The 112,753-nt window shown below is 66.7% G+C and carries 101 protein-coding genes and 1 pseudogene (2 of these 102 only partly in view); 71 read left to right on the forward strand and 31 right to left on the reverse strand.

Annotated features, from left to right (window positions below; all coding sequences use genetic code 11):
- Window positions 1–118, forward strand: the 3' portion of a protein-coding gene (locus AC1DZY_RS02215) for a DnaJ domain-containing protein (RefSeq protein WP_476818422.1). It extends 596 nt beyond the left edge of the window; the window shows 118 of its 714 coding nt (coding positions 597–714); its start codon lies beyond the left edge, outside the window; it ends in the stop codon at window positions 116–118.
- 100 nt (window positions 119–218) lie between these two features.
- Here the strand turns inward: AC1DZY_RS02215 and AC1DZY_RS02220 are convergent, their stop codons facing one another.
- Window positions 219–1,934 carry an SPOR domain-containing protein gene (locus AC1DZY_RS02220; RefSeq protein WP_476818423.1) on the reverse strand — a complete coding sequence of 572 codons (1,716 nt, stop codon included), beginning with the start codon at window positions 1,932–1,934 and terminating at the stop codon, window positions 219–221.
- Window positions 1,935–2,238: 304 nt separating this feature from the next.
- Here AC1DZY_RS02220 and AC1DZY_RS02225 point away from each other — a divergent pair, with 304 nt between their 5' ends.
- From AC1DZY_RS02225 to AC1DZY_RS02240, 4 genes are all read left to right on the forward strand, one after another.
- Entirely contained in the window at window positions 2,239–2,586 is a 348-nt protein-coding gene (locus AC1DZY_RS02225; RefSeq protein ID WP_476818424.1) for a phasin family protein, read from the forward strand.
- A gap of 238 nt (window positions 2,587–2,824) precedes the next feature.
- Complete coding sequence (locus AC1DZY_RS02230; protein ID WP_476818425.1) at window positions 2,825–3,712, forward strand: cell wall hydrolase; 888 nt, start codon at window positions 2,825–2,827, stop codon at window positions 3,710–3,712.
- A 139-nt stretch (window positions 3,713–3,851) separates the two neighbouring features.
- Window positions 3,852–5,396: a UxaA family hydrolase gene (locus AC1DZY_RS02235; protein WP_476818426.1), complete on the forward strand. Its 1,545-nt coding sequence runs from the start codon at window positions 3,852–3,854 to the stop codon at window positions 5,394–5,396.
- A gap of 96 nt (window positions 5,397–5,492) precedes the next feature.
- Complete coding sequence (locus tag AC1DZY_RS02240) at window positions 5,493–5,885, forward strand: hypothetical protein (protein WP_476818427.1); 393 nt, start codon at window positions 5,493–5,495, stop codon at window positions 5,883–5,885.
- Window positions 5,886–5,892: 7 nt separating this feature from the next.
- Here the strand turns inward: AC1DZY_RS02240 and AC1DZY_RS02245 are convergent, their stop codons facing one another.
- On the reverse strand, window positions 5,893–7,077 hold the full coding sequence (locus tag AC1DZY_RS02245; protein WP_476818428.1) for an aminotransferase: 1,185 nt from the start codon (window positions 7,075–7,077) through the stop codon (window positions 5,893–5,895).
- Window positions 7,078–7,178: 101 nt separating this feature from the next.
- On the opposite strand from AC1DZY_RS02245, the gene AC1DZY_RS02250 reads away from it, so the two are divergent.
- Both AC1DZY_RS02250 and AC1DZY_RS02255 read left to right on the forward strand, forming a co-directional pair.
- Window positions 7,179–7,946 (forward strand): SIR2 family NAD-dependent protein deacylase, encoded by a 768-nt coding sequence (locus AC1DZY_RS02250; protein WP_476818429.1) that lies wholly within the window; start codon window positions 7,179–7,181, stop codon window positions 7,944–7,946.
- Between the two features lie 82 nt (window positions 7,947–8,028).
- Entirely contained in the window at window positions 8,029–8,712 is a 684-nt protein-coding gene (locus AC1DZY_RS02255; RefSeq protein WP_476818430.1) for a Type 1 glutamine amidotransferase-like domain-containing protein, read from the forward strand.
- 38 nt (window positions 8,713–8,750) lie between these two features.
- On the opposite strand, the gene AC1DZY_RS02260 is transcribed toward AC1DZY_RS02255, so the two are convergent.
- Window positions 8,751–9,383, reverse strand: a complete 633-nt coding sequence (locus AC1DZY_RS02260; protein WP_476818431.1) for a LysE family translocator — start codon at window positions 9,381–9,383, stop codon at window positions 8,751–8,753.
- Window positions 9,384–9,542: 159 nt separating this feature from the next.
- Here AC1DZY_RS02260 and AC1DZY_RS02265 point away from each other — a divergent pair, with 159 nt between their 5' ends.
- Together AC1DZY_RS02265 and AC1DZY_RS02270 are read left to right on the forward strand one after the other, a co-directional pair.
- The gene (locus tag AC1DZY_RS02265; RefSeq protein WP_476818432.1) at window positions 9,543–10,157 is read left to right on the forward strand and encodes a cold-shock protein; all 615 of its coding nucleotides are present in this window, start codon (window positions 9,543–9,545) and stop codon (window positions 10,155–10,157) included.
- Window positions 10,158–10,602: 445 nt separating this feature from the next.
- Entirely contained in the window at window positions 10,603–11,400 is a 798-nt protein-coding gene (locus AC1DZY_RS02270; RefSeq protein WP_476818433.1) for an HD-GYP domain-containing protein, read from the forward strand.
- An 8-nt stretch (window positions 11,401–11,408) separates the two neighbouring features.
- Here AC1DZY_RS02270 and AC1DZY_RS02275 read toward each other — a convergent pair whose 3' ends face one another.
- On the reverse strand, window positions 11,409–11,759 hold the full coding sequence (locus AC1DZY_RS02275) for a HesB/IscA family protein (protein WP_476818434.1): 351 nt from the start codon (window positions 11,757–11,759) through the stop codon (window positions 11,409–11,411).
- Between the two features lie 143 nt (window positions 11,760–11,902).
- On the opposite strand from AC1DZY_RS02275, the gene AC1DZY_RS02280 reads away from it, so the two are divergent.
- The 16 genes from AC1DZY_RS02280 to AC1DZY_RS02355 all read left to right on the forward strand — a co-directional run bounded on the left by AC1DZY_RS02280 (window position 11,903) and on the right by AC1DZY_RS02355 (window position 29,359).
- Entirely contained in the window at window positions 11,903–13,132 is a 1,230-nt protein-coding gene (locus AC1DZY_RS02280; RefSeq protein WP_476818435.1) for a deoxyguanosinetriphosphate triphosphohydrolase, read from the forward strand.
- Between the two features lie 51 nt (window positions 13,133–13,183).
- Window positions 13,184–14,947 carry an arginine--tRNA ligase gene (gene argS, locus AC1DZY_RS02285; protein WP_476818782.1) on the forward strand — a complete coding sequence of 588 codons (1,764 nt, stop codon included), beginning with the start codon at window positions 13,184–13,186 and terminating at the stop codon, window positions 14,945–14,947.
- Between the two features lie 100 nt (window positions 14,948–15,047).
- The gene (locus AC1DZY_RS02290) at window positions 15,048–16,688 is read left to right on the forward strand and encodes an SPOR domain-containing protein (protein WP_476818436.1); all 1,641 of its coding nucleotides are present in this window, start codon (window positions 15,048–15,050) and stop codon (window positions 16,686–16,688) included.
- A 205-nt stretch (window positions 16,689–16,893) separates the two neighbouring features.
- Window positions 16,894–17,991 carry a TRAP transporter substrate-binding protein gene (locus AC1DZY_RS02295; protein ID WP_476818437.1) on the forward strand — a complete coding sequence of 366 codons (1,098 nt, stop codon included), beginning with the start codon at window positions 16,894–16,896 and terminating at the stop codon, window positions 17,989–17,991.
- 176 nt (window positions 17,992–18,167) lie between these two features.
- Window positions 18,168–19,178, forward strand: coding sequence for a beta-N-acetylhexosaminidase (gene nagZ, locus AC1DZY_RS02300; RefSeq protein WP_476818438.1), 1,011 nt, complete (start codon window positions 18,168–18,170; stop codon window positions 19,176–19,178).
- Between the two features lie 46 nt (window positions 19,179–19,224).
- Window positions 19,225–20,037 carry a segregation and condensation protein A gene (locus AC1DZY_RS02305; protein ID WP_476818439.1) on the forward strand — a complete coding sequence of 271 codons (813 nt, stop codon included), beginning with the start codon at window positions 19,225–19,227 and terminating at the stop codon, window positions 20,035–20,037.
- Window positions 20,034–20,723 (forward strand): SMC-Scp complex subunit ScpB, encoded by a 690-nt coding sequence (gene scpB / locus AC1DZY_RS02310; RefSeq protein WP_476818440.1) that lies wholly within the window; start codon window positions 20,034–20,036, stop codon window positions 20,721–20,723. Before AC1DZY_RS02305 ends, scpB begins: the two co-directional genes overlap by 4 nt.
- A gap of 260 nt (window positions 20,724–20,983) precedes the next feature.
- Window positions 20,984–22,021, forward strand: a complete 1,038-nt coding sequence (locus AC1DZY_RS02315) for an ABC transporter ATP-binding protein (protein ID WP_476818441.1) — start codon at window positions 20,984–20,986, stop codon at window positions 22,019–22,021.
- A gap of 68 nt (window positions 22,022–22,089) precedes the next feature.
- On the forward strand, window positions 22,090–22,335 hold the full coding sequence (locus tag AC1DZY_RS02320) for a twin-arginine translocase TatA/TatE family subunit (protein WP_476818442.1): 246 nt from the start codon (window positions 22,090–22,092) through the stop codon (window positions 22,333–22,335).
- Window positions 22,336–22,494: 159 nt separating this feature from the next.
- Window positions 22,495–22,962, forward strand: a complete 468-nt coding sequence (tatB, locus tag AC1DZY_RS02325) for a Sec-independent protein translocase protein TatB (RefSeq protein ID WP_476818443.1) — start codon at window positions 22,495–22,497, stop codon at window positions 22,960–22,962.
- Window positions 22,959–23,777, forward strand: a complete 819-nt coding sequence (tatC, locus tag AC1DZY_RS02330; RefSeq protein WP_476818444.1) for a twin-arginine translocase subunit TatC — start codon at window positions 22,959–22,961, stop codon at window positions 23,775–23,777. The genes tatB and tatC overlap by 4 nt, the downstream gene beginning before the upstream one ends.
- A 166-nt stretch (window positions 23,778–23,943) precedes the next feature.
- Entirely contained in the window at window positions 23,944–24,213 is a 270-nt protein-coding gene (locus AC1DZY_RS02335) for a GIY-YIG nuclease family protein (protein WP_476818783.1), read from the forward strand.
- 225 nt (window positions 24,214–24,438) lie between these two features.
- Window positions 24,439–25,911 carry a serine--tRNA ligase gene (gene serS / locus AC1DZY_RS02340; protein ID WP_476818445.1) on the forward strand — a complete coding sequence of 491 codons (1,473 nt, stop codon included), beginning with the start codon at window positions 24,439–24,441 and terminating at the stop codon, window positions 25,909–25,911.
- A gap of 235 nt (window positions 25,912–26,146) precedes the next feature.
- On the forward strand, window positions 26,147–26,908 hold the full coding sequence (gene surE, locus AC1DZY_RS02345) for a 5'/3'-nucleotidase SurE (protein ID WP_476818446.1): 762 nt from the start codon (window positions 26,147–26,149) through the stop codon (window positions 26,906–26,908).
- Window positions 26,909–27,111: 203 nt separating this feature from the next.
- Window positions 27,112–27,774: a protein-L-isoaspartate O-methyltransferase family protein gene (locus AC1DZY_RS02350; protein WP_476818447.1), complete on the forward strand. Its 663-nt coding sequence runs from the start codon at window positions 27,112–27,114 to the stop codon at window positions 27,772–27,774.
- A gap of 235 nt (window positions 27,775–28,009) precedes the next feature.
- Window positions 28,010–29,359, forward strand: coding sequence for a peptidoglycan DD-metalloendopeptidase family protein (locus tag AC1DZY_RS02355; RefSeq protein ID WP_476818448.1), 1,350 nt, complete (start codon window positions 28,010–28,012; stop codon window positions 29,357–29,359).
- A 117-nt stretch (window positions 29,360–29,476) separates the two neighbouring features.
- On the opposite strand, the gene AC1DZY_RS02360 is transcribed toward AC1DZY_RS02355, so the two are convergent.
- A complete protein-coding gene (locus AC1DZY_RS02360) occupies window positions 29,477–30,355 on the reverse strand; it encodes an ATP-binding protein (RefSeq protein WP_476818449.1) in 879 nt (292 codons plus the stop codon).
- A 323-nt stretch (window positions 30,356–30,678) separates the two neighbouring features.
- Here AC1DZY_RS02360 and yajC point away from each other — a divergent pair, with 323 nt between their 5' ends.
- The 5 genes from yajC to AC1DZY_RS02385 all read left to right on the forward strand — a co-directional run bounded on the left by yajC (window position 30,679) and on the right by AC1DZY_RS02385 (window position 35,015).
- A complete protein-coding gene (yajC, locus tag AC1DZY_RS02365; protein ID WP_476818784.1) occupies window positions 30,679–30,954 on the forward strand; it encodes a preprotein translocase subunit YajC in 276 nt (91 codons plus the stop codon).
- Between the two features lie 55 nt (window positions 30,955–31,009).
- A complete protein-coding gene (secD, locus tag AC1DZY_RS02370; RefSeq protein ID WP_476818450.1) occupies window positions 31,010–32,620 on the forward strand; it encodes a protein translocase subunit SecD in 1,611 nt (536 codons plus the stop codon).
- 28 nt (window positions 32,621–32,648) lie between these two features.
- On the forward strand, window positions 32,649–33,599 hold the full coding sequence (gene secF / locus AC1DZY_RS02375) for a protein translocase subunit SecF (protein WP_476818451.1): 951 nt from the start codon (window positions 32,649–32,651) through the stop codon (window positions 33,597–33,599).
- Window positions 33,562–33,990, forward strand: a complete 429-nt coding sequence (locus AC1DZY_RS02380) for an Mth938-like domain-containing protein (protein WP_476818452.1) — start codon at window positions 33,562–33,564, stop codon at window positions 33,988–33,990. Before secF ends, AC1DZY_RS02380 begins: the two co-directional genes overlap by 38 nt.
- Before the next feature lie 128 nt (window positions 33,991–34,118).
- Entirely contained in the window at window positions 34,119–35,015 is an 897-nt protein-coding gene (locus tag AC1DZY_RS02385) for a phytoene/squalene synthase family protein (protein ID WP_476818785.1), read from the forward strand.
- Between the two features lie 152 nt (window positions 35,016–35,167).
- Here the strand turns inward: AC1DZY_RS02385 and trmFO are convergent, their stop codons facing one another.
- The 3 genes from trmFO to AC1DZY_RS02400 form a co-directional block, all read right to left on the reverse strand.
- The gene (gene trmFO / locus AC1DZY_RS02390; RefSeq protein ID WP_476818453.1) at window positions 35,168–36,580 is read right to left on the reverse strand and encodes a methylenetetrahydrofolate--tRNA-(uracil(54)-C(5))-methyltransferase (FADH(2)-oxidizing) TrmFO; all 1,413 of its coding nucleotides are present in this window, start codon (window positions 36,578–36,580) and stop codon (window positions 35,168–35,170) included.
- Window positions 36,581–36,750: 170 nt separating this feature from the next.
- Window positions 36,751–36,906 (reverse strand): DUF1127 domain-containing protein, encoded by a 156-nt coding sequence (locus tag AC1DZY_RS02395; RefSeq protein ID WP_476818454.1) that lies wholly within the window; start codon window positions 36,904–36,906, stop codon window positions 36,751–36,753.
- A gap of 341 nt (window positions 36,907–37,247) precedes the next feature.
- Window positions 37,248–38,066, reverse strand: a complete 819-nt coding sequence (locus AC1DZY_RS02400; protein WP_476818455.1) for an IclR family transcriptional regulator — start codon at window positions 38,064–38,066, stop codon at window positions 37,248–37,250.
- A gap of 355 nt (window positions 38,067–38,421) precedes the next feature.
- On the opposite strand from AC1DZY_RS02400, the gene AC1DZY_RS02405 reads away from it, so the two are divergent.
- From AC1DZY_RS02405 to AC1DZY_RS02415, 3 genes and pseudogenes are all read left to right on the forward strand, one after another.
- Entirely contained in the window at window positions 38,422–39,720 is a 1,299-nt protein-coding gene (locus tag AC1DZY_RS02405) for an MFS transporter (protein ID WP_476818456.1), read from the forward strand.
- An 87-nt stretch (window positions 39,721–39,807) separates the two neighbouring features.
- Window positions 39,808–41,300: pseudogene (locus AC1DZY_RS02410) on the forward strand (amidase).
- Window positions 41,301–41,346: 46 nt separating this feature from the next.
- Window positions 41,347–42,930 carry an ABC transporter substrate-binding protein gene (locus AC1DZY_RS02415; protein WP_476818457.1) on the forward strand — a complete coding sequence of 528 codons (1,584 nt, stop codon included), beginning with the start codon at window positions 41,347–41,349 and terminating at the stop codon, window positions 42,928–42,930.
- 165 nt (window positions 42,931–43,095) lie between these two features.
- On the opposite strand, the gene AC1DZY_RS02420 is transcribed toward AC1DZY_RS02415, so the two are convergent.
- The gene (locus AC1DZY_RS02420; protein WP_476818458.1) at window positions 43,096–44,703 is read right to left on the reverse strand and encodes a gamma-glutamyltransferase; all 1,608 of its coding nucleotides are present in this window, start codon (window positions 44,701–44,703) and stop codon (window positions 43,096–43,098) included.
- A 36-nt stretch (window positions 44,704–44,739) separates the two neighbouring features.
- Between AC1DZY_RS02420 and AC1DZY_RS02425 the strand changes: the two genes are divergently transcribed.
- From AC1DZY_RS02425 to AC1DZY_RS02460, 8 genes are all read left to right on the forward strand, one after another.
- A complete protein-coding gene (locus AC1DZY_RS02425) occupies window positions 44,740–45,105 on the forward strand; it encodes a hypothetical protein (protein WP_476818459.1) in 366 nt (121 codons plus the stop codon).
- On the forward strand, window positions 45,102–46,238 hold the full coding sequence (locus AC1DZY_RS02430; RefSeq protein ID WP_476818786.1) for a TIGR03364 family FAD-dependent oxidoreductase: 1,137 nt from the start codon (window positions 45,102–45,104) through the stop codon (window positions 46,236–46,238). Before AC1DZY_RS02425 ends, AC1DZY_RS02430 begins: the two co-directional genes overlap by 4 nt.
- Entirely contained in the window at window positions 46,235–47,020 is a 786-nt protein-coding gene (gene phnX, locus AC1DZY_RS02435) for a phosphonoacetaldehyde hydrolase (RefSeq protein ID WP_476818460.1), read from the forward strand. The genes AC1DZY_RS02430 and phnX overlap by 4 nt, the downstream gene beginning before the upstream one ends.
- Window positions 47,021–47,035: 15 nt before the next feature.
- Window positions 47,036–48,556, forward strand: coding sequence for an alkaline phosphatase family protein (locus AC1DZY_RS02440; protein ID WP_476818461.1), 1,521 nt, complete (start codon window positions 47,036–47,038; stop codon window positions 48,554–48,556).
- A 200-nt stretch (window positions 48,557–48,756) separates the two neighbouring features.
- Window positions 48,757–49,896 carry an extracellular solute-binding protein gene (locus AC1DZY_RS02445; protein ID WP_476818462.1) on the forward strand — a complete coding sequence of 380 codons (1,140 nt, stop codon included), beginning with the start codon at window positions 48,757–48,759 and terminating at the stop codon, window positions 49,894–49,896.
- 164 nt (window positions 49,897–50,060) lie between these two features.
- Window positions 50,061–51,158 (forward strand): ABC transporter ATP-binding protein, encoded by a 1,098-nt coding sequence (locus AC1DZY_RS02450; RefSeq protein WP_476818463.1) that lies wholly within the window; start codon window positions 50,061–50,063, stop codon window positions 51,156–51,158.
- 3 nt (window positions 51,159–51,161) lie between these two features.
- Window positions 51,162–52,085 carry an ABC transporter permease gene (locus tag AC1DZY_RS02455; RefSeq protein WP_476818464.1) on the forward strand — a complete coding sequence of 308 codons (924 nt, stop codon included), beginning with the start codon at window positions 51,162–51,164 and terminating at the stop codon, window positions 52,083–52,085.
- A complete protein-coding gene (locus AC1DZY_RS02460) occupies window positions 52,082–53,308 on the forward strand; it encodes an ABC transporter permease (protein WP_476818465.1) in 1,227 nt (408 codons plus the stop codon). Before AC1DZY_RS02455 ends, AC1DZY_RS02460 begins: the two co-directional genes overlap by 4 nt.
- A gap of 210 nt (window positions 53,309–53,518) precedes the next feature.
- Here the strand turns inward: AC1DZY_RS02460 and AC1DZY_RS02465 are convergent, their stop codons facing one another.
- Together AC1DZY_RS02465 and AC1DZY_RS02470 are read right to left on the reverse strand one after the other, a co-directional pair.
- The gene (locus AC1DZY_RS02465) at window positions 53,519–54,754 is read right to left on the reverse strand and encodes an amidohydrolase family protein (protein WP_476818466.1); all 1,236 of its coding nucleotides are present in this window, start codon (window positions 54,752–54,754) and stop codon (window positions 53,519–53,521) included.
- A 100-nt stretch (window positions 54,755–54,854) separates the two neighbouring features.
- Window positions 54,855–55,619 carry a GntR family transcriptional regulator gene (locus AC1DZY_RS02470; RefSeq protein WP_476818467.1) on the reverse strand — a complete coding sequence of 255 codons (765 nt, stop codon included), beginning with the start codon at window positions 55,617–55,619 and terminating at the stop codon, window positions 54,855–54,857.
- A gap of 140 nt (window positions 55,620–55,759) precedes the next feature.
- Between AC1DZY_RS02470 and AC1DZY_RS02475 the strand changes: the two genes are divergently transcribed.
- The 15 genes from AC1DZY_RS02475 (at window position 55,760) to AC1DZY_RS02545 (ending at window position 74,729) form a co-directional block, all read left to right on the forward strand.
- Window positions 55,760–56,638, forward strand: coding sequence for an ABC transporter ATP-binding protein (locus tag AC1DZY_RS02475; protein WP_476818468.1), 879 nt, complete (start codon window positions 55,760–55,762; stop codon window positions 56,636–56,638).
- Window positions 56,638–57,414: an ABC transporter permease gene (locus tag AC1DZY_RS02480; RefSeq protein WP_476818469.1), complete on the forward strand. Its 777-nt coding sequence runs from the start codon at window positions 56,638–56,640 to the stop codon at window positions 57,412–57,414. The genes AC1DZY_RS02475 and AC1DZY_RS02480 overlap by 1 nt, the downstream gene beginning before the upstream one ends.
- A 34-nt stretch (window positions 57,415–57,448) precedes the next feature.
- On the forward strand, window positions 57,449–58,474 hold the full coding sequence (locus AC1DZY_RS02485; RefSeq protein WP_476818470.1) for an ABC transporter substrate-binding protein: 1,026 nt from the start codon (window positions 57,449–57,451) through the stop codon (window positions 58,472–58,474).
- Between the two features lie 131 nt (window positions 58,475–58,605).
- Window positions 58,606–59,457 (forward strand): ImuA family protein, encoded by an 852-nt coding sequence (locus AC1DZY_RS02490; protein WP_476818471.1) that lies wholly within the window; start codon window positions 58,606–58,608, stop codon window positions 59,455–59,457.
- Window positions 59,363–60,907 carry a Y-family DNA polymerase gene (locus AC1DZY_RS02495; RefSeq protein ID WP_476818472.1) on the forward strand — a complete coding sequence of 515 codons (1,545 nt, stop codon included), beginning with the start codon at window positions 59,363–59,365 and terminating at the stop codon, window positions 60,905–60,907. Before AC1DZY_RS02490 ends, AC1DZY_RS02495 begins: the two co-directional genes overlap by 95 nt.
- The gene (locus AC1DZY_RS02500) at window positions 60,904–64,515 is read left to right on the forward strand and encodes an error-prone DNA polymerase (RefSeq protein WP_476818473.1); all 3,612 of its coding nucleotides are present in this window, start codon (window positions 60,904–60,906) and stop codon (window positions 64,513–64,515) included. The genes AC1DZY_RS02495 and AC1DZY_RS02500 overlap by 4 nt, the downstream gene beginning before the upstream one ends.
- A 209-nt stretch (window positions 64,516–64,724) precedes the next feature.
- Complete coding sequence (locus AC1DZY_RS02505) at window positions 64,725–66,323, forward strand: ABC transporter substrate-binding protein (protein WP_476818474.1); 1,599 nt, start codon at window positions 64,725–64,727, stop codon at window positions 66,321–66,323.
- Window positions 66,324–66,453: 130 nt separating this feature from the next.
- Window positions 66,454–67,407, forward strand: a complete 954-nt coding sequence (locus AC1DZY_RS02510) for an ABC transporter permease (RefSeq protein WP_476818475.1) — start codon at window positions 66,454–66,456, stop codon at window positions 67,405–67,407.
- Between the two features lies 1 nt (window position 67,408).
- Complete coding sequence (locus AC1DZY_RS02515) at window positions 67,409–68,302, forward strand: ABC transporter permease (protein WP_476818476.1); 894 nt, start codon at window positions 67,409–67,411, stop codon at window positions 68,300–68,302.
- A 4-nt stretch (window positions 68,303–68,306) separates the two neighbouring features.
- On the forward strand, window positions 68,307–69,332 hold the full coding sequence (locus tag AC1DZY_RS02520) for an ABC transporter ATP-binding protein (RefSeq protein ID WP_476818477.1): 1,026 nt from the start codon (window positions 68,307–68,309) through the stop codon (window positions 69,330–69,332).
- A complete protein-coding gene (locus tag AC1DZY_RS02525) occupies window positions 69,329–70,309 on the forward strand; it encodes an ABC transporter ATP-binding protein (RefSeq protein ID WP_476818478.1) in 981 nt (326 codons plus the stop codon). The genes AC1DZY_RS02520 and AC1DZY_RS02525 overlap by 4 nt, the downstream gene beginning before the upstream one ends.
- Before the next feature lie 181 nt (window positions 70,310–70,490).
- Window positions 70,491–71,276: an SDR family oxidoreductase gene (locus AC1DZY_RS02530; RefSeq protein WP_476818479.1), complete on the forward strand. Its 786-nt coding sequence runs from the start codon at window positions 70,491–70,493 to the stop codon at window positions 71,274–71,276.
- 137 nt (window positions 71,277–71,413) lie between these two features.
- Complete coding sequence (locus AC1DZY_RS02535; protein ID WP_476818480.1) at window positions 71,414–72,217, forward strand: phosphoadenylyl-sulfate reductase; 804 nt, start codon at window positions 71,414–71,416, stop codon at window positions 72,215–72,217.
- Window positions 72,214–73,116 (forward strand): sulfate adenylyltransferase subunit CysD, encoded by a 903-nt coding sequence (gene cysD, locus AC1DZY_RS02540; protein ID WP_476818481.1) that lies wholly within the window; start codon window positions 72,214–72,216, stop codon window positions 73,114–73,116. Before AC1DZY_RS02535 ends, cysD begins: the two co-directional genes overlap by 4 nt.
- Complete coding sequence (locus tag AC1DZY_RS02545) at window positions 73,116–74,729, forward strand: sulfate adenylyltransferase subunit 1 (RefSeq protein ID WP_476818482.1); 1,614 nt, start codon at window positions 73,116–73,118, stop codon at window positions 74,727–74,729. Before cysD ends, AC1DZY_RS02545 begins: the two co-directional genes overlap by 1 nt.
- 47 nt (window positions 74,730–74,776) lie before the next feature.
- Here the strand turns inward: AC1DZY_RS02545 and AC1DZY_RS02550 are convergent, their stop codons facing one another.
- The 7 genes from AC1DZY_RS02550 to AC1DZY_RS02580 form a co-directional block, all read right to left on the reverse strand.
- On the reverse strand, window positions 74,777–75,421 hold the full coding sequence (locus AC1DZY_RS02550; RefSeq protein ID WP_476818483.1) for an EF-hand domain-containing protein: 645 nt from the start codon (window positions 75,419–75,421) through the stop codon (window positions 74,777–74,779).
- Between the two features lie 169 nt (window positions 75,422–75,590).
- A complete protein-coding gene (locus tag AC1DZY_RS02555; RefSeq protein ID WP_476818484.1) occupies window positions 75,591–75,998 on the reverse strand; it encodes a RidA family protein in 408 nt (135 codons plus the stop codon).
- A 50-nt stretch (window positions 75,999–76,048) separates the two neighbouring features.
- Window positions 76,049–77,689 (reverse strand): benzoate-CoA ligase family protein, encoded by a 1,641-nt coding sequence (locus AC1DZY_RS02560; RefSeq protein ID WP_476818485.1) that lies wholly within the window; start codon window positions 77,687–77,689, stop codon window positions 76,049–76,051.
- Between the two features lie 2 nt (window positions 77,690–77,691).
- Window positions 77,692–78,897 (reverse strand): acyl-CoA dehydrogenase family protein, encoded by a 1,206-nt coding sequence (locus AC1DZY_RS02565; RefSeq protein ID WP_476818486.1) that lies wholly within the window; start codon window positions 78,895–78,897, stop codon window positions 77,692–77,694.
- A 1-nt stretch (window position 78,898) separates the two neighbouring features.
- Complete coding sequence (locus AC1DZY_RS02570) at window positions 78,899–79,732, reverse strand: enoyl-CoA hydratase family protein (protein WP_476818487.1); 834 nt, start codon at window positions 79,730–79,732, stop codon at window positions 78,899–78,901.
- Window positions 79,729–80,286 carry a MarR family winged helix-turn-helix transcriptional regulator gene (locus AC1DZY_RS02575; protein WP_476818488.1) on the reverse strand — a complete coding sequence of 186 codons (558 nt, stop codon included), beginning with the start codon at window positions 80,284–80,286 and terminating at the stop codon, window positions 79,729–79,731. Before AC1DZY_RS02575 ends, AC1DZY_RS02570 begins: the two co-directional genes overlap by 4 nt.
- A gap of 4 nt (window positions 80,287–80,290) precedes the next feature.
- Window positions 80,291–81,046, reverse strand: coding sequence for an SDR family NAD(P)-dependent oxidoreductase (locus AC1DZY_RS02580; protein ID WP_476818489.1), 756 nt, complete (start codon window positions 81,044–81,046; stop codon window positions 80,291–80,293).
- A 228-nt stretch (window positions 81,047–81,274) separates the two neighbouring features.
- Here AC1DZY_RS02580 and AC1DZY_RS02585 point away from each other — a divergent pair, with 228 nt between their 5' ends.
- From AC1DZY_RS02585 to AC1DZY_RS02600, 4 genes are all read left to right on the forward strand, one after another.
- Window positions 81,275–83,605, forward strand: a complete 2,331-nt coding sequence (locus AC1DZY_RS02585) for a bifunctional salicylyl-CoA 5-hydroxylase/oxidoreductase (RefSeq protein ID WP_476818787.1) — start codon at window positions 81,275–81,277, stop codon at window positions 83,603–83,605.
- A 195-nt stretch (window positions 83,606–83,800) separates the two neighbouring features.
- Complete coding sequence (locus tag AC1DZY_RS02590) at window positions 83,801–84,748, forward strand: ring-cleaving dioxygenase (protein WP_476818490.1); 948 nt, start codon at window positions 83,801–83,803, stop codon at window positions 84,746–84,748.
- Window positions 84,749–84,972: 224 nt separating this feature from the next.
- Window positions 84,973–85,782: a hypothetical protein gene (locus AC1DZY_RS02595; RefSeq protein ID WP_476818491.1), complete on the forward strand. Its 810-nt coding sequence runs from the start codon at window positions 84,973–84,975 to the stop codon at window positions 85,780–85,782.
- 105 nt (window positions 85,783–85,887) lie between these two features.
- Window positions 85,888–87,474: a methyl-accepting chemotaxis protein gene (locus AC1DZY_RS02600; protein ID WP_476818492.1), complete on the forward strand. Its 1,587-nt coding sequence runs from the start codon at window positions 85,888–85,890 to the stop codon at window positions 87,472–87,474.
- Window positions 87,475–87,573: 99 nt separating this feature from the next.
- Here the strand turns inward: AC1DZY_RS02600 and AC1DZY_RS02605 are convergent, their stop codons facing one another.
- Window positions 87,574–87,783 (reverse strand): hypothetical protein, encoded by a 210-nt coding sequence (locus AC1DZY_RS02605; RefSeq protein ID WP_476818493.1) that lies wholly within the window; start codon window positions 87,781–87,783, stop codon window positions 87,574–87,576.
- A gap of 344 nt (window positions 87,784–88,127) precedes the next feature.
- Here AC1DZY_RS02605 and ykgO point away from each other — a divergent pair, with 344 nt between their 5' ends.
- From ykgO to AC1DZY_RS02620, 3 genes are all read left to right on the forward strand, one after another.
- Complete coding sequence (gene ykgO, locus AC1DZY_RS02610) at window positions 88,128–88,253, forward strand: type B 50S ribosomal protein L36 (RefSeq protein WP_038363015.1); 126 nt, start codon at window positions 88,128–88,130, stop codon at window positions 88,251–88,253.
- A gap of 149 nt (window positions 88,254–88,402) precedes the next feature.
- Entirely contained in the window at window positions 88,403–89,059 is a 657-nt protein-coding gene (locus AC1DZY_RS02615) for a tetratricopeptide repeat protein (RefSeq protein ID WP_476818494.1), read from the forward strand.
- A 46-nt stretch (window positions 89,060–89,105) separates the two neighbouring features.
- A complete protein-coding gene (locus tag AC1DZY_RS02620) occupies window positions 89,106–90,080 on the forward strand; it encodes an alpha/beta fold hydrolase (RefSeq protein ID WP_476818495.1) in 975 nt (324 codons plus the stop codon).
- Window positions 90,081–90,099: 19 nt separating this feature from the next.
- Here the strand turns inward: AC1DZY_RS02620 and pyk are convergent, their stop codons facing one another.
- From pyk to AC1DZY_RS02635, 3 genes are read right to left on the reverse strand one after another with little or no spacing between them, the layout of a single operon-like run.
- Complete coding sequence (pyk, locus tag AC1DZY_RS02625) at window positions 90,100–91,539, reverse strand: pyruvate kinase (protein ID WP_476818496.1); 1,440 nt, start codon at window positions 91,537–91,539, stop codon at window positions 90,100–90,102.
- 14 nt (window positions 91,540–91,553) lie between these two features.
- Window positions 91,554–91,997, reverse strand: coding sequence for a DUF1036 domain-containing protein (locus AC1DZY_RS02630; RefSeq protein WP_476818788.1), 444 nt, complete (start codon window positions 91,995–91,997; stop codon window positions 91,554–91,556).
- Window positions 91,998–91,999: 2 nt separating this feature from the next.
- Window positions 92,000–93,256 (reverse strand): glycerate kinase type-2 family protein, encoded by a 1,257-nt coding sequence (locus AC1DZY_RS02635; RefSeq protein WP_476818497.1) that lies wholly within the window; start codon window positions 93,254–93,256, stop codon window positions 92,000–92,002.
- 175 nt (window positions 93,257–93,431) lie between these two features.
- On the opposite strand from AC1DZY_RS02635, the gene AC1DZY_RS02640 reads away from it, so the two are divergent.
- Both AC1DZY_RS02640 and AC1DZY_RS02645 read left to right on the forward strand, forming a co-directional pair.
- Window positions 93,432–94,217, forward strand: a complete 786-nt coding sequence (locus AC1DZY_RS02640; protein ID WP_476818498.1) for an N-formylglutamate amidohydrolase — start codon at window positions 93,432–93,434, stop codon at window positions 94,215–94,217.
- Window positions 94,218–94,333: 116 nt separating this feature from the next.
- Window positions 94,334–94,576, forward strand: a complete 243-nt coding sequence (locus AC1DZY_RS02645; protein WP_476818499.1) for a DUF2312 domain-containing protein — start codon at window positions 94,334–94,336, stop codon at window positions 94,574–94,576.
- A 158-nt stretch (window positions 94,577–94,734) separates the two neighbouring features.
- Here AC1DZY_RS02645 and corA read toward each other — a convergent pair whose 3' ends face one another.
- Complete coding sequence (corA, locus tag AC1DZY_RS02650) at window positions 94,735–95,793, reverse strand: magnesium/cobalt transporter CorA (protein ID WP_476818500.1); 1,059 nt, start codon at window positions 95,791–95,793, stop codon at window positions 94,735–94,737.
- A gap of 175 nt (window positions 95,794–95,968) precedes the next feature.
- Here corA and AC1DZY_RS02655 point away from each other — a divergent pair, with 175 nt between their 5' ends.
- Window positions 95,969–96,583: a glutathione S-transferase family protein gene (locus AC1DZY_RS02655; RefSeq protein ID WP_476818501.1), complete on the forward strand. Its 615-nt coding sequence runs from the start codon at window positions 95,969–95,971 to the stop codon at window positions 96,581–96,583.
- Window positions 96,584–96,764: 181 nt separating this feature from the next.
- On the opposite strand, the gene AC1DZY_RS02660 is transcribed toward AC1DZY_RS02655, so the two are convergent.
- The 3 genes from AC1DZY_RS02660 to AC1DZY_RS02670 form a co-directional block, all read right to left on the reverse strand.
- On the reverse strand, window positions 96,765–98,558 hold the full coding sequence (locus AC1DZY_RS02660; RefSeq protein ID WP_476818502.1) for a peptidoglycan L,D-endopeptidase MepK: 1,794 nt from the start codon (window positions 98,556–98,558) through the stop codon (window positions 96,765–96,767).
- Between the two features lie 266 nt (window positions 98,559–98,824).
- The gene (locus tag AC1DZY_RS02665) at window positions 98,825–100,834 is read right to left on the reverse strand and encodes a L,D-transpeptidase family protein (RefSeq protein WP_476818503.1); all 2,010 of its coding nucleotides are present in this window, start codon (window positions 100,832–100,834) and stop codon (window positions 98,825–98,827) included.
- 110 nt (window positions 100,835–100,944) lie between these two features.
- Window positions 100,945–102,438 (reverse strand): sigma-54-dependent transcriptional regulator, encoded by a 1,494-nt coding sequence (locus AC1DZY_RS02670; protein ID WP_476818504.1) that lies wholly within the window; start codon window positions 102,436–102,438, stop codon window positions 100,945–100,947.
- A 211-nt stretch (window positions 102,439–102,649) separates the two neighbouring features.
- Here AC1DZY_RS02670 and AC1DZY_RS02675 point away from each other — a divergent pair, with 211 nt between their 5' ends.
- Window positions 102,650–104,497, forward strand: coding sequence for a M3 family oligoendopeptidase (locus tag AC1DZY_RS02675; RefSeq protein WP_476818505.1), 1,848 nt, complete (start codon window positions 102,650–102,652; stop codon window positions 104,495–104,497).
- Between the two features lie 48 nt (window positions 104,498–104,545).
- On the opposite strand, the gene AC1DZY_RS02680 is transcribed toward AC1DZY_RS02675, so the two are convergent.
- Window positions 104,546–106,069, reverse strand: coding sequence for an outer membrane beta-barrel protein (locus tag AC1DZY_RS02680; protein ID WP_476818506.1), 1,524 nt, complete (start codon window positions 106,067–106,069; stop codon window positions 104,546–104,548).
- Between the two features lie 184 nt (window positions 106,070–106,253).
- On the opposite strand from AC1DZY_RS02680, the gene AC1DZY_RS02685 reads away from it, so the two are divergent.
- Both AC1DZY_RS02685 and AC1DZY_RS02690 read left to right on the forward strand, forming a co-directional pair.
- Window positions 106,254–106,487, forward strand: coding sequence for a hypothetical protein (locus AC1DZY_RS02685; RefSeq protein WP_476818507.1), 234 nt, complete (start codon window positions 106,254–106,256; stop codon window positions 106,485–106,487).
- Between the two features lie 72 nt (window positions 106,488–106,559).
- Window positions 106,560–107,534: a KpsF/GutQ family sugar-phosphate isomerase gene (locus tag AC1DZY_RS02690; protein ID WP_476818508.1), complete on the forward strand. Its 975-nt coding sequence runs from the start codon at window positions 106,560–106,562 to the stop codon at window positions 107,532–107,534.
- Window positions 107,535–107,543: 9 nt separating this feature from the next.
- Here the strand turns inward: AC1DZY_RS02690 and AC1DZY_RS02695 are convergent, their stop codons facing one another.
- The 4 genes from AC1DZY_RS02695 to AC1DZY_RS02710 form a co-directional block, all read right to left on the reverse strand.
- Entirely contained in the window at window positions 107,544–107,879 is a 336-nt protein-coding gene (locus AC1DZY_RS02695) for a hypothetical protein (RefSeq protein WP_476818509.1), read from the reverse strand.
- A gap of 4 nt (window positions 107,880–107,883) precedes the next feature.
- Window positions 107,884–109,140 carry a phosphoglycerate dehydrogenase gene (gene serA, locus AC1DZY_RS02700; RefSeq protein ID WP_476818510.1) on the reverse strand — a complete coding sequence of 419 codons (1,257 nt, stop codon included), beginning with the start codon at window positions 109,138–109,140 and terminating at the stop codon, window positions 107,884–107,886.
- A 158-nt stretch (window positions 109,141–109,298) separates the two neighbouring features.
- Window positions 109,299–109,745: an NfeD family protein gene (locus tag AC1DZY_RS02705; RefSeq protein ID WP_476818511.1), complete on the reverse strand. Its 447-nt coding sequence runs from the start codon at window positions 109,743–109,745 to the stop codon at window positions 109,299–109,301.
- A 10-nt stretch (window positions 109,746–109,755) separates the two neighbouring features.
- Window positions 109,756–110,724: an SPFH domain-containing protein gene (locus tag AC1DZY_RS02710; protein WP_476818512.1), complete on the reverse strand. Its 969-nt coding sequence runs from the start codon at window positions 110,722–110,724 to the stop codon at window positions 109,756–109,758.
- Between the two features lie 347 nt (window positions 110,725–111,071).
- On the opposite strand from AC1DZY_RS02710, the gene AC1DZY_RS02715 reads away from it, so the two are divergent.
- On the forward strand, window positions 111,072–112,025 hold the full coding sequence (locus AC1DZY_RS02715; protein WP_476818513.1) for a TAXI family TRAP transporter solute-binding subunit: 954 nt from the start codon (window positions 111,072–111,074) through the stop codon (window positions 112,023–112,025).
- An 89-nt stretch (window positions 112,026–112,114) separates the two neighbouring features.
- On the forward strand, window positions 112,115–112,753 hold the beginning of the coding sequence (locus tag AC1DZY_RS02720) for a TRAP transporter permease (protein ID WP_476818514.1). 1,254 nt of this gene lie beyond the right edge of the window; the window shows 639 of its 1,893 coding nt (coding positions 1–639); its start codon is at window positions 112,115–112,117; the stop codon falls past the right edge of the window.

The raw sequence follows: 112,753 nt of genomic DNA on the forward strand, positions 1-112,753 counted from the left end.
CGAGCAGGCGATCCGCGAGGCCCATCGGAGCCTGATGAAACGCATTCATCCGGACGCCGGGGGCAGCAGCGGCCTTGCCGCTCGCGTCAACCAGGCCAAGGATGTCCTTTTGAAGTGAGGCAGGACCTTGCTGAAGTGAGGCGGGGCCTTGAGCCTGGGGAGCCTGCGGCATCGTGTGGGTCTGGAACGACATGGTCATGATCCTTCCCTGACGCCGCTCAGCCGCGGGTCGCAAAGCAGGCGAAGCCGTCACGCTTGAGCTTGGTGCAGGCGTTCTGGGCGTCCTTGGGGTCCTCGAAGCCGGCGAAGCGGGCGCGGAACAGGGTTGCGCCACCCTTCTCGACCTTCTCGGTGAAGCCCGAGGCGTCGGCGAGTTGGCCTGCCGCCTTGGAGCGGGCGCGGGCCAGGATGTCCTTGGCCTTGCCCTCATTGTCGGTCGCGCCGAGCTGGATGATCCATTTGCCGGAGGCGGCTGCGGCGGCCGGGCGCGCATCGCTCGCCCTGCTGTCCTGCGCCTTGGCGAGAACGGTCGTGGCCGGCTCGTGCTTCTTCTCGGGCGCGGCGAGCGCGGTCGCGGGCGGCTGGCGCAGTTCGACCTTGGCCTCCGGGGTCTTGATGTCCTGAGCCTTGTGCTCGGCTACCTTCTGCGGCGCGGGCTTCTCCTCGGGCTCGGCCACCCTGGCGATCGAGGAGGTCACATCGACATTCGCCGGCGGGCGCATGATCTTGCCGTCCGCGGCGGGCGCGCCGATGGCCCAGCGCATCGCCGATGGCGTCGTCGTCGCCGTCACCGGGCGCAGACCCGAAAGCTGGATCGGCTGCGCGCCGACATTGATCGGGCGCGGCGGCGCGATCGGCGTCGTGGTGGTCGTTGCGGTATAGGCGCGGGCGGCGGCAGGGATCTGCGCCTCCTGCTGGATGCGCGGACGCGGGATCGGCAGCGGGGCGGCTTCGGCCACGACCTGCGGCGGAGCGGCCCGGCGCGCGGGTTCCTCCTTGCGCGGTGCGATCTCTTCGTCGTCGGCTTCGGCGACCATGGTCGAGGCACGGCCCGAGGTCGACGCCTTCGGCAGCGAGGCGAGCACGAGATCGGCCATGATCCGGTCGCGCGAGGAGCCCGAGCGGCCGCCGAGCACGACAGAGACGATGTGGCGGCCCTCGGACTTGGCCGAGGTCATCAGGTTGAAGCCCGACAGATTGGTGTAGCCGGTTTTGATACCGTCCACGCCCTCGACGCGGCCGAGCAGCTTGTTGTGGTTGCGATAGGCGCCGCCGGCGTAATTGAACACCCGCGTCGAGAACATCGGATAGTACTTCGGAAAGCGCTCCTGGATGGCGCGGGCGAGGATCGTAAGGTCGCGCGCGGTCGTGATGTTCGGCGGGCTGTGGGGCAGGCCGTGAGGATTGTAGAAGGCCGAATTGCGCATGCCGATCGAGCGGGCCTTGGCCGTCATCATCCGGGCGAATTCGTCCTCGGACCCAGCGACGTTCTCGGCGATCGCCATGGCGACGTCGTTGGCCGACTTGGTCACGATGGCGAGGATGGCGTCGCGGACCTCGATGGTCTCGCCCGGCGCAAAGCCGATCTTGGACGGCGCCTGCCTTGCGGCATGAGCCGAGACCGTCAGCTCGGAGTTCATGGTGAAGCGGCCGCGCTCGAGCTGCTCGAACAGCAGATAGAGCGTCATCACCTTGGTGATGGAGGCCGGGATGCGCGGCGCGTCCTCGTTGACGGCATGGAGGGTGCGCCCGGTCTTGGCGTCGACCACCATCGCGGCATAGGGAGGGGCGTAGCCGCCGCCGACATGGCGCCGCTTCTTGCGGGCAGCCTCGGCAGGGGATGCAGCCACGCTGAGCGCGACCACGGCGACACCGATCAGGCCGATCAGCGCGCGAAGACGCACGCGTCGGAAACCAACGCTACAAAAAGCCATGCAACCCGCCTCAACCCGAAACGCAACGTCCCCGGTCCCGAACCCCGTCAACAAACGTGGCAATCAGGACACAGTGAGAGAGGTTAGGCGGATGCGGTTACGGAGCCGTTAAAAGGCGATCGATCTTCCGTGAGGCCGTTCTGCGTTTGATGCAATGCAGCGCATCCTTGACATTCATGTTGCGGTGCACAATATGAGGCCTGTCCCGGTGATGAACCTTTCATCTGACCTTGGGGCGAGAAACCTGGGCCCGCACGGGCTCGTCAGCAGAAGGCGACGCGCAAGTCGTGTCGAGGGAAGAAACATGAACCAGCAGTTCGAAACCATCCAGAAGGCTTCCAAAGAGAACGTCGATGCGGCTCTGAAGGCTTTCGGCGTCACCTCCAAGGGCGTGCAGTCGATCGCCGTCGAGGCCACCGACTATGCCAAGAAGTCCTTCGAGGCCGGCACCGCGACCATCGAGAAGCTCGCCGCCGTGAAGACCCTGGACAAGGCCATCGAGATCCAGACGGCTTACGCCAAGAGCGCTTTCGAGGGCGCAGTCGCCCAGATGACCAAGATGGGCGAGCTCTACACCGCTCTCGCCAAGGACGCCTACAAGCCGTTCGAGCCGATGATGGCCAAGATCGTTCCGGCCACCGCCGCCAAGTGAGCTGACGCGCCGCCCGTGCGGCGCTCGCACACAGAGTTGAGTTGCGTATACGAAGCCCGGTCAAAAGACCGGGCTTTTTCATTGTGGCGAGAGCCCGGCCGCCTTGCCGCATCGAGACGCTGCGCGATCCAGCCCCCTTCCGTCTCGAACTGACTTTCTGCTAAGACGTCATGGATTCCTTGCCGGTGCTACGGATCGCTGCTCGCGGCAATCCCGCATTCAGTCATGAGGTCGCCGCATGAAGTGGGCTTTGATCGCCGCAAACGCCGGCTCCACCGGCATGAGCCGATACGGCCGCAAGGCGATCCCACTCCTGATTTCACTCGCCGCGCCTGCTTTGGGCGCCTGCAGCACGTCGCCGGTCCCGACCGCTTCGACTGTCGCGCCGGTGGCGAAGGAGCCCGGCGAGGCGCGCAAGCGTGCGGTTGCGCTGGCGAAGGCCGATCCGCGCGAAAGGGACTGCCTCGTCCGTGCCATGTATTTCGAATCGAACCGCTCGAGCGAGACCGGCCTGCTCGGTGTCGGCACGGTGGTGATGAATCGGGTCGGAGCATCGCGGTATCCCGAGACGATCTGCGGCGTCGTCGGCGCCCCGCGCCAATTCGCGAGCGGCGTCCTGACCCGTCAGATGGCGGCGCGCGACCTGCCGATGGCGCAGGCCATCGCCGAGGACATCCTCAACGGCCGGCGCAACGAGGCGGTCGGCGAGGCCAAGCATTTTCATACGGCCGGCCTGCGCTTTTCCTACAACAACATGCACTACCTGACCGTGGCGGGCGGCAACGCCTTCTATCTGAAGGGCGAGCGGCCCGAGCGGCGGCGCATCGAGGAGCCGCGCTATCAGATTGCGGCGGTCTCCGAGCCTGAGCCCCCGGCCGCCACATCCTCCGCTGTACCGCCATCCTTCGCCGCCGTGCCGCTGGCCTTTGCGCCGTCGCCCGTCGCCGCAGCACCCGCAAGCCTCGTGTCGAGCCTTGTCGAGAACGCGCCGCTGCCGCCAAGCCGGCCGTTCGATCTCGATCTGCGCAAGAAGACGGCGCGCGTCGATGTCGGGCCGTCGAAGGGCTACGCCCGTCTCGCGGCCGTGATGCCGAGCGGCACGCGCGGTAGCATCAAGCCGTATTGATTCGACGGGCGCGTCTTGCCGAGCTGGTCGTCGACCGTCCTCTGCTGAGTTCTTTCAACCGATTGAAAAAAGCGTTTGGGAGGCGCATGTCTGTGCCCCTGATGCGCATCAGCGCAGCCCCGCATTCAGTGGTCCCGCCATGCTCGACAAGGTCATCCCGCCCCGCACGCTCACGCTGAACGCAGCCGACAATGTCGCGGTTGCGGTCGATCCGGTCGATGCCGGCGTCAGGGCGGCCGGCGTCACCGCCCTGAAGCGCATTCCGCGCGGCCACAAGATGGCCCTGAGCCCGATCGCCAAGGACCAGCCGATCCGCAAGTTCGGCCAGATCATCGGCTTCGCGACGGTCGATATCCCGCCCGGCGAGTGGGTCCATGAGCACAATACGGGCTTCCACGCCTTCGAACGCGACTATGCCTTCTGTGCCGAGGCAAAGCCCGAATTCGTCCTGCCGGTCGAGCAGCAGGCGACCTTCGAGGGCTTCCGGCGGCAAGGTTCTGCTGGCCAACCCGGCAAGGCCGGCACGCGCAACTATGTCGGCATCCTCACATCCGTGAACTGCTCGGCCTCCGCTGCGCGCTTCATGGCCGAGGAGGTCAAGCGCTCGGGCCTGCTCGCCGATTATCCCAATGTCGACGGCGTCATCGCCCTGACCCACGGCACCGGCTGCGGCATCGACTATAATGGCGAGAGCTTCGAGGTCTTGAAGCGCACCACCTGGGGCTATGCCTGCAACCCCAACATGGCCGCCGTCCTCGTCGTCGGCCTCGGCTGCGAGGGCTTCCAGATCAAGCGCATGAAGGACGCCTATGGCGTCGAGGAAAGCGACGTCTTTCGGACGCTGACGATCCAGGAGACGGGCGGCACGAAAAAGGCGGTTGCCGCCGGCATCGACGCGCTGAAGGTCATGCTGCCGATCGCCAATCGCGCGACACGCGAGACGGTGCCGGCCTCCGAGCTGATGCTGGCGCTGCAATGCGGCGGCTCGGACGGCTATTCCGGCATCACCGCCAACCCGGCGCTCGGCAAGGCCGTCGACCTGCTGGTCGAGCATGGCGGCACCGCGATTCTCTCGGAAACGCCGGAAATCTACGGCGCCGAGCATCTGCTCACCCGCCGCGCCGCGACGCGCGAGGTCGGCGAAAAGCTCGTCGGCATCATCAAATGGTGGGAGGATTATACCGCCCGCGCCCGGATGGACATGAACAACAACCCGTCGCCGGGCAACAAGGCCGGCGGCCTGACCACGATCCTGGAGAAGTCGCTCGGCGCGGCCGCCAAGGGCGGCACCAAGACGCTCGCCGCCGTCTATCACTATGCCGAGCAGGTGAAGTCGAAGGGCTTCGTCTACATGGACACGCCCGGCTACGATCCTGTCTCGGCGACGGGGCAGGTCGCCGGCGGCGCCAACATCCTGGCCTTCACCACCGGCCGCGGCTCGGCCTATGGCTGCAAGCCGACGCCTTCGGTCAAGCTCGCCACCAACACGCCGATGTATCTGAAGCAGACCGACGACATGGACATCAACTGCGGCGATGTCCTCGACGGCGTCACGCTGGAGGAAAAGGGCCAGGAGATCTTCGACTACCTGCTGCGCATCGCCTCCGGCGAGCACTCGAAATCCGAAGAAATGGGCTATGGCGACGCCGAGTTCGTGCCCTGGCAGATCGGGGCTACGATGTGATGCCCGCCCGTCATCCGGGGTAGGGCGGAGGTCATTGACAGGCTTGTTCTGTCGCCCGATACGCGCTTCGAATTCTCAGCGCTGTCGGGGGCGAAGATGCGCAATATTCTGCTTGTGGCCATGCCGCGCATTCTGCTCGGCCTGATCTTCCTCGTCAGCGCCATCGACGGTTTCTGGTGGCTGGCGACGGGCAGCAACATCATCCATCCGCCGACCAGCGAGCGCGGCCTGGTCTTCGAGGCGGCGCTGCAGAATTCCGGGTTTTTCTGGCCGTTCCTGAAGATCGTCAATCTCACGGGCGCGCTCAGCCTGATCCTGAACATCGCGCCGGCCTTCGGCCTGGCGCTGATCGCGCCGGTGATGGCGGTGATCGTGCTGTTCCATCTCGCGATCAACCCGCAGGGCCTCCCGGTCGCGATCATTCTGGTCGTGCTGGGGAGCCTGCTGGTCTGGGCCTATCGCGAGCGCTACGCGGCCCTGTTCCGCTGAGAAGCGCTCAGATCGAAAACCCGCGCAGCCTGTCGCCGAGCCCGCCGATCCGGTCTGCGGCGACGTTGGCGATGGCGACCCGCAGATGCTGCTCCTGCCCCGGCCCGAAATAGGGGCCCGGCAGCGCCAGCACGCCGCGCTCCTGCACCAGCGCCCGCACGACCTCGGCCGCCGCGACGCCCTCGAAGGGATGCGCGACATAGGCGAAATATGCGCCTGCCGCGAGCACCTTCCAATCGTTCAGCGGCGCCATCGCCTCGCGAAACAGCGCGGCGCGGGCATTGATCTCGACGCGGTTGCCCTCGCGCCAGTCGCGAATGCCCTCGATGCCCCAGGTCACGGCGGCCTGACCGGCCCGTACCGGGCTGATCTGGACGCAGTCGAGCACCTTGCCGATCTGCGCGATCACTGCCTCGCCTGCGGTGATCGCACCCAGCCGCCAGCCCGGCACGGCATAGGCTTTCGAGAAGCTGTAGAGCCCGATCACGCTGCTTTGCCAGTCGGTTGCGGAGAAAACATCATGCGGTGGCGCAACGCCTGCCGGCAGGAAATCGCGATAGGTTTCGTCGAGCACCAGCCAGAGGCCGCGCCTTGCGCAGAGATCGGCGAAGGCGGCGATGGTCTCGGGTGGATAGACCGCGCCGGTGGGGTTGTTGGGCGTGACCAGCACGATCGCTCGCGTGCGACAGTCGATCACTGCCTCGGCCGTCGCGACATCCGGCACAAAACCCGCCGAGGGATCGCAGGGCAGCGACCGCGCTTCGATTCCGAGCATGGTCAAGGTCATCTCATGGTTGAAATACCACGGCGTCGGCAGCAGCACATTGTCACCGGCCCGGGCGAGCGCCATCATGGTCATGACATAAGCCTGGTTGCAGCCCGAGGTGATCGCGACCTCGCCCGGCGTGAATCCTGCGCCATAGACCCGCGAAATCTCGGCCGCATAGGCCTCGCGAAGCGCCATGTCGCCGGTGATCGCACCATAGCGGGTGCTGTCGCCCAGCGCCGCAGCCTCGCCGAGACGCGCCAGCAGGGCGGGCGGCGGCGGCGCGCCCGGCACGGCCTGCGACAGGTCGATCAGCGGACCGTTGCGCCCGTCATAGGCCCGCGCCCAGCCTTGCGCTTCTGGGATCGGCGGCGTGCCGGTGTCGAGGAGGTTGGGGTTCAGGGCGGCTTGCGGTGTCGTGAGCATGGCCGGAAGCTTTGGGATGGCCGGCCTCGCCCGTCAATCGCTTGGACAGGCGGGCGATGCCGCCCCATATCTGCATGGAACGCAGGAGCGGACGCGGACGGATGCAGGAAAAGTCCAGACACGAGACCAACGACGCGATCGACGAACTCCACGCGATGCTCGACCGGGCGTCCGCCATCGTCGGCTTCACCGGGGCCGGCATCTCGACCGAATCCGGCGTGCCCGACTTCCGCACGCCGGGCTCGCCCTGGATGGTCAACAAGCCGATCCCGTTTCAGGCCTTCGCCGCCAGCCGCGAGGCGCGCATCGAGGCCTGGCGGCGGAAATTCGCGATGGACGATCATTCTCGCGGGGCGGCCCCCAATCGCGGGCATGTCGCCTTGGCGCGGTTGGTGGAGAAGGGGCGCTCGCCCGGCATCATCACCCAGAACATCGACGGGCTGCATCAGGCTTCCGGCATTTCCGAGGACAAAATCGTCGAACTGCACGGCAACGGCACCTACGCCACCTGCCTGACCTGCGGCTGGCGTCATGAACTCGACGCAATCCGCCCCGCCTTCGAGGCGACTGGCGAGCCGCCCGCCTGCGCCATGTGCGCCGGCCCGGTGAAATCCGCGACGATCTCGTTTGGGCAGGCGATGCCCCAAGTTCAGATGCGCAAGGCGCACGACCTGACGCTGCAGGCCGATCTCTTCCTCGTCGTCGGTTCGTCGCTTGTGGTCTTCCCAGCGGCGACCTTTCCGGTCATCGCCAGGCGCAACGGCGCAAAACTCGTCATCGTCAACCGCGAAGCGACGGAACTTGATCCGATTGCCGATCTCGTGGTGCGGGCGGAGATCGGCGTCGCGCTGGGGCGGCTGGCGGGGTAGGGGGCGCGCAGTCGGTTATCGCCTCGCGACCGTTGCGCGCAGCGCCATTTACGGATGGGACGAGCCCGGCCACAATCGAAGCATGGTCGATGCCGTTTTCTACAGTGATCAAATCATTCCTGCGAACGAGAAGGTCGACATTCGACTACTGGAGCTCATGCGGGGTCGCGGTCGTCGCATCGGCTATATTCCGTCCGGCCCGGAACCCAGCAGGCGCTTCTATTCCGAGAGGCAAGCCTATTATGGCCGGATGGGGCTTGGCCTCGATCTCTTCCACGACATGGAGGGACATCATGGCGCGGTAGAACTGGAGGCCTTGCTCGGCTGCGATGCGATCCATCTTTCAGGTGGCAAAACATCTGCCTTTCTCGCTCGGCTGAAGCGATTCGGGATGCTGGAGAGGCTGCGCGCCTGGGCGAACAACGGTGGCCTCCTGATTGGCACAAGTGCGGGCGCTATCATCATGACCCCGACGATTGCGGTCGATGCCCTGTTCGATGATGCGATTCCCGGCGACGCCGAGGACAACGCGGCCATGGATCTCGTGCCGTTCGAATTCTTTCCCCATCTGCAGGCGAAGCCGAGCTATCTGCCCCGTTTGCTGGCCTATAGCGCTCGCACGTCGAGACCGGTCGTCGCCTGTGCGGATGGGGACGGAGTCGTCGTCGCAGGCGGAGTTGTCGAACTGATCGGCGAGCCGCTCTTAATCGTCGATGGGTCGATCGCACCAGTCAAGGAGGTGGCGATCGCAGCGCTGCGGGGATGAAGGGAAGGCCGGCGTGGGCGCGGCCTCAGCCGCAACCCTCACTCCCGCGTCGAAACCGCGAGCCTGACCGCCAGCGCCCCGAACACCGCGCCCATCAGCTTCTGCGGCAGGCGCGCGAGATGGGGCCGCCGCGCCAGCGCGCCGCCGAGCCGGCTCGCGGTCAGGATGACCAGCCCATTGGTGAGCAGGCCCATTCCGTTCAGGATCGTCGCCAGCACGATGACCTGCAGAGCGACGGAACCGGCCTCCGGGTGCAGGAACTGCGGCAGCAGCGCCAGCATGAACAGAGCCATCTTGGGGTTCAACAGGTTGGTGAGCAGGCCCTGCGTGAAGATCCGGCGCAGCGACAGTCGCGTCGCGTCAGCCGAGGGCGAAAACAGCGGAGTGCGAGCGCGCAATGTCGTCCAGCACAGCCAGGCGAGATAGGCAGCGCCGGCCCAGCACAGGATGTCGTAGGCCGCCGGTACGAGCAGGAACAGGCGCGACAACCCGAACGCCGCCGCGAAGGCCTGCAGATAGCTGCCCGCCGCGATGCCGGCATAGGTCACGAAACCCGCCATGCGGCCCTGGCCCAGGCTGCGCGAGGCGATCAGCAGCATGTCGGGGCCGGGCGTCGCCGTCAGCACGAAGCAGGCGGCGGCGAAGAGTGCGAGTGTCGCAAAGTCCGGCATGGTCGTCTCCCGGTTGCCGCAAAGCCACCCTGTTAGCTGATTCCGATGCGAATTCTGCCGCGATGATGTGGATGAAGCTTAGCGGGCTGTATCGCGACTCCCCAGCGATGATATCGTGATCACGACGAATCAAGCCATTCGCGTGGGGGTGAGCGGCACATGTCCGACGAGTACGGTGAGAGCGGGCGGCCACCGATGGGACCCATCCAGTCGCTCAATCGCGTCATGCGCCTCGACGGCCCTGAAGGCCTGTCGCATGACGTCGGCGTCGAGGTCACCGGCTATGTGAAATGGTTCGACGTCGGCAAGGGCTACGGCTTCGTCGTGCCCGAGGATGGCGGCGCCGATGTGCTCGTCCATGTCACCATCCTGAAGCGCGACGGCTTCAACGCGATCGCGGAGGGCGCCCGGATCGTACTCGAAGCCATCGAGAAGGCGCGCGGCCGTCAGGCGGTGCGCGTGCTCTCGATCGACACGAGCGCGGCCCGCCATCCAGCCGAACTGCCGCTGGCGCGCACCAACGTCTCGGTGACGCCGACGAGCGGGCTCGAGCGCATGGTGGTGAAGTGGTTCAACCGCCTGCGCGGCTTCGGCTTCGTCTCGGCGGGCGAGGGCTCGCCCGACATTTTCGTCCATATGGAGACCCTGCGGCGCTACGGCATCGTCGAATTGATTCCGGGACAGACCGTCCTGGTGCGCTATGGCCCCGGGCCGAAAGGTCTGATGGCTGCCGAAATCAGGCTGGAGCAGGGCGGCCCGCCGAGTTCGCACTGAGTTGCGGATACGGTCCGAACAATAGATAATCATTGCAATTCTCGCAAAGATTGTATTTCGGCGCTACCGACGACGTCGAAAGATTTGGGCAGCGGCGGCCGCATTCATAACTCTTCAAGATCGTTCCGTATGATGTCGCTTTCCCCGGGGAAGCTGCTGCATCATGCTTCTGATTACCGATCGAGCCAAAGATAGCGGACCGCTCGAGCGCGTGCTTGCGCTCTGGGGGCCCTGCGCCGTCATCGATCTGAACGATCTGGCGCATGACGGATACCGCTCGAAACGTCTGGTCGTGTCCGACGTCGATATCTCCAGCTCCGCCTCGGTTGAAGCGCTGCGGACGGCGCTGGCGCGGCGCCGCGATCGCGGCACGCCCTATCTGTGCCTGCTGCGGTCCGAGACGGCGCGGGCGACGCTTCAGGCCAATGCGCTCGGAGCCTCCGGCGTGCTGGCTGCCGGCGCCTCAGCCAGGGTTCTGCTGGATAAGATCAGCCAGATGCTTCTGGCCGCTACGGGCGATGACAAGCCGGCGGCGTCGATACAACACCATTTCGTCGCTGCCTCGGCGGCGTTGGCTGATTTGCTCGCGGCTGCAGGGCGTGGCGAGGCGTTGCCGGTAGCGGCCATCAACGAGAGCGTCGCTTCAATCAACCGCGCCGCCGATGAGACCGATATCGGTGGCTGGCTCGAAATGGTCTGGAATCACGACGATCTGACCTATCAACATTGCCTGCTGGTCGCGGGGCTGGCTGCGGCCTTCGCCCGGCAGCTCGGTTTCCCAGACGAAGCCCGCAAGCTCATGACCGGAGCGGCTCTCCTACACGACATCGGCAAGGCCAAGATTCCGCTCGATATCCTGCACAAGGCCGGCAAGCTGACGCCGGCCGAGACATCGATCATGCGCACGCATCCGCAACTCGGCTACGAGATGCTGCAAAGCCAGGGCGGCTTTGCCAGCGCCATGGTCGAGGCGGTGCATCGACACCACGAATATCTCGACGGTTCCGGTTATCCGCAGGGACTGCGAGGGGAAGATATCTCCGATGTGGTCCGGATGATCACGATCTGCGACATCTACGCCGCGCTGATCGAGTGGCGGTCATACAAAGCGCCGATGCGACCGGAAGCGGCGTATGCGACATTGCGCGGCATGGGTGGCAAGCTCGACGCCGATCTTCTGCGTGCCTTCAAGGCTGTCGTGTTCGCTGAAACGGTCTGCCACCCGCGTGCGATCAGCGCCTGATCTCGCCCTCACACCGCAAACGAGGTTCCGCAGCCGCACGAACTCGTCGCGTTCGGGTTGGTGATCCTGAACGACTGGCCGACGAGATCGTCGACGAAATCGATCGTGCAGCCTTCCAGCAGGTCGAGCGAGGTCTCGTCGATCAGTACGGTTGCGCCGTCGCGCTCGATCACGAGGTCGCCAGGCGCCTTCTCCCGGTCGACGTCGAAGATGTACTGGAAGCCCGAGCAGCCGCCGCCGGCGACGCTGACGCGCAGCATGGAGCCCGGCGGTTCCTTCGCCATCACCGAGAGAATGCGGCTGGCGGCATTGCCGGTGACGGCGACGCCGCGTGGACTGGCCTGAAGATCGATCGACATGGCAGGCTCCTTGTCACATCGGCAGAGGCCGAAAATCCGGGCCGGCCGACGAGGCTTGGGCAGATGTTCCTTGCGCCCTACTTATCCGCAAAGGTAAGTGCGCCGCGACGCCTCGGCAAGCAGGCGACGATCACAGGTCGGGCATGCCGCATCCAAAGAGCCCCATATTCGAGCCCGGCGACCGCTGGCGAGCGACCTATTCATGCCGGTCGAGCCTGAGTCGTGGTCGGCTTGTGCCTGAGCCAGTGTCGCCAACTCGTAACGAATTTCAGCGCGACCGCGACCGCATCATCCACTCCACCGCCTTCCGCCGCCTGAAGCACAAGACGCAAGTCTTTGTTTCGCATGAAGGAGATCACTTCCGCACGCGGCTGACGCACACCATCGAGGTGGCGCAGATTGCGCGGGCTCTGGCCCGCGCGCTCGGCCTCGATGAGGACCTTGCCGAAGCGCTGGCGCTGGCGCACGACCTCGGGCACACGCCCTTCGGTCATACTGGCGAGGATGCGCTCGATGCCTGCATGGCCGGTTTTGGCGGCTTCGACCACAACGCCCAGACGCTGCGAATCGTCACGCGACTGGAGCGGCGCTATGCCGGTTTTGACGGACTCAACCTGAGCTGGGAGACGCTTGAGGGGCTGGTCAAGCACAACGGCCCGCTGGTTGGCGGCGACGGCAAGCCGACCGAGCGCTACGCTGCGACCGGCATCCCTGCGGCAATCGTCGAATATCAGAGCCGGCAGGATCTCTGGCTCGACAGCTATGCCTCCGCCGAGGCACAGGCGGCGGCCTTGGCCGACGACATCGCCTACAACGCCCACGACCTCGACGACGGCCTGCGCGCCGGGCTGTTTGGCCTGTCCGATCTGCGTGCGCTACCGTTTTTGGCCGGACTGCTCGACGAGATCGAGCGGCTGCATCCCGGGCTCGAGGTCCATCGCGCCACCAACGAACTTGTCCGCCGTGTCATCACGCGCTTCGTCGAGGACGTCATCGCCGAGTCGGAAGCGCGGCTCGCCGCGCTCGGCCCAACTGACGCCGACGCGATCAGGCGTGCGGGCGCGCCGGTCGTGGCGTTCTCCGGGGCGATCGCCGCAGCCGATCGCGAGATCAAGGCCTTCCTCTATCCCAACATGTACCGGCACGCCCGCATCGCGCCGATCCGCAGCGACGCTGCAGGGGTGGTGCGCGACCTGTTCGCCCGCTTCACGCAGAATCCGGCCGCCATGCCTCCCGACTGGGCTGCCGGTTGCGATGGGCTCGATCCGCCCCGGCGCGCACGCCGCATCGCCGACTACATCGCCGGCATGACCGACTGGTACGCGCTCGACGAGCATCGCCGCTTGTTTGACGCCACCCCCACGCTGCGATAGGGCCGGGCGCTCACTGTCGCCACGGCTCAAACGCCGCCAAGAATGACCCAGATGAACCTGTTCGAGACCTATTCCGCCCGGATCGATGCAGCGCTGGCGCGCCTGACGGAGCGCGGCTCCCTGCCGGCCGGGCTCAATCTCGGGCGCGTCGTGGTCGAGCCGACGCGCGATCCAGCCCATGGCGATCTGGCGACCAATGCGGCGATGGTGCTCGCCAAGGATGCCGGCGCCAACCCGCGCGCGCTGGCGCAACTGCTCTGCGAGGAATTGGCGGGCGACGGCGATATCGTGAGGGCCGAGATCGCGGGGCCGGGTTTCATCAACTTGCGGCTGAAGCCAGCGGTCTTCACCGCGATCCTGAAGGAGGCCGTCGCCGCCGGGCTCGACCATGGCCGTGGCGTCTTCAGGCCGCAGCCCATGGTCAATGTCGAATATGTCTCGGCCAACCCAACCGGGCCGATGCATGTCGGGCACGGACGAGGCGCGGTCTTCGGCGATTCGCTCGCCAACCTGCTCGCCTTCGCCGGTCAGGCCGTGACGCGGGAATACTACATCAACGATGCCGGCGCGCAGGTCGATGTGCTCGCGCGCTCCGCCTTCCTGCGCTATCGCGAGGCGCTGGGCGAGACGATCACCATTCCCGAAGGGCTCTATCCGGGCGATTACCTTGTCTCGGTGGGCGAAAGCCTGGCGCAGGCGCATGGCGACGCGCTGCTGGCGAAGCCCGAAGCCGAGTGGCTCGCGCCCGTCCGGGCCGCGGCGATCGAGGGCATGATGGCGATGATCCGCGACGATCTCGCGGCACTCGGCGTCGTCCATGACGTCTTCTTCTCGGAGCGCTCGCTGCAGCAGGCCGAGGGCGGCAAGGACGCGGTCCGCGCGACGATCGAGGATCTGCGCGGCCGCGATCTCGTCTATGAGGGCCGGCTGCCGCCGCCCAAGGGCCAGAAGGACGAAGATTGGGAGGATCGCGAGCAGACGCTGTTTCGCGCCACGCAGTTCGGCGACGATGTCGACCGGCCGCTGCTGAAATCGGACGGCAGCTACACCTATTTCGCCAACGACATCGCCTATCACCGCTCGAAATTCGCGCGCGGCTTCACGCAGATGATCGATGTCTGGGGCGCCGATCATGGCGGCTACGTCAAGCGCATGCAGGCGGCCGTCAAGGCTGTCACGGCAGGCGAGGGCGCGCTCGACGTCAAGCTCTGCCAGCTCGTCCGGCTGCTGCGCAACGGCGAGCCGGTGAAGATGTCGAAGCGCTCGGGCGATTTCGTCACGCTGCGCGAGGTCATCGACGAGGTCGGCCGCGACGCCGTGCGCTTCATGATGATCTTCCGAAAGAACGACGCGACGCTCGATTTCGATCTCGCCAGGGTGGTCGAGCAGTCGAAGGACAATCCGGTCTTCTACGTCCAGTACGCCCATGCCCGTTGCGCCTCGATCTTCCGGCAGGCCCGCGAGGCCTTTCCCGATCTCGATCTGTCGCCGGCCGCGCTGGCCGGATCGGAGCTCGAACGGCTGACCGACGAGGCCGAGATCGGCATCGTCAAGCTGATCGCGGCCTATCCCCGGATGATCGAGGGCGCGGCTCTCGCGCATGAGCCCCATCGCGTGGCCTTTTTCGTGCATGAACTGGCCAGCGCGTTCCATTCGCTGTGGAACAAGGGCAAAGACTCGCCGCAATTACGGTTCGTTAATCAAACTGATCGAAAGTTGACTCAGGCGAGATTGGCGTTTGTGCATGCAGTGCGCAGCGTTCTCGCTTCCGGTCTGGCGGTCGCCGGAGTTGCGGCGCCAGAAGAGATGCGTTGACGGGCGTTTTTCCGGCAGCGCGCACAACGGTCAGATTGACCGCGCAAGACGTTGGGCGTTCCCTATCGCCACGACGCCGGGCGCTGGAATGGGTCCTGTCATGAGTGAGCCAGCTAGAAACCGTTTCGCCCTCGATCTCGAAGATCTCGAGCGGCAGCTGCGCGGCGCGGCGCAGGCCCCAAAGCCGGGCCATGCCGCCGACCCGCTTGCGGAATTGACCCGCATCGTCGGTCAGGACGATCCGTTGAAGGATCTCTTCGCTCCACGCGGCGCGATGCCGGCGCCCGTTCAGGTCGTGACGCAGGCTGAGCCCGCCTGGCAGCAGCCCATGCGGCAGGAGGCGAACTTTTCTCCCGTCATGCCCGCAGCCGAGCCGACGGCTGTCGCGCCGCCCGCCGAAATGCGCGGTGCACTCGACGAGTTCGAGGCCCTGCTGCGCCGCAATGACCCGGAACGCGCGGTTGCCGACCTCGTCGCTCCCGCCAAGGTCTATGACGATCACGCCGGCCAAGATGCCGGCCAAGGCTATGACATGCCGGAGGCGCAGCCCTATTCGCGCACCACTTCGGTTCAGGCTCCCGGCGATCAGCCGCGCGATCTCGATCAGGAGGCGGGGGCCTATCCTTACGCCTATGAGCAGTCCGACCCGCGTGACGGCGATCCGTCCATGATGGGCGATGAGGATATGCCGGACATGGAGCCGCGCCGCTCGCGCAAGGGGCTCTGGACCGCTGCCGCGCTGATGGTCGTCGGCGTCGTCGGTGTCGGCGCCGCCATGACCTTCCGGTCGCCCACGGTGACCAAGGACGGGCTGCCGCCAGTGATCAGCGCCGACCGGGCCCCGACCAAGGTCGAGCCAGCCAATCCCGGCGGGGCCGAGATTCCCAACCAGAACAAGCAGATCTACGAGAAGGTCGGCCAGGCGCAGCCTGCGCAGACCAAGGTCGTCACCCGCGAGGAGCAGCCGATCGACGTCCAGCAGGCGGCCCGCACGCTGCCGCCGCGTGTCGTGCTGCCGGGGCCGGGCTCCAATGGCTCAAGCAGCACGACAGAGACCAGCAACGCGCTGGCCCAGGCGCCGGCCGCCCCGGAGCGGACGGCGACGCCAGCCGAGCCGTTGCTGACGCCGGTTCCCGCCGTCCCCGGTCTTGGCGAGCCGCGCCGTGTCCGCACCGTGTCGATCCGGCCTGATGGCACGCCCGCGCCGCCGGCTTCGGCCATTGGCGGCTCGACGCCCGCGCCGCTGGTCACGGGCTCCGCCCCCGCCAGGCTCGCGACGCCGCCCGGCGGCAATGCAGCGCCTGCAGCCGCCGCGCCTGCGACAGCCAATACCCAGCGGCTGCGCCCGGCCACGGCGCCCGAGCTCCCGAAGGTGCAGGAGCGGGTCGTCACGCCGGCTCCCGCCACGACGCCCCAGGCTCCGACCCGGATCGCCGCTGCCGCGCCTGCTCCGTCGACGCCTGCTCCCGCCACCTCCGCGATCCGCGGCGGAACCGGGGACTTCACCGTGCAGCTCGGCGCACCCGGCAGCGAGGCGGAAGCGCGCGCTACCTTCTCGGCGCTGCAGCGCAAATACCCCGACCTGCTCAACGGTCAGGCTCCGATCGTGCGCAAGACCGATCTCGCCGGCGGCAAGACGGTCTATCGCCTGCGCGTCGGACCTTATTCCCGCGAGGACGCCGCGACGATGTGCACGCAGCTTCAGTCCGCCGGCGGGCAGTGCTTCATCGCCAAGAACTGAGGCTTTTCACAGCCTGATCCAACCGCCGGCAGCGCCACGCGCTGCCGGCGATTTTCGTTTGGCGTTGCCTTCAGCGCATGCCCGCCAGACCGGCGCGCGGTTCAAGACTTGTACTCGTCCCGCTAGCGTCGCGGCCCGCTTGCGTCAGAGCTCCGGCTCCAAGGTCCGGGGCGCGGCGCGGCCCAGAAGACAACCGAGGAAACCCATGGATCGCCGTACATTCGTCAAGGCCGCCGGCACGGGCGCTGCCATCGGCAGCACCGTCGTGGCCGCGCCCGCCATCGCCCAGTCCCAGCCGAAGCTCAGCTGGCGCTTGACCTCCAGCTATCCCAAGAGCCTCGACACGCTCTTCGGCCTCTCGACGCAGGTTGCCAGGCGCGTCGCTGAACTGACCGACAACCAGTTCCAGATCCAGGTGTTCGCGCCCGGTGAAATCGTGCCGGCCTTGCAGGCGCTCGACGCCGTCCAGAACGGCACGGTCGAATGCAGCCACACCCTTTCGAGCTTCTACATCGGCAAGGACCCGGCCTTCGCCTTCGAGACCTCCTTGCCCTTCGGTTTCAATACGCGCCAGCAAAACGCCTGGCTCTATGCCGGCGGCGGGCTCGAACTCTGCCGGGCGTTCATGAAGACCTACAACTGCCACACCATTCCGTCTGGCAACACCGGCGCGCAGATGGGCGGCTGGTTCCGCAAGGAGATCAAGTCGCTGGAGGATCTGAAGGGGCTGAAGTTCCGCATAGCCGGCTTGGGCGGGCGGATCATGGCCAGGCTCGGCGTCGTGCCGCAGCAGATCGCCGGTGGCGACATCTATCCGGCGCTGGAGCGCGGCACGCTCGATGCGGTCGAGTTCTCCGGTCCCTATGACGACGAGAAGCTCGGCTTCCAGCGCGTCGCGAAATACTACTATTATCCGGGCTTCTGGGAGGGCAACGCCAATGTCAGCTTCCTGGTCAATCTCGACAAATGGAACGCGCTCCCGCCGGCCTACAAGGCGGCGCTGGAGGCGGCCTGCTCGGAAGCCAACGCGCTTTGCGTCGCCAAATACGACAATGGCAATCCCGACGCCCTGCTGCGGCTGGCCGCGGCCGGCGCCGAACTCCGGCCGTTCCCGCAGGATGTGATGCTGGCGGCGTTCAAGGAGGCCTTCGCGCTTTATGGCGAGCTTGCCGCCAGCAATCCCGCTTTCAAGACGCTGTATGATTCGTTCCTGCCTTACTGGAAGAAGGAACAGCTCTGGTTCCGCATCGCCGAGCTGCCTTTCGACGCCTTCAATGCGCAGATGTCGGCGCAGATGCGCTGAGGTTCGAACTGGACGAGAACGCGTCGTCATTTCGGGCGCAGCGAAGCGGAGACCCGGAATCCATCATAAAGCGCCGTCGAGCCCTATGATGGATTCCGGATCGGCGCGGCTTCGCCGCTTGTCCGGAATGACGTCGTAGGGTTGACCGCCGATCTTCACCTTCCTACGCCTGAACCATGACCTCGCGCGCCTTCATCGCCGGCTGCCTCGGCACGAGCCTCACCCCCGACGAGCGCAGCTTCTTTCGGGATGCCAGGCCCTGGGGCTTCATCCTGTTCAAACGCAACACGCAGTCGCCGGAGCAGGTCGCGGCCCTGACGGCCCAAATGCGCGAGACCGTGGGCTGGCATGCGCCGATCCTGATCGATCAGGAGGGCGGCCGGGTCCAGCGCATGGGGCCGCCGCTCTGGCCTGCCTATCCGCCGGCACGCGCCTTCCTCGCGATCAACGACCCGGTCCAGCGACGCGAGATCGTCCGGCTCTCGGCGCGACTGATGGCGCATGACCTGAAAAGCGTCGGTATCGACGTCGACTGCCTGCCGGTGCTCGATGTCCCCGTCGCGGGAAGTCACGACGTCATCGGCAACCGCGCCTATGCCCATGATCCCGATATGGTGGCCAAGCTCGGCCGTGCCGCGGCCGAGGGGCTGATCGCGGGCGGGGTGCTCCCGGTCGTCAAACACATGCCGGGTCATGGCCGTGCGAAAGCCGACAGCCACCATGACCTGCCGGTGGTCGAGGCTTCGCTGGAGGAACTGCGCGCCAGCGATTTCCGCCCCTTTCGGCATCTCGCCGACATGCCGATGGCGATGACGGCCCATGTCGTCTTCACCGCGCTCGACGCGAAGCACCCCGCAACGGTCTCGCGAACGATCGTCGGCGACATCATGCGCGAAGAACTCGGCTATGACGGGCTGATCATGACCGACGATATCTCGATGAAGGCGCTGTCTGGCGGTTTCGCCCAGAAGGCCCGCGCCGCGATCCGCGCCGGCGTCGATGTCGTGCTGCATTGCCACGGCATCATGGACGAGATGGTCGCGGTGGCAGGCGCCGTGCCGCGGATGTCTGGCGCGCGCGCGCGCCGCGCCGCCATGGCGCTGGCTCGCATTCGCCATGAGCCGGAGCCGCTCGATCTCGACGAAGCCCGTGCGCAACTCTCAGGCGCCCTTGCCTTGAGCGCCTGAACGGCCGATTTTACCGGCGGGGATGACCGTGGGGGGCGGGCCAGACATGGCCGCTGAGCTGCCATTCGAGGATGAGAAGCCCGAACGCGAGGGCGAGTTTGCGCTCGTCGTCGATGTCGACGGCTATGAGGGACCGCTCGACCTGCTGCTCGATCTTGCGCGCCGCCAGAAGGTCGACCTGCACCGGATCTCGATCCTGGCGCTGGCCGAGCAATATCTCGTCTTCGTCGAGCAGGCTCGCGCCCTGCGCCTCGAACTCGCGGCCGATTATCTGGTGATGGCGGCCTGGCTCGCCTATTTGAAATCGCGGCTGCTGCTGCCCGAGCCGCCGAGAGGCGAGGAGCCGAGCGCAGCCGATCTCGCCACCGCGCTCGCCTTGCGCCTGCGCCGCCTGGAGGCGATCCGCGACGCCTCCCGCAAGCTCGCCTCGCGAGAACGGCTGGGCGTGGACGTCTTCGCCCGTGGCGCCCCCGAAGCGATGGTGGCGGGCGCGCGGCCGGTCTGGGAGGCGGAGCTCTACGATCTGCTTGCAGCCTATGCACAGCAGCGCCAGAAGCGCGTGCAGGGTCATATCTCGGTGGGCCAGCGCCTCGTCTGGTCGCTGGTCGAGGCCCGCGATGCGCTGAAACGCCTCGTCGGCGAGGCCGGGGACTGGACCGCGATCGACCCCTATCTGACCCGCTACATGAGTTCGCACGGCCTCCCGGCCCACGAGATGAGCGCGACCGTCAGGGCCTCGGCGCTGTCGGCCATGCTGGAGATGGTCAAGGAGGGCGTGCTCGACCTGCGCCAGGACGACGCCTTCGCGCCGCTCTATCTGCGCCGCCGCTCGGCCCGGCCGCCGACATTGCCGCTATGAGCGAACCCATGGCGATGGTCGAGACGGTCGGGGACGAGGAGGACGGCGCGCAGGAGACGTTCGCTCTGGCGCTGCGCATCGTCGAGGCGCTGCTTTTCGCCTCGGCCGTCCCGCTGTCGGAAGACGAGCTCGCCCGGTCCGTGCCGGCAGGCGTCGGCATCGAGTTCCTGCTCGCCCGGCTGACCGAGCTCTACGAGCCGCGTGGCGTCAACCTGCGGCAGGTCGCCGGCGGCTGGGCCTTCCGGACGGCGCCGGACCTCGGCTATCTGCTCGCCGCCGAGGCCGAGCCGCCGCGCAAATTGTCGCGCGCCGCGCTCGAGGTGCTCTCGATCATCGCCTATCACCAGCCGGTGACGCGCGCCGAGATCGAGGAAATCCGCGGCGTCGCCACTGCCAAGGGCACGCTCGATATCTTGCTGGAGGCCGGCTGGGTGCGGCTGCGTGGCCGCCGGCGCTCGCCGGGGCGGCCGGTGACCTATGGCACGACGCCTGGCTTCCTCGACCATTTCGGGCTCGACCGCATCGACGATCTGCCTGGCCTCGATGAACTCAAGGGCTCGGGCTTCATCGAGGGCCGGCTGACCAGGGACCTGACCGTGCCGGTCCCCGACGACGATCCCGACCTGCGCGCCGACGAAGATCCGCTCGGCGATCTCTTCACCCCGCTTGACGATGGCGAGGCTTAGCCGCACAGGGCGGGGAAGCAGGCGGCGGGCTTCTTTCCCGTCCGCGCCGTCATTCCGGACAAGCGGCGAAGCCGCGCCGATCCGGAATCCATCGTAAGGCGATGACGGTGCCCTACGATGGATTCCGGGTCTCCGCTTCGCTGCGCCCGGAATGACGTCGCGGTTTGCAGGCAGGATGGAGCATCGTTTTGGCGTCGAGTGGCACCACATCGCGCTGGCTGAGCTGGGGCCGGCGCGGCACGGCCGGGGCGGCGATCCCGATGGCGCTCGGATTCGAAGGCGTCACGCAGCGCTTCGGCGAGGTCGTGGCGCTGGAGGACGTGACGCTGTCGGTCGCGCCCGGCGAGATCGTGGCACTGCTCGGCCAGTCCGGCTGCGGCAAGACGACGCTTCTGCGGCTGGCCGCCGGCGTCGAGCGCCCGAGCGCCGGCCGCGTGCTGCTGGAGGGCAGGGACGTCTCGTCGCCGGAGAACTTCGTCGAGCCCGAGCAGCGCGGCGTCGGTCTCGTCTTCCAGGACTACGCGCTGTTCCCGCATCTGACCGTGCGCGAAAACGTCCGCTTCGGCCTGCGAGGATATGACGAGACCTCGGCTGAGGCGACTGCCCTGCGCGCTATCGCCCGTGTCGGCCTCAGCCGCCTTGCGGATGGTTATCCGCATATGCTTTCGGGCGGCGAGCAGCAGCGCGTCGCGCTGGCGCGGGCCGTCGCGCCCCGTCCCGGCGTGCTGCTGATGGACGAGCCCTTCTCCAATCTCGACCGCCGCCTGCGCGATGTCGTGCGCGACGAGACAGCCGCGCTGCTGCAGGAAACCGGCGCGACCTCGATCATCGTGACGCATGATCCCGAGGACGCGATGCGCATCGCCGACCGCATCGTGCTGATGCGGCAGGGGCGAATCGTGCAGGTCGGCACCGGCGAGGAACTCTACCGCCGCCCGGCCAGCCTCTTCGCCGCCCGGTTCTTCTGCGACTTTACCGAGATCGAGGCTCGCGTGCAGCGCGGCGCGGTCGATACGCCGGTCGGGCGCTTCGCCTCGGCGTTGCCGGAGGGAACAGACGCTGTCGTCTGCATCAGGCCCCATGCGATCAGGCTGGTGCCGAAGGGGTTTTGCCTGCCAGGCCGGGTGGTCACGCGCCGCTTCCTCGGCGAGGTCGATCACGTCCTGCTTGCGGTCAATGGCTTCGACCGGCCGCTTTCCGCGCGCATATCCCTGCCGGAAACCATCCGGGAAGGTGACGATGTCGGCATCGATGTTCCCTCCGACGAAGTTCTTGTGTTCCCTGCGGGGGACACATAGGTTCCGCCACGAGAAGTCGGCCGGGCCCTGAAAGCCACGGCCGCACCACAATTTCGGAGGTTACCGCCATGGGTGGCGTCAGTATCTGGCACTGGATCGTCGTCGGCGTCATCGTGATGCTGCTGTTTGGGCGCGGCAAGGTTTCCGAGCTGATGGGCGACGTCGCCAAGGGCATCAAGTCCTTCAAGAAGGGCATGGCCGAGGACGAGCCCACGACTCCGCCGCCGAGCGCCACGCCTGTCGATCCCAAGGTGATCGAGCAGACGCGAGCCGACAACGCAGCCGCTGTGGCCAAGGCCGAGCACAAGGCCTAGAGCCTGTTCCGAAAGAGTGGGACCACTTTTTCGATAAGAACACGCTCAAGATTGACGTTGGCGCGAATTCTTTATCGTTCGGCCAATATCGGCCGAACGGAAAGCGCGCCGGGCGCGCCCCCGGCCGGATCGGCGAGGGGTTGAGAGGACCAGCCATCGATGTTGGACATCGCCTGGAGCGAGTTGATGCTGATCGGGGCGGTCGCRCTCGTCGTGATCGGCCCCAAGGATCTGCCCAAAGCCATGCGCACCGTCGGTCAGGCGGTGGGCAAGGTGCGTCGCATGGCGACCGAGTTCCAGGGCCAGTTCAATGACGCGATGCGCGAGGCCGAGCTGCACGACCTGAAAAAGCAGGTCGAGGATGTCGGCGGCTCGGTGTCTTCAGCCATTAACTCAGATTACAAGCCTATCGAGATGCCGACCGATCCCCCGGCCTCGACCGGACTCGACGACGCCGCGATGAAAGAAGCCGAGGCGACGCTCGCCGTGCTCCCGCTGCCTGATCCGCTGCCCGAAATCGTGATCGAGCCTGCGCCCGTCGCAGCCGCCGAGCCCGAGCCGAAGCCGAAGGCCCCGCGCAAGCGCAAGGCCAAGGCCGCTGAACCGGGTGAGGGCGATGCGGCATGAGCGCGCTTGATAGCAAGAAAGACGGCGAGGACGAGATCGAGGCCTCGCGCGCGCCGCTGATCGACCATCTCATCGAGTTGCGGTCGCGCCTGATCAAGGCGCTGATCGCCTTCCTGGTGATGTTCTTCGTCTGCTTCGCCTTCTCGACGCAGATCTACAACGCGCTGGTGCTGCCCTATGTCTGGGCGGCCGGAAGCGCGGCGAATGCGCAGCTGATCTACACCGGCCCGCTCGAACTGCTGTTCACCCACATCAAGGTCGCGGCCTTCGGCGCGGGCTTTTTCGCCTTTCCGGTGATCGCGACGCAGATCTACAAATTCGTCGCGCCGGGGCTCTACAAGAACGAGAAGGCGGCCTTTGCGCCCTACCTCGCGGCGACGCCGATCTTCTTCACGCTCGGCGCTGCGCTGGTCTTCTTCTTTGCCATGCCCGTGCTGATGAAGTTCTCGCTTGGCATGCAGCAGGCGGCGACTGAAACGCAGGCCGGCATCGCGCTGCTGCCCAAGGTCAGCGAATATCTCTCGCTGATCATGACGCTGATCTTCGCCTTCGGCATCTCGTTCCAGCTGCCGGTGATCCTGACTCTGCTCGGGCAGGCTGGCATCATCGATGTCACCTTCCTGAAGGACAAGCGCCGCTACGCCATCGTCTTCGTCTTCGTCATCGCGGCCGTCCTGACCCCGCCCGACGTGATCTCGCAACTCATGCTCGCCGTGCCGATGCTGGCGCTCTACGAACTCTCGATCTTCTCGGTCGGCTATGTCGAGAAGAAGCGCGCGGCGAACAAGGCGGCGGAAGAAGCGGCCGAGGTTTGACGGCCGGACGCTGTCAAGGCACGCGCCGTCATTCCGGGCGCAGCGCAGCGGAGACCCGGAATCCATCGTAAGGCACGGTGGCGCCCTATGATGGATTCCGGATCGGCGCGGCTTCGCCGCTTGTCCGGAATGACGGGGGCGGGTGTTCGCGGTGTGGCTGTACATCATGGCGAGCGGCTGGAACGGAACGCTTTACGTCGGCGTGACGAACAGCCTGAGTCGGCGGATAACCGAACATCGGGAAGGGCGAGGCTCGACCTTCGCCAAGCGCTATCGCGTGGCGCATCTGGTCTATGCCGAACGTTTCGAGCGCGCCGACGAAGCCATCGAACAGGAAACACGGGTCAAGGGCTGGAAACGCGAATGGAAGATCGCGCTCATCGAAAAGGGCAATCCGACCTGGGCTGACCTCTACGACACCACTCACCTCGATTGACCCACACCGTCATTCCGGGCGCAGCGAAGCGGACACCCGGAATCCATCGTAAGGCGCTGTCGTGCTCGACGATGGATTCCGGATCGGCGCCGCTGCGCGGCTTGTCCGGAATGACGGGGAGGTTGTTGTTAAGGGCAACGCATAACGATGGTGGTTCCATCGCCCGCGATCCCGGTCTAGAGCATCACGCGACCACCCTCGCAGCGATGGCATGGCCTGACGACGATGTACGACATCAAATGGATTCGCGAGAACGCCGAGGCGTTCGACAAGGGGCTTGAGCGCAGGGGCTTCAAGGATACCTCGTCGCGCAAGTTGTTCGAACTCGACGACACCCGCCGCTCGGCCATCGCGAAAGCTCAAGCCGCGCAGGAGCGCCGCAACGCCCTGTCGAAGGAAATCGGCAAGGCGATGGGCGCGAAGGATGTGGCCCTCGCCGAACAGCTCAAGGCCGAGGTCGCCAGCCTGAAGGAAGGGCAGGGCGCTCTCGAGGACGAGGAGCGCAAGGCCAAAGCCGCGCTCGACGGACAGCTCGCCGCGATCCCGAACCTGCCCCATGACGACGTGCCCGATGGCGCCGACGAGCACGGCAATGTCGAGAAGTCGGCGCATGGCGACAAGCCGGAAGCCGCAGGCGGCAGGCTGTTCGGCAATAACTTCGCGCCCAAGGAGCATTTCGAGCTCGGCGAAGCGCTCGGCCAGATGGATTTCGAGACGGCGGCGAAACTCTCCGGCTCGCGCTTTGTCGTGCTGAACGCGGGCGTCGCCCGCCTCAGCCGGGCGATCGGGCAGTTCATGCTCGATACGCATACGGAGGAGCATGGCTACACCGAGGTCAACCCGCCGCTGATGGTGCGGGATGACGCGATGTTCGGCACGGCGCAGCTGCCGAAGTTTCGCGATGATCAGTTCCCAGTTGAACGACAGCTCTCTGTCGAGGAAATTGTAGAAATAGCCTATAAGCGCGCGTATCTCGTTGAAGCTCTGAACAATTTTGTACCAGGCGAGCCGCTTGTGTTCAAACTCGGGAGCATTCAAAAAATAGCGAGGGAAATTGCCGCTGTTCTTCCTAGAAGTGAGAAGCACTGGCTCATCCCCACCGCCGAAGTCCCGCTCACCAACCTCGTCCGCGAATCGATCCTCTCCGAGGAAGAACTCCCGCGCCGTTACACCGCACTCACCCCCTGCTTCCGGGCCGAGGCCGGCTCGGCCGGGCGCGATACGCGCGGCATGCTGCGCCAGCACCAGTTCGAGAAGGTCGAGCTGGTCTCGATCACCGCGCCGGACAAATCGCGCGAGGAGCATGAGCGCATGCTGTCCTGCGCCGAGAACGTGCTGAAGAAGCTCGATCTGCATTATCGCGTGATGACGCTGTGCACCGGCGACATGGGGTTCGCCTCGCAGAAGACCTACGACATCGAGGTCTGGCTGCCCGGCCAGAAGACCTATCGCGAAATCTCGTCCTGCTCGGTCTGCGGCGATTTCCAGGCGCGCCGGATGAGCGCGCAGTATCGGCCCAAGGGCCATCCCGGCAAGGGCGCGCTGCCTTACGTCCACACGCTGAACGGCTCTGGCACGGCGGTCGGCCGGGCGCTGATCGCGGTGATGGAGAACTACCAGAACGCCGACGGCTCGATCACGGTGCCGGAGGTTCTGGTGCCCTATATGCGCGGCGTGACGAAGATCGAGAGGGCGTGATGTTCGCTGCCTTCGCCGGATCAAGCGCGGGTCCCCCTCTCCCGGAGGGAGAGGGGACAGGGGTGAGGGGTCGGACGTTATCCGCTCATGGCTCTCGCCAACCGCCGCTTCCGTCTGCATCGATGTCTCACTGGTTCAGCGGCCGTCACCTCACCCCTGCCCCTCTCCTTACAGGAGAGGGGTTCCCTGTGCCCGACGCCTGCGGGCGGCGCTTTGCTTTGGAAGCCTGCTGATCATGCGCATTCTCGTCACCAACGATGACGGCATCCATGCCGAGGGGCTCAGCGTGCTGGAGGCGATCGCCGCTGAACTCTCCGACGATGTCTGGGTTGTCGCGCCCGAGACCGACCAGTCGGGCGTCGCCCATTCGCTTTCGCTGTCGAACCCGTTGCGGCTGCGCCAGATCGGCGAGAAGCGCTATGCGGTGGCTGGCACGCCGACCGATTGCGTCATCATGGCCGCACGCTCGATCATGATCGACCAGCGGCCCGATCTCGTGCTGTCGGGCGTCAATCGCGGCCAGAACGTCGCCGAGGACGTGACCTATTCCGGCACCATCGCGGCTGCGATGGAGGGCACGCTGCTCGGCATCCCCTCGATCGCCGTCAGCCAGGCCTATGGGCCTGCCGGCCGCGACCAGATCCATTGGGACTGCACCCGCCACCATGCGCCCGGCATCATCCGCCGGCTGCTGGCCGAGGGCATCCCCAAGGACATCCTGTTCAACCTGAACTTCCCCAATGTGCCGCCGGGCGAGGTCGCGGGCATCGCGGTCACCGCACAAGGGCGGCGCGACCAGGAACTGATGAGGCTGGAGCCGCGCCAGGACGGACGCGGCAACCCCTATTTCTGGATCGCCTTCCAGCGCAGCCGGTCGGAGCCCGCCAACGGCACCGATCTGCGCGCGCTCTCTGAGAAGAAGATCTCGATCACGCCGATCGAGCTCGACCTGACCCACGAGCCGACCCTGACCCGCTTCGCGCAGGTGTTTGCTTGAGCACTATGTGTCGCTCCTCCGCTGCTTCCAACAGCGCCGTCATTCCGGACAAGCCGCGTAGCGGCGCCGATCCGGTATCCATCATAGGGTGCTGTCGCTCCTCTATGATGGATACCGGGTCTGCGCTGCGCTGCGCCCGGAATGACGATGCGTGTTTGGTCGGTATCGTTGAGCCCTGAAATATGGCGCAAGGCGACGAGGGCATGACCGACGACGCCGCATCCAGCGAGGGCGAGCGTACCGTCGCCTTCCTGCTCTCACTGCGGGCGCAGGGCGTGCGGGATCTCACCGTGCTGCGCGCGATGGAGAAGGTCGCGCGTGAACGCTTCGCGCCGTCGCGCTTTGCCGATCTGGCGCGGCAGGACGTCTCGGTGCCCTTGCCCTGCGGGCAGACCATGACGGCCCCCCATACGGTCGCAAGCCTCCTGACCGCGCTGGAGATGCAGCCCTCGGCGCGCGTGCTCGAGATCGGCACCGGCTCGGGCTATGTCGCGGCGCTGCTGGCGGCGATGGGCGGGGAGGTGGTCTCGCTCGAGCGCTACCGCACGCTGGCGCTGGCGGCCCATGAACGCGTCGCCGGCAGCGGCTATGACAAGGCGATCGACCTGCGCCATGCCGACGGGCTCCAGCCCGACCGGACGCTGGGACGCTTCGACCGCATCCTCGTCAACGGCGTCGCCCATGCCATTCCCGAAGCGTTGCTGATGCGCCTTTCGCCCGGCGGACGCCTCGTGGGCGCGCTGCGCGTCGAGGGCGCTGCACGACGCGTCGTGGTGACACGGCTTGGCGATGGCGGCTTCGACCATGCTCTGGGTCCGGCGGTGCGTCTGCCGCCGCTGGCGCAGGGGCTGGCCCGGGCGCTTTGAGCGTTGCAGGCGACGCTCCCGAAAAATGAACGGGGTCTGGCGAGGCGAAACGCTTTCGTAACCTGAACGCGGCTTTAATGCTGGCTATCGAGTTGCGTTGTTCGTGAGTGCCAGTCCCATGCGTACCCAGGTTGCCAGGCGTAGCCGTTTCGGATCGGTCCAGCCCAGCGTCGTCCTTCGTGTGTCGACGGTTTGTCTGCTGGCTTTGGGCGTCAGCGCCTGCTCATCGGACACGATGCGCTTCTCCGAGGCGCCGTTCTCGAATCCCTTCAAAACCGCGCAGTCTTCGGCGCCGACGCGCGACCCCGCGACGACCGGCTCGATCGGCCGCGCCGCCGGCAGCGCGCCGACCGGCACGGTGACCTCGACCGCCGCCGTCCGCTCGCAGCCGTTGCCGCCGCCGCAGTCCGCCATCGCTTTGCGCAACACCGCGCCGATCCCCACCGGCGGCTCGGCCTCTGGCTGGTCCGCGCAGGGCGGCACGCCGATCGTCGTCGCCCAGGGCGAAACGCTCGACATGATCTCGTCGCGCTACGGCGTGCCGAAGGCGGCGCTGATCTCGGCGAACGGGCTTTCCAGCCCGACGGTGTCGCCGGGCTCGCGCCTGACCATCCCGGTCTATAACGCAGCCGGTGCGTCGTCGTCCTCGCCGCGCCATCAGGTCGCCCAGGATTCGCAGGTCAAGAGCGACGCCGGCTCCGAGCCGTTGCCGCGCGCTGTTGCCGCACCGGTCGCTGCCCCGCGCGTCGCGGCCGCCCCCACGCCGCCAGCCCGCGTCACCGTGCCTGCGGTCGACACAAAGTCCAAAGCCCAGGCCGCAGCGACCGCGCAGGCTCACGCCAAGACGCAGGCAGCAGCCGAAGCAAAAGCCAACGCCGCCGCGGAAGCCAAGGCGAAAGCCACTGCCGACGCGCAGGCGATGCGCGACTCGCGCGCCAAATTCGCAGCCGAAGCCAAGGCCAAGGCCGAGGCAAAGAAGGTCGCCGTGGCTCCAGCCGCTCCGGTCGTGGTCAAGCCCGTCGTCGCCGAGGTGAAGAAGCCTGTGCCCGAGAAGGCGAAGCCGACGATCGTCGCCAGCGCGCCGCCCGCGGCGAAGGTTACGGCCGTGCCGAAGGTCGAGGCGGTTCCGGCGCCCGTGCCGGTCCAGGATCCCAAGACGACCGGCAGCCTGCCCAAGGCCGCGCCAGCGCCGGCTGCTGCTGAAGAGGCGTCCGACAAGGCCGATTTCCGCTGGCCGGCCCGTGGCCGCGTCATCACCGGCTATAGCGGCAAGGGGGGCAACGAAGGCATCAACATCGCGGTGCCGGAAGGCACCCCGGTGAAGGCTGCCGAAGGTGGCACTGTCGCCTATGCCGGCAACGAACTGAAGGGCTATGGCAACCTCGTCCTGATCCGCCATCCCAACGGCTATGTCTCGGCCTACGCCCACAATGGCGATCTCAAGGTCAAGCGCGGCGACGCCGTCAAGCGCGGCCAGGTCGTGGCCAGCTCCGGCCAGTCGGGCAACGTCGCTTCGCCGCAGCTCCATTTCGAGCTGCGCAAGGGCTCCTCGCCGGTCGACCCGACGCCTTACCTGAACAACTGATCCTGCGGAATTCGACCGGCACCCGCGAGACCCCGCCGGTCGGAACAAGGCGGGGCGGTCCCAGGAAAGGCCGCCCCGTTCTTTCCTTTTTTCCTTCCCCCCAAGGGGAGAAGGGACTTACCCCTCCAGTCGCTGCCCCAGTCGCCCCGCGAGATCCTGGATGTACTGCCAGGCGGTGCGGCCCGAGCGGCTGCCGCGCGTCGTCGCCCATTCCAGAGCTTCCTGACGCAGCGTCTCGGGCGCTACGGCCAACCCGAAATGGCCGACATAGCCGTCGATCATCGCGAGATATTCGTCCTGGCTGCATTTGTGGAAGCCGAGCCAGAGGCCGAAGCGGTCCGAAAGCGAGACCTTCTCCTCGATCGCCTCGCCCGGATTGATCGCCGTCGAGCGCTCATTGTCCATCATGTCGCGTGGCAGCAGATGGCGGCGGTTCGAGGTCGCGTAGAACACGACGTTGTCGGGCCGGCCCTCGACGCCGCCGTCGAGCGCGGCCTTGAGCGATTTGTACGAGGTGTCCTGGCCGTCGAAGGAGAGATCGTCGCAGAACACGATCATGCGGTGCGCGTCGGCTCTGAGCTGCCCCATCAGTGCGGGCAGGCTTTCGATGTCCTCGCGGTGAATCTCGATCAGCTTGAGCGGTAGCGCTTCTTCCTTGAGCCTTTGATTGGTGTCGGCATGGACCGACTTCACCAGCGAGGACTTGCCCATGCCGCGCGCGCCCCAGAGCAGCACGTTGTTGGCGGGCAGGCCACGCGCGAAACGCTCGGTGTTCTCGGCCAGCGTGTCGCGGACGCGGTCGACGCCGCGCAGCAGCGACAGCGCGACGCGGTTGACCTTCGCCACGGGCGCGAGCTCTGCCCCGGCCGGGTGCCAGACGAAGGCGTCGGCGGTGGTCAGGTCGGCCGCCTTGCGCGCAGGGGGCGCGATGCGCTCCAGCGCGGATGCGATGCGCAGCAGGGTGGCGAGGGTCTGGTCGGTGGCGATATCGGTCATCAGGTCTGCGCCTTGAAAGGGAGCCGCATCAACCGTACCCGACGGTACGGTTCGACGGCACCGGTAAACTGCACCTTGTGGCAAAGCGCAAGGCCATTGCGCGAATGGGGCGAAGCCCATAGGTGAGGGGCGCGGCAGGGTGACCCGCCGCCTCCGATTGATTTACCGCCGTCCGTGGCTATAGTCCGCGCGATTTTGGCAAGTTGACCATAGTTTCCGCCGCGCCCCGCGGCCGGTGGCTTTCTGCGCCGCCGCGATGAAGGAGCCTTTTCGTGATCACCCCTGCTTTCGCCCAAGGCTTCGGCGCCGGCGGTTCCGGCGACATGCTGATGTCGCTGGTGCCGTTCGTGCTGATCTTCGTCATCATGTGGTTCCTGATCATCCGCCCGCAGCAGAAGCGGGTGAAGTCGCATCAGGAGATGATCAAGAACGTCCGGCGCGGCGACACCGTGATCACGGCCGGCGGCATCGTCGCCAAGGTGACGAAGGTCTCCGACGATGCCGAGATCGAGGCGGAAATCGCCGAGGGCGTCAAGGTGAAGCTCGTCAAGGGCATGATCACCGACGTCCGCGCCAAGGGCGAGCCGGTCAAGAGCTGAACGACGCGACGGCTCCCCGAGGGGCTGTCGCGCGACAACAAGGCTGTTCACGCAGATGCTTCGTTTCCAGGCCCGCAAGGTCATCGCGGTTCTCCTCGTCCTGTTCCTCGGCTGCGGGCTCGCTTTGCCGAACCTGCTGTCGCCCGAGACGCGCAAGGCGATCGAACAGGGCGCGCCCTCATGGGTGCCCCGCTTCCTGCTGCCGATCCACGCGGTTGTGCTGGGGCTCGACCTGCAGGGCGGCTCGCATGTGCTGCTGGAAATCGACCGCGCCGATCTGGTGCGCAGCCAGGTGACGCAGCTGCGCGACGACATGCGCCGCATCCTGCGCGAGGAGCGCATCTCCTTCCAGGGCGGCATCGGCGTGACGGCGCGCGGCGTGCAGGTGCGCGTGCCGGAAGCCGCCGACCGCGCCAAGCTGCTGCCCAAGCTGCGCGAACTCGCCCAGCCGGTCGGTACGCTCGGCGCCTTCGGCCCCTCCGGCAACAACACCATGGAGGTGGCCGAACAGCCTGACGGTCTGGTCCAGCTCTCGGTGACGGAAGCCGGCGCCAATGAGCGCGTCCGCCGCGCCGTCGAACAGGCCATGGAAGTGCTGCGCCGCCGCGTCGATGCGCTTGGCACGACAGAACCCAATATCCAGCGCCAGGGGCTGGACCGCATTCTCGTGCAGGTGCCGGGTCTTCAGGACCCGCAGCGGCTGAAGGATATCCTCGGCCAGACCGCCAAGCTCCAGTTCCGCATGGTCGCCGACAATCAGGGCGGCGATGTCGACATGCTGCCCTCGCAGGACGCCAACGGCCAGCTCGTCCCCGTCGAACGTCGCGTCATCGTCGAGGGCGAGGACCTGATCGACGCCCAACCGGCCTTCGATCAGCGCTCCAGCCAGCCGATCGTCAATTTCCGCTTCAATATCCGGGGCGCGCAGCGCTTTGGTCAGGCGACGACGGAAAATCTCGGCCGTCCGCTCGCGATCGTGCTCGACAACAAGGTCATCTCCTCGCCGGTCATCCAGTCGCCGATCACCGGCGGCTCAGGTCAGATTTCGGGTAATTTCACCGTCGAATCGGTCAACAACCTCGCCATCCTGCTGCGCGCGGGCGCACTGCCGGCCAAGATGACCATCGTCGAGGAACGCACCGTCGGTCCCGGCCTCGGCGCCGACTCGATCCAGGCCGGCAAGATCGCGACGCTGATCGCGACCGCGCTGGTGATCCTTTACATGCTGGCGACCTATGGCGTGTTCGGGCTGATCGCGAGCGTCGCGCTGCTGGTCCATGTCTGCCTGATCTTCGGGCTGATGTCGGTGCTGGGCGCGACGATGACGCTGCCGGGCATCGCCGGCATCGTGCTGACCATCGGCACGGCGGTCGATTCCAACGTGCTGATCTATGAGCGCATGCGCGAGGAGGAGCACCAGGGTCGCTCGCTCGTCTCCGCGCTCGAGGCCGGCTTCCAGCGCGCCTTCGCGACCATCATCGATTCCAACGTCACCATGCTGATCGCAGCGGTCGCGCTGTTTTCGCTGGGCTCGGGCCCGGTGCGCGGCTTCGCGGTCGTCTTCATCCTCGGCATCCTCACCACCGTGATCACGGCGGTGACGTTGACCCGGATGCTGATCGCGCTGTGGTATCGCTGGGCCCGCCCCAAGCACCTTCCGTTCTAGACGCAACCTCTTTTCAGGAGAAAAGCGCATGCGTCTGCTTCGCATCGTTCCCGACAACACCCGCTTCAAGATCGTCAAGTTTCGCCGCTTCAGCTACCCGTTCTCGGCCGCCTATTCGGTGCTGGTGATCGCGCTGTTCCTGACGGTCGGCCTGAATTTCGGCATCGACTTCAAGGGCGGCACCCTGATCGAGATGCAGGCCAAGAGCGGAAAGCCCGAGATCGCGCAGGTGCGCGCGACCGCCCACGGCCTCGGCTTCGGCGAGGCCGAGGTGCAGGAGTTCGGCTCTGGCGGCGAAATCTCGATGCGCTTCGCGCTCCAGCCGGGCGGCGAGATCGCGCAGCAGGCTGTCGTGGTCAAGGCGCGCGAAGCCTTCGCCTCGACCTATGATTTCCGCCGCGTCGAGACCGTCGGGCCGCGCGTCTCCGGCGAACTGGTCCAGGCGGGCACGCTGGGCGTCGTGCTCGCGATCGTCGGCGTGCTGATCTATCTCTGGTTCCGCTTCGAGATGCCGCTCGCCATCGGCGCCATCATCGGCACGCTGCACGACATCGTGCTGACGATCGGCTTCTTCCTGATCACCCAGCTCGAATTCAACCTGACCTCGATCGCGGCGATCCTGACCATCGTCGGCTATTCGCTGAACGAGACGGTCGTGGTGTTCGACCGCACGCGCGAACTGCTGCGCCGCTACAAGACCATGCCGGTCGGCGAACTGCTCGATCTCTCGGTGAACTCGACCTTGTCGCGCACCGCCATGACCGCGACGACGACGTTCCTGTCGCTGTTGGCTCTGGTCTTCTTCGGCGGCAGCGCCATTGAGGGCTTCGCGCTCGTCATGCTCTTTGGCGTCGTGGTCTGCACCTATTCGGCGATGTTCGTTTCGACGCCGGTGCTGCTCTACATGGATGTGCGTGCGTCGGGCCGGGCCGACGAACTTGATGAAAGGCCCGCTGCCGGCGCCAGGGCGAAGGCCTGACCGGGCCTTTGGCGTGGCCATTTTCGACGGCTTCGTTCCCGGCCGGCATCAGCTCGACGCCTTCGGGGCAGGGGGCTTCCGCTTCGCCGATATGAGCCATCGCGGCTCGATCCTGGCGACGCCGGCGGGCATCCGGATCTGGCCGGTGACGAGCTTTGCGCAGATCACGCCCGAGACGCTGCAGCCGGTGCTCGACGAGGCCAGCACGATCGATTTCCTGCTGATCGGCACGGGCCGCGAGATCGTCTTCGTTCCCGCTGCCCTGCGCGAGCGCTTTCGCGAGGTCGGCATCGCCATCGAGGGCATGGCGACGGGGGCGGCGGCGCGGACCTACAACGTGCTCGTCGGGGAGGACAGGCGCGTCGCGGCGGCGCTGATCGCGGTCGACTGAACCGCTTGCGCGGATAAGTCTGCGATCCGCGTGGTCGCCATGTGCGGCGGGCGTAGCCAGCGGCGTCATGCTTGTCCTACACTGCGTCAAACGACGAGGCCGACCCGCATGAGCAGGCCGAGGCTGAGATGACGCAGCAGACCACCAAGACCGACGATCGCAGCGAAACCGCGCCGCTGGCGCTGCACGACGCTTACGCCCATTGCACGGCGCTGGTGCGCGAGCACGACCATGATCGTTACATCGCGACGCTCTACGCGCCCGAATCGCAGCGGCCCGGCCTGTTTGCGCTCTATGCCTTCAGCCACGAGATCGCCCGCGTCCGGGCTCTGGTCAGCGAGCCGCTGCCGGGCGAGGTCCGCATGCAATGGTGGCGCGATCTGCTGGAAGGCGAGGAGAAGGGGCAGGCGCAGGCCCATCCCGTCGCTGCCGCCCTGCTCGACGCCATAGCGCGCTACCGCCTGCCGATCGCTCCGCTGACCGGACTGATCGAGGCGCGCATCTTTGATCTTTATGACGATCCGATGCCGTCCCGGCGCGATCTCGAAGGCTATGTCGGCGAGACCTCAAGCGCCCTGATCCGGCTTGCTTCGATCGTGCTGGCCAATGGCCGCGATCCCGGCGGGGCTGCGGCCTGCGGTCATGCCGGCGTCGCCTATGCCGTTTGCGGGCTGATGCGCGCCTTCCCGTGGCATGCGGCTGCGGGGCAGGTCTATCTGCCAGCCGATATTCTCGGCCGCAACGGCGTTACGCGCGACGACATCGTGCGCGGGCGCGGTGGTCCCGGCGTGCTCTATTCGCTGAAGGAGATGCGCGAGTTCGCGCGCGGCCATCTCAAGAAGCTGCGTGAATTGCGCGAGAGCGTGCCCACGGCGGTCGCGCCGGCTTTCCTGCCGGTGGCGCTGGTCGAGCCTTATCTCAGGCGCATGGAGCGCTCGGGCTACGACCCTTACCGCACGATCATCACGCTGCCGGCATGGCAGCGGCAATGGCTGATCTGGCGGGCGGCCCAGGCGGCGCGGTGAGTGCTTTGGCATTTCAACGCCGTCATTCCGGACAAGCGGCGTAGCCGCGCCGATCCGGAATCTATCGTAAGACACTGACGGTGCCCTACGATGCATTCCGGGTCTCCGCTTCACTGCGCCCGGAATGACGGCAATGTTCTGCGATAGGCGATCTACTCCGCCGCCTGAACCGCAACCCCGCCGGCCCAGGCCTCCATTTCCACCTTCGCCCGCGCCGTCAGAGCATGTTTGCGGGCGACGCTCTTGGCTGGTCCCTTCAGCTTCTTGCCGTCGGGACCATGCGTCGCCTGGCTCTCGATATGCGGGAACAGGCCGAAATTGATGTTCATCGGCTGGAACGAGCGCGGGCCCTCGTCGATGGTGACGATGTGTCCGCCGGTGATGTGGTTGACGAGCGCGCCGAGCGCAGTCGTGGCCGGCGGCAGCTCCAGCTCCCGGCCGAGGCGCTCGGCGGCCGCCATGCGCCCCGCCAATAGGCCGATCGCCGCGCTCTCGACATAGCCCTCGCAGCCGGTGATCTGGCCGGCGAAGCGCAGGCGCGGATCTGCCTTCAGGCGCAGCCGCTCGTCGAGCAGTTTCGGCGAGTTGAGATAGGTGTTGCGGTGGATGCCGCCGAGCCTTGCGAATTCGGCGTTCTGGAGGCCGGGAATCATCCGGAAGATCGCGGCCTGCTCGCCATATTTCAGCTTGGTCTGGAAGCCGGTCATGTTGAACAGCGTGCCCAGCGCATTGTCCTGGCGCAGTTGCACCACGGCGTAGGCCTTGACCGTGGGATTGTGCCGGTTGGTCAGGCCGACCGGCTTCATCGGCCCCCAGCGCAGGGTCTCGCGGCCGCGCTCGGCCATCACCTCGATTGGCAGGCAGCCGTCGAAATAGGGCGTTCCCTCCCACTCCTTGAATTCGGTCTTCTCGGCCGCGAGCAGCGCGTCGATGAAAGCCTCGTACTGGTCGCGGTCGAGCGGGCAGTTGATGTAGTCGGCGCCGGTGCCGCCGGGGCCGACCTTGTCATAGCGCGACTGGAACCAGGCCTGGTCCATATCGACCGAATCGAAATGGACGATGGGCGCGATGGCATCGAAGAAGGCGAGCGAATCCTCCCCGGTCAGCGACTGGATCCCCGCAGCCAGCGCCGGCGAGGTCAGGGGGCCGGTCGCGATAATGACATTGTCCCAATCGGCGGGAGGCAGGCCTGCAATCTCGGCACGGTCGATCGTGACCAGCGGATGGGCTTCGAGCGCCGCCGTTACGGCCTGCGAGAACCCGTCGCGATCGACGGCGAGCGCGCCGCCCGCTGGCACCTGATGCGTGTCGCCCTTGGCGATGATCAGCGAATCGAGCCGGCGCATTTCCCAATGCAACTGACCAACGGCGTTGCTTAGCGAATCGTCGGAGCGGAAGGAGTTGGAGCAGACCAGTTCGGCCAGCCCTTCCGTCTTGTGAGCCTCGGTACCGCGCACGGGGCGCATCTCGTGCAGCACGACCGGGACGCCGGCGCAGGCGACCTGCCAGGCTGCTTCCGAACCGGCGAGACCGCCGCCGATGATGTGAACGGGTTTATGTGTCATGCCTGCGATGTGTCGGCAGGTGGTCGCGGCGTCAAGAGCAAGACGCCTAAAACAAAACACCGCCAAAACGCAAAATGCCCGCCTTGCGGCGGGCATTCGCTCTTCGACCAGGTCCGAGGGGAGGACAAGAACCCGGGAGAACTACTTGATGGGCCAGATGGCCCTGAACCTCACACGAGCGCGTGGCTGCGAGCGACGAAGGGGATTTCCGAACGCGACAGGCCGAGGTCGTCGAGCTCGCGGTCGGTCAGACGCGACAGCTCGCGAACGGTCTCGCGGTAGCGGAGGTAAGAGCGGATCTTGGCGGCGATCATGGTGACGAACATCTTGGTGGTCCTTGGTTATTCCGGCTCGGGACGGTGCCCACAGCGACAATTTCGTTGTGCACTGCATATATGGGAGCAGGCCTGCCTGAAACAGAGGCGCGAGGTCAATTCCGTTATGCATTTGGAGCATGGCGAGTTAATATTCGTTTCATGTTTCGCAAGACGGCCGCGTTGAGCGCTTAGCAACGCACCCAAGCCAGCAATAAATGCCTATAAAATAGGCTTATTACGACCCAGCGCTCTAGGCACCGGCGGAGGGCTGATTTTTGGGCGCGTGGGCTCCGGCCCTGGAATCGACGACCGCCCATGTTGCATTGCAGCAGAAGGCCGTCCGCCGATTCCTAGACGGCGATCGTGCTCAGGCTGCGGGCGGGGTGGCGCAGCACCTTGTCGAATGGGTTGAGCTGCGCCGCCAGCGCCGTCGCCTCGGCTCGCAGCATCGCGACCACATTCGGCAGCCGTTCGTCATGTAGGCGCTCAGCCAACGTCCCGACGCTGAGCGCGGCGACCGCGCGTCCCTCCGGATCCAGGATCGGCACGGCCGCGCCGGCCATGCCCGGGATGAGGCCGGCATTGAGATTGACCCAACCCTGCGCCCGCGCCTTGGCGAGCGCGTTGCGCAGCGCCGCCTCGTCGAGATAGCCGCGATCGAGCAGGCGGGGCATGTTGAAGCGGATCACGGCCTCGCGCTCGGGCTCGGGCAGATGCGCCAGCATGACGAGGCTGCCCTGGCCTAGTCCGAGCGGCACCTTGCCGCCGATGTCGCCCGTGAAGGTGCAGATCGGGAAGGGGCCCTCGACCCGGTCGAGGCAGATCGCGTCATAGCCCCTGCGCACCAGCAGGAAGACCGTCTCGCCCAGCGTGGCGGACAGCCGCAGCAGCGCCGGAGACGCCAGATCGCGCAGACCCCCGGCTTGTCCCGCACGCGCCGCCAGCACGAAGAAATCGAGCCCCAGCCGATAGCGCTTGCCGCCCGCCACCTGCTCGACAAAACCCTCCGCCGTGAGATCGCGCAAAGCGCGGTGCGCTGTCGGCTGGCTGCACTGGGCTGTGCCGGCGATATCCTTCAACCGCATGCCGGCCGTATCCCCTGCCGCGACGATGCGGAGCAGAGCGAGAGAGCGGCGAAGGCTAGAGCGGGATTCGAGGTTTTCGGTCATGGATACAATCGGCCAAGGATCGAACAATAATTCCATATATCAAAATTGCGACGACAAAAGTTCCTGATGATGGAATTCGTTGTTGACCCGCTTGAGCGGCGGTTCCTTTCTTGCCGGAACGTAATCCGGCGCCACGATCCAACGCGGTCACGCGCCCGCCGACAGAGGTGCCGATGGACCTCCTGACGCCGCAATCCCACACCCGCATCGACGGCGCGGCGGTTGGCGGCCATGACGCCGGCGGCAGGCGGTCCGAACGGCCCAGCGACGTCACGAGCCCGACGCCGACCGAAGCCCGCTCCATCGCCCGTTTCGCTCCCCACGGCGCCGCCGCGCCAGCAAAAGGACCGACGCCATGACCGATCTCGCGCTCTCGCATGCGAATGTGCCTGTAAAGGCGGATGCCGAGCGCGACCGCGCGATCCGGCGCACGGTCCTTGCCGGCTCGATCGGGGCTGTGTTCGAATGGTACGACCTGGTCATCTACGCGATGTTCGTGCCGGTCTTCGCCAAGCTGTTCTTTCCGACGGCCGACCCGACGGTCGGCATCCTGCTCGGGCTGGGCACCTTCGCCTCGGCCTGGCTGGTACGGCCGCTCGGGGCCATGGTCATCGGCGCTTACGCCGACAAGGCGGGCCGCAAGCCTGCCATGGTGCTCTCTGCCCTGCTGATGATGGTCGGGACGGGCGTGACCGCGATCCTGCCGACCTACGCCACCATCGGCCTGGCGGCTCCGATCTTGCTGATTCTGGCGCGGATGGTTCAGGGCTTTTCCGCGGGTGGCGAGTTCGGCAGCGTGACTGCGCTGATGGCCGAGCAGGATCCCAAGCGCGCCGGCTTCTATGCCTCGATCCAATGGGCCTGTTCGGGCTTTTCGGTGCTCCTGGCCTCGCTTTCGGCCTATGCGGTCAACACGCTGCTGACTCCCGACCAGGTGTTGGCCTGGGGCTGGCGCATTCCGTTTGTGTTCGGCGTAATGATCGGCCCGGTCGCCTGGTACATCCGCAAGCGCGCGCAGGAGAGTCCGCTCTTCGCCACGACCGAACACGCCAAAAATCCGCTGCGTGAGATTGCCGCCCATGACAAGCGCATCGTGCTGATCGGCGCGGGCGTGGTCGCGGCGGGGGCCGCCGGCAGCTTCATGAACCAGTACATGCCGACCTTCGCCATCACCACGCTGAAGCTCACGACGGAACAGGCGCTGATCGGCACCATGGTTGCAGGCCTGATCAATACTATCATGCCGGTGATGTTCGGGCATCTTTCCGACAGGGTCGGGCGCATCCCGGTGATGCTGGTCTTCGCGATCGTCGGACTGCTGATGACCTATCCCCTGTTCATCTGGCTTGTGCACGAACCGACGCTTGCCAAGCTCGTCACCATCCAGGCTTTGCTCGCTTTCGTGATGTATTCCGGCTACTTCGCGACCGCGCCGGCGCTGCTCTCGGATCTATTCCAGGTCCGGCGGCGCACGACGGGCATCTCGCTGAGCTATGTGCTGGGCCAGCTCCTGTTTGGCGGCGTCACCCCGCTCGTCGCGGCCGCGCTCGTCGCCCAGACCGGCGACCGCACCAGCCCCGGCATCTATCTGACGGCGATCATCATGCTGAGCATCGTCAGCCTGTGGTTCTGCCGCCGGCTCGGCGTGCGCTGAAGCCGGTTTACAAAGCGGCCCACGGCGTGCCTCCATCGCCGGCGTGCGTCCCGCATGGCGCACCACCCGACGAAGGACCATCCCGCCTTGACCGAACCCTGCGAACTCGACGCCGTCGCGGCGCGCGCCCTGATCGGCTCCAAAAAACTCTCTGCGAGCGAACTGCTCGAAAGCTGCATCGCCCGGATCGACAAGGTCGACCACGCCGTCAACGCCATGGTGGCGCGCGACGATGAACGGGCCCGCATCGCGGCCAAGCAGGCCGACGCGGCGACGATGCGCGGCGAGGCTCTGGGGCCGCTGCACGGCCTGCCGCTGGGCGTGAAGGATCTGGAGAACGTCGCGGGCCTGCGCACCACTTACGGCAGCCAGCTCTTCGCCGACCATGTCCCCGAGCACGACCAGTTGATCGTCGCCAATTGCCGCAAGGCCGGCGCGATCGTGCTTGGCAAGACCAACACGCCCGAATGGGGCGCCGGCGCCAACACCCGCAACGCCGTCTACGGCGCGACGGGCAATCCGTTCGACCCGATGAAATGCGCGGCCGGCTCGTCGGGCGGCTCGGGTGTCGCGCTGGCAACGAGCATGGTGCCGATCGCGACCGGCTCCGACACCGGCGGGTCGCTGCGCAATCCCGCCGCCTATAACGGCATCGTCGGCTTCCGGCCGTCACCGGGGCTGGTGCCCAGCGAAAAGCGCCCGCTCGGCTGGAATCCGCTGAGCGTGCTCGGACCGATGGCCCGGACCGTGCCCGATCTCTGCCTGCTGCTCTCGGCGATGGTCTCCGACGATGCGGCCGATCCGCTGGCGACGACGATCCATGGCAGGACGGTGCGCCGGCCGGAGGATTTCGCCGGCCTGCGGCGATCGACCTTGCTTCGCTGAAAGTCGCGCTGACGCCTGATTTTGGTTTCGCCCCGACCGAGCGCCACATCCGTGAGGTCTTCGCGGCGAAGACCTCCGCCTTCAGCCATCTCTTCGCCGGGGTGGAGGAGGCGACACCCGACTGTGCCGGCTCCGACGAGACCTTCGAGGTGCTGCGCGCGGTCGCCTTTCTCGCCGGCGCCTATGAGCGCGTGCGCGATACCCCCGATCTTGTCGGCCCCAATGTCCGGGCCAATGTCGCCGAGGGGCTGCGCTACAGCGCGCTCGACGTGACGCGCGCCCTCAAACAGCAGACGGTGCTCTACAAGAACTGGCAGTCCTTCTTCGAGCACTACGACGTCATTCTCTCGCCGGCGGTGACGCTGAGCCCGCGACCCTGGTCGGAGCTCTACCCCGCCGAGATCGACGGCACGCCGACGCGAACCTATTTCCACTGGCTCAGCCTTGCCTATGCCGTCACCAATGTCGGCCATCCCGCGATCTCGCTGCCGGTCGGGCTCGACCGCAACGGCATGCCCTTCGGCCTGCAGATCGTCGGCCCGCGCGGCGGCGACGCGAAGGTGCTGGCGGTCGCGGCCGCGCTCGAGGCTGCGCTTGCCGGCGACAGCCTGACCGCCCGCCCGGTGCCCGACATCGGAAAGCTGGCGGCGGCCGCGCCTTTGCGCAATGCTCCGGGCTTCCTGGGTTTCGACTAAAGCCTGTCGCGCGTGCGGCAGTCGTACGACAGAGGGGGACGAGCCGATGAAACGCCGCACATTCCTGAAGGGCGCGACCGCGCTCGCAGCCTCCGGCAACCTGCTCGCCGGCCCGGTCCGTGCGCAGGGCACGGCGACGACGATGCGGTTCGTGCCGCAGGCCAATCTCACCGCACTCGACCCGGTCTGGACCACGGCGACGGTCACCAGCAACCACGGCTACTACGTCTATGATACGCTCTACGGCTTCGATCTGGGCGGGAAACCGCAGCCGCAGATGGCCGAGGGTCATGAGGTTTCAGCGGACGGCAAGACCTGGCGCATCAGGCTGCGCGACGGCCTGATCTTCCATGACGGCGTGCCGGTGAAATCCGCCGACTGCATCCAGAGCATCAAGCGTTGGTGCCAGCGCGACCCCTACGGCCAGCTTCTCGCCAAGGTCACCGACAGCATGGCGGCGATCGACGACCGCACTTTCGAGATCAGGCTGACGCGCCCCTTCCCGCTGTTGCTCGACGTGCTCGCCAAGGCCGACGCGCCGCTCTTCATCATGCCCGAACGGCTCGCCATCACCGATTCGACGAAGCAGATCACCGAGGTGACCGGTTCTGGTCCCTACCGTTTCCTGCCCGCCGAGTATGTCTCAGGCAGCAAGGTCGGCTACGAGAAGTTCGAAGGCTACAAGCCGCGCGCCGAACCAGCCAGCCGCAATGCCGGCGGCAAGGTCGCCCATTTCAAGCGCATCGAATGGCAGATCCTGCCCGACCCGGCGACCGCCTCCTCGGCGCTGATCAAGGGCGAGGTCGACTGGTGGGAGCGCCCTCTGGCCGATCTGCAGCCCCTGCTGGCGAAAAGCCCCGACATCACCCGCGAGGTCACCGACGAGGTCGGGCGCGGCTCGATCATGCGGCTGAACCATCTGCAACCGCCCTTCAACAATCCCAAGGTCCGGGCGGCGGTCCGCATGGCCGTGAACCAGGAAGACTATATGCGCGCCGCGCAGGGCGACGACACCTCGGTCTGGCAGACCTGCCGAAATTTGTGGTGGCGCGGCACGCCCTACTACACCGGCGAGCAGGAAGACCTGATGCCGCAGAGCCTCGCCAAGGCGAAGGTCGCGCTTAAAGAGTCGGGCTATGCTGGCGAAAAGGTCGTCATCATCAACCCGACCGACTTTCCCGATATCGGCCCGCTCGGCGACGTCACCTTCGAACTGCTGAAGCAGCTCGGCATGAACGTCGAGATGTCGGCCAGCGACTGGGGCACGGTGATCCAGCGCCGCAACAGCCGCGAGCCGGTCGAAAAGGGTGGCTGGAGCGTCTTCCACACCAATGGCTCGACGGCGGGCTGGGGTAACCCGGCCTTGTCCTATCTCGTGCGCGGGCAGGGCGCGAAGGCCTGGTTCGGCTGGTATGAAAGCGCCAAGGCCGAGGAACTTGCCGAGGAATGGCTCTATGCGCCCGACGAGGCCGGCCAGAAGAAGGCCGCCGCCACGCTCGGCCGTCTTGCGCTGGAGGATGTCGCGACGATTCCGCTCGGGCAGTTCGTCATCCGCACCGCCTATCGCAAGAGCATGACCGGCATGCTCAAGGGCTCGGCTCCCTATCCCTGGGGTCTGCGGCGGGTGTGAGTCGAGATTGCAGGCATTGCCGTCATTCCGGACAAGCCGCGGAGCGGCGCTGATCCGGAATCCATCGGAAGGTACTACGCTTTACGATGGATTCCGGGTCTTCGCTTTGCTGCGCCCGGAATGACGGTGAGGGTCTTGCGACCGGTTTTCGTCAACCAGCAAAGATTACTTCGTTGCCGCCACCGCCGCCGACCAGGGTGAGACTGCATCGCTCACGCCCTGTGCGCCGCTCTTGTCGACGCTGATGAGGTTGGGGCAGGCGAAGTTGATCGGCAGCACGCCATGCTCCACGATCGAGAGCGGGCCGGCCTGCTCCAGCGCGGTCAGTGTCTCGTCGGGCAGGCGCATGTCTGCTGTCGTCGAGCCCGGTCCTGAGACGTCGATGCGCGGCTGATGCGCGGCCGCGTCGATGTCCATGCCGAAATCGAGCGTCCAGGCCAGCATCTGATAGACGCTGGCGAGGATGCGCCGCCCGCCCGACGAGCCGCCGGCCTGTCGCGGCCAAGAACCATCCTTCGGCGTCACGATCACCGGGCACATGTTGCACAGCGGTCGCGCGCCGGGCGCGATCGCATTGGCGCTGCCGGGGCGTGGATCGAACCACATCATCCCGTTGTTCATCAGGATGCCGCTCTCGGGCAGCACGACGCGGCTGCCCATCGAGGAGAGCAGCGTCGTCGTCACCGAAACGAGATTGCCTTGCCCGTCGACGACGGTGAGATGGGTGGTGCAGGTGTCGCCGGGTTCTTTGGCCGTGGTCGCCGCGCCAAGCCCTTCGAGCCGGCTGGCATAGGCCTGCCGCATCACGGTCGAGAGTTGCGCGAACCAGGCAGCACCGGGTCCGCTCGCGGGTAGCGCCGCCGAATCCATGCCTTCGACGACCTGCGCCAATGTCGGCGCGGCGGTCAGGCCGCCGGCAGTGTGCAGCAGGTGGCTGCCGCGCCAGTCGATGGTCGGTGCGTCGCGAACGGTCGCCTGGCAACCCGCAAGGTCGGTCGCATCGACCACGCCTCCGGCCCTGGCGATATCGGCGGCGAGCAGCTTTGCGGTCTCGCCCTCGTAGAAATCGCGCAGGCCGGCCTTGGCCAGCCGCTCCAGCGTCGCGGCGAGGTTGCCGAGCGGGAAGAAGCTTGGTTCACCCTGATAGGGCGGCACCGGCGGCAGGCCGCTGCGCAGATAGATTCGCGCGCTTTCCTCATAGAGCCGCAGCACCGAGGCGGAGGAGGAGATTTTCAGCGTTGTGTACCAGTCCTGCGCCAGGCCGCGTTTGGCGAGCGCGATGGCCGGGGCCAGCAATTGCGCCACAGGCAGGCCCGAGCCGAAGCTCTCCTGAAGCCTGGCGTAGCCCGCCACCGAGGAGGGGATGCAAAACGAGAGCGGCCCGTGAATGTTCACATCGCCCACCACCTCGGGCCAGGTGAAGAGATCGTTCTTCATAGCGCCGGTCAGTGGATAGTCGGCCGGATCGGCGCGGTGGGGGGCGATCGGGCCGAAATCGACGACCTTCGCTTGCGTGTCTCCAGCCTTCAGCACCAGCGCGAAGCCGATGCCGCCAAGCCCGCTGTTCCATGGTTCGACCGCAGCGAGCGCGAAGCAGGCCGCGACCGCGGCGTCGGCTGCATTGCCGCCGGCCTCCAGGATCGCCGCGCCGGCCTCCGCCGCCTCGCGGTTCTGCGACACGACGATGCCGTTGCGTCCGCTCGCCGACGGCTTGGTCAGGCTCCAGTTCTGCGTGCGGTAGGGCGTGGCGCGGGTCGATGTGGCGGTCGGCATCTGCGTCTCTTTCGTTGTAAGCGCGACGATACTGGCATGGCGGCGCGCCTTGCGTCGAACGCGTCCTGCGCAGATGCGGACTACGCGAACGGCTTGGCTGAACGCCGGCGCAGCGCGTGTCCACTCGGACAGCTTATGCTCGGTCCCGCGCGACGCAGTCATGCACTTGTCATTGATGGCCCGCCTCCTGCAAAGGAGGAACGGGCCGGCCGCGCGGTCTGGCAAGAGAGCATGAAGATGACGGAAACGAGCATGGCTTGGGGGGCGACGGCAGGTCTCGGCGCGACGGACTTGCGCTGCTGCGTGGGCCTTTGCCCGCAGGTCCACGACGCCGAAATCAACCTCGGGATCATGCCGGCGAGCCAGTCCTTCGCCGGCTTCGCGATCGATCGCGAGGTCTGAGGGTGGCCTATGATCTCGCCATTGTCGGCGCCGGCATCGTCGGTCTCGGCCATGCGCTCGCCGCTGCCCGGCGCGGCAAGCGCGTCGTCGTGATCGACCGGGATGCCCAGGCCAACGGCGCGTCCGTCCGCAATTTCGGCTTCGTCACGGTGACCGGGCAGGGCGCCGGCGACTGCTGGAACCTCGCCCGCCGGGCGCGCGATGTCTGGGTCGAGATCGCCGACGCAGCCGGCATCGACATCCTTCAGCGCGGGCTGGTGCTGGCCGCGCGCCTGCCGGAATCGGAAGCCGTGATCGAGGCCTTCCTGCGTACCGAAATGGGCGAGGGCTGCATGCGCCTGACAGCCGCGCAGGCCCGCGCGCATGTGCCGTGCCTGCGGCCGGAGGCGGTCGCGCTCGCCTTGTACAGCACCCATGACGTCCGGGTGGAATCGCGCCAGGCCATTCCGCTCGTCGCGCGATATCTGGCGGAGCATCATGGCGTCGACTTCCGCTGGTCGACCAGCGTCGTGGCGGTCGAGGCTCCGCGCCTGATCACGGCCGATGGCGGCGTGATCGAGGCGCAGGCCGTCATCGTCTGTCCCGGCGACGAATACACCGCGCTCTTTCCCGAGCGCATCGCGGCCTATGGCGTGACCCGCTGCAAGCTGCAGATGCTGCGCGTCATGCCGGCTTCGCCAGTTGCCCTGAACACGGCCGTGATGTCCGATCTCGGGCTCGGCCGCTATCTCGGCTATGCCGAACTGCCGGAAGCAGAGCCGCTGAAGCGCCGGCTCGATACGGACATGGCCGCGCACCGCAAAAACGGCATCCATCTGATCGTGACCCAGTCGGCCGACGGCTCGCTCGTCGTCGGCGACAGCCACCACTATGCGACGACGCCAGACCCGTTCGGCTCGGAAGAGGTCGACCGCCTGATCCTCGACGAGTTCGACGCGGTGCTGGATCTGCCCGGCCGCCAGGTCGTTGAGCGCTGGATCGGCACCTACGCCTCGGCCCCCGGGCGCTGGCGTTTCACCGACAAGCCGTCGGACGCGGTGCGGATCGTGGTGGTGACCTCTGGCTGCGGCGCGTCGACTGCGTTTGGCATCGGCGAAGAGACGATCGACGACCTCTACGGGAGCGCGGCATGAGCAAGTTCAAGGCAGTGGTGTTCGACTGGGCCGGCACCATGATCGATTTCGGCTCCTTTGCGCCGATGGGCGCTTTCGTCGACACCTTCGCCAAGTTCGGCGTCACAGTCACGATCGCCGACGCCCGCAAACCCATGGGCCTGCCCAAGCGTTCTCATATCGCCGCCATGCTGGCTGAGCCCCACATCGCGGAGGGCTGGCGCGCGGCGCAGGGCGCGCTCCCTGACGAAGCGGCGATCGACCAGGTCTATGCCCTGTTCGTGCCGCTAAACGAGGAGGTCGTCAGCGACTACTGCACGCTCATTCCCGGCGCGCTCGAGGCGGTCGACCATATTCGGGCCAGGGGCATGAAGATCGGCTCGACCACGGGCTACACCCGCTCGATCATGGAACGCGTGCTGCCGCTGGCCGCCGCGCAGGGCTATGCGCCCGACAATCTCGTCTGCGCCGACGATCTGCCGCTGGGCCGGCCGACGCCGATCGGCATGTACAAATGCTTCCTCGACCTGATGGTCCATCCGGCCTCGGCCGTGATCAAGGTCGACGATACCGAGCCCGGCATTGCCGAGGGCGTCGCGGCCGGCTGCCTCACGGTCGGGCTCACCCTGTCGGGCAACGAGGCCGGTCTGACGCCGGCCGAACTGGCCGCGCTGCCCGCCGCCGAGCGTCAGGCGCTGCACGAACGCGTCGCGGCAAAACTGTTCGCGGCCGGTGCCGACTATGTCATCGGCACGGTCGCCGAACTGCCCGCTCTGATCGACCGGCTGGAGGACGATCGCTGAATCCGGCTTGAACCCATGAAGCCCAACATCCTGCTGATCACGGCCGACCAGTGGCGCGGCGACTGTCTGTCCGCGATCGGCCATCCATGCGTGCGGACGCCCAATCTCGACGCGCTTGCCGCAGAAGGCGTGCTCTTCGCGCGGCATTTCGCCGGGGCCGCGCCGTGCTCGCCGGCCCGCGCCTCGCTCTATACCGGCCTCTACCAGATGAACCATCGCGTCTGCCGCAACGGTTCGCCGCTCGACGCCCGTTTCGACACGATCGCGAAACTCGGCCGGCGCGCCGGATATGATCCGACGCTATTCGGGTATACCGACGTCTCGCTCGATCCGCGCGGCATGGCGCCGGGTGATCCGCATCTGACGACCTATGAGGGCGTGCTGCCGGGCTTTTCGGTGCGCGAGCTTCTGCCCGAGCATGAAAGGCCCTGGCTCTCATGGCTACGCGAGCGCGGCCATGCCGATGCTACGGACCGTGGCGTGCACAATCCAGCGGGTGTAGGCGGTGCGATCGGCAACGCGCCGCCGCGCTATGGCCGCGACGAGACCCAGACCGCTTACCTCACCGATGCTTTCCTGCGCTGGCATGGCGAGCAGCACGCGCCGTGGTTCGCCCATGTCTCGTTCCTGAGGCCGCACCCGCCCTTCGTCGTGCCCGAGCCCTACAACACGATGTTTGCGCCAAACGACGGGCCGCCCTTCGTCCGCGCCGTCGATCGCGAGACTGAGGCCGCGCTCCACCCCTATCTCGCCTTCCAGATCGCGCAGAATACGCAAGGCGGCTTTGTCCATGGCGCGAAGGGCCGCGTTCAGGACTGGAGCACCGACGAGATCGCGGCGCTCCGCGCCGTCTATTTCGGCATGATCGCCGAGGTCGATGCTCAACTCGGCCGAATCTGGCAGGCGCTGCGCACCAGCGACGAGTGGCAGAACACCCTGATCGTGTTCTGCTCCGACCATGGCGAGATGGCGGGCGATCACTGGCTGCTCGGGAAGGGTGGCTTCTTCGATGCGAGCTATCACATTCCGCTGATCATTCGCGATCCCGTCATGAGCGGGCACGGCGGCCGGCGGGTGAACCTTTTCACGGAAGCTGCCGACATCATGCCGACGCTGGCCGAGCGGCTGGGGCAGGCGCCGCAAAACCATCAGGATGGCCGCTCGCTGCTGCCTTTCCTCGAAGGGCGTACGCCGTCTGGCTGGCGCAACGCCGCCTTCTGGGAGTTCGACTTTCGAGACATCGCTCACGGCGCGCCCGAGGCGCATTTCGGATTGCGCTCGAACGCCTGCAATCTAGCCGTCATCCGCGACGAAGCCTTCAAATACGTCCATTTCGCCGGCCTGCCGCCGCTGCTGTTCGAACTGAAGGCCGACCCTGGCGAAAGCCGCGATCTCGCGGACGATCCCGCCTTCATCGCGGTCAGGCTGCGCTATGCCGAGAAGCTGCTGGCGCTGCGGGCGCGCCATCTCGACCAGACGCTGGCCTATACGCATCTCGCACCGGGCGGACCGGTCTCGCTGCCTTTCGACGCCTGAAACGGTAGGTCGACCCCGACAATGCTTCGCCGGCTCGATGTCGGCCGCGGCCGCGTGAAGCTGGACCCATCGATTCCCCGGTGTGGCTCTAATCTTGCTTGAGTTGTCGCAATAGCGTTCCGGCAGGGTCCGGCCTCCGGGTCGTTTCCGGCCCGGAGCGTCGGCAAGAACCGCAGCTCGTCACATCAGAGGGGATCACGATGATCAAGAAGCCTGGCACTGCCACCGTCGCCCGCCGTGATTTTCTGAAGCTCGCCGCCGCAGCCGGTGCGGGCGTCGCCATGCCCGCCATCATCAGCCCGTCGGCGCTCGCCTCGTCGGGCGAGATCAACATCATGATGTGGTCGGACTACCTGCCCGAGAGCTTCGTCAAGGCCTTCACCGCGTCGAGCGGCATCAAGGTCAACTTCACCGGCATCGGCTCGAACGACGACATCCTGAACAAGATGAAGGCGACCAACGGTCAGGGCTTCGACATCGTCACGCCGACGGTGAACCGCAATCCGCTCTGGAAGGACCTCGGCCTGCTCCAGCCCTTCGACATGAAGAAGGTCGCGATCGAGAAGGTGAACCCGGCCATGGCGCTGGGCGAGGCGCACTGGAACTTCGGCGGCAAGGGCTCCTGCTGGCTGCCGCATCTCTGGGGCACCGAGGGTATCGCCTGGCGCACCGACAAGTTCACGCCGGCTGGCCCCGCGCCGAGCTATTACGACGTCTGGGACGACGCCAATGCCGGCAAGACGATGTGCCGGGGGTCCTCGATGATGGTGGGCCTCGGGCTCGGCATGGAGCGTCGTGGCGAGCTTGCGCCGGGCTCGGTCTGGGCGGCCTATTCGGGCCCCGACAAGATGACGGAGGTCTGGACCAAGCTGACCGAGGTCGCGATCAAGAAGAAGAAGAACCTCAAGCTGCTCTGGAACGACGCCGACGCGCAGAAGAACGGTCTCCTCAACGAGGGCGTCATTGTCGGCCAGACCTGGGACGGCCCGCCGATCGCGCTCAAGACCGCCGGCGAGCCGGTGATGTACCGCGCGCCTGTCGAGGGCGCGATGGCCTGGGTCGATGGGCTCGCTTTGCCGATCGGCGCCAAGAACATCGATCAGGTCTACGCCTTCATCGCGGCCTGCTACGACGCCAAGCTCGCCGGCGAGGCGATCAAGACCCATGGCTACAATTCGCCGGTCATCGGCGCCGACAAGTTCGGCGGCGACACCTACGCGAAGAACTTCGCCGACGCCTATCCGGGGGACGCGCTGGCCAAGCTCAACCCCTGGCCGGCCGAGGCGCCCTGGTACGCCACCAAGCGCTCGGAGTTCGTGAACAAGTTCATGAGCTCCTGAGGCCGTACGCGACATCCAGACCGTCTCCGCGCGTTATCCCGGACAAGTGGCGAAGCCGCGCCGATCCGGGATCCCATTCCTGACCCGTTCCGGAATGGATCCCGGCTCTCCGCTTCGCTGCGTCCGGGACGACGGTGCGCAACATCCCTCGATCCAGGACCAGCATGAACAGCCGGGACGTCGTCCTCGAACACGTATCGATCCGGTTCGGCAGCTATCAGGCCGTCGACAACGCGCATCTCGCGATCAAGGGCGGCGAGTTCTTTTCGTTCCTTGGTCCGTCCGGCTGCGGCAAGACCACGCTGCTGCGCTGCATCTCCGGCTTCGTCTCCCCGAGCGAGGGAAGGGTGCTGATCGGCGGCAAGGATATGAAGAATGTCGGCTCCAACAAGCGCCCGACCGCGCTGATCTTCCAGAACCTCGCGCTGTTTCCGCTGCTGACGGTAGCCGAGAACATCGCCTTTCCGCTCGAGGTGCGTGGCGTCGGCCGCAAGGACCGGCGCAGGCGCGCCGACGAACTGCTCGACATGATCGCGCTGCCCGGCACCGGCGACAAGAAGGTGCACGAACTCTCCGGCGGCCAGCGCCAGCGCGTCGCGATCGCACGCGCGCTCGCGGCCGAACCCGACATCCTGCTGCTCGACGAGCCGCTCTCGGCGCTCGACCTCAAACTGCGCCAGCACATGCGCACCGAACTGCGCCAGATTCAGCAGCGCGTCGGGCTGACCTTCATCTACATCACCCATGACCAGGGCGAGGCCCTGACCATGTCGGACCAGGTCGCGGTGATGAATGCCGGCGTCATCGAGCAGGTCGGCGATCCGCAGACGATCTACAACCGGCCGAAGACGCCCTTCGTCGCCTCCTTCGTTGGCGAGACCAACACCATTCCCGGCAGCGTGCTTGCTCAGCAGGACGGGCTGGTGACGCTCGACACTCCGCTGGGACCGCTCACAGGGCAGGCCGCCGGCGGGCGCGACTATGCGGCCGGCGAACGCTGCCTGCTGTTCGTGCGCCCCGAGCAACTCGCGTTGGCCGAGGGCGACGCGATGCCGAACGCGTTCCCGGCGACCCGCGTCAATGAGGAGTTCGAGGGCTCGATCCGCACGCTGTATCTCAACGCTGGCGGGGTCGATCTTCGGCTCTATCGAATGAACACGGCGACGGACGGCATCGCGCCTTCGGGCGATGGCCCGGTCAGGGTCGGCTTCCGGCCGGAGCAGGCGAGCGTGCTTCCCGCCGATGCGAGCCGGAGCGGCTGAGCGATGGAAGCTGCGCGCCGGATTGTCAGCGATTTCGCCGCCCGCCATGGGCTCGGCGTCGCGGTCTTCGTCGGCGGCGCGGTGCTGTTCTGGATCGTCGTGCTGATCGTGCTGCCGCAACTGGCGATGCTCGACGTGTCCTTCCGCCACAACCTGCCGCGTGCCGAGATCGGCGGTGCGAAGGACGTCTACACGCTGCAGAATTACGGCTATTTCTTCACTGGCGGCGGCAGCGGCGTGAACACGCTCGACATGGGCGTGCTGCTCAAGACGCTGATCGCGGCGATCGTGGTGACGCTGATCGACATCGCCTTGTGCTACCCGATCGCCTTCATCCTCGCCCATTCCGCCAGCGGGGTCGGCGCGAGGCTGATGGTGATCGGGCTGATCGTGCCCTTCTGGATCAACGAGATCCTGCGCGCCTTCGCCTTCCGCGTCCTCTTCGGCGCGACGGGCGTGATCAACGGCGTCGGCCAGGCGCTGGGGCTCTGGTCCTCGCCGATCGACTTCATCCGCGCCGATGTCGCGCTCTATTCGGGCTTGGCCTACACCTATGTGCTGCTGATGGTGTTCTCGATCTACAACGCGGTCGAGACGCTCGACCGCAACCAGATCGAGGCGGCGCGCGATATGGGCGCGAGCTGGTGGCGGGTGCATTGGCGCGTCGTGCTGCCCGTCGCCAAGCCCGGCATCGCGTCCGGTGCGACCATGGTCTTCATGCTGACGGCCGGCGCACTGGCCGCTCCGCAAATCCTCGGCGGCCCGTCGAATCTCTGGTTCACCCAGATCATCTATCAATGGTTCAACGACGCAGGTGACTGGCAGCGAGGCTCGGCCTACGCCACCATCCTGCTGGTGGTCTGCCTCAGCCTCGTCTTCGTGCTGATGCGCGTCTTCAAGGTCTCGATCGGGGCGATCGGCCGATGACGCGCTCCGGGGCAGGCGGCGGCGTCTTCGCGCTCGGCTATTCGCTGCTGTTCTTCCTGTTCCTGTTCGGGCCGCTGCTGATCATGGTGGTCACGGCCTTTAATTCCTCGGCCTTTCCGCGCGTCGTGCCCTGGGAGTGTTTCACCACCGACTGGTTTGGCCTCCTCGTGCGCAACGACCGGCTGATGTCGGGCTTGTGGACCAGCCTGGGCATCGGCATCGCCGTGGTGCTGTTTGCGGTTCCCATCGGGCTGGCGGGCGCGCTGGCGCTGGCCGACGTCAGCCCGCGCATGCGGGCGGGCCTGTATGCCGCGCTGATCACGCCGATCCTCATCCCCGGCGTGGTGCTGGGCATTTCGACCATCGTGTTCTGGGGCAGCGTCGCCCGATTCTTCGGGGCCGGCTATGGCTCGCTCTTCTACAACGGGCTGTTCCTGACCCTGCTCGGACAGGTCACCTTCATCGCTTCCTATGCGATGCTGATCTTCAGCGCGCGCCTGCAGCGCTTCGACCCGCTGCTGACGGAAGCCGCGCTCGATCTCGGCGCGACGCCGGGTCAGGCGTTCCGGAAAATTTTGCTGCCCTTCATGAAGCCGGCGATCGGCTCGGCGGCGTTCCTGACCTTCCTTGCCTCGTTCGAGAACTACAACACGACGGTCTTCACCATCCTCTCGGGCAACACCTTCACCACGGCGCTGGCGTCCAAGATCAGGCTCGGCACCGACCCGACCCTGTCGGCGCTCGCCGTCATCATCATCGCGGTGACGCTGATCGGCGCGATGGTCAACGAGGCCCATACCCGCCGGCAGGAGCTGCTGCGCAGCGGCCGTGCGGGCAAGTCGCGGCTCTACGCGAACCCGGCGACGCGGCTGCTGACCCATCCCGGCGCGATCCTGCTGATGCTTTTGTGTTTCGCCGGACTCGTCGCCTGGCTCGCCAGCCGCAACGACGCCGACGCCTGCCGCGCCGACATCCTGCGCGAAAAGCAGCAGATCCAGGAAAGGCTGATGCAGGAGCAGCGCAGCCGCATCCAGCAGCAGGCCCCGCAGCCGGCGCAGAGTCCGGCAGCGCCCTCCAGCAATCCCTCGCCATTCGGCGGCGCGTTCAACCCGAACTCGATCGCTCCGCCCGGCGCCGCGCCTGCGCCGTCGGCTCCCGCGCCGGCCAACCCGTCCCCGTTCGGCGGAGCCTTCAATCCCGGCTCGCTCGCGCCGAAGCCGTAGTCGACCGAGCAAGAGTCAACCGGATCAAACGCGCCGTCATTCCGGACAAGCGGCCCTCGGGTCCGGCCTTTGGCCGGCCCAAGGACAGGCTCCGCCGCGCCGATCCGGAATTCATCGAAGGGCGCTGTGCTCCACGATGGTTTCGGGGTCTCCGCTTCGCTGCGCCCGGAATGACGGTACAGGGCGATCAGGCGTCGATTTTCCTGGCCGTCACGGCTTGTTCAAAACCGCAGCCGGCCGCGAAAAGCTCTGGCGTCCGCTTTTGAAGCCCATCACCGGCTCGGCGATCCCAGCCAACGCATCGCCGGCACCAGCTGCGTCGAGCACGATCAGGTCGGCGGGGTTGCCGATCGCGATGCCGTAATCGGAAAGCCGCATCAGCCGGGCCGGCAGCGTCGTCACCATCGCGACGCAAGCCTCGAATCCGTCCGGCCCGACCTGCGCGGCATTGGCGTAGAGATTGGCCATCCGCAGCAGCGAACAATCACCAAAGGGCGTGAACGGGTTCAGCACGTTGTTGGTGGCGATCGAGCAGGTCACGCCATGCTCCAGCAGCCTGTGCGCCGGCGTCAGCCCACGCGGGACCGCGTGGCTTGCGTCGCGGCCCATCAGGTAGAGGTCGGTCGCGGGCAATACAGTGACCGCGACGTTGGCTTCGGCGAGGCGATCGGCGGCGCGCGCGAAATCATCCGGCGGCAGCATCGAAAGCTTGGTGACATGGCCAATGGTGACGCGCCCACTATGGCCGCGCAGCGTCGTCTGCCGGCAGACCTCGTCGAGAAGCATCCAGGACGGGTCGAGGTCGAAATCGAGATGAAAGTCGAGATCGACGTCGAAGCGCTCGGAGAGATCGAACAGCCGCTCGATCTGCGCCTTGGGATCGCTGTCAGTGTAGGGGCAGCCACCGAGTACATCCGCGCCTAACGAGAGAGCTTCGACAAGCAATTCGTCCGTGCCCGGATCGTTGGTCAGCCCCTCCTGCGGAAAGGCGCAGATCGACAGATCGAGCCCCCAGGCATAGTCGCGCTTCAGCGCCTTGATCGCCTCCAGGCTTCGCAGACCGGCGCGCGGATCGACCTCGACATGGGTGCGCATCCGCGTCGTGCCCTTGGCGATCGCCGTCTCCAGCACCTGAGCGCCGCGGGCATGGACATCCTCGACGGTGAAATCCCGCTTCATGGCCGAGACGGCCGCGATCGCCTGCTTCAGCCCGCCGCTGATATGGCCGCAGCGCCCGAGCAGGCAGGCCTTGTCGAGATGGACGTGGCTGTCGACGAAGCCCGGGAGAACCGCCCGCCCATCGACGACGATCTCCGGGCAGTCGGCGACGATCCGCTGTTCGATCGCGGCAATACGCCCGCCATTAACGCCGATGTCGACCGGGTGGCTGCGGCCGGCCAGCGTTGCCTGGCGGAAGATCAGATCGAAGGCGCTGTCGGTCGGCATGGCGGGGAGGGGCGGCTTTACGGAGAGAGACGGTCTTGCCGTCATCAGGAGGCATAAAAGTGCATGCAGTTTGTATGCCGCAACGGCTATATGCCGCCGTCTACTCCGCAGCGTCCTGGCGTGGCACGGCCTTCAGCGCCGCCTTGCGGGCTGGCGCCGGGCTCTCTGCGTATGGGGCGAGAATATCCATGATGTCACGGCCGCGCGGCTTCGCCTGCGCCACCAACGCGCGGCTGGCGACGGAATCGAGGTGATGGTGCATCAGCGCCATCACCTTGTCGGCATCGCCGGCGGCGAGCGCGTCGATCAGCGTGCGATGCTCGGTGATCGCGCATTCCGATGAATGCGGCCGGCTGAACAGGGAGAGCGTCAGGCAGCAGCGATAGGCGATCTCGCTGACATAGCGGATCAGGATCGGGCTTTCCGTCATCGTCGCGAGCAGGATGTGGAACTCGGTCGCAAGCCGGATCGAGACCGCATCAGGCCCGTTGCGCGCGGCGTCCTCAGCGTCGACATGAGCGTGAAGCGTGGCGATCTGCGTCTTGGTCAGCCGGCCGGCGAGCTGGCTCACCACCAGCCGTTCAAGCTCGATGCGGATGTCGAAGGCGTCGCGCGCCTCCTGCCAACTCGGCGTCGCCACGACGGCGATGCGGTTGCGTCGGAGTTCGACGAGCCCTTCGGCGGCAAGCTGGCCAAGCGCGTGGCGCGCGATCGTGCGGCTGACGCCGAAACGTTCGCCGAGCGCATCCTCAGGCAGTTTCGCGCCCGGCTCCAGAGCCTGCTCGATGATGGCGCGGCGCAGCGCGCGGCAGATGGTCCCGACCCGGTCGGACGAACCGCGACCCAGATCCTTGTCACGCGCCATCGCTGAAACCCACGCTTCCGAAGGTTCGTCTTAGCGCTTTCGCCGTCTGTTTCGCAATGGAGCCGGCGCCGCGGCGCTGTCCGTCAGGGGCGAGAGATTTCGGGATACAATCTGGCATCAGCTTTGCATGCACTTTTATCATGACCCGCGCGCAGCCTCGACTCGCCTCCAGCACCGATAAGCCGATCCCGCCGACAATTGCGGAGCGTGCCGCGCCGGCTGTCGAACTGTCGCAGGTGTCCGTGACCTTCGGGCGTGGAGCAAGTTCGGTGCCGGCCCTTGCCGAGACCAGCTTGCGCATTTCCGATGGCGAGTTCGTCGCGCTCGTGGGGCCGTCGGGCTGCGGCAAGTCGACGATCCTGCGCCTCGCGAGCGGACTGGTGCGGCCGACCGCCGGCGTCGTCATCGTCGGTGGTCGCGAGGTTTCGGCCAAGGCGTTGCGCATCGGCATGGCTTTCCAGAACCCGACCATGCTGCCCTGGCTGACGATCGAGCGGAACATCATGCTGCCGCTCAAGATCGTACAGCCCTTTCGCTCGCACTATGCGCGGGAGAAAAAAGGCGCCTTTCGCGACAAGGCGCATGCGCTGCTGGCGCAGGTCGGCCTCAAGGGCTTCGCCTCGAAGTATCCCTGGCAGCTTTCGGGCGGCATGCTCCAGCGCGCCAATCTCTGCCGCGCCCTGATCCACGAGCCGCGCCTGCTGCTGCTCGACGAGCCGTTCGGCGCGCTCGACCAGTTCACCCGCGAGGAACTCTGGGCGATCCTGCAGGATTTGTGGCTGGCGCACCGGCCGACCGTGCTGCTGGTGACGCATGATCTGCGCGAGGCCGGCTTTCTCGCCAGCCGCATCTGCGTGATGAGCGCGCGGCCCGGCCGCATCCTCGACGACAGCCCGGTCGGCTTCGCCCGTCCGCGCTCGATCGCGATGACCTTCGAGCCGGATTTCGTCGCGCTCAACCAGCGCCTGCGCGAACTCATCGTCGGCGCGCGCTCGCCCGAAGCCGAGGGAGCGATCTGATGGGCAATCTCAGGCTCCGGCAGAAGCTCTGGTCGGGCGGGCTGATCGTTCTGTTCTTCGCCGGTTGGGAGCTGTTTTGCCTGCTGTCGGGCATGTCGGACCTGATCCTGCCGCGCCCGAGCCAGGTCTTCGTCACGCTTTACCAGCGCATGCCGATCCTCTGGCCGCACATCCTCCAGACGTTAGGCACGACGATGGCGGGCTTCGTTCTCGGCGTCGCGCTCGGCGCGCTTCTCGGCGCGGTCATCGGCGTCTCGCGGACGGCTTACGACACCGTCTATCCGCTGCTGATCGGCTTCTCCTCGATCCCGAAGGTCGCGGTCGTGCCGATCTTCGTGCTCTGGTTCGGGTCGGGCACTGTGCCGGCCGTGCTGACCTCGCTCTCGATCTGCTTCTTCCCGATCGTCGTGAACATCGCGACGGGGCTGGCCACGACCGAGCCGGAGATGGAGGACGTGCTGAAGGCGCTCGGCGCGTCGAAGTTCGACATCCTCTGGAACGTTGGGCTGCCGCGCACCATGCCGTTCTTCTTCGCCTCGCTGAAGGTCGCGATCACCTATGCCTTCGTCGGCACGGTGCTGGCCGAGACCGTCGCCTCCAATCGCGGCATCGGCAACGTGATGATGTCGGCCTCGTCCAACTTCAACGTGCCGCTGGTCTTTGCCGGACTCTTCATCCTCGCGGGGCTGGGCGTGGCGCTCTACGTCGCCTTCTCGCTGATCGAAGCCAAAGTCACCGGCTGGGCCACCCGCAAGAACGATCTCATCGCCGCCTGAAAACTGAATCACGATCTCAACAAAGGGGACCAAGATGCTGAAAAGATTCGCAGCGACGCTCATCGCCGGCCTTGCTTTCACAGGCCTTGCCCAGGCGCAGGAGACCACGGTCAAGTTCACCCTGGGCTGGAAGACGCAAGGCTCCGACGCTGCCTTCTTCGTCGCCAGGGACAAGGGCTACTACAAGGCCGAAGGGCTGAACGTCGTCATCGACCAGGGCGAGGGCTCGGGCGCGACCGTGACCCGCATCATGGGCGGCGCCTACGACGCAGGCTTCGGCGACGTCAACGCCATCATCCAGAACGCCTCCGCCAAGCCCGGCGAAGCGCCGGTGATGGTCTACATGATCTGGAACCGGCCGCCCTTCGCCATCTCCAGCAAGAAGGCCGCTGGCATCGCCAAACCCAAGGATCTCGAAGGCAAGACGCTGGGCGGCGCGCAGGGCACCCCGACGACCCGCCTGCTCGAGGTCTTCGCCCGCAAGAACGGGCTCGACATGAGCAAGATCAAGCTCTCCAACATGGCGCCGAACCTGCAGGAGCCTCTGCTGATCAAGGGCGACATCGACGGCGCGCTGATCTTCAACATCACCGGCTATTTCAACCTCTTGCTCAACCGTCAGGACCCCGACAGGGACTTCAATTTCCTCAGCTTCGGCGACTATGGGCTGGATCTCTACTCCAACGGCCTGATGGTCTCTCAGAAGATGATCAGGGAGAATCCGAAGGCGGTCGCCGGTCTCGTTAGAGCTACCAACAAGGCCATGATCGAGATCGCCAAGGACCAGTCCATCGGCATGAAGGGCGTGATGAACTTCGACAATCTCGTCGACGAGAAAATCGAGAAGCGGCGTCTGCAATACTCCTTCACCGAACTCATGGTCTCGCCCGAGATGAAGGAGATCGGCGTCGGCGACACCAGGGAAGACCGCATGGCCAGCGCCATCGGCATCATCGTCGAGGGCTACCAGCTCGCCCGCACGCCCAAGCCCGAGGAGATCTTCTCGCGCGCCTTCCTGCCGCCCAAGGCGGAGCGCGAGCTGGTCTACACCGCGAACTGATCCGTAGATCCATTATCCGACCGTCCGAGACCCGGTCCCGTGAGGGGCCGGGTTTTTTTATGCCGAAAGAGGCGACTCGCCTTCGCTCGCGGCTCGCTCTATAAAAGAACAAATAAAGAACACGAGTTTCCATGCGGACCCAACCAAACCCGTTCGTCTTGGCCGATCTGCGCCGCCATCTTGCCGACGCGGCGCTGCGTTGCGTGCCGCCTGAGGTCGGGCAGGTCGCGTTCGGCGCGGGCCGTGTCGATGAGGCGCTCGGCGGCGGCATCGCGCGTGCGGCGCTTCACGAAATCTATGCGTCCGGCACTGCCGATCTCGCTGCCGCGACCGGCTTTGCGGTGGGGATGGCGCTGCGGGCAGCCGGGCAGCGCCCGATCCTCTGGGTCAGGCAGGACTATCTCGACGCCGAGGCCGGCCGCCTGCATCCACCGGGGCTCGCCGAACTCGGTCTTGATCCTGCCCGCATCCTTTTGGTGCGCGCCCGCGATGCGCAGGGCGTGCTGCGTGCCGGCGCTGAAGCCGCGCGCTGTCCGGCGCTGGGCGCGGCCCTGATCGAACCCTGGGGCGAACCGCGCCAGCTCGACCTGACGGCGAGCCGGCGGCTGGCGCTGGCGGCGGAGGGCTCCGGCGTCACCACGGTGCTGCTGCGCGCCTCGACTTTGCAGAAGGCCAGCGCCGCCCGGACGCGCTGGCTGGTCGGTGCGCTGCCGTCGCGGGCGCGGGAGGCGAATGCGCCGGGCGATCCGGCTTTCAGCATCAGGCTTTTACGCCATCGCGGCGGCCTCGGTGAGCATGAGTGGCGTGTGGAGTGGGACCGTGACCGACAATCCTTCCAGGACCGGGAATTTCAGGAAGCACCCCCTCAGCAATCCAGAGCCAACCCCGATGCCGCGCCGTTACCTCGCTCTGTGGTTCCCTTTCCTGCCGACCGACCGGCTGCGGCGGGAGGGGCGGATCCCGGTATCCGGCGCACCGGATGAGCCTCCGCTCGTCGTCGTCGAGACGGTTCGCAATGCGCTGCGGCTCGTCGATTGCGACCAGCGCGCAGTGGTGCAGGGTCTGACGCGTGGCTTGACGCTGGCCGATGCCCGAGCCCGCATCCCCGGCCTTGTCGTGGTCGATGCGGAGCCGCAGGCCGACCGGCGCTTCATCGACCGGTTGGCCGCCTTCTGCGAACGCTTCACGCCGCTGGTTGCGCTGGACGCACCCGATGGTCTGATGCTGGACATCACCGGCTGCGCCCATCTCTTCGGCGGGGAGGCGGAGCTTTATGCAAGCCTGGGCGCACGCATGCACCGCTCTGGCCTGTCGCTGCGTGCAGCCATCGCCGGAACGCCGGAAGCGGCCCGCGCCATATCGCGCTTCGGGGCAGTGGGCATCGTGGCGCCGGGGCAGGATGAAGCCATGACGCGGGCCCTGCCGGTTGCCGCGCTCGGCGTCTCGCAGGAGACGGTGATCGCCCTGTCGCGGGCTGGGCTTAAGACGATCCGCGATCTCGCCGAGCGCCCGTCCGTCGCCCTCTCGGCCCGCTTCGGCGAGGATATCGTCACGCGGCTGCGTCGCACGCTCGGCCATGAGGACGCCCGCATCACGCCTTTGCGGCCGCCGCCCGACTGCGTCGTCGAGCGGCATTTCGCCGAGCCCCTGCTGGACTCCGACAGCCTCGAGGATGTCGTGACGAGGCTGATCGGCGAAGCCGCGCGCGTGCTGGAGCAGCGCGGCGAGGGCGGGCGCGTCTTCGAGATCGGCTTTTTCCGCAGCGATGGCGCGGTCAGGCGGCTCGTCGTCGAAACCGGCCGGCCCTCGCGCGACGCCAGGGCGATCCTCAGGCTGTACCGCGAGCGCATCGACACGCTGGCCGATCCGCTCGACCCCGGCTTCGGTTTCGATGCCATCCGGCTGGCCGTGCCGGTCTGCGAGCCCCTGAACGAAGCGCAGCAAAGCCTCGACCGGCGCGCGGTCGAGGACGAGGCGGTGGCGGATCTGGTCGACAGACTCGTCGCCCGTTTCGGCCACGACCGGGTGCTGCGCTTCGTCGCGCAGGACAGCCATGACCCGCGTCGCGAGGCTGTCGCGGTGCCGGTCGCCGTGCCACGGCAGGGCGTTGCATGGCCCGCCCCGGAACCCGACGAGCCGCCGGCTCGCCCGCTCCAGCTTTTCGAGCCGCCGCAGCCGGTCGAAGCGATTGCCGAGGTGCCAGACGGCCCGCCGATCCGCTTTCGCTGGCGTCGTCTCCTGCACGATGTCGCCCGCGCCGAGGGGCCGGAGCGGATCGCCCCGGAATGGTGGCGCGACGGTTCGACCGAGCCGATGCGCGACTATTACCGCGTCGAGGATGTGCAGGGACGCCGCTTCTGGCTTTTCCGCACCGGCTTTCACGAGCCGGAAAGCGAGCCGCCGCGCTGGTTCCTGCACGGGCTCTTCGCATGAATCGATCTGGCAGCCCTTACGCGGAACTCGTTGCCGCGACGAATTTTTCTTTCCTGCGCGGCGCTTCGCCCGGCCCCAATCTGGTGCTGACGGCGCTGCTGCTCGGGCATGCCGGCCTCGGCATCGCCGACCGCAACACGGTCGCTGGCGTGGTGCGCGCCTGGAGCGCGCTGAGGGACCTGCGCGAGGACGGCCTGCCCGCGCCCGAAAAGATCCGTGAGGGCGGCAGCCCCGGCGAATATCTCTGGCTGGAGAACCCGGCCTTCGCCGATCTGCCCTTCACCGCGCCGCAGCTTCAGGCGATGGCGAAAAGCTTCAGGCTCGTCACCGGCAGCCGGCTCGTCTTTGCCGACGGCACGCCCGACATCGTCGTCTACCCCGCCAACCGGCTCGGTTGGGGCAGACTCTGCCGTTTGCTGAGCTCCGGAAATCAGAAGGAGGGGGTGAAGAAAGGCGATTGCCTGCTCCATCTCGACGACCTGATGTCGGATGCGCGCGATCTCCTGTTGATCGTCATGCCCGGCAAGGGCCTCGATGCGCTTCCCGGCCATCTCGCCCGGCTCGCTGAGGCCGCACCCGGCGCGGTCTGGCTCGGAGCGAGCATGCATCGCCGTGGCGACGACCGCCGCAGGCTCGCCCGCTTGAAGGCGATTGCGGCCCAGACCCGCACGCCGCTGCTGGCGACCAACGACGTGCTCTACGACTCAGCCTGCCAGCGCGACCTGCAGGATCTCATGACCTGCATCCGTGAAGGCGTCACCATCGACAGGGCAGGGCGTTTGCTTGAAGCCAATGCCGAGCGCCACCTCAAGACGGCGCGGGAGATGGCGCGGTTGTTCCGCGATGCGCCTGAAGCCATCGAGGAGACCGGTCATCTGCTCGCACGGATCGAGTTCGATCTCGGCCAGCTGAAATATGAATATCCCGATGAGCCGGTGCCGCCGGGCTGGAGAGCGCAGGGCTGGCTGGAGGAACTCGTCAGGCGGCGCAGCGAAATCCGTTACCCTTTGGGTGTGCCTAACAAGGTCCGGGACCTGCTGGTGCGGGAACTCTCCCTGATCCAGACGCTCGACTATGCCCGCTATTTCCTGACCATCCGCCAGATCGTCGAATTCGCCGATAGCCGCGGCATCCTCTGCCAGGGCAGGGGGTCGGCCGCCAATTCCGCAGTCTGTTACGTGCTCGGGATCACGGCGGTCGATCCGGCCGAAAGCGATGTGCTGTTCGAGCGCTTCATCTCGACCGAGCGCAAGGAACCGCCCGATATCGACGTCGATTTCGAGCATGAGCGGCGCGAGGAGGTGATCCAGTGGATCTACGAGAAATATGGCCGCCATCGCGCCGGCATCGCCGCGACGGTGATCCGCTATCGCCCCCGTAGCGCCATTCACGACATCGGCAAGGCGCTCGGTCTGACAGAGGATGTCACGGCCAAGCTCGCCGGCACGCAATGGGGCTCATGGGGCACCGAAATATCCGACCGGCATGTCCGCCAGGCCGGGCTCGATCCGGCGAATCCCGTGATCGGCCGCGCTGTTGGTTTCGCTTTGCGGCTGCTCGGCTTCCCGCGCCATCTCTCGCAGCATGTCGGCGGCTTCGTGCTGGCGCGCGGCCGCCTCGACGAGACAGTGCCGATCGGAAACGCAGCGATGGACGACCGCACCTTCATCGAATGGGACAAGGACGACATCGATGCGTTGAAACTGATGAAGGTCGATGTGCTGGCATTGGGCATGCTGACCTGCATCCGAAAAGCCTTCGATCTGCTGCGCGAGCATGAAGAAGACAAGGATTGGGGTCTCGCCGACGTTCCCAAGGACGACGCGCCGACCTACGACATGCTCTGCGAGGGAAAATCGCTCGGCGTCTTCCAGGTCGAGAGCCGGGCGCAGATGAATATGTTGCCCCGGCTGAAGCCGCGCATTCTCTACGATCTCGTCATCCAGGTGGCGATCGTCCGTCCCGGCCCGATCCAGGGCGACATGGTGCATCCCTATCTCAGACGGCGAGCCGGCATCGAGACCGTAACCTATCCTTCGCCATCACCGGAGCATGGCGAGAAAGACGAACTGTTCGAGGTCCTGAACAAGACCAAGGGCGTACCGCTCTTCCAGGAGCAGGCGATGCGGCTCGCCATGGTCGCGGCGAAGTTCACAGACATCGAGGCCAATGGCCTGCGCCGCGCCATGGCGACCTTCCGCAATGTCGGCACCATCGGCCAGTTCGAGGAGAAGATGGTCGGCCGCATGGTGACGCGCGGCTATGAACGCGATTTCGCCCAGCGCTGCTTCGACCAGATCAAGGGTTTCGGCAGCTATGGCTTCCCCGAGAGCCACGCGGCCTCCTTCGCCAAGCTGGTCTACATCTCGTCTTATCTGAAAAGGCACCATCCGGCGGCCTTCGCCTGCGCGCTTCTGAATTCACAGCCGATGGGTTTTTATGCGCCGGCGCAGATCGTGCGCGAGGCGCAGGATTATGGCGGCGTCGAGCCCCGCGCGATCGACGTGAATCTGAGCGACTGGGACAATGCGCTGGAGCGGACCAAACTCGGGAGCTCTCATGTCGATAATTTTGCCGGAAGAGGCGCGGGGAACCCTCTCCCGAAGGAAGAGGGCAGGGTGAGGGGGCGGACGTTCTCCGCATCGAGCGCGACCTCACCGCAGCATCCTTTGGGCCAGCGCCTTCCTGGTCCAGCGGCCGTCATCTCACCCCTGCCCCTCTCCTTACAGGAGAGGGGTTCTTCCAGCGCCTGTACTGACCATGCGGTCAGTGAACCGAAACAAAAATATCCATTCGCGCTCCGCCTGGGCTTTCGCCAGATCGACGGCTTCGCCGAGGCATGGGGGTTGGCGATCGAGGGCGCGCGCGGCGAAGGCTATCGCGACGTCGAAGACCTGATGCGCCGCGCCAACCTGCCGGCGCGCGCCATGCGCCTGCTCGCCGACGCCGACGCGTTCCGGTCCATGGGGCTCGACCGGCGCGAGGCGCTCTGGGCGGTGCGTCGCCTGCCCGACGGCGAGGCGCTGCCGCTGTTTGCCGCCGCCGATGCACAGGAACTTGGGACAGAGCCCGACATTGCGCTGCCGCAGATGACGCTGCCCGAGCATATCGTCGCCGACTACCAGACGGCGCGCCTTTCGCTGAAGGGGCATCCGATGCAGATACTGCGGCCGCGCTTCCGCCGCGAGGGCATTTTGAGCAGTGCCGAAGCCGATGCGAAACCCGACGCGGCTTTCGCGCGGGTCGCCGGCGTCGTTTTGGTGCGTCAGCGGCCGGGCAACGGCAAGGCGATCTTCGTCACGCTGGAGGACGAGACCGGCGTGACCAATGTCGTGCTCTGGGCCAGGCTGTTCGAGCGTTTTCGCCGCGAGGTCATGGCGGCGCGGCTGCTGCTGGTCGAGGGTCGGATGCAGAAGTCGCCGGAAGGCGTGACCCATCTGATGGCGCAGCGCGTGATCGACCGAACGTCTGATCTGCTCGGCCTCTCCGATACGCACCGCGCCGAGATCGCCATGACCCGGGCCGACGAGTTCCTGCATCCGCAGATCCCGCGCGGCCGCCATCCGCGCAATGTCCGCATCCTGCCGAAATCACGCGATTTTCACTGAACGGGTCGCCCGGCACCTACGATATGCTTGCCTGTTATTTAAGCAGCGATGGCTGCTGAAATAACAGGCAATCCAGTCGCGGTCCTTTGCGCTGCGATTCAGGCCCTGCACGTTGCCCTATTGCACGCAGGATCGAGCAGGCCCTGCCTCCAGCACTGGCACAGCCCTTGCTCATGCAACTTCGAAATCGTCCATTTCGGAGTTGCCCGATGATCCGTTCCGCTCTCGCTTTGTCCCTTGCGGCTGGCCTCACTCTCGCAGCCCAGTCGGCGCTAGCTCAGGGCACTCTGCGCATCGGCATGACGGCGTCCGATATCCCCCTGACCACCGGCCAGACCGATCAGGGCGGCGAGGGCATGCGCTTCATGGGCTATACGGTCTATGACGGCCTCATCAACTGGGACCTCAGCAAGGCCGACAAGGCCTCCGACCTCGTTCCGGGCCTCGCCACGAGCTGGGCCGTCGACGCCACCGACAAGACCAAATGGACCTTCGTCCTGCGTGAAGGCGTGAAATTCCATGACGGCTCGGAATTCACGGCCGACGCCGTGGTCTGGAACCTCGACAAGCTCCTGAAGAACGATGCGCCGCAATTCGACCAGCGCCAGGCGGCGCAGGGCCGTTCGCGCATTCCCGCCGTCGGCACTTACAAGGTCATCGACAAGTACAAGGTCGAGATCGTCACCAAGACGCCCGACGCGACGCTGCCCTACCAGATCGCCTGGATCATGATGTCCTCGCCGGCGCAGTGGGAAAAGCTCGGCAAGAGCTGGGACGCCTTCGCCAAGACCCCGTCGGGCACCGGCCCCTGGCAGCTCACCGCCTTCCAGCCGCGCGAGCGCGCCGAACTCTCGCCGTTCCCCGGCTATTGGGACAAGCCGCGCGTGCCCAAGCTCGACAAGCTCGTGCTGCTGCCGCTGCCCGAGGCCAATGCGCGGGCCGCAGCGCTGCGTTCGGGACAGGTCGACTGGATCGAGGCGCCGTCGCCTGATCTCGTGCCCTCGCTCAAGACAGCCGGCTTCCAGATCATCACCAATGCCTATCCGCACAACTGGACCTGGCATCTCTCCCGCGTCGAGGGTTCGCCCTGGAACGACATCCGCATCCGCAAGGCCGCCAATCTCGCCGTCGACCGCGAGGGGCTGAAGGAACTGCTGAGCGGGCTGATGATCCCGGCTCAGGGTTTCTACCCGCCCGGCCACCAGTGGTTCGGCAACCCGACCTTCAAGCTGAAATACGACCCCGAGGCGGCAAAGAAGCTGCTTGCCGAGGCCGGCTTCTCGCCAGCCAAGCCGGTGACGACCAAGATCCTGATCGCGCCGTCTGGTTCCGGCCAGATGCAGCCGCTGCCGATGAACGAGTTCGTGCAGCAGAACCTCGCCGAGGTCGGCATCAAGATCGACTTCGAGGTCGTCGAGTGGAACACGCTGATCAACATCTGGCGCGCCGGCGCCAAGCATGAATCCTCGCGCGGCGCGACCGGGATGAACTACACCTATTTCATCCAGGACCCCTTCACCGGCCTGGTCCGCCACCTCCAGTGCAATCTCCAGCCGCCGGCCGGGACGAACTGGGGCTATTACTGCGATCCCGAGATGGACAAGCTGTTCGAGCAGGTCCGCAACACCTTCGATTCTGCCGAGCAGACCAAGGTGCTCCAGAAGATTCACGAGAAATACGTCGACGAGGCGCTGTTCCTGATGGTGACGCACGACGTCAACCCGCGTGCGCTCAGCCCCAAGGTGAAGGGGTTCATTCAGGCCCAGAACTGGTTCCAGGACTTTTCGCCGATCACGATGGCGAAGTGAGGGGCGGGATGGCTGCGTTTCCGATGGGCGTCATTCTCGGGCGAAGCGAAGCGCAGACCCGAGAACCTCGTGACGAGAAAGCACTGCTTTCCAAGATGGTCGGGTCAAGCCCGACCATGACGGCTCCCCCATGCTGACCTACCTCGCCAAGCGCATTCTCTATGTCCTTCCGGTAGCGCTCGGCGTCAGCGTGTTCTGCTTTCTGCTGGTGCATATTGCGCCGGGCGATCCGCTGACCTCGATCCTGCCGCCTGATGCCTCGCAGGCGACGCAGGACGAGATGCGCAAGATCTACGGCTTCGACCGGCCGTTGCCGATCCAGTTCGCGCTCTGGCTGATGAAGGCGCTGCAGGGCGATCTCGGGACCTCGATCGCCACGGGGCGGCCGGTCGCGGCGGAAGTCTGGCGTGCGGTGGGCAACACGCTGCTGATCGCGTTGCTGGCGACGGTGATCGGTTTCCTGCTCGGCTCGTTCTTCGGCTTCGTCGCCGGTTATTTCCGCGGCTCGGTCCTCGACAAACTCGCCTCGATGCTCGCTGTACTGGGCGTCTCCGTGCCGCATTACTGGTTGGGCATGGTGATGGTCATCGTCTTCTCGGTGCAACTCGGCTGGTTGCCGCCGGGCGGCGCGGGGCCGGGCGGCTCGGCTGCCTGGATCTGGAACTGGGAGCATGTCAGCTACATGATCCTGCCGGCGGTCACGATGTCGGTGATCCCGATGGGCATCATCGCCCGCACCGTGCGCGCGCTTGTCGCCGACATCCTGAACCAGGAATTCGTGCCTGCCTTGCGGGCGAAAGGGCTGATGGATTTCGGCGTGTTCAAGCATGTCGTGAAGAACGCCGCGCCGACCGCGCTCGCCGTGATGGGCCTCCAGCTCGGCTATCTGCTCGGCGGCTCGATCCTGATCGAGACCGTGTTCTCCTGGCCCGGCACCGGCTTCCTGCTCGGCAACGCCATCTTCCAGCGTGACCTGCCGCTGCTGCAGGGCACGATCCTGGTGCTGGCGATGTTCTTCGTCGGCCTGAACGTGCTGGTCGACATCGTGCAGGGCCTGCTCGATCCGCGTGTCCGGAGGAGCTGAGATGGCCGCGATCACAGACAGCGTCGCGCTCGCCATCGCCCCGCCGCTGGCAAAATCGCCGGGCTACTGGGCTGGCGTGTTCAGGCGCTTCAGGAGGGACAAGGTCGCGGTCGCGGCCGGCATCGTCGTGCTGGCGATCATCCTGATGGCGGTCTTCGCCGATTATATCGCGCCGGCCGACCCGACCCGCTCCTCGATGCTGCGGCGCCTGCGCCCGATCGGCACGCCGGGCTATCCGCTTGGCGCCGACGAACTCGGCCGCGACATGCTCTCGCGCCTGATCTTCGGGGCGAGGCTCTCGCTGTTCATGGGCGTGGTGCCGGTCCTCATCGCCTTCGTCTTCGGTTCCGTCATCGGCGTCGCGGCGGGCTTCTTCGGCGGCAAGTTCAACACCATCACCATGCGCACGGTCGATATCTTCTACGCCTTCCCCTCGGTGCTGCTTGCGATAGCACTGTCGGGCGCGATGGGAGCAGGCATCGCCAATTCGCTGCTCTCGCTGACCATCGTCTTCATACCGCCGATCGCACGCATCGCCGAGAGCGTGACGACGCAGGTCCGCTCTATGGACTATGTCGAGGCGGCGCGCGCCAGCGGCGCAGGCTCGGGCACGATCATCCGCGTCCATGTGCTGGGCAATGTTCTCGGCCCGATCTTCGTCTATGCGACCAGCCTGATCTCGGTCTCGATGATCCTGGCCTCGGGCCTCTCATTTCTTGGTCTGGGCACGAAGCCGCCGACGCCGGAATGGGGCCTGATGCTGAACACGCTGCGCACCGCGATCTATGTCCAGCCCTGGGTCGCGGCCCTGCCGGGGGCTGCGATCTTCATCACCTCGATCTCGTTCAACCTGCTCTCCGACGGCCTGCGCTCGGCGATGGATGTGAAGGGCTGATCCCGTGCTGGAAACCACACCCGACCGAGGCGGCGCCGGCACACCCCTGCTCGAAGCCCGCACCCTGACAAAGCATTTCCCGATCGGCCGCGGCGCCGTCGTGCGCGCTGTCGATGGCGTCGATTTTTCGGTGCTGAAAGGGGAGACGCTCGGCGTCGTCGGCGAATCCGGCTGCGGCAAGTCGACCACGGCGCGCGTCGTGATGCAGCTCATCGCGCAGGACAAGGGCGAGATGCTGTTCGACGGCGAGATCGTCGGCGGCGTTTCGCTCTCGCTGAAGGAATATCGCCGCCAGGCGCAGATGGTCTTCCAGGACAGCTATGCCTCGCTGAACCCGCGCCTGACCATCGAGGATTCGATCGCCTTCGGGCCGACCGTGCACGGCGTCTCGAAGGGGGCCGCGATCCTGCGCGCCCGCGACCTGCTCCAGCGCGTCGGGCTCGACCCGGCGCGCTTTGCGGCGCGCTATCCCCATGAGCTCTCGGGCGGCCAGCGCCAGCGCGTCAACATCGCGCGCGCGCTCGCGCTCGGCCCGCGTCTCGTCATCCTCGATGAAGCTGTCTCGGCGCTCGACAAATCGGTCGAGGCGCAGGTGCTCAACCTGCTGGCGGATCTGCGCGAGGAGTTCGGCCTGACCTACATCTTCATCTCGCACGACCTCAACGTCGTCCGCTTCATCAGCGACCGCGTCATGGTGATGTATCTCGGCGAGGTCGTGGAGATCGGCCCGGTCGACGAACTCTACGACGATCCGCGCCATCCCTATACCCGGGCGCTGCTCTCGGCGATGCCGTCGATGGACCCCGACAACCGGACCATGGAAGCGCCCCTCGCGGGCGATCCGCCCAACCCGATCAACCCGCCCGACGGCTGTCGCTTCCACCCGCGCTGCCCGCAGGCCCAGACAATCTGCGCCAAGGTCAAGCCGGTGCTGGCGACGGCGGGCGAGGGCGCGCGTCAGGTCGCCTGCCACATGGAGGTCGCGGGCTCCGGTCACAGCCGCGCGCCAAAGCTTGAGGAGGCCGCGTGAGCACGCCGCTCGTCGCCATCGAAAACCTCACCGTGCGCTTTCGCGGCGCGCAGACCGTCCACGCGGTCAACGGCGTCTCGCTGACGCTGGAACACGGCAAGGTGCTGGGCATCCTCGGCGAATCCGGCTCCGGCAAAAGCGTGACGCTCAAGACGCTGCTGCGCCTGCTGCCCGAAAGCCGCACCGATATCGGCGGCAAGGTTCAGGTCGACGGGCGCGACGTGCTCGCGCTGAACCCGGCGGAACTCTCGGCCTATCGCGGGCGTGTCACCTCGATGATCTTCCAGGACCCGGCGCTGGCGCTGGACCCGGTCTACACCGTGGGCGAGCAGATTGCCGAGGCGATCGTCCGTCACGAGAAGGTGTCCCGGAAAGTCGCGATGGCCCGCGCGCTCGAATTGCTGGAGCTCGTGCGCATTCCCTCGCCGGAGCGCCGCCTGAAAGCCTATCCGCATGAAATGTCGGGCGGCATGCGCCAGCGCGCCATGATCGCGCTCGCGCTCGCCGCACGGCCGAAGCTGCTGCTCGCCGACGAGCCGACGACGGCGCTCGACGCCACCGTGCAGATCCAGATCCTGCTGCTGCTGCGCCAGCTCCAGCGCGACATGGGCATGGGCATGCTCTTCGTCACGCACGATATCGGCGTCGCCGTCGAGGTCTCGGACCGGCTCGCCGTGATGTATGCCGGCCAGATCGTCGAGACCGGCACGGTGCGCGAGCTCATCCGCGATCCGCAGCACCCCTACACCAGGGGCTTGCTGGCCGCCAACCTTCATGGCGCCCGGAAGGGCGAGCGGCTGGAAGCGATCCCCGGCGCGCCGCCGGCGCTCGGCGAGCCGCCGAACTCCTGCTCCTTCGCGCCGCGCTGCAAGCACGCCCAGGAACGCTGCCGGGCGGAATTGCCGCCGGCTGTCCTTCTCGGGGAAGGGCGTATCATCCGCTGTGTGCTGGCGGACGACGCGCTCGAACTCGTCTGAACGCGAGCCGACGCGCCGGCGCAGCCCCACATCCCGATCGATCTCAACGTCGAGGGCGTCGGCCATGCCATCGTCGTGGCCCAGCCTGACGCCGCACTCATTCCCTTGGCGCGAGCGAGCCGCTATCAGCGTCAGCCAGGGCGCGCGGTAGCTGCGTCGATCGAACCCGACGGAGCAGACCATGGATCTCGGCCTTCACGACAAGCGCGCTCTGGTGCTGGGCGCGAGCCGCGGCCTCGGCGCGGCGATCGCGCGCACGCTCGCAGCCGAGGGCGCGACCGTGATCGCGGCTGCCCGCAATACGGCCGCCATCGACGCCTGGGCCGCCGAACTCCCTGCCGATGTGAGCAAGCGGGTGCAGGCGGCAAAGGTCGATCTCGGCGATTTCGCCTCCGTCGAGGCGCTGCTGGCCACGCTCAAGGAGCAGGGCGGCGTCGATATCCTGATCGGCAATTCCGGCGGCCCGCCGCCGGCCGAGGCGCGCGAAGCCAAGCGCGACGACTGGCTCAAGCATTTCGAGGGGATGGCGGCAAACCTATTCCATGTCGCGCAGGCGCTGTTGCCCGGCATGGCCGAGCGCGGCTTTGGCCGTATCATCACCATCGCCTCGTCAGGCGTCGAGCAGCCGATACCGCGTCTGGCGCTTTCGAACGGTATCCGCTCGGCCGTGATCGGCTGGTCCAAGACACTGTCCGCCGAGGTCGCCGCGCAAGGCATCACCGTCAATGTCGTGCTGCCCGGCCGCATCCACACCGAGCGCGTCGACCAGCTCGACAAGGCCGCCGCCGACCGCACCGGCACGACGCCGGAGGAGACCGCCAAGGCCTCGCGCGCCACGATTCCCGTTGGCCGTTACGGCACCGCGCAGGAGTTCGCCGACGTCGTGACCTTCCTCGCGAGCACGCGGGCGAGCTATGTCACCGGCGCGAAGATCCGCATCGATGGCGGCTCAACGCGTGGGATTTGAGCCGAAAAGGCCACCGCAGCAACATTCTTCTCCATTGGAAGTGAAATAAGAAAAACCACGCTACCTGCTGTGAATTGATCATTCAGGCCTGCGGATATAGCTCAGGCGTTCGATTTACCGAACGCCTGAGGCGTATCATGGCTTTCGAAAACCCCGACCCGGATCAATCGTCTGCCGCTCGCAGTGTTCTCGCTACGCGCGCTGCCGGATGGGCCGACGCGTTCGGCGAGACGGATGCGCTCGAACGGCTCAGCCGGCTACGCGACGCCAGCCATGGCCGCATCGTCTTCACCACCAGCTTCGGGCTGGAGGATCAGGTGCTGACGCATCTGATCGTGCAGGCGGGTGTCCGGGCCGAGTTCGTCACGCTCGACACCGGCCGGCTGTTTCCCGAGATCTATGCGCTCTGGGCCGAAACGGAGGCGCGCTATGGCATCGTCATCCGTCCGTTCTATCCTCGTCATGACGCAATTGAGCTCTTTGTGCGCCAGAACGGCATCAACGCCTTCTACGGCTCGCGCGAGGCGCGCAAAAGCTGCTGCGACATCCGCAAGGTCGAACCGCTCGGCCGCGCGCTGGCCGGCGCCGATATCTGGATCACCGGGCTGCGTGCCGACCAATCGGCAGCGCGTGGCGGCGTGGCCTTTGCCGAGGTCGACGAGGCGAGGGGGCTGATCAAGCTCAACCCCCTGCTCGACTGGTCGCGGGACCGGGCGGTCGCCTTCGCCAAAGCCAATGACATTCCGCTCAACCCGCTGCACGACAAGGGCTTCGTCTCGATCGGCTGCCAGCCCTGCACGCGGGCGATCGCGCCCGGCGAGCCCGAGCGGGCCGGGCGCTGGTGGTGGGAGGACGACGCTGCGAAGGAATGCGGCCTGCACGTCGGCCCCGAAGGTGCACTCGTCCGCACGAAACCCGCCGTGACGGGAGCCCACGCATGATCCAGCTCAGCCATCTTCAGAAGCTCGAAGCCGAGGCGATCTTCATCATCCGCGAGGTGGTGGCGACCTGCGACAAGCCGGTGCTGCTGTATTCGATCGGCAAGGATTCCGCCGTTCTGCTGCATCTCGCGATGAAGGCGTTCTGGCCGGCAAAGCCGCCTTTCCCGCTGCTCCATGTCGACACGACCTGGAAGTTTCGCGAGATGATCGCCTTTCGCGACGCGACCGCGGCCCGGCTCGGGCTCGACCTGATCGTCCATATCAACCAGGACGGTGTGAGGGCCGGCATCGGCCCCTTCGCCTCGGGCTCGCGCGTCCATACCGACGTCATGAAGACGCAAGGCCTGAAGCAGGCGCTCGATCTGCATAAGTTCGACGCGGCCTTCGGTGGTGCGCGTCGCGACGAGGAGAAGAGCCGCGCCAAGGAGCGTGTCTTCTCCCTGCGCTCGCCGGAGCATCGCTGGGACCCGAAGAACCAGCGCCCAGAACCCTGGCAGCTCTTCAACACGCGCAAGGCGCAGGGCGAGAGCTTTCGCGTGTTTCCGCTCTCGAACTGGACCGAGCGCGATGTCTGGGACTACATCGCGCTGGAGAACATACCCGTAGTGCCGCTTTACTTCGCCGCCCCGCGCCCGGTCGTGCGCCGCGACGGCGCCTGGATCATGCGCGACGACGAGCGCATGGAATTGCGCCCCGGCGAGGTCGTCGAAACCCGCATGGTGCGTTTCCGCACGCTCGGCTGCTACCCGCTGACCGGAGCGGTCGAGAGCGAAGCCGCGAGCCTCACCGAGATCATTGCCGAGATGCGCGCTTCGCGCTCCTCGGAGCGGCAGGGCCGCGTCATCGACCATGACGGCGCGGGTTCTATGGAGCAGAAGAAGCAGGAAGGCTATTTCTGATGACGGCGCTTGCCAGGGAAAGGCAGCCGGGCGGGAACGGCCTGCCCGCCAATGACAGCACGGACCTCGACGAGGCCGGACGGCATTCGCTGCTGCGCTTCATCACCTGCGGCTCGGTCGACGATGGCAAATCGACCCTGATCGGTCGCGTCCTCTACGAGGCGGGCGCGGTGCTCGACGACCAGCTCGACACGCTCGACGCCGATTCCCGCAAGTTCGGCACGCGAGGCGCGCTGCCCGATTTCGCGCTGCTGGTCGATGGTCTCTCGGCCGAGCGCGAGCAGGGCATCACCATCGACGTCGCCTATCGCTATTTCGCCACGGGCAAGCGCTCCTTCATCGTCGCCGACACGCCCGGTCACGAGCAATACACCCGCAACATGGCGACCGGAGCCTCGACCGCCGATCTCGCCATCATCCTGATCGACGCCCGCAAGGGCCTGCTGCCGCAGACGCGCCGGCACTCCTTCATCGTCTCGCTGGTCGGCGTCCGCCATGTCGTCGTCGCGATCAACAAGATGGACCTCGTCGGTTATGACGAGACGGTCTTCCAGCGTATCGCCGCCGATTATCTCGCAGCGACCGCCGGGCTCGGCTTCGAGACCGTACAGTTCGTGCCGGTCTCGGCGCGCGATGGCGAGAATGTCATGCGCCGCTCGCAGGCGATGCCCTGGTACACAGGGCCAGCGCTTTTGCCGCTGCTGGAAGACATCGCTGTCGCGCCGATGACGCAGGCGGAAGGCTTCGTGCTGCCGGTGCAGTGGGTCAATCGGCCCGATCTCGATTTTCGCGGCTACGCCGGCTCGGCGGTCAGGGGCAAAGCGCGGGTCGGCGATGCGGTCGTGGTGCTGCCGTCGGGCAGGACGAGCCGGATCGCCCGGCTGATCGGCGCGGCCGGCGAGGCCGGGCATATCTGCGCCGGCCAGGCCGTCACGCTGACATTGGCGGACGAGCTCGACATCTCGCGCGGCGATGTGATCGTCTCGGCACAGGCTCCCCTTCCGGTCAGCCGCGAACTCGTCGCGCATCTGCTCTGGACCGGCGAGAAAGCGCTGGTCGAAGGCGGCCAGTTCCTGCTCAAGCTCGCGACCCAGAGCGCCAATGCGACGCTCGGCACGCTGCGTCATAGCATCGACATCGAAGGCTTCCGGCCGGTGCCGTCGCAGAGCCTGCGGATGAACGGGATCGGGCTGGTCCGGCTCAACCTAGACAAGCCGGTGGTCGCCCTGCCTTACGCGGAGAGCCGCGAACTCGGCGGCTTCATCCTCGTCGACAAGGTCAGCAACGAGACGGTCGCCTTCGGCTTCGTCGAGGCCGACGAGCCTCGTGATCCTCGCCGGATCGAGCCCACGGCCAGCCTGCGCAGCGCGGCGCTCGGCATCGTCGGCCGCAGCGGCACGCCTGAGCGCCGCGCCTGGCTGAGCGCGATCAGCTGGCGGCTGTTCAGCGCGGCCGGGTTGTTCCTAGGGAGCCTTGCCCTGACCGAGCGGGCTGACCTATCGACGGTGCTGGCGCTTGGCGATCTCGTCTTGCGGCCCCTGCTGCGCCCGATGCATGCGCGGCTTTGGAAGCGGTCGCCCAATCCGGCATTGCAGGACGGGGCGGGTATCTGAAGCGCCGGGCGGCGTTCTGCCGGCCGGCGTTGTTCAGGCGAAGCGGATCACGCCGCCTGCGAATAGCTGCTGCTGGAGGCGGTCGAGGCGCCCAGCTGATAGGCATTGCCATAGCTCTGCGACGCGGCAAGCGAGACGCTTGACTGCGGCGGTGGCGGAGGTGGCGGTCCACGGCGCTGATGCGCCTGCTGGAAGGAGGCCTGCTCCTCTTTCGAGATCGATCCGTTCGAATTGGAATCGATCGCGTCGAACAGCTTGCCCAGAAGATCGCTCGAGGCATCGCTTTTGCCGTCGCCCGAGACCGCCTTCAGGAACTCGTCCTTGCTGACGCTGCCGTCCGAATTGCTGTCGAACTGGGCGAAGACATCGTCCTCGTCGTCTGACGATGTCGTTTCGGTCTTGGCTTCGGCATGGCCCGAATGCAGTCCGAACAGGAAGGACTGCAATTGCTGATGGGCTTTCTCGGTCTTCTCCTTGAAGGCGTCCGATTCGGCCTTGGTGACCGAGCCGTCGCCATCGGTGTCGATCGCCTTGAACAGCTTCTCGCTCTTGGCGCTGTCGGCGCCTTTCGGTGCGCCGGCCTTGAACTCGTCGAGTGTCAGGCTGCCATTGCTGTCGCCGTCGAGCGTTTCGAAGCTCGGTGGTTTGGGCGGTGGCGGGCGAAAGCCGCCGACGCCGCTGATGCTGGACATAAACATCTCCGTTGCTGTCATCCGCCTCGTGGCGGCACAGACAATGTCAGGAGAAAACCGTAGACAAAGCGCTAACCATGGCGGTCACGACCGCGACTGATCGTTTCCGATCGTATCGTTTCGGCCCGCCGGCAATGCATGGAAACAAATCAGCAGGCAGCGCGCCCGCTCAGGCAGCGACGATCGCCGTCGCCTCGATCTCGACCATGGCTTCGGGCTCGACCAGCGCCGCGACGCCGACCACCGCCATCGCCGGGAAATGCCGGCCCATCACCTCGCGATAGATCGGTCCCATATCCTTGAGGCTCGCACGATAAGCGGCGATGTCGGTGACGTACCAGGTCAGCCGTACGATGTCCTCGATCCTCCCGCCGCCGGCCTCGACCACCGCCTTGATGTTGATCAGCGTCTGGCGCAGCTGCGGCAGGAACCCTGTGGCGAAGACGCCGGCCGCATCCCAGCCGACGAGCCCGCCCGTGACCAGCACGCGTCCTTCCGCGACCATGCCGTTGGCGTAGCCGCGCGGTACTGGCCAGCCCTCGGGCAGGATGGCGCGGATGAGAGTGTCGTTCGACATGGCGTCGCCTCGGGTTTCGGCCGTTCTCCGGCTCGCGTCTTGTAGACAGATCAGCCTTGGTCCCGCGCCATCTGGCGCAGGGTGAAGCGTTGCAGCTTGCCGCTCGCCGTCTTCGGCAGGGCCGGCACGAACGCGATGGCGCGCGGGTACTTGTACGGCGCGATCGTCGCCTTGACATGGTCCTGCAGCGCCTTGGCCAGCGCGTCGTCACCGAGAAGCCCCTCGCGCAGCACGACATAGGCCTTCACGATCTGGCCGCGCTCGGGGCAGGGCGCGCCGACGACGCCGCATTCCAGCACGTCTGGATGCGCGAGCAGACTGGCTTCGACCTCCGGTCCGGCGATGTTGTAGCCGGCCGAAATGATCATGTCGTCGGAGCGGGCCTGATACCAGAAATAGCCGTCCGCATCGCGCAGATAGGTGTCGCCGGTGACGTTCCAGCCATCGAGCACATATTTCGCCTGGCGCGGATCGGCGAGATAGCGGCAGCCGGTCGGGCCGCGCACGGCAAGCCGTCCCGGCGTGCCGTCGGGCACGGTCTTGCCGGCCTCGTCGACGATCTTTGCCTCATAGCCCGGTACGGGCAAGCCGGTCGCGCCGGGCCTGATCTTGTCGCGGGCTGCGCCGATGAAGATATGCAGCATCTCTGTCGCGCCGATGCCGTCCATCAGCGGCAGGCCCGTCTTCGCCTTCCACGCGTCGAAGGTCGCCTTGGGCAGCGCCTCGCCGGCGGAGACGCAGATGCGCAAGGACGAGATGTCGCGGCCGGCCAGCCTGTCGATCATGGCGCGATAGGCGGTCGGCGCGGTGAAGGAGACCGTCGCCTTGTGGGTCTCGATCGCGTCGATCAGATCGGCCGGGCCGGCCTTCTCGGGGAAGATGCTGGCCGCCCCGATCCGCATCGGGAAAAGCACGAGCCCGCCGAGCCCGAAGGTGAAGGCGAGCGGTGGCGAGCCGATGAAGCGATCGTCGGGCGAGGCCTGCAGCACGCGCGCGCCATAGCAGTCGCAGATCGCCAGCAGGTCCTGATGGAAATGCATCGTGCCCTTGGGCTCGCCGGTGGTGCCCGAGGTGAAGCCGATCAGACAGACATCGTCGCGGGCGGTGTCGCAGGCAGCAAACGTCTCGTAGCCATCCTGCGCCATCAGCGCCTCGAGACTTGCCGCCGTGCCGTCGCCCCAGGTGACGATGCGCCGGAGTCCGGGCGCCTGCTTCTGCGCGGCTTCTAGATCGGCGAGCAGCTTGCGGTCGCAGAGCGCGAGCGCGATCCCGGATTTGACGATCGGATAGACCAGTTCGCCCGTCCGCAGCATCGGCATGGTGGCGACGGCGACGCCGCCGGCCTTGAGCACGGCGAAATAGGCGGCGACCATCATCGGAGTATTGGCGGCGCGCAGCAGCACACGGTTGCCGGCGGCCATGCCGAGATCGCGCGTCAGCACATTGGCGATGCGGTTCACCCTCTCGGCGAGGTCGGCATAGCTCCATTCAAGGTCGGTCGCGACGATGACCGTGCGCTGCCCCCGACCCTCCGTGACATGGCGGTCGAGCAGTTCGGTGACGACGTTCAGGCGTTCGGGATAGGCGAGGCCGGCTTCCGCGAGCCGCAGGTCCGGCCAGCTTTCGCGCGGCGGCAGGTTGTCGCGCGCGAAGCTGTCGATATGGCCCGATCGCAGGAAGCCGTCTGCCATGCTCAGCCTCCCGCCCTTTGCGCCTGCGCCTTCAGCAGGTCGCGCGCGATCACCACTTTCTGGACCTCGGTCGCACCCTCATAGATGCGCAAGGCTCTGATTTCGCGATATAATTCCTCGACCTTGACGCCTTTGGTGACGCCAAGCCCGCCATGGATCTGGACGGCGCGGTCGATCACGCGCTGGGCGTTTTCTGTCGCGACCATCTTGGCGAGAGCCGCCTCGCGGGTGACGCGGGTCGCGCCCTTGTCCTTGGTCCAGGCGGCGCGGTAGACCAGCAGCGCCGCTGCATCGACCTCGGCCGCGCTGTCGGCGATCGCGGCCTGGCTGAGTTGAAGATCGCCAAGCGTGCCGCCGAAGAGCTTGCGCCCGTTGGCGTGCGACACCGTTTCGTGCAGCGCGCGCCTTGCAAAACCCAGCGCGGCCGCGCCGACGGTCGAGCGGAAGATGTCCAGCGTCGCCATCGCGACCTTGAAGCCGTCGCCGGGCCCGCCGATGCGGTTCTCGGCCGGAATGCGGCAGGCGTCGAAGCGCAGGGTGGCCAAGGGGTGGGGCGCGATCACATCGATCCGCTCTGCAATCGTCAGGCCGGGCGTGTCGGCCTCGACCAGATAGGCCGACAGGCCGCGCGCGCCAGGAGCCTCGCCGCTGCGCGCGAAGACGACATAGTGATCGGCGATGCCGCCATTCGAGATCCAGGTCTTCTCGCCGTCGATGCGGACATGGCCGTTGCCATCGGGCACGGCCGTCGTCGCCATCGCCGCGACATCCGAGCCAGCCTCTCTTTCCGACAGCGCGAAGGCGGCGATGCGGCGGCCCTCGCGAACACCCGGCAGGATGCGCGCTTTCATCTCGTCCGACCCGGCGATGCTGATCGAGCCGGTGCCGAGCCCCTGCATGGCGAAGGCGAAATCGGCAAGCCCGTCGCGGCTGCTGAGAATCTCGCGGGCGAGACAGAGCGTGCGGACGTCGAGCGCCGGCGTCAGTCCGCCATAGGCGCCCGGAACAGCCGCTTTCAGAAAGCCGGCCTCGCCCAGCGCCCTGACACGCGCCCGGCAGGCGGCGTCGACATCGTCATGCGGCAATCCGGGCAGGGTGGCGTCGGCCCAAGCGGCGAGCTCGACCGCGAAGACGCGGTGACGCTCCTCGAAGAACGGCCAGTCGAGCGTGTCGCCGAGAATGCCGTCGAGTTTGGCTGCGCCCGCCATCTCAATTGCCCTCGAAGACCGGCTTCTGCTTGGCGGCGAAGGCGTGATAGGCGCGGGCGAAATCCTCGGTCTGCATGCACAGGGCCTGCGCCACGGCTTCCGCCTCGATCGCACTTTCGACCGACATCGCCCATTCCATTTCAAGCATGCGCTTGGTCATGGCGTTGGCGAACGTCGGGCCGTCGCCGAGTTCGGCGGCGAGCGCCTGCACCTCAGCCAGCACCGCGTCCCGGGCGAGCAGGCGGTTGAGGAAGCCCCAGCGCTCGGCCTCCTCGCCGCGCAGCACCCGGCCGGTGTAGAGCAGTTCGGCGGCGCGGCCCTGGCCGACGATACGCGGCAGCATCGCGCAGGCGCCCATGTCGCAGCCGGCGAGGCCCACGCGGTTGAACAGGAAGGCGATTCTAGTCTCGGCCGTGCCAAACCGCATGTCGGACGCCATCGCGATGATTGCGCCCGCTCCCGCGCAGATGCCTTCGATCGCGGCGATCACCGGCTGCGGACAGGCGCGGATCGCCTTCACGAGATCGCCGGTCATGCGCGTGAATTTGAGCAGGTCCTTCGTTTCCATCGCGACCAGCGGGCCGATGATCTCGAAGACGTCGCCGCCCGACGAGAAATTGCCGCCCGCGCCGGTGACGACGATTGCTTTGACGCCCTCTTCCTTCTGCGCCGCGAGGAAGAAATCCGTGAGTTCCCGGTAGCTTTCGAAGGTCAGCGGATTCTTTTTCTCAGGCCGGTTCAGCGTCACGGTCGCCACCTTGCCGGCGACGTCGAGCTGGAAATGCGCCGGCTTGAAATCGGCAAGCGGCAGGATGGTGGCGTTGGCGAGGCTCATGCCTTGTCTCCCTTGCCCGCGTCTTGCTTGCCGGCGTCTTCCCGAGCCCGACGCGAGATCGCCTCGTGCAGCGAGGCCTTGGTGCGTCCCAGCAGACGAAACAGTTGCGGACGTTCCGCCTCGTCGAGCCCTGCGAACAGCTCGGCGATCCAGCCCTCGTGCCGCTCGGCCATCGCCTTGAACGCCTTGCGCCCGGTCGCCGTCAGCGTCAGCACCTGCACGCGCCGGTCCTGCGCGGCGGCCCGCTTGTCGACGAGTCCGTCGGCCAGCAACCCGGCGACCACGGCGGTGACGTTGCCGTTCGAGACCATCAGCCGCTGCGAGACTTCGCCGACCGTCATGCCCGTCGTCGATTTCTCCAGCTGCGCCATCAGGTCGAAACGCGGCAGCGTCGTCCTGAATTCCTCGCGCAGGCGGTTGCGGATTTCGGTCTCGATCAGCGTCGAGCAGGTCAGCAGCCTCAGCCAGAGCCTGAGTTCGTCCTTGTGGTCGCCGGGGCGTTCGCTCGCCTTGGTCTCGCGGTCGAGCATCAGGCTGGGGGAGGGTGTCTCCATCGCGTCAGAACTCCCCGCCATTGATTAGCAAAGATTGCCCTGTGATCGACTGGCTGCCCGGCCCGCACAGATAGATCACGGCGGCGGCGACCTCGTCTGGCGTGATCAGCCGGCCCTGCGGGTTGTCTTGGACGAGTTGCGCCAGTGCCTGCTCGCTGGTGATGCCGGTCTTGGAGGTGATCGCCTCGATGCCGCCGGCGACCATGTCGGTATCGGTATAGCCTGGGCAGATCGCGTTGACGGTGACGCCGGAGCGCGCCGTCTCCAGCGCCAGCGAGCGCACCAACCCGATCACTGCATGTTTGGCGGCGGCATAGGCCGAGACATAAGCATAGCCGCGGTGCCCGGCGGTCGAGGCGATGGCGATCAGTCGCCCCTCGCGCCGCTCCAGCATGCCCGGCAGCGCCGCATGGAAGGCGTTGACCGTGCCGATCAGGTTGATCTCGACCATGCGCCTGAAACGCTGCGCGTCGCTGCGCGAAAACGGCCCGGTCTCGACCGCGCCTGCATTGGCGATGACGATGTCGAAGGGCGCGGCCTTGGCCAGTTGGGTTGTTGCGGCCAAAGTCGCGGCCTCGTCGCGGATGTCGCAAGAGGCGCATGCATCGGCGTCTCCGGCAGAAACGGCCTCTTGCAGAACGGCCGCATCGCGGCCGATGATGCTGACGCGCGTGCCTTGCGCTTTGAGCGCGGCCGCAATGGCGCGGCCGATGCCCCGTCCGCCGCCCGTCACCAGCGCATGCCGTCCCGCCAGAACCATGCCGACCTCCCGATCGGCCCAATATATTTTAGGTCTAAAGCAATTTGCAAGCGATCTGATCCGAGCCGCCATCTCGGACGTATCCTAACCGGATCGGCATTTTCTCAATGAATTGAACAATGTTCCTGTCAGCGCGTCGGGATGGCGAGGGCAATCTGGCTTCATCCTCTTGAGATAAAAATATTTCAGGCTTAAAATAATTTCACGGATGGCAGTGGAGGGATCATGATGCGCATCGCGGTCGTTGGCGGCGGACCTGCCGGGCTTTACTTCGCGCTCCTGATGAAGCGCGACTGGCCTGAACTCGATGTCACGGTCCTGGAGCGCAACCAGCCCGACGACACTTTCGGCTTCGGCGTGGTCTTCTCCGACCAGACGCTCGACACCTTCAAGGCCGCCGACGAGGCGAGCTATGCCGCGATCCGCGACAATTTCGCATACTGGGACGATATCGAGATCCATTTCAAGGACAGCATCCACCGCGTCTCCGGCAACGGCTTCTGCGGCTGTTCGCGCCGTTCGCTGCTGATGCTGGTGCAGGCGCGGGCCCGCGAACTCGGCGTCGCCCTGCGCTTCGGCGAGGAGGCCGCCGATATCGAGACGCTGAAGGCGGACTACGATCTGGTCGTCGCCGCCGATGGCATCAACAGCCGCATCCGCGAGGGCTGGCGCGAGCGCTTCCAGCCGGAGACCGATCTGCGGCCCAACATCTTCACCTGGATGGGCTCGACCAAGCCCTTCGACGCCTTCACCTTCTTCTTCAAGCAGACGCAGTTCGGGCTCTTCATCGCCCATTGCTACCAGTACGAGGCCGGCCGCTCGACCTGGGTGCTGGAGACCGATCCCGAGACCTTCGCGAAGGCGGGGCTGGACAAGCTCGACGAGGCGCAATCGGCCGCTTTCCTGGAAGGCGTCTTCGTCGAGGAAMTGGACGGCCACAAGCTCGTCACCAACCGCTCGCTCTGGCGAAATTTCCCGATGATCCGCTGCAAGAACTGGGTCGCAGGCAACGTCGTGCTGATCGGCGACGCCAAGGCGACGGCGCATTTCTCGATCGGCTCGGGCACCAAGCTCGCGATGGAGGATGCGATTGCGCTCCACCGGGCGATGGGCAAGGCCGGGCTCGATGTCGCCACGGGACTGGCTCTGTTCGAGCGCACCCGGCGCGAGGAGGTCGAGAAGACGCAGCACGCCGCCGATGTCTCGCTGGTCTGGTTCGAGCAACTGCGCCGCTTCTGGGATTTCGATCCGTTGCGGTTCGCCTTTGGCCTGATGACGCGCTCCAAGGCGATCACCTATGACAATCTCGCTCTGCGCGCGCCGGAGTTCGTCGCCGCCATCGACAAACTGGTGGCGCAGGAGATCGGCCCCTCGGCGCGGCTGCGCAAGGACGGCTCGCCCGTGCCGCCGGCCTTCCAGCCCTTCCTGATGCGCGAAATGCGGCTGGAGAACCGCATGGTGCTCTCGCCGATGTGCCAGTATTCGGCCGATGACGGCATGCCCGGCGACTGGCACCTGATGCATTACGGCTCGCGCGCCATCGGCGGCCCGGGCCTGATCTTCACCGAGATGACCTGCGTCTCGGCCGACGCCCGCATCACGCCGGGCTGTGCCGGGCTCTATACCGACGGGCATGAGGCGGCCTGGGCGCGCATCGTCGATTTCGTGCACGCCAATTCGGCCGCCAAGCTCTGCCTGCAGCTCGGTCACGCCGGCCGCAAGGGCGCGACGAAACTGATGTGGGATGGCATGGACCGGCCGCTGGAGGAGGGCGCCTGGCCGCTCATCTCGGCCTCGCCCTTGCCCTATTATCCCGAAAGCCAGACGCCGCGCGAGATGAGCCGCGCCGACATGGACGCGGTCAAGGCCGAGTTCGTCGAGGCCGCCGAACGCGGCATGCGCGCCGGCTTCGACATGCTGGAGCTGCACTGCGCCCATGGCTATCTGCTGGCGAGCTTCCTCTCGCCGCTGACCAACCGCCGCACCGATGAATATGGCGGCAGCGTCGAGAACCGTCTGCGCTATCCGCTCGAGGTCTTCGCCGCCTTGCGCGACTGCTGGCCGCGCGAAAAGCCGATGTCGGTGCGCATCTCCGCCACCGACTGGAAGACCGGCGGCGTCACGCCCCACGACATGATCGCGATCTCCTCGGCCTTCGCTGAAGCCGGCTGCGACCTCGTCGATGTCTCGACTGGCCAGACCGTCAACGACGGCCGCCCGATCTATGGCCGCATGTTCCAGACGCCGTTCTCGGACCAGATTCGCAACGAGGCCCGCGTCGCGACGATGTGCGTCGGAAACATCACAACGGCCGATCAGGTCAACACCATCATCGCCTCGGGCCGGGCCGATCTCGTCGCGCTCGGCCGGCCCCATCTCGCCGATCCGTCCTTCGTCCTGCGCGCGGCGGCGTGGTACGGCGTCGACATCGCCCAGCCGCTGCAATATGCGCCCGGCAAGGACCAGCTCATGCGCAACACGCCGCGCGAGCGCGAGGAACTGGAGGCGCTCAAGCTCAAGGCCAAGCCGAGCCGCCACGCCGTCGGAACCGCAACCTGAGCAGGCGGTGTTCATCCCGCGGCGAAAGCAGATTGCGGATCAGGCGTGAAACGGGGTGCGCGGATTGCCGGCTTATTGCATTCGCGCAAGCGCGCGATTGGCGGAGACTGGCTTTTGCAAGTCAGAAGCCGCGCTATCTCAGGAGCCGACAGCGAGCCCGCGATGGCTCGGGCCCAACCATCGAAAGGCGCTCCCATGACGCTCACCGGCATCCATCACGTCACCGCCATCTCGGCGAACGCTCCGCAGAACCGGCGCTTCTACGCGCAGACGCTTGGCATGCGCCTCGTCAAGAAGACGGTGAATCAGGACGACGTCTCGGCCTATCACCTGTTCTACGCCGATGGCGCGGGCTCGCCGGGCTCCGACCTGACCTTCTTCGATTGGCCGGCCCAACCGGCGCGGCGCGGCACGAATGCGATTACGCGGACCTCGCTGCGCGTCGCCGACGAGGCCTCGCTGGAGTGGTGGCGCGCCCGGCTCGCCGATGCCGGCGTCAAGACCACGGCGATCCGCACCATCAACGGCCGCGCGGCTGTTGATTTCGAGGACCCGGAAGGCCAGCGCCTGACCCTGCTCGCCGATGGCGGTGCGATTCCCTTCGCCGTCTGGGAGAAGAGCCCTGTGCCGCCCGAGCACCAGATCCGCGGCCTTGGCCCCGTCACCATCTCGGTGCCGAAGCTGGAGCGGACGGAGGTCGTGCTGACCAAGCTGCTTGGACTGGAGAAAATCGCGACCTATCGCGACGAGGCCCATGCCTCGGGCGAGATCCATGTCTTCAGGATCGGGGAGGGCGGGCCGGCGGCAGAGTTGCATGTGGCAGTCGAGCCGGACGCAGCGCAAGGGCGCGAGGGCGCGGGCGGCGTGCATCATCTGGCGCTGCGCACACCGACCTTCGCCGACTACGACGCCTGGGCGGAAAAGCTGAAGGCGGCGGGCTATCCCAACAGCGGCAAGGTCGACCGCTTCTATTTCCGCTCGCTCTATCTGCGCGAGCCGAACGGCATCCTGATCGAGATCGCGACCGACGAGCCCGGCTTCTCCGCCGATGAGCCGGCCGAGACGATGGGCGAGGCGCTGTCTCTGCCGCCTTTCCTGGAGGCGCGTCGCGCCGAGATCGAAGCGGGTCTGAAGCCGCTTTAGATCGGGTGCAAACGATCTGAGACTGCCGCAGCGTCAGCTTTCAGGGCTGGCGCTGCGGCATGTCCACAGGCTTCGCTGTCGGCACCAAGCTGAATGAAATCTCAACGGAATAGGTAAAATTTTAAGGCTCCGCTGGCAGATATACCTTGAGCTGGAGGCGCTGATTCCCGGTCGAGGCGACCGTGGTCTGGCGTAGCCCGGCCATCTGTCTTCGAGGGCGCGCCGTGAACATTTTTTCTGCTTCGATCAAGAGCTATCTGCTGGCGACCATGGTGTGCCTCGGCGTTCCCGGCATCGGTGCGCTGACCTACCTCGCCAACCAGTCGCTCGACGATGTGCGCACCAACACGCGCCTCGCCGAACTGGTCGGGGCCGACAAGGCCTTGCTGCTGGCGGGCAACACCATCCGGACCAATCGCGGCCAGGCGCAGACCAGCATTCAGGCGACGGATGATTCCGCCGCGGTCATCAAGAAGGTCGAGCTCGCCAACCGCGCCGAACTCGCCGATGCGATCGCCAAGCTGCGAGCGACGGATCTGTCGGAGCGCAACGCGATGGCTGACGCCGTCTCCCAAAGCGAAAAGTCGACCGACGCCAAGCTGCCGGAGATGTATACCGAGGCCGCCAAGCCCAAGTCGCAGCGCTCGCTGGCCGCCACCATGCCCTGGTACAATGCGGTCGGCGACATCGAAACAGCGCTGGTCAAGGCCTCCGACGCGACCTCGAACGCGGTTCGGCTGGCAGATCCCGCTCTGGCCGACCTGCAGGCCTTCAAGGCCGCCGGCTGGCGCGTGCGCTCCTTCTACGGCACGCAGTGCTCGATCCTGCGGCCCGCGCTCGGCTCCGGCAAGACGCTTGAGCCAGCACAGCAGCGCGCGCTCGGCGAGGTTCGCGGCGCGACCAATGCGAGTCTTGCCCAGCTCAAGCAGCTGAGCGCCCGTCCGGGCGTCGCGCCCGAACTCGCCCGCAAGGTGGCCGTGGCCACCGGCGATGTCGAGGCTGCCAATCTCAAGATGGACGAACTCGTCGGCTAGCTCGGTCAGGGCGCTGGCCCGGTCATCGCGGCCGAGGAGTGGACGAAGCAGTGCAATGCGCCGTTCACCTCGATTGTCGGCGCCGTCGTCCAGTCATTCGACGACATGGAAACGGTGACCCGTAACGGGCTGGCGCAGGCCCGGACGCGGCTGGCCGCGATGTCTGGCCTGCTCGTCGCGCTGCTCGCGCTCAGCGTCTTGAGCTGGCGCGGAGTCCAGCGCCGCATCGCCCGGCCGCTCGTCTCGCTGAAATCGGCGCTCGACGGCATGCAGGCCGGCGACTTCTCGCAGGCCATCCCGACTCCGCCTTGCCGTGACGAGATCGGCGCCCTGAGCGGCGCGCTCGAAATCTATCGCGAGAACGCGCTGACGCTGGAGGCCAACCGCCGCCAGCGCGAGACCGAGATGCAGGCAGACGCCGAAAAGGCGGTGGGCGTGCAGAACTTGGTCCGCGACGTCGGCGACGTCGTCTCCGCGGCGGCCGCCGGCGATTTCTCGGCGCGTTTGCAGATCGAGCATGCCGACGAGCAGATGCAGAAGCTGGTTGCGGGGATCAACGAGATTAATGCGGTGGTGGATTCGGCGACGAGCGAGTTTGCCGCCGCGCTGCAGGCGGTCGCCGATGGCGATCTGACCCATCGCGTCGAGACGGCCTACCGTGGAAAATTCGCCGAGCTCAAGGGCGCGATCAACGAGACCGTCGACCGKCTSTCKGCGACGGTGCGGACGATCCAGGTGACSTCGTCGGATGTCGGCCTGGCGGCGCGCGAGATCAACATGGGCGCCGACGATCTGTCGAAGCGCACCGAAGAGCAGGCCTCCTCGCTGGAGGAGACGGCGGCGACGACGGAGGAGCTTGCGGCGTCGGTGAAGGCGTCGGCCGCGGCCTCGCGGCAGGCGGCGGCGATCGCGACCGAGGCGATGGAGGCAGCCCAGGGCGGCGGCGCGATCGCGACCGAAGCGGTGGCTGCGATGTCGCGCATCGAGGACGCCTCGAAGAAGATCTCCGACATCATCCGGGTGATCGACGACATCGCCTTCCAGACCAACCTGCTGGCGCTGAACGCGGCGGTCGAGGCCGCGCGCGCCGGCGACGCCGGCAAGGGTTTTGCGGTCGTCGCAAGCGAGGTGCGCACGCTGGCGCAGCGTTCGTCGGCGGCGGCCAAGGACATCTCCGGCCTGATCTCGTCGAGCAACGCCGAGGTCACCGGCGGCGTCAGGCTGGTGCGGCAGGCGGGCGATGCGCTGACGCAGATTCTCTCGGCCTCGCAGAAGGTCGCGGCCACCATCGCCGACATTTCGGCGGCGTCGGGCGAGCAGGCCAACGGCATCGACGAGATGAGCCAGGCTATCGCCCATCTCGACGAGATGACGCAGCAGAATGCGGCGCTGGCCGAACAGAGCGCGGCGTCCGCCGGTTCGCTGTCTGGCAAGATCGGACAGCTCAACGACCTCGTCGCCGCGTTCCGCACCGGGCCGGAGTCGGCCCAGGGCCACGCTGCGCCGCGCACGCCCTACGCCCCACCCCCGCAGCGCGCCACGGACCGCGCCGCCGGCGAGCCCGAGCGCCTGCGCAAGCTCGCCGAGGCCGCCTTCGCCCAGACCAAGGCCGCGCCGGCCCCGGCACGACCCGCCCCCGCCAGGAAGGCCGTCAACGCCCGCGCCTCCGACGCAGGGTGGGAAGAGTTCTGAGGAAAAGGAGCCGTCTGCTGCAAAAGCCGCATGCATCCAACAACAAAAAAGGCCACCCGCGAGGGTGGCCTTTTCCTTATCGGCGAACAGGCGATTTGATCAGCGTGTCGTGCGACGCGTCTCGCGAACCACCGAGGGAGCCGTGATAGCTCCAGCCGCACCGCCGACGACCGCGCCGACCGGGCCAGCAACCACCGCGCCCGTACCGGCGCCTACCGCCGCGCCGCCGATGCGCTGCTCGGTCGTATTGCCGCAAGCGCCGAGCGCCAGCGCGGCCACGGCGATAAAACTCAATGTCGAAATTTTCATGATCGCTATCCCCAATGGGTTGAGTGACTTGGCAACGCCGCAGCGGCGGCCAATGTTCCCTTGGGCGCGGCGGCGCGAGTATCACGACGGGCTGCGCCGCAGAAAGCCCAGCCACCACGATCCTGCCCGACACATCCCCGGCATCTGCGCCCTGATCGCGCTTTGGGGCGCCTTTCGACTTGCGATCCGCGCAGAAATCCGTATACAGCCGGCATCGCATCAGCCGCACCGCCAGCGTGGTCGATGAGGGCCGGTTTCCGGTTCGCGTCGTCGGCTGGTTTTTGGCAAGGCTTTCGTTATTGACCGATTCGGCCGCAGGGCCGGCCCGGCGGAGTTTGAGACCGATGAAGATCCGCAATTCGCTGAAGTCGCTGCGCGCCCGCCATCGCGACAACCAGCTCGTGCGCCGCAAGGGCCGCGTCTACATCATCAACAAGGTCCAGAAGCGCTTCAAGGCGCGCCAGGGCTGAGGTTTCGCGCGGCTCAATGTCGCCGCGCCTCCCTCTGCCACGGTTGGACGTATCATGGCGGGGCGCCCAGGGGCGCACCCGCTTTTTTGCGTTGTGGGTTCGCTCTCCCGTGAATTGACGTGGTGCGGCGCATCATGACACTCTGCGGTATGATGATCCCTCGCACGCTCCCGATCGTCCTCGCTCTGGCGCTGACCGCCGGCATCCCGCTCGGCTCGACCATCGCCGGCGCGCAGCAGACGCCGCAGCAGCACCCGGGCGCAGTCGCCCCCGCCGACAAGGACGACAATCCGGCCGCCGCCGCGCCTGCTCCGTCGCGCACGCCAGCCGCCACGCTGAACCGGCTTTTCGAGCGACTCTCCGCAGCCAAGACGCCCGAAGAAGCCAAGGGCATCGCCAGCCTGATCCAGCGCCGCTGGGCGCGCTCGGGCTCCGACACCGCCGACCTGTTGATGACGCGCGCCCAGACGGCCTTGCGCGACAAGCAGATCGAACTCGCGATCGAACTGCTCGACCGCGTGATCTCGCTCGAGCCCGACTGGGCAGAGGGTTGGAACCAGCGCGCCAACGCGCTGTTCATCGCCGGCGACCCGATTCGCTCCATGCTTGATATCGGCGAGGCGCTCAAACGGGAACCGCGCCATTATGGCGCGATGATGGGGCTGGGCACGATCCTGCGCCAGCAGGGCGACGAGAAGCACGCCATGGTGGCCTATCGCAGGGCTCTGACGATCTATCCGCAGATGGAAGCGATCAAGGACGCCGTCCAGTCGCTGGCAGCGGAGGTCGACGGCCGCGACGCCTGAACCGGCTCGCCGGCTCCGCACGAAACCAAACCGGGCGCAGCGACGTATGCCGACCATGCTGATCCGCGCCCTTCTGATTCTTCTCGTCCTCGCAGCCGCAGCCCTCATTCTCCGAACCGAATGGATCGCCGCCGAGGCTGCCCGGCTTCATCCGCCAAAAGGCACCTTTCTGGCGATGCCAGGGGGGCGCTTGCACTATGTCGAGCGCAAGCCTGCCGGCGAAGCGCGCGGCACTGTGGTGCTGGTCCATGGCGCATCCTCGGACCATGCCGACCTGCTCGCGACGCTTGGGCCCGAACTCGGCCATTACCGCGTGATCGCGCTCGACCGGCCGGGACAGGGCTGGAGCGACCGCATGGAGGGGTCGGCCATGGCCGATCCCGGGCGACAGGCAGCCGTGCTATTGCAGGCGCTCGACCAGATCGCGCCGGAGCGCTTCGTGCTCGTCGCCCACTCGCTGGCCGGGGCCTTGTCGGCGCGCATCGCGCTCGACCGGCCAGAGCGGCTCTACGGTCTCGTTCTGCTGGGCGGCGTCACTCATCCCTGGCCCGGCGGCATCGACTGGTACCACCACCCGACATCCTGGCCGCTGATCGGGCCGGTCTTCACGCGCCTCGTCGCCCTGCCGGCCGCGAGCTTTCTGCTCGAAGACGGCGCGAAAAGCGTCTTTGCGCCGCGCCCGGCTCCGCCTGGCTATATCGAGACCGGCGACATCAGATTGTTGCTGCGTCCTTCGGCGTTCCAGGCGAATTCGCAGGACATCGCCGCGACCTACGATTTCGTCACGGCGCAGGTGCCGCGCTATCGCGGGCTGAAAGTACCGGTCGTGGCGATCACGGGAGACAGTGACGCGATCGTCTCGCCGATGATCCACTCCGCCGCGATCGCGCGCGAGGCTCCGATGGGCAAATTCGTACTCCTGCCCGGCGTCGGCCACATGCCCCACCATGCCGCGCCCGAGATCGTGATCGAGGCGATCGACCAGATGGTCGGGCCGAAATCGGGGCTGGCAAGGAACTGACCGGCGCCCCGGGGGCTCGTCACGCCTTCTCGACATGCTCTTTGGTGATGAAGGCGATGCGGACCATGTTGGTCGCGCCCGGCGTTCCGAAGGGGACGCCCGCCACCACGATGATGCGGTCGCCGATCCTGGCGAAATCCTCGCGCACCGCGAATTTGYAGGCGCGGAAGGCCATGTCGTCGATGTCGCTGGCGTCCTTGGTCACGACCGAATGCACGCCCCAGACCAGCGTCAGGCGGCGCGCCGTGGCGCGGTTGGGCGTCAGCGCGATCACGGTCGAGTTCGGCCGCTCGCGGGCGAGCCGCAGCGCCGTCGAGCCCGACGAGGTCCAGGCGGCGATGGCCTTGAGGTTCAGCGTGTCGGCGATCTCATGGGCGGCCTTGGCGATGGCGTCAGCCCCGGTCGCTTCGGGCTCGGCCCGCTGCGCTTCGAGGATCGAGCGATAGATCGTTTCGCTTTCGACCTCCTCGGCGATGCGATTCATCATCGTCACCGCCTCGATCGGATAATCGCCCGCCGCGCTCTCGGCCGAGAGCATGACGGCGTCGGCCCCCTCGAACACGGCGGTCGCCACGTCGGAGACCTCGGCCCGCGTCGGCACGGGCGCGGTGATCATGCTCTCGAGCATCTGCGTTGCAACGACGACGGGCTTGCCCATGCGCCGGCACATCCGGGTGATGCGCTTTTGCGTGCCCGGCACCTTTTCCAGCGGCATCTCGACGCCAAGATCGCCGCGCGCGACCATGATCGCGTCCGACGCCTCGATGATCTCCTCCAGCCGCAGCAGCGCCTGCGGCTTCTCGATCTTGGCCAGCGCCAGCGCCCGGCCGCGCACGATCTTGCGCAGGTCGGCCATGTCCTCGGGCCGTTGCACGAAGGAGAGCGCAATCCAGTCGACGCCGGCTTCGGCCGCCGCTTCCGCGTCCGAACGGTCCTTGTCGGTCATTGCCGAGACCGGGATCGTGGTGTCGGGCAGGCTGACGCCCTTGCGCGACGACAGCCGCCCGGCGATCGTCACTCTGGTCACGGCCTGCGTCGGCGTCGCCTTCTCGACCACGAGGCGAATCTTGCCGTCGTCGAGGATCAGGTTATGGCCGGGCTCCAGCGCGCTTAGAATCTCCGGATGGGGCAGGTGCACGCGCTTGACCGTGCCGGGCGCGGTGTCGGAATCGAGCGTGAACTTCGCGCCCTTTTCCAGCATCACCCCGCCATCGCCGCCGAACTGGCCGACACGCAGCTTGGGGCCCTGAAGATCGGCCAGGATGCCGACCGGCCGACGGAACTTCGCCTCCAGCGAGCGCAGCATCGTGATCTTCTCGGGCAGCGTCTCGCGCTGGGTGTGGCTCATATTGATGCGGAAGACGTCGACGCCCGCCTCGAAAAGTTTGGCGCACATTTCCACGGTCGAGGATGCGGGCCCCAGCGTCGCGATGATCTTGATCCGGCGTTCGCGCTTCATTGCGTCTTTATCCTTCAGGGCCGCGGCGGCGCGGCGCCGGTGGGGTCGGTCAACTGGATCGTCCAGCTCTTTTGTTCGCCGGTGTCGACCTCGAAGAAGCCGGCACGGTCGAAGCCGCGCGCCAGGCAGTCCTCGATGCCGCGAATCGTGAATTCCTTGTTGCGCGTGCACATGGTGGATTTGCCCGTCCACTCGCCGCCCTTGTCGTAGTCGAGGGCGTGCACATAATAAAATCGCGCCGCAAGCGTTCCCCGCAGCAATGTCTCGCAACCGCGCGGGCTCAAGTTCCACCAGCCCTCGGTGATCCAGCCCTGCGCGTCGCGATAGCCGATCGAGACGCCGATGCGGCTGCCGGTGGTATTGCACATGCGCAGATCGGCCCATGCCGGCGCGGAAAAGCCGGCAAGGCCAGCCGCCAGCAGCATGAGACGAAGCAGGGATTGGTCGATTCGGGGCATGGTCACGGGTCGATCAGGATCACGCGGCAATCATTCACATTGGTCAAGGTCGGCCCTGTCCGCAGCAGGTCTCCGAGGGGCTCGAAGAACCCTGTCGAATCGTTGTCGGCCAGGCTTTGGGCGGGAGCGAGGCCAAGTGCGGTCGCCCGCGCCAGCGTCGTGGGATCGACCAGCGCGCCGGCCGGGTCGGTCGCCTCGCCGCCGCCGCCATCCGTCCCGTCGGTATCGCCAGACAGCGCGACGATATCGGTCTCGCCTTTCAGCGCGATTGCGAGCGCCAGCGCATATTCCTGGTTCGGCCCGCCCCTGCCCTTGCCACGCAGGGTCACGGTGAGTTCTCCCCCTGAGAGGATCGCCACGCGACGACCCTCGGTTTTGAACCGCAAGGCGAGCGCCGCGTGGGCGGAGGCGACGTTTCGCGCCTCGCCCTCGCAATCGGCGCCGAGATCATGGACCGCAAAGCCGGCAGCCTCGGCTGCCTGGCGCGCAGCCACGATCGCGTCGGCCGGGCGGGCGATGATGCGAAACGCGCTGTTTGCGAAAGCAGGGTCGCCCGGCTTGGGCGTCTCGCTGGCGTCGTCGTCGATCAGCGCCTGCGCCGCCGGCGGCAGGACAAGTCCGTAGCGTGTCACGATGGCGCGCGCCTGCGCCATCGTCGTTGGATCGGGAACGGTCGGTCCCGAGGCGATGGCGGTCGGTTCGTCGCCGGGCACATCGGAGATCGCCAGCGTCAGCAGCCGGGCCGGCGCGGCGGCAAGCGCGAGCCGGCCGCCCTTGATGCGCGAGAGGCGCTTGCGGACGATGTTCATCTCGCCGATCGGCGCGCCCGAGCGCAGCAGCGCCTTGTTGACGGCCTGCTTCTCGGCGAGCGTCAGGGCGCCAGCCGGCGCGACCCAATTCGCCGAACCGCCGCCCGAAAGCAGCACCAGCACGAGATCGTCGGCGGTTGCCGAGGCCGCCAGTTCCAGCGCCTTCGCCGCACTGTCGATACTGCCCTGGTCGGGCACCGGATGGCCGGCCGCGACCATCGGGATATGACGCGTCCTCGTCTCATAGCCATGGCGCGCCACGGCGTGGCCGACGAGCCGCTCCGCCGGAAAGCCTGAATCGAGATAATGCGCCTCGGCCAGCGCCGTCATCGAACCGGCGGCCTTTCCGGCGGCGAGCAGGATCAGGCGGCCAACCGCAGGCGCTGCCGGCAGATGCGTAGGCAGGCAGCCGGCGGGATGGGCGCGTGCGACGGCGGCATCGAAAATCATGCGCGCGACGACGCGAAGGTCTGCCCTGTCCTGCGTCCTCGCCTGCACCGCCGCCCCGCTTTCCGCCCGAACGCCCTGTCGATTTCATCGACTTTCGTTGCTGATTCTTTTAAGTCGCGGCTGGGCGGACGTCATCAGGCTTTTGCCGATATAGTCATACTTTTCGAGGCGTCGCATGCGATCGGATTTCGCGGCCAGCGTGCCCACGGCAGAACGTCTGCCGGGCGAGGTCGAGGTTATTCAAGGCGACCCCAGGACCGGGATGCTGCTGCTCTGCGACCATGCCTCGAATGCGATCCCGCCCGAACTTGCGTCGCTGGGCCTGCCGCCGGCCCAACTCGAACGCCACATCGCCTACGATATCGGCGCCGCCGAGATGACGCGCGCCATGGCCCGGGCGCTTGGCGCGCCCGCCGTGCTGAGCAACTTCTCGCGCCTGCTGATCGACCCCAATCGCGGCCTCGACGACCCGACGCTGGTGATGCGGCTTTCGGATGGCGCGATCGTTCCCGGCAACCGCCATATCGATGCAGATGGCGTCGCCGAACGCGTGGCGCGCTACTACAAGCCCTATGACGTCGCCATCGACGCTGCGGTCGAGGCCGCCCTGACGGCGGGCCACCCACCCGCGATCGTCTCGCTGCATTCCTTCACGCCATTCTGGAAAGGCGTCGCCCGGCCCTGGCATATCGGCGTGCTCTGGGACCATGACGGCGTATTGTCGAAGCTGCTGATCGCCGCGCTGCAGACGCAAGTTGATCTGATCGTCGGCGACAACGAGCCCTATTCCGGTGGATTGCCGGGCGACACGATCGACCGACACGCCACGCGCCGGGGCCTGCCCGACACGCTGATCGAGGTCCGGCAGGATCTGATCGCAAGCGATGCGACGGCGCGCGACTGGGGCGTCAGGCTGGCCGATGTCCTGCCGGGCTGTCTGGAAGCGCTGCGGGCGAGGTGAGACATCGCGGCTGTTGAGAGACCGCCCTCGCCTTCTCTGCGCGGCTTGACGCCGGCCCCCGCCCGATGCGAACCCTCCGGTCAAATCTCGCAACGACCCGCCTGAAGGACATGACCATGGAAGATCCGGTTGCTGGCGATCAGCTGAAGAGCATCGTCGAGCGCATCGAGCGCCTCGAGGAAGAGAAGAAGACCATCTCCGACGACATCAAGGAGGTCTATGCCGAGGCCAAGGGCAATGGCTACGACGTCAAGGTGCTCAGAAAGGTCATCGCCATCCGCAAGCGCGACGCCAATGAGCGCCGCGAGGAAGAGGCGATCCTCGACCTCTATCTGCAGGCGGTCGGCGAGAGCGCCTGAGCCCGACGAATCCTGACGAAGAAAAACCGCGTCATCCCGGACAAGCGGCGCAGCAGCGCAAATCCGGGGTTCATCGCAAGGCGCCGTCGTGCTCTGTGATCGATCCCGGCGCTTCGGCCAGGATGACGCGGTCTACCCGCCAATCGATGGCGCCGGCTTCAAAGCCAGCCATTCTTCCGGAAGCGCCAGTACAGCACCGCGCAGGATGCCACGATCACCGTCAGCACGGTGTGATAGCCGAACTGCAGCTCCAGCTCCGGCATGTTCTTGAAATTCATGCCGTAGATGCCGGCGACCGCCGTCGGCACGGCGAGAATCGCCGCCCATGACGCGAGCCGCTTGGTGATCGCGTTTTCCTGGCTCTGTCCGATGAGCAGGCTCGCCTCGAAGGCGAAGGCGAGCACTTCGCGCAGGCTGTCGATCTTTTCCTGCACCGTGCGGACATGGTCGGTGACATCGCGGAACATCGGCGCCAGTGTCGGCCTGACCTGCGGGACATTCGCATTGGTCAGGCGCTGGCAGACATCGACCAGCGGCGCCACCGCGTTGCGCAGGCGCAGGAGATCGCGGCGCAGCATGTAGAGCCGCTCGATGTCGTCGCGCGTCATCGGCTGGGCCAGCACCTTGTCCTCGAATTCCTCGACCTCGTTATGGACCGCCTCCAGCACCGGCATGTAGTTGTCGACGATGAAATCAAGGATCGCGTAGAGGATGAAATCCTCGCCCTTGGCGAGCGAGGTCGGGCAGGTCTCCCAGTGCTGGCGCACCGCCTTGTATGAGGTCGAGGCGCCATGGCGCACACTGACGATATAGCCCTGGCCGACGAAGATATGCGTCTCGCCGAAGGCGATCCGCTTCTCCAGCATCTGCGCGGTTCGCGCCACGACGAAAAGCGCGTCGCCATACTGTTCGAGCTTGGGGCGCTGATGGGCGTTGGTCGCGTCCTCGACCGCCAGCGGATGCAGGTTGAACTGCTTCTGGACGCAGTGCAGCAGATCGGCGCCGGGGTCGAGCAGGCCGATCCAGACGACATGCCCGTCCTTGCGGGCCCATTCCCCTGCCTCTTCGACCGGAATATCGGCGATGCGCACGCCATGCGCATAGACGCTGGAGGCGACGACACCCGCCTCATGCGCATGGCCATGCTCGGCAAGCGACGCAGGGACGGTGTGACCAGATCCGACCGTGCGGGCAGGACTGAATTCGGCGACAGACATGGCGACACCCTGTCGACAAGACGACACTGGCAGGCAGGCTAGACCGTTTGCCGGAGCGGGCGAAGCAAATCTTTGCGCTCCATCACACCGCGTGATGCGTGAAATCACCCGAATTCGCGTGGCAATCCGCATCCGTGCCGGCACTCTCTCGGCATGTTTTGATCGGGAGAACGACATGCTGCTCGTGGGAATGCTGGACAGCCCCTATGTCCGCCGCGCCGCCGTCACAGGCACATTGCTCGGCCTCGACTTCGAGCATCGCTCGGTCTCGGTGTTTCGCCATATGGACGCCTTCGCGGCGATCAATCCGCTGATCAAGGCGCCCACGCTCGTCACGGACGACGGCACGGTCGTCACCGACTCGACCCTGATCATCCAGCATTTCGAGGATGTCGCCGGGCGCTCGCTACGCCCCACCGAGGCTGGAGCGCGCGCCCGAGACCTCTCGCTGACCGGCATCGGCATCGTCGCCGCCGACAAGGCGGTCGCGATCGAATATGAGCGCAAGCGCCCCGAGCCCCAGCGCTACGCACCCTGGCAGGAGCGTATCGTCACCCAACTTCATACCGCGCTCGACCTCCTCGACGAAGCAGCCCTGGGTGGCGAAATTGCAGCGGGGCCGAACCTGCGGCCGGGCGACATCGCAGCCACGATCGCCTGGGGCTTCTGCCGCTTCGTCATCCCCGACCATGCGCCACCCGAACGCTGGCCGGCGCTGGCGGCCCATGCCGCCGCCTGCGAGGCGCGCGACGTCTTCAAACACTGGCCGATCGATCGCGAAAAGCCGTAGGAGGCCAAATCAACGCAATGTGGATGATCGCCGACACGACGCCGTCATCCTGGACAAGCGGCGCAGCCGCGCAGATCCGGGATCCATCGTAAGGCGCCGTCAGCAGTCTATGATGGATTCCGGCGCTCCGCTTCGCTACGGCCAGGATGACGAGGCGTTTCCGAGCGCAGACGAAGCAGGTTTAATTCTGGACGAAGTTCGTCGGCAGCGGCCTGATCGCCGGCCCGGTGAACGAGCCGGTCTTGGCGTCGCTGGGCTCGGCATGGCTGAAGCCGAGCGACGCGGCGGGGCCAGGCGCCTGGATCGGCGCGCCGAAGCCTGCCGGCGCGGCGCGCGCCCGCGCTGTCGCGACGGTGACGGCCCGGCCGTCGGGAGCCGCGCTACGCGTCACGGCCGCGAAGAGCGAATCGAGACCGGAGCGGTCGGCATCGTATTGCGCGACGATCGGCGTATCGGGATTGGGCGGGCTCGATACATGCCGGCTGGCAGCCACTGGGGCCGGCGCAGGCGCAGCCGGCCCGGCGCGCGGCACGGAGGCGAGCGAGAAGCCCTCAAAGTGCGGCCTGCCGGGAGGCAGCGGATGAGTGACGGTGACAAGCTTGCCCTCGGGCCTCGCCAGGGGCGCAACCGTCGCATCTGTGCCGCTGCGCAGATCCGCAAGCGCGAGATTGGCCAGCGCGACCGGGCGCGCGGGTGGGATCGGCGCATTGACCGGCTTGCCCGCGGCCAAAATCTCAGGCTTGCCGACGATGACGGTTTCGATCAGTGCCGCCATCTGGTCGGGCCGGCGCGGCGGCAGCGAAGCCAGCACGAGCCTGTCTGCCGGGCCTAGCCCCGGCTGCGGCGCGAAGGCGAGCGCCCCGCCGGTGCCGGGCAGAGCCGCGATCTGGGTCGCGGGCGACGCATCGGCGGGGATGCTCAGCCCACGCGGACGGGCCAGTGGCAATGGCGCATCGATCAGCCTCGGCCGCTTGTCCTCGGGCGGCGGCGGGGGCGGAGGTGGTGGCGGGGCCGCAGCGAGCGCTGCGACCTGCGTCTCCTGCGGCTCGATGATCTTGGGCGCCAGCCGCTCGGAGCGGCCACGCAACACGCTGCGCACGGCAGGCTCCGGCACGGGCTGCGGCACGGCGGCCGCGAAACGGCCGCCATCATTGGAATTGCTGTCGTCGCGGGCGTAGCCCGCATAGGCCATGACGGTCGGCTGCGGCTTGGCCGGCCCGGACCGGCCGCGCGTCGGGCGCGCATCGGCCTCCTCGTCGTCGCCGCCAAACAGCGACGCCCACAGGCTCTTGCGGCCAGACGAGATCACCGCGCCCTCGTCGAGCTCGGCGGAGGCGAAGCCGGCGACGGAACCACCGCGCGCCAGCACATCCGCCTTGGCCAGCTCATAGCCGGCCAGCGGCTGCCCGTCGGCCGGCAGATGTACGGTCTTCTCGTCCGGGAACAGCCGCACCAGCTGGTCGCGCGTCATGCGCGGCCAGGAGCGGACCGAACCGGCGTCGAGATGCACGAAGGGGGTGTGCGCGCCGGGATAGAAACCGACCCCGCCGCGCTGGAGCCGCATCCCGGCCTCGCGGATCTTCACGGTCGGCGTATCCGGCAGATAGAAATCCATCGCCTTGCCGAGCATGTGCTGGCTGTTCTTGGCGACGGCGCGCGAACGCCGCCGCAGCATCGAGTTGGTGCCAGGCGAGCGGTAGGCCGAGACGACGTGGAACGGCTCTTCCGAACCGACCTCGCGCTGGACCTCCCAGGCGAGATCGAACAGGCGCGGATCCATCCGGATCGGCTCGTCGATGCGCCAGTCGCGCAGCGCCCAGTTCAGCTTGTCGAGGGCCTCGGAGACATAGCGGCCGTCACGCTTGAAGGTGACGGTGGTGTCTTCCTTGGTGTGCATGTGGCGGATGGTGATGGTGCGGGTGTCGCCATTGGCGACGGCGTCCTGCGTGCCGCGTATGCCGACGAGCGTCGCCACGGCAGCAACGCCCAGCGCCAGAAGCCGGCGAAGTCCGGACGTCCTGCGGAAAGACGACCCGTCCGGACGCGTGGCGATCGACCTGCCCAATCTGCTTGACCCGTCTCGATGTTCGCCTGAAACGGCGCGATGAACGTGAACGAACAGTTGCGGAGAAGCGTTAACGACTCGTTATCAGGCACGCAATCGGCATGCCATGATTTAAGTCCGCATTGTTTCGCTAGCGGCCGATCATGGCGAAAACGCGCCCGTCAGAGCGCGCCGCCTCAGCCGCGCGGCTCAAGCGCCTGCCGCACCAGCCTGTGGAACCCGTAGAGATCCTCGAAGATCGTCAGGCTGCCATCGGCCTCGACGACATGGGTATTGTAGACGAGATGGATCGCCAGCGGCTGCGGCAGGTTGATCCGGCGCTCGCCCGAGCCGATCAGCTTCTTCAGCCGCTCATGCGACCATTCCGGCCCCAGCACCTGATCGGCCAGCGCAAACGGGTTCTCGACGCGCACGCAGCCATGGCTGAACGAGCGCCGCTCGCTGGCGAAGAGGCGGCGATTGGGCGTGTCGTGCAGATAGACCGCATGATCATTGGGAAACATGAACTTGATCCAGCCGAGCGCGTTGCGCTCGCCCGGCGGCTGGCGCACCGAAATGTTGTTGCCATGCCGCGTCACCACATAGCCGCGCTTGGCGGCGTATTCGGGATCGGCCGCGAGCCCCGGCAGGAACTCCTTCTTCAGGATCGAGGGCGGCACGTTCCATGACGGATTGACGATGACGTGATCCATCTTGTGCGAAAAGATCGGCGTTGCCGTGTCGGGCTTGCCGACGATCGCACGGGTCTGGTGCACCACCTTGCCGTCGCGGATCACCCGGACGAGGAACTCCGGCACGTTGACGAAGATATGGTTCTCGCCGAGATCGGGCGGCAGCCAGCGCCAGCGCTCCATTTGCGCGATGACGTCCTGTTCGCCGCGCGCCGAGGCCGGCGTGCCTAGCGCTGCGAGCGTCCGCTCGCTGAGCACGCCATTGGCCGGAAGCCCGGCCTTCTTCTGGAAATCGGCCAGCGCCAGCGCGGTCGAGCGGTCGAAGACGGGCTCCTCCGCCGGGCCGAGACCCAGCCGCGCCCGAACCAGCGGGACGCGATCGTCGCGCATGCCGAGCTTCAGCGCCGGCCCGGCTGGGATGCGGACCAGCGGCGTGTCGTCGAGATGACCGCGCAGTTCCACGAGCTTGGCCTTGAGGCGGCGATAGCCTTCATGGGGCGGATTATAGGCGGAGAGCGCCGCGCCGGGATCAGGCACCGCCGTCAGTTCGGACAAAACTTCGGTGGCCGAGGGCAGATAGAGCGTCGGCGTGATCAGCTTGGAGAGGCGGCGCGGGTCGATCCGGCCGCCGCGCGCATCGCGGGCATAGAGCACGGCCAGCGCCGACAGGCGCACATCCGCCTCGGCCAGGCTGCCCTTGTCGCTCGCCTCGAACACCGGCAGCGCATAGTCGGTCGGCCTCAGACCGTCTTCACCGGCGCGGCCCAGTTGGGCGACGAGACGGCTCGCAGCATCGCTCCAGCCCCGTCCGTCGATCCAGAACGGCTTGTTCTGGTTGGCCTGATAGGCGGCGATGATCTCGTTGCGCTCACGCTCGGCGAGCCGTGGCAGCGCCAGACCTTCCGCGGTGCGGCTCGCAACCTCGGCCGCGAGATCGGAACCCGGCGGCAACGCAACCACCACGCCTGGCAGGTCCGGCGGCGGAATCACGACAGTGTCGGGCGCGGCCGAGCGCACCGGCTCGGTCAGGGGCGCCTGCGCGGGCTCGACGTGCCGCCTGAGCACCGGCACCAGCGCGGGATCGGCCGGCGGCACCTCGACATCGGGGATTTCGAGCAGGACCGGGCGATCGTCGACGCCCTGGGTGGCCGGCGAAACCGGCGGTGCTTCCAGCGTCGCAAGACCGCCTTGCGGCCGGGCGGACGGCGCGACCGTTCCCGTCACCATGCCCGGCTCCGGGGCCTCGATCGACGGTTCGAGCCTGACGATGACATCGGGCAGCGCCGGGGGCGCGATCCTGTCAGGCGTGTCGCCGTCCAGAATCACCAGCGCCGGCTGCTCCGGCAGCGCGATGCCGAGCAGCGGATCGGTCCCGGCGACGGCCTGAACGGCCGCATCGGATTCGGCAGGCATCGACTGGGGCAAGCCCTGCGCGCAGGCGGCGCCGACGCCGAGCGCCAGAGCGAAAGTCAGAGCGGAGGCCGAAGCCAACCCCGCCCAATGGCGACGACGCATGGTCGCTATCCCCGATTTTCGCCAAATCAGCGCCATTCCTGCGTGACTCGGCCGGTTTCGACAAGATGCGGCGGTGCAACAACCCCCGCTATTCACGAGCTTCTGGCGGTCTACGCCGCGTCGGAGCCTTCGGAGGCGGGTTCGTTCTCGATCAGCCCGTAATCCTTGAGCTTGCGGTAGAGCGTCGAGCGACCGATGCCGAGCTTGCGCGAGACCTCCGACATGTGGCCGCGATAATGCGCCAGCGCGAAGGTGATGATCTCACGTTCGAGATCGTCGAGCTTGCGCATGTCCGAGCCGGCGACGAGATCCAGCGAATTGGGATCGCGCACCGGCATCTGGATGATGCGCGGCGTGTCGTTGCGCGGCTCCTGCCGGGCGAACGAGGCCGGCACCGGCGGGATGCGGACGTCGAAGCCTTCCATCTGCGCCGCGATCTGCGGGAACTCGGCCACGGTGAGTTCATCGCCATCAGCCAGCACGACGGCGCGGAACATCGCATTCTCGAGCTGGCGGACATTGCCCGGCCAGTCGTAATCGGCGATCAGCGACAAAGCCTCGGCCGCGATGCCGCGCAGCTTCTTGCCTTCCTCGGCAGCGAAACGCGCGACGAAACCCCGCGCCAGATCGGCGATGTCCTCGCGGCGCTGGCGCAGCGGCGGCAGCGTGATCGGGAAGACGTTGAGGCGATAGTAGAGGTCCTCGCGGAATTCGCCCGCCTTGACCTGGTCGAGCAGGCTCTTGTTCGTCGCCGAGATGATGCGGATGTCGACCCGCACCGACTTCTTGCCGCCGACGGGGTCGACCTCGCTTTCCTGAATCGCGCGCAGCAGCTTGACCTGTGCGTCGAGCGGCAATTCGCCGACCTCGTCGAGGAAGAGCGTGCCGCCATTGGCCTCGACGAACTTGCCGATATGGCGTTCGGTCGCGCCGGTGAACGAGCCCTTCTCATGGCCGAACAGGATGGATTCGACGAGGTTGTGCGGGATCGCGCCGCAGTTCACCGTAACGAAGGGCTTGCCCTTGCGGTCGCTGGAGCCCTGGATCGCGCGCGCCAGCACCTCCTTGCCGACGCCCGATTCGCCCTCGACCAGGATCGGGATGTTGGATTTTGCCGCGCGTTCGGCCAACCGCACCACGCGCGCCATATCCGGGCTCTTGGTGGCGAGGTCGCGGAAGCCGAGCGTGCCGGTGACGCGGCGCTTGATGTGGCGCAGTTCATGTTCGAGCGCGCCCAGCTTCAACGCGTTCTTCAGCGAAATCTGCAGCCGCTCGGCCCCGACCGGCTTGACCACGAAATCGACCGCGCCGGCGCGCATCGCCGAGACCACGGTCTCGATCGAGCCATGCGCCGTCTGCACGATCACCGGCGTCTCTATGCTGCGCTCGCGCAGGGCAGCCAGCACGCCCATGCCGTCGAGATCGGGCATCACGAGATCGAGAACCACGGCATCGAACTTCTCGCCGTCACCATGTCCAAGCAGGTTGAGCGCCTGATCGCCGCTCTCGACGGTGACCACGTCATAGCCGAATCGCTTCAGCATGGCGTCGAGCAGGCGGCGCTGGACGGGATCGTCATCGACGACGAGAACGGTGGAAGTCATGAAACCTCGAAGGCCAGGCAGTCAAAAGCGGAGATTGCGCAACGGAATCGGCTGTTCCGTTCTGGGGCATCCTCGGCCAGAACGGTTAAGCGGCGCTTAAGCGCCACAGCGGGCGGCAAACCGATCGGCCGCGACCGTGCAACATTGATCGGCGGCGTCTCTCCACGCATATGAGTAGCGGGCCGCTCAGGGCCGACGAGGTGTTCCAGAGATGAATGTCGCCATCACAGGCACGATCGCTCGCGCCAGGGCCGCAGACAGCGCCGCGACGACGGCCAAAGCGCTCGGCCCGCTGCCGCAATGGGACCTGACCCATCTCTATCCGGCGATGGATTCGCCCGAATTTGCAGCCGATCTCGCCCGTGCGCTGACCGAATCGCAGCGCTTCGCGGCGCTCTATCGCGGCAAGCTCGCGGCACTCGCCGAGCGGCAGGATGCGAGCACCGTGCTGGCCGAGGCCGTGAAGTCTTATGAGGTGCTCAGCGACCTGCTCGGCCGCATTGGCGCCTATGCCGGCCTCGTCTATTCCGGCGATACGACTGACCCGCAGCGCGCCAAATTCTATGGCGACACCCAGGACCGTGTGAACGCGGCCGTGACCGAACTGCTGTTCTTCGAGCTGGAACTGAACCGGATCGACCCCGTCATCATGGATCCGCTCGCAAGGCAGGCGCCGCTCTCGCACTGGCAGCCCTGGCTCGACGATCTCGCCAAGGACAAGCCGCATCAGCTTGAGGACCGTATCGAGGCCCTCTTCCACGAGAAGTCGATGACCGGCCACGCCGCCTGGAACCGGCTCTTCGACGAAACCATCGCCTCGCTGCGCTTCGAGATCAGCGGCGAGGAGCTGACGCTGGAACTGACCCTGAACAAGCTGCAGGACGCCGACGGCGCCGTCCGCAAGGCCGCGGCCGAAGCTTTGGGCCAGGTATTTCGCAGCCATCTCCGCACCTTCGCGCTGATCACCAACACGCTCGCCAAGGACAAGGAGATCTCCGACCGCTGGCGCAAATTCGAGGACGTCGCCGATTCGCGCCACCTCGCCAACCGCGTCGAGCGCGAGGTCGTTGACGCCCTCGTGTCCGCCGTGCGCGAGGCCTACCCACGCCTGTCGCATCGCTACTACAAGCTGAAGGCCCGATGGTTCGGCCGTGAGCAGCTCGATTTCTGGGACCGCAACGCGCCGCTGCCGCAAGTCGAGCAGCGCACCATACCCTGGGCCGAGGCGCGCGACACGGTGCTCGACGCCTACAATGCGTTCTCGCCCGAAATGGCCGGCATCGCACGGCGCTTCTTCGACGAACAGTGGATCGACGCCCCTGCCCGCCCCGGCAAGGCGCCGGGCGCCTTCGCGCATCCGACGGTGCCGTCAGCGCACCCCTATGTGCTGGTCAACTACCAGGGCAAGCCGCGCGACGTGATGACGCTCGCCCATGAGCTCGGCCATGGCGTCCATCAGGTGCTGGCCGCGCCCAATGGCGCGCTGATGGCGCCGACGCCGCTGACTTTGGCCGAGACCGCCAGCGTCTTCGGCGAGATGCTGACCTTCCGCCGCCTGCTCGACGGCACGAATGACCAAAAGCAGCGCAAGGCGATGCTCGCCGCCAAGGTCGAGGACATGATCAACACGGTCGTGCGCCAGATCGCGTTCTACTCCTTCGAGCGCAAGGTCCACGAAGCCCGTAAATCAGGCGAGCTGACGGCGGAAAACCTCTGCGAACTCTGGATGAGCGTACAGGCCGAGAGCCTCGGCCCCGCGATCAGGCTCGGACCGGGCTACGAGCCGTTCTGGTGCTACATCCCGCACTTCATCCATTCGCCGTTCTACGTTTACGCCTACGCCTTCGGCGACTGCCTGGTGAACTCGCTCTACGGCGTCTACCAGAACTCGGCCGAGGGTTTTCAGGAGCGCTATTTCGCTTTGCTCTCGGCGGGTGGCACCAAGCACCATTCCGAGCTGCTGGCGCCCTTTGGGCTCGACGCGCGCGACCCGGCCTTCTGGCAGATCGGGCTCAAGATGATCGAGGGCATGATCATCGAACTGGAAGGGATGGAGTGACGCCTCACGTCATGGTCGGGCTTGACCCGACCGTGACGGCATTGCCTCTCAGAACTGCATTCTGAGCCCGACCAACGCGACATTGGCGGTGTAGTCCGCTCCCTGCGCCGTCGAGTTGAGCCGCTCATGGGTGAAGCTCGCGCGCACCGAGAAGGTCCGGGTCAGCTTGTATTCCAGCCTCGCGCCGATGCTGGAGAAATCCTCGCGCAGGCCCTGTCCGTCATATTCCGTGCGGCCGAAGCTGGCGACGCCGGTCAGGATCAGGTTGCGGCGCAGCGCATGCGCGACCTCCAGCGAAACACGCCGCGCCGTGGTGCCGCTGGAGCCGGCGATCGTGGTGTCGCCGAGTTCGGAGGTGCCGCGCAGCGTCACTGTCGTCAGCGGCGTCGGCGACCACAGGATCGCGGCGTCGCCGACGAGCCCGCGCAGGTTCTTCAGCCGGTCGTCGTCATAGGCGCGGTCCTGATAGCCGACCGAGACCTCGCCGGTGACCTGGCGGCTCAGCTCGATGGTCGAGCCGACGCGGCCGGTGAGGCCGTTCGAGGACCGTTGAAAGCCCGACGAATCGAAGGACTGGTCGAACTGGCGGGTGTCAATCTCGCCCTGCACGAAGGGCTTGATGCCGGGCGTCAGCTCATAGGCGGCGCGCAGTCGCAGGCCGTATTGGGTCTGGTTGCGGTCCTTCTGGCTCAGCGTCGCGCCGCTGGTCAGTTTCGCGTCCTCGTAGTCGCTGCGATCGACCGAGCCGCGGAGCGTCAGCTGCAGCCGGTTGATGTCATGGGTCACGCCGGCGGACGCGCCGTATTGATAGACCAGCGGACGGCCGGTGACGGAGGCGTTGAGATCGGGCGATCCTGGCCGCTGGGTGTCGAGATTGACCCGGCTTTCGAGCAGGATGCGAGTGTCGCGCGTAGCATCGAGCCGCAGATCGAGCGTACCGGCGGCATCAGGGCGCGAGGCGCTGCTGTCGCGGAAATATTCGCTGTAGCCGCCCTTCAGCGTGCCCTTGAGCTCATGGACGTTCCAGTCCGACTGGACGCCGAGTTCTCCTTCATGGCGGCTGAACCCCGAGCCGTTGCGCGTCGGTCCGCTGACGCGCTGCGGATTGGTGTCGTAGCCGATCGAGTTTGTGATGGCGGGCTTCAGCACGACGCTGCCGAGCCGCAGGCCCAGCGGCGCATAGGCGTCCTCTTCCGCCGCGACACGGCGACGGCGCTGCGGGGGCGGCTCCGTGATCGGCGGCACACCGCTGACCACCGGCTGCGGCGCGCGGAACTGGCGCTGGGTGACGCCGCGCGTATTGCGGGCCTGCACGGGCCGGCTGGCGCGCGGCGGCGCCTTGCGCGAAACGATCGATGTCTGGTTCTGGATCAGCGCGCCCGGCTCGGGCACGCCGTTGGGCGAAGCCGCGACGTTTGCAGCGGCTGCCGGTGTCTCCTGCGCGACATAGCTCGGCGTGCCCGTGCGCAACCCTGCCCCACGCGTCTGCTGCGCAAAGGCTGCCGTCGCGCCCAGCACGAGGCAGGCCGCGGCGACACCGGACGTAAGCAGGATCGGGACGCAGCGGGACACGCGGAAGCCAGGCTCCAGGCAAGAGCAGACCCACCGACATGGCGGGCATGGTTAACGGAGTTAGAACGAAGAGGGTTAAGGAGCCGTCAATGCGGGAACGGCTGGCTGCCTGCCCTGGCGTCTCGCGCTGCCGAATTGCGCTGCGTCCGGTCATGCATCATCATAAGAACACCGGAGCGCTGAAATGGCGAAGTGGCTTATCCTGGCTGGCGGCGTATTTCTGTTTTTCAACGGCATCATGGCGCGGACATACGGCTATGCCAGCCCTGCCAGATACTGCTGGCAGATGGATTATATCGGGCTCCATAGCTGCTTCGCGAGTCCGACTGGGCCTCAGCTCGTGGTGTGGGGAACGACCCTGCTCGGCGCAGCCCTGATCGCCGGCAGTTTTCTCCACGGCAGGCGCAAACCTCGTTGAGCGCCGTGACGGCGCTAAGGCACGGCGTCCGACAGTGGCAAAGACGGCCGGGCTCGTGCTAGAGCCCCGCTCATGACGGCCGACATCCGCGCTTCGGCGCTCCGCACCATCGCCACCGAGCGCTCCGGCCTCGACATCCTGCACGACGCGCTTGCCGACGGGCTGGGCCAGCCCTTCGCGGCGGCCGTCGAGCTGATCCGCATGGCGAGCGGCCGCGTCGTCGTCACCGGGATGGGCAAATCCGGCCATGTCGGGCGCAAGATCGCGGCAACCCTGGCCTCGACCGGCACGCCGGCGCATTTCGTCCATGCCGCCGAGGCGAGCCATGGCGATCTCGGCATGGTCCAGCCCGACGACGTCGTCATCGCCCTGTCCTGGTCGGGCGAGACGGCCGAGCTTGCGGCTATCGTCGCCCACACCCGCCGCTTCCGCGTCGGACTGATCGCCCTGACCTCCAATGCCGACAGCGCGCTCGGGCGCGAGGCCGACATCGCGCTCGTCCTACCGAAGGCGACCGAGGCCTGCCCCAATGGCCTTGCCCCGACCACCTCGACGACGATGCAGATGGCGTTGGGCGATGCGCTTGCCGTCGCGCTGCTGGAAGCGCGCGGTTTCTCGCCGCAGGATTTCTTCGTCTACCACCCCGGCGGCAAGCTCGGCGCCCAGCTCAAGACCGTCGCGAGCATCATGCACCGCGATGACGCCCTGCCTCGCGTCGGTCTCGACGCCGGCGTCGCCGATGTCGTGGCGATGATCTCGGCCAAGGGTTTCGGCTGCGCCATCGTCATCGATCCCGATGGCAGGCTCGCCGGCGTCGTCACCGATGGCGATTTGCGCCGCAAGCTCACCGCCGGCAACGTCACCGCCCGGCGCGCCCGCGACATCATGAGCCCCAATCCCCGCCGCATCGCGCCCGACGCGCTGGCGGTCGAGGCGCTGGAACTGGTCAACCGCCTGCGCATCACCGCCCTGATCGTGGCGGACGCCGACGATCGCCCGGTCGGGCTGGTGCATGTCCACGATCTGCTGAGATTGGGCGTCGCCTGAACGGCTCGCCTATTTCCGGCAGGCGAACGGCAGGAAGGTGCTCGCCGTGCCCGCATTCATCGCCGCGACGACCATAATGTTGGCGAGTTCGAGCTCCTCGGCCGAGCGCGGGCAGACATCGGCCCTGGCCGTGCAGCCCGATGCGAGGAAAGCTGCATGGCTGTCGAGGAAAGGCTGCCCCAACCCCCGCGTGCCGCGCCGTGCCAGCGCCTCGCCCCACGCTTTGCTATAGCGGGCGCACTTCACCTCGGGCCAGCTCGGCGACTGGCTTTCCTGTGCGGCGACAGCGCCGGCAGCGCTCAGCAATGCCAGCACTACCATCGCGATCCGGCAAACGCCGATCACCGCCTCACGCCTTCTGATACAGGAGCCGCGCCCGGATCGTGCCGTCGAGCGCCCGGATCTCGCGCAGGATGTCGACCGCGTCCGTGCCGATGCTGTCGGCCTCCATCACGACATAGCCGATCTCGCCATCGGTCTGGTAGTTCTGCGCGGAGATGTTGACGTGCCGGTTGGCGAAAACGTCGTTCAGTCGCCGCAGCATGCCCGGCACGTTGCGCTGGACATGGATGAAGCGCGTGCCGGCGGGCCGCGGCGTCAGCTGGACCTGCGGGAAATTCACCGCGCCGACAGTCGAGCCGACATCGGAATAGTCGATCAGCTTGCGCGAGACTTCGGCTCCGATGCGCTCCTGCGCCTCTTCCGTCGAGCCGCCGATATGAGGCGTCAGGATCACGTTCTGCAGGCCCTGCAGCGGCGAGACGAAGCGCTCGGCGTTCGAGGCCGGCTCGACCGGGAAGACGTCGAAGGCCGCGCCCGCCAGATGGCCCGAACGCAACGCGGCGGCGGCAGCCTCGAGATCGACCACCGTGCCGCGTGAATTGTTGATGAGATAGGCCCCCGGCCGCATCATCGCGATCTCCTCGGCGCCGATCATGCCCGCCGTCGCCGCCGTTTCCGGGACGTGCAGCGAGACGATGTCGGAAAAGCCGAGCAGGTCGCCGAGGCTGTCGACCGGCTCGGTGTTGCCATGGCGCAATTTGTCGGTCTGGTCGAAATAGACCACCCGCATGCCCATCGCCTCGGCCAGCGTCGAAAGCTGGCTGCCGATATTGCCATAGCCGACGATGCCCAAAATCTTGCCGCGCACCTCGAAGGCGCCGTCGGCGGATTTGTCCCAGCCGCCGGTATGGGCCGCGCGCGACCGGTCGGTGATCCGGCGCAGCAGCATCACGATCTCGCCGATGGTGAGTTCGGCGACGCTGCGCGTATTCGAGAACGGCGCGTTGAACACCGGCACGCCGCGCATCCGCGCCGCTTCCAGATCGACCTGGTTGGTGCCGACCGAAAAGCAGCCGACCGCGAAGAGCCGGCTCGCATGGGCGAAGACCGCGTCGGTCAGTTGCGTGCGCGAGCGGATGCCTAGCACATGCACGCCCTCGACGGCCTTGAGCAGCGCCTCATGGTCGAGCGCCTTGGGCAGCCGGACCATGTTGGTGTAGCCGGCCTGGACCATAAGGTCGGCGGCGGAATCGTTGATGCCTTCGAGCAGCAGGACCTTGATGCGGTCCTTCGACAGGGACAGGCGGGCGTCGGGGTTTTTCATGGGTCGATCAGGCTGGCGGCGGAGCGTTCGCTATAGACCCGCCACGTCACGACACAACCGGATTTTGGTGGTTGGAGGACATCACGGCCGTCTTTCCGGACAAGCCGCGTAGCGGCGCCGATCCGGAATGACGGCGCTCCCACCGAGGACCACCGACCTTAAGCCTTCTCGACCACCAGTGTCGCCCCGTCGACCCGCACCACCTTGACCTCCGCACCCGCCAGCAGCTCCGGCCCGGTGATGCGCCAGGACGAATCGCCGACGCGGATGCGGCCCTCGCCGCCGGTCATGGTGGCGTCGAGCCTGAAGACGCGGCCGATGAGCTGGCGGCCGCGATCGTTGAGGCCGGTCGCGGCGTCGGGTTCGTCGCCCCTGCGCCGCGTCAGGCCACTGCCCGCCAGCACGCTGACGACGCTCAGCGCAGCAAAAACCAGCGCCGCGCCCTGCCAGCCCATGCCGGTCACCCCGACGACCGCGCCGGTGACCAGCGCCGACAAGCCCAGCCAGATCAGGAAGACGCCGGGCGCCAGCATCTCGCCGCCGACCAGCACGAGCCCCAGCACGATCCAGGCCCAGCCGCCCAGCGATGCAAGCCATTGCAGCATGGCGATGCCCTCAGCCGCGCGAGACGGGCGGCACCGAGCCGCGCCGCGCCTCGACCGCGTCCTCGCCGAAGACGGCCCGCGTCAGTTGCGCGATTCCGCCGACCGTGCCCGCAAGCGCGGCGGCCTCGATCGGCACGATCACCAGCTTGCTGTTATGGGCGCTGGCGATCGCCTTGAGCGCATCGGTGTAGCGCTCGGCCAGCAGGAAATTCGCAGCCTGGATGTCGCCCTTGGCGATGGCTTCGCTGACCATGCCGGTCGCGGCGGCTTCGGCCTGGGCCGAGCGCTCGCGCGCCTCGGCGTCGAGGAAGGCCGATTCCTTGCGCCCCTCGGCCGCCAGGATCTGCGACTGCTTCAGGCCTTCGGCCTTGAGGATCTCGGCCTGGCGCAGGCCGTCCGCCTCGAGCACAGCGGCGCGTTTCTCGCGTTCGGCCTTCATCTGCCGGTTCATCGCGCCGACGATGTCAGCCGGCGGGAGGATGTCCCTGATCTCGATGCGGGTGACCTTGACGCCCCAGGGCGAGGCCGCCGCATCCATCACCCGCAGCAGGCGCTCGTTGATCTCGTCGCGATGCGAGAGCAACTGGTCGAGGTCCATCGAGCCGACGACCGTGCGGATATTGGTCATGGTCAGCGTCATCAGCGCCATGTCGAGGCTTGAGACCTCGTAGCGCGCCTTGGCGGCGTCGAGGATCTGATAGAAGGCGGCGGCGTCGATGCGCACGCCGGCATTGTCCTTGGTGATCGCCTCCTGGCTGGGAACGTCGAGCACCTGCTCCATGACGTTCACCTTGTGCCCGACACGGTCGATATAGGGCACGATCAGCCCGAGTCCCGCGCCCAGCGTGCGCGAATAGCGGCCGAAACGCTCGATCGTGTAATTATAACCCTGCGGCACCGTCCGCACGCCGAGCGCGATCGTCAGGATGACCAGCGCGACCACCGCCACGACGACGATGTCGAAACCACCGAACTGCATCGCCTGCGCTCCCTCAACCCTGATCGTCAGCGCAGGCAACCTGACGATTGAGACGGATTGATGCAAGGGCGGCGGGCGCACTCCTGCTTTTGATCAGACGGCGGTTGCGCGCGCCTGCCGGCGACAAGTCAAATCGACGTCCGCGTTTCCAGACGGGCTGCAGCCGAGGGGCTGCGCTGACGCCATCGCGGCGTCGGTTCCAAGGACGTCAGAAATCGGCGCTTGTCATGGGGCTGCCAGTCGATAGCTTAAGCGCCTTGGCGATGCCGGCCCCTCAGCCGGACCGCCGGATGAGCCCATGCAGCAACGACATGGCGCTCCAAACGACAATACTAGGGAGAGACAGCGTGAACACCAGGCTCAAGTCATATCTCTATCTTTCAATCGCCGCGGGCGCGATGGCTCCGTCCCTGTCCGAGGCGGCCGACATGCGGTTGATGACCGGCCCGCAGGGCGGTGTCTGGGTGCCGCTCGGCGGCCAGCTCAAGGATCTCTGGGAAAAGGCGGTGCCCGGCCTTGCCGTGCAGGCGCTGCCGGGTGCCGGAATCGCCAATGTCCGCGCCATCGAGGAGAACAAGGCCGAGGTCGGCTTCGGCAATTCGATCTCGACCGTCGACGGGCTCGCCGGCAACGCGCCGTTCCCGAAGAAGCACACCAACATCTGCAACGTGGCCTCGCTCTACCCGCAGTATTTCCAGATGCTGGTTCCGGTCAATTCCGGGATCAACACGGTCAAGGACCTGAAGGGCAAGGCGATCACCACCCAGCCGCGAGGCAACACCGGGGAGCTCATCACCGGCCAATTGCTCAAGGTGCACGGGCTGAGCTATTCGGACGTGAAGATCTCGTTCGTCTCCTACACCGACTCGGTGCAGCAGATGCAGGACGGGCAGGCCCAGGCCTTCTCGCTCGGCACCGCGATCCCGTCCGGCGCGGTGATGGATCTGGCCTCGGCGCGCGACGTGAAGCTGCTCGATCTCAGCGGCGACCTCGAAGGGATGAAGAAGCTCAATCCTGGCTACACGCTGGTGACAGTGCCCAAGGGCACCTATCCCAAGCAGGATAGCGACGTGAAGGTGATCGGCTACGCTACCCACATCGTCGCCTCCTGCAAGCTGCCGGCCGAGCAGGTCTACGCCATGACCAAGGCGATCGCCGACAACGTGCCGGCGCTGGCTGCGACCAGCAAGGCGCTGGCCAACCTGACGGTAAAGGACATGGCCGAGGACGTCGGCGTGCCGTTCCACCCCGGCGCGGCGAAATTCTACAAGGAAAAGGGCGTTACCGTCGCGACGCAGTGATCTGCGGTCCGCCGCGATCACGGATGACCCGGGCCGCGCGCCAGCCCGGGTCATCCCCCTTGCGCCACCCCTGATTCGAAAGCCGCGCCATGCAGCGCCTCAAGGCCCTTTCGCCGAGCGAAATCCTCATCGGCACGCTCGCGACCGCGATGTCGCTCTACCACATCTGGGTCATCCTGACGGGCGCACCCGAGGCGGTGATCTTCCGCGGCATGCATCTGCTCTTTGCGCTGTCGCTGACCTTCCTGATCTTCCGCTCCAAGACCGATGAAGCGCGGCCGCCGTCATGGCTCGACTATGGTTGGATGGTGATCGCCAGCGCGCCGATCCTCTATCTGTTCGCGAACTACGATTATCTGGTCAACCGGATCTACTATGTCGATGACCTGTCGATCATGGACATGGTCATGGCCGTCGTCCTCGTCGCGACGCTGATCGAGGCGACGCGGCGCGTCATTGGCTGGGCTTTGCCGCTGACCGCGATCGTGTTCCTGGTCTATGCGCTGCTGGTCAGCCGGGTCGAGCCGATGCGGCTGCTTGACCAGCTCTTCATGACGACGGAGGGCATTTTCGGAATCCCGCTTTCGGTCTCGGCCTCCTATGTCATGATCTTCGTGCTGTTTGGCGCATTCGTCGAGCGCACAGGGACGGGACGGCTGTTCATGGATTTCGCCATGAGCATCGCCGGAGGCTCTTCGGGCGGCCCGGGCAAGGTTGCGGTGATCTCG

It is taken from the genome of Allobosea sp. P2_A10, assembly GCF_056405115.1.

What these genes read in the sequence shown, in the direction of transcription:
- AC1DZY_RS02315 (WP_476818441.1), top strand. Translation starts at nt 20,984, where the DNA reads ATGGCGCTCGGATTCGAAGGCGTCACGCAGCGCTTCGGCGAGGTCGTG.
- secF (WP_476818451.1), top strand. Translation starts at nt 32,649, where the DNA reads ATGCGTCTGCTTCGCATCGTTCCCGACAACACCCGCTTCAAGATCGTC.
- argS (WP_476818782.1), top strand. Translation starts at nt 13,184, where the DNA reads ATGAACCTGTTCGAGACCTATTCCGCCCGGATCGATGCAGCGCTGGCG.
- AC1DZY_RS02360 (WP_476818449.1), bottom strand. Translation starts at nt 30,355, where the DNA reads ATGACCGATATCGCCACCGACCAGACCCTCGCCACCCTGCTGCGCATC.
- surE (WP_476818446.1), top strand. Translation starts at nt 26,147, where the DNA reads ATGCGCATTCTCGTCACCAACGATGACGGCATCCATGCCGAGGGGCTC.
- AC1DZY_RS02290 (WP_476818436.1), top strand. Translation starts at nt 15,048, where the DNA reads ATGAGTGAGCCAGCTAGAAACCGTTTCGCCCTCGATCTCGAAGATCTC.
- cysD (WP_476818481.1), top strand. Translation starts at nt 72,214, where the DNA reads ATGATCCAGCTCAGCCATCTTCAGAAGCTCGAAGCCGAGGCGATCTTC.
- AC1DZY_RS02550 (WP_476818483.1), bottom strand. Translation starts at nt 75,421, where the DNA reads ATGTCCAGCATCAGCGGCGTCGGCGGCTTTCGCCCGCCACCGCCCAAA.
- AC1DZY_RS02640 (WP_476818498.1), top strand. Translation starts at nt 93,432, where the DNA reads ATGCGATCGGATTTCGCGGCCAGCGTGCCCACGGCAGAACGTCTGCCG.
- AC1DZY_RS02530 (WP_476818479.1), top strand. Translation starts at nt 70,491, where the DNA reads ATGGATCTCGGCCTTCACGACAAGCGCGCTCTGGTGCTGGGCGCGAGC.
- scpB (WP_476818440.1), top strand. Translation starts at nt 20,034, where the DNA reads ATGAGCGAACCCATGGCGATGGTCGAGACGGTCGGGGACGAGGAGGAC.
- AC1DZY_RS02405 (WP_476818456.1), top strand. Translation starts at nt 38,422, where the DNA reads ATGACCGATCTCGCGCTCTCGCATGCGAATGTGCCTGTAAAGGCGGAT.
- AC1DZY_RS02255 (WP_476818430.1), top strand. Translation starts at nt 8,029, where the DNA reads ATGGTCGATGCCGTTTTCTACAGTGATCAAATCATTCCTGCGAACGAG.
- AC1DZY_RS02465 (WP_476818466.1), bottom strand. Translation starts at nt 54,754, where the DNA reads ATGCCGACCGACAGCGCCTTCGATCTGATCTTCCGCCAGGCAACGCTG.
- ykgO (WP_038363015.1), top strand. Translation starts at nt 88,128, where the DNA reads ATGAAGATCCGCAATTCGCTGAAGTCGCTGCGCGCCCGCCATCGCGAC.
- AC1DZY_RS02630 (WP_476818788.1), bottom strand. Translation starts at nt 91,997, where the DNA reads ATGCCCCGAATCGACCAATCCCTGCTTCGTCTCATGCTGCTGGCGGCT.
- AC1DZY_RS02705 (WP_476818511.1), bottom strand. Translation starts at nt 109,745, where the DNA reads ATGCTGCAATGGCTTGCATCGCTGGGCGGCTGGGCCTGGATCGTGCTG.
- AC1DZY_RS02250 (WP_476818429.1), top strand. Translation starts at nt 7,179, where the DNA reads ATGCAGGAAAAGTCCAGACACGAGACCAACGACGCGATCGACGAACTC.
- AC1DZY_RS02645 (WP_476818499.1), top strand. Translation starts at nt 94,334, where the DNA reads ATGGAAGATCCGGTTGCTGGCGATCAGCTGAAGAGCATCGTCGAGCGC.
- AC1DZY_RS02275 (WP_476818434.1), bottom strand. Translation starts at nt 11,759, where the DNA reads ATGTCGATCGATCTTCAGGCCAGTCCACGCGGCGTCGCCGTCACCGGC.
- AC1DZY_RS02655 (WP_476818501.1), top strand. Translation starts at nt 95,969, where the DNA reads ATGCTGCTCGTGGGAATGCTGGACAGCCCCTATGTCCGCCGCGCCGCC.
- AC1DZY_RS02570 (WP_476818487.1), bottom strand. Translation starts at nt 79,732, where the DNA reads ATGAGCCTCGCCAACGCCACCATCCTGCCGCTTGCCGATTTCAAGCCG.
- AC1DZY_RS02265 (WP_476818432.1), top strand. Translation starts at nt 9,543, where the DNA reads ATGTCCGACGAGTACGGTGAGAGCGGGCGGCCACCGATGGGACCCATC.
- secD (WP_476818450.1), top strand. Translation starts at nt 31,010, where the DNA reads ATGCTTCGTTTCCAGGCCCGCAAGGTCATCGCGGTTCTCCTCGTCCTG.
- AC1DZY_RS02235 (WP_476818426.1), top strand. Translation starts at nt 3,852, where the DNA reads ATGCTCGACAAGGTCATCCCGCCCCGCACGCTCACGCTGAACGCAGCC.
- yajC (WP_476818784.1), top strand. Translation starts at nt 30,679, where the DNA reads ATGCTGATGTCGCTGGTGCCGTTCGTGCTGATCTTCGTCATCATGTGG.
- AC1DZY_RS02280 (WP_476818435.1), top strand. Translation starts at nt 11,903, where the DNA reads ATGCCGCATCCAAAGAGCCCCATATTCGAGCCCGGCGACCGCTGGCGA.
- AC1DZY_RS02295 (WP_476818437.1), top strand. Translation starts at nt 16,894, where the DNA reads ATGGATCGCCGTACATTCGTCAAGGCCGCCGGCACGGGCGCTGCCATC.
- AC1DZY_RS02500 (WP_476818473.1), top strand. Translation starts at nt 60,904, where the DNA reads ATGAATCGATCTGGCAGCCCTTACGCGGAACTCGTTGCCGCGACGAAT.
- phnX (WP_476818460.1), top strand. Translation starts at nt 46,235, where the DNA reads ATGAGCAAGTTCAAGGCAGTGGTGTTCGACTGGGCCGGCACCATGATC.
- AC1DZY_RS02470 (WP_476818467.1), bottom strand. Translation starts at nt 55,619, where the DNA reads ATGGCGCGTGACAAGGATCTGGGTCGCGGTTCGTCCGACCGGGTCGGG.
- AC1DZY_RS02450 (WP_476818463.1), top strand. Translation starts at nt 50,061, where the DNA reads ATGAACAGCCGGGACGTCGTCCTCGAACACGTATCGATCCGGTTCGGC.
- corA (WP_476818500.1), bottom strand. Translation starts at nt 95,793, where the DNA reads ATGTCTGTCGCCGAATTCAGTCCTGCCCGCACGGTCGGATCTGGTCAC.
- AC1DZY_RS02475 (WP_476818468.1), top strand. Translation starts at nt 55,760, where the DNA reads ATGACCCGCGCGCAGCCTCGACTCGCCTCCAGCACCGATAAGCCGATC.
- AC1DZY_RS02260 (WP_476818431.1), bottom strand. Translation starts at nt 9,383, where the DNA reads ATGCCGGACTTTGCGACACTCGCACTCTTCGCCGCCGCCTGCTTCGTG.
- AC1DZY_RS02665 (WP_476818503.1), bottom strand. Translation starts at nt 100,834, where the DNA reads ATGCGTCGTCGCCATTGGGCGGGGTTGGCTTCGGCCTCCGCTCTGACT.
- AC1DZY_RS02395 (WP_476818454.1), bottom strand. Translation starts at nt 36,906, where the DNA reads ATGTTCGTCACCATGATCGCCGCCAAGATCCGCTCTTACCTCCGCTAC.
- AC1DZY_RS02535 (WP_476818480.1), top strand. Translation starts at nt 71,414, where the DNA reads ATGGCTTTCGAAAACCCCGACCCGGATCAATCGTCTGCCGCTCGCAGT.
- AC1DZY_RS02425 (WP_476818459.1), top strand. Translation starts at nt 44,740, where the DNA reads ATGGCGGCGCGCCTTGCGTCGAACGCGTCCTGCGCAGATGCGGACTAC.
- AC1DZY_RS02380 (WP_476818452.1), top strand. Translation starts at nt 33,562, where the DNA reads ATGAAAGGCCCGCTGCCGGCGCCAGGGCGAAGGCCTGACCGGGCCTTT.
- AC1DZY_RS02620 (WP_476818495.1), top strand. Translation starts at nt 89,106, where the DNA reads ATGCCGACCATGCTGATCCGCGCCCTTCTGATTCTTCTCGTCCTCGCA.
- AC1DZY_RS02490 (WP_476818471.1), top strand. Translation starts at nt 58,606, where the DNA reads ATGCGGACCCAACCAAACCCGTTCGTCTTGGCCGATCTGCGCCGCCAT.
- AC1DZY_RS02515 (WP_476818476.1), top strand. Translation starts at nt 67,409, where the DNA reads ATGGCCGCGATCACAGACAGCGTCGCGCTCGCCATCGCCCCGCCGCTG.
- AC1DZY_RS02220 (WP_476818423.1), bottom strand. Translation starts at nt 1,934, where the DNA reads ATGGCTTTTTGTAGCGTTGGTTTCCGACGCGTGCGTCTTCGCGCGCTG.
- AC1DZY_RS02440 (WP_476818461.1), top strand. Translation starts at nt 47,036, where the DNA reads ATGAAGCCCAACATCCTGCTGATCACGGCCGACCAGTGGCGCGGCGAC.
- AC1DZY_RS02580 (WP_476818489.1), bottom strand. Translation starts at nt 81,046, where the DNA reads ATGGTTCTGGCGGGACGGCATGCGCTGGTGACGGGCGGCGGACGGGGC.
- AC1DZY_RS02225 (WP_476818424.1), top strand. Translation starts at nt 2,239, where the DNA reads ATGAACCAGCAGTTCGAAACCATCCAGAAGGCTTCCAAAGAGAACGTC.
- trmFO (WP_476818453.1), bottom strand. Translation starts at nt 36,580, where the DNA reads ATGACACATAAACCCGTTCACATCATCGGCGGCGGTCTCGCCGGTTCG.
- tatC (WP_476818444.1), top strand. Translation starts at nt 22,959, where the DNA reads ATGAGCGCGCTTGATAGCAAGAAAGACGGCGAGGACGAGATCGAGGCC.
- AC1DZY_RS02670 (WP_476818504.1), bottom strand. Translation starts at nt 102,438, where the DNA reads ATGACTTCCACCGTTCTCGTCGTCGATGACGATCCCGTCCAGCGCCGC.
- AC1DZY_RS02355 (WP_476818448.1), top strand. Translation starts at nt 28,010, where the DNA reads ATGCGCTTCTCCGAGGCGCCGTTCTCGAATCCCTTCAAAACCGCGCAG.
- AC1DZY_RS02495 (WP_476818472.1), top strand. Translation starts at nt 59,363, where the DNA reads ATGCCGCGCCGTTACCTCGCTCTGTGGTTCCCTTTCCTGCCGACCGAC.
- AC1DZY_RS02460 (WP_476818465.1), top strand. Translation starts at nt 52,082, where the DNA reads ATGACGCGCTCCGGGGCAGGCGGCGGCGTCTTCGCGCTCGGCTATTCG.
- AC1DZY_RS02400 (WP_476818455.1), bottom strand. Translation starts at nt 38,066, where the DNA reads ATGACCGAAAACCTCGAATCCCGCTCTAGCCTTCGCCGCTCTCTCGCT.
- AC1DZY_RS02245 (WP_476818428.1), bottom strand. Translation starts at nt 7,077, where the DNA reads ATGCTCACGACACCGCAAGCCGCCCTGAACCCCAACCTCCTCGACACC.
- AC1DZY_RS02455 (WP_476818464.1), top strand. Translation starts at nt 51,162, where the DNA reads ATGGAAGCTGCGCGCCGGATTGTCAGCGATTTCGCCGCCCGCCATGGG.
- AC1DZY_RS02415 (WP_476818457.1), top strand. Translation starts at nt 41,347, where the DNA reads ATGAAACGCCGCACATTCCTGAAGGGCGCGACCGCGCTCGCAGCCTCC.
- AC1DZY_RS02445 (WP_476818462.1), top strand. Translation starts at nt 48,757, where the DNA reads ATGATCAAGAAGCCTGGCACTGCCACCGTCGCCCGCCGTGATTTTCTG.
- AC1DZY_RS02240 (WP_476818427.1), top strand. Translation starts at nt 5,493, where the DNA reads ATGCGCAATATTCTGCTTGTGGCCATGCCGCGCATTCTGCTCGGCCTG.
- AC1DZY_RS02305 (WP_476818439.1), top strand. Translation starts at nt 19,225, where the DNA reads ATGGCCGCTGAGCTGCCATTCGAGGATGAGAAGCCCGAACGCGAGGGC.
- AC1DZY_RS02635 (WP_476818497.1), bottom strand. Translation starts at nt 93,256, where the DNA reads ATGATTTTCGATGCCGCCGTCGCACGCGCCCATCCCGCCGGCTGCCTG.
- AC1DZY_RS02510 (WP_476818475.1), top strand. Translation starts at nt 66,454, where the DNA reads ATGCTGACCTACCTCGCCAAGCGCATTCTCTATGTCCTTCCGGTAGCG.
- AC1DZY_RS02565 (WP_476818486.1), bottom strand. Translation starts at nt 78,897, where the DNA reads ATGGCGGGCGCAGCCAAACTCGACGGCATTCTCGGCGACACGCTCGAC.
- AC1DZY_RS02505 (WP_476818474.1), top strand. Translation starts at nt 64,725, where the DNA reads ATGATCCGTTCCGCTCTCGCTTTGTCCCTTGCGGCTGGCCTCACTCTC.
- AC1DZY_RS02675 (WP_476818505.1), top strand. Translation starts at nt 102,650, where the DNA reads ATGAATGTCGCCATCACAGGCACGATCGCTCGCGCCAGGGCCGCAGAC.
- AC1DZY_RS02590 (WP_476818490.1), top strand. Translation starts at nt 83,801, where the DNA reads ATGACGCTCACCGGCATCCATCACGTCACCGCCATCTCGGCGAACGCT.
- AC1DZY_RS02685 (WP_476818507.1), top strand. Translation starts at nt 106,254, where the DNA reads ATGGCGAAGTGGCTTATCCTGGCTGGCGGCGTATTTCTGTTTTTCAAC.
- AC1DZY_RS02560 (WP_476818485.1), bottom strand. Translation starts at nt 77,689, where the DNA reads ATGGCAGACGGCTTCCTGCGATCGGGCCATATCGACAGCTTCGCGCGC.
- AC1DZY_RS02485 (WP_476818470.1), top strand. Translation starts at nt 57,449, where the DNA reads ATGCTGAAAAGATTCGCAGCGACGCTCATCGCCGGCCTTGCTTTCACA.
- AC1DZY_RS02350 (WP_476818447.1), top strand. Translation starts at nt 27,112, where the DNA reads ATGACCGACGACGCCGCATCCAGCGAGGGCGAGCGTACCGTCGCCTTC.
- AC1DZY_RS02385 (WP_476818785.1), top strand. Translation starts at nt 34,119, where the DNA reads ATGACGCAGCAGACCACCAAGACCGACGATCGCAGCGAAACCGCGCCG.
- AC1DZY_RS02615 (WP_476818494.1), top strand. Translation starts at nt 88,403, where the DNA reads ATGATGATCCCTCGCACGCTCCCGATCGTCCTCGCTCTGGCGCTGACC.
- AC1DZY_RS02555 (WP_476818484.1), bottom strand. Translation starts at nt 75,998, where the DNA reads ATGTCGAACGACACTCTCATCCGCGCCATCCTGCCCGAGGGCTGGCCA.
- AC1DZY_RS02710 (WP_476818512.1), bottom strand. Translation starts at nt 110,724, where the DNA reads ATGCAGTTCGGTGGTTTCGACATCGTCGTCGTGGCGGTGGTCGCGCTG.
- AC1DZY_RS02420 (WP_476818458.1), bottom strand. Translation starts at nt 44,703, where the DNA reads ATGCCGACCGCCACATCGACCCGCGCCACGCCCTACCGCACGCAGAAC.
- AC1DZY_RS02545 (WP_476818482.1), top strand. Translation starts at nt 73,116, where the DNA reads ATGACGGCGCTTGCCAGGGAAAGGCAGCCGGGCGGGAACGGCCTGCCC.
- serA (WP_476818510.1), bottom strand. Translation starts at nt 109,140, where the DNA reads ATGAAAAACCCCGACGCCCGCCTGTCCCTGTCGAAGGACCGCATCAAG.
- serS (WP_476818445.1), top strand. Translation starts at nt 24,439, where the DNA reads ATGTACGACATCAAATGGATTCGCGAGAACGCCGAGGCGTTCGACAAG.
- AC1DZY_RS02230 (WP_476818425.1), top strand. Translation starts at nt 2,825, where the DNA reads ATGAAGTGGGCTTTGATCGCCGCAAACGCCGGCTCCACCGGCATGAGC.
- AC1DZY_RS02335 (WP_476818783.1), top strand. Translation starts at nt 23,944, where the DNA reads ATGGCGAGCGGCTGGAACGGAACGCTTTACGTCGGCGTGACGAACAGC.
- AC1DZY_RS02480 (WP_476818469.1), top strand. Translation starts at nt 56,638, where the DNA reads ATGGGCAATCTCAGGCTCCGGCAGAAGCTCTGGTCGGGCGGGCTGATC.
- AC1DZY_RS02320 (WP_476818442.1), top strand. Translation starts at nt 22,090, where the DNA reads ATGGGTGGCGTCAGTATCTGGCACTGGATCGTCGTCGGCGTCATCGTG.
- AC1DZY_RS02575 (WP_476818488.1), bottom strand. Translation starts at nt 80,286, where the DNA reads ATGGAGACACCCTCCCCCAGCCTGATGCTCGACCGCGAGACCAAGGCG.
- AC1DZY_RS02690 (WP_476818508.1), top strand. Translation starts at nt 106,560, where the DNA reads ATGACGGCCGACATCCGCGCTTCGGCGCTCCGCACCATCGCCACCGAG.
- AC1DZY_RS02605 (WP_476818493.1), bottom strand. Translation starts at nt 87,783, where the DNA reads ATGAAAATTTCGACATTGAGTTTTATCGCCGTGGCCGCGCTGGCGCTC.
- nagZ (WP_476818438.1), top strand. Translation starts at nt 18,168, where the DNA reads ATGACCTCGCGCGCCTTCATCGCCGGCTGCCTCGGCACGAGCCTCACC.